The 115,343-nt window shown below is 45.6% G+C and carries 101 protein-coding genes, 4 tRNA genes and 1 other annotated feature (1 of these 106 running past the window's edge); of the genes, 46 read left to right on the forward strand and 59 right to left on the reverse strand.

Going from position 1 to position 115,343, the window contains the following annotated elements; genetic code table 11:
- The first annotated feature begins 341 nt into the window (after nucleotides 1–341).
- Nucleotides 342–1,304, forward strand: coding sequence for an integron integrase (locus tag ATB78_RS18540; protein ID WP_061009800.1), 963 nt, complete (start codon nucleotides 342–344; stop codon nucleotides 1,302–1,304).
- Nucleotides 1,305–1,362: 58 nt separating this feature from the next.
- Here the strand turns inward: ATB78_RS18540 and ATB78_RS18545 are convergent, their stop codons facing one another.
- The 8 genes from ATB78_RS18545 to ATB78_RS18580 form a co-directional block, all read right to left on the reverse strand.
- Nucleotides 1,363–1,836 carry a DUF2947 domain-containing protein gene (locus tag ATB78_RS18545; RefSeq protein ID WP_039988342.1) on the reverse strand — a complete coding sequence of 158 codons (474 nt, stop codon included), beginning with the start codon at nucleotides 1,834–1,836 and terminating at the stop codon, nucleotides 1,363–1,365.
- Between the two features lie 13 nt (nucleotides 1,837–1,849).
- A complete protein-coding gene (locus ATB78_RS18550; protein WP_061009802.1) occupies nucleotides 1,850–2,437 on the reverse strand; it encodes an HD domain-containing protein in 588 nt (195 codons plus the stop codon).
- Nucleotides 2,438–3,022 carry a ribosomal protein S5-alanine N-acetyltransferase gene (gene rimJ / locus ATB78_RS18555; RefSeq protein WP_061009804.1) on the reverse strand — a complete coding sequence of 195 codons (585 nt, stop codon included), beginning with the start codon at nucleotides 3,020–3,022 and terminating at the stop codon, nucleotides 2,438–2,440.
- A gap of 65 nt (nucleotides 3,023–3,087) precedes the next feature.
- Nucleotides 3,088–4,632, reverse strand: a complete 1,545-nt coding sequence (tyrR, locus tag ATB78_RS18560) for a transcriptional regulator TyrR (RefSeq protein ID WP_009706853.1) — start codon at nucleotides 4,630–4,632, stop codon at nucleotides 3,088–3,090.
- 100 nt (nucleotides 4,633–4,732) lie between these two features.
- Entirely contained in the window at nucleotides 4,733–5,773 is a 1,041-nt protein-coding gene (locus tag ATB78_RS18565) for a TIGR01620 family protein (RefSeq protein ID WP_061009806.1), read from the reverse strand.
- Nucleotides 5,770–7,146, reverse strand: coding sequence for a YcjX family protein (locus ATB78_RS18570; RefSeq protein WP_061009808.1), 1,377 nt, complete (start codon nucleotides 7,144–7,146; stop codon nucleotides 5,770–5,772). Before ATB78_RS18570 ends, ATB78_RS18565 begins: the two co-directional genes overlap by 4 nt.
- A gap of 156 nt (nucleotides 7,147–7,302) precedes the next feature.
- Nucleotides 7,303–7,488: a hypothetical protein gene (locus ATB78_RS18575; RefSeq protein ID WP_009706856.1), complete on the reverse strand. Its 186-nt coding sequence runs from the start codon at nucleotides 7,486–7,488 to the stop codon at nucleotides 7,303–7,305.
- A gap of 174 nt (nucleotides 7,489–7,662) precedes the next feature.
- Nucleotides 7,663–9,180 (reverse strand): fumarate hydratase, encoded by a 1,518-nt coding sequence (locus tag ATB78_RS18580; RefSeq protein WP_061009810.1) that lies wholly within the window; start codon nucleotides 9,178–9,180, stop codon nucleotides 7,663–7,665.
- A 273-nt stretch (nucleotides 9,181–9,453) separates the two neighbouring features.
- On the opposite strand from ATB78_RS18580, the gene pabB reads away from it, so the two are divergent.
- The gene (gene pabB / locus ATB78_RS18585; RefSeq protein ID WP_061009811.1) at nucleotides 9,454–10,824 is read left to right on the forward strand and encodes an aminodeoxychorismate synthase component I; all 1,371 of its coding nucleotides are present in this window, start codon (nucleotides 9,454–9,456) and stop codon (nucleotides 10,822–10,824) included.
- A 132-nt stretch (nucleotides 10,825–10,956) separates the two neighbouring features.
- On the opposite strand, the gene ATB78_RS18590 is transcribed toward pabB, so the two are convergent.
- Nucleotides 10,957–12,657, reverse strand: coding sequence for an ATP-binding protein (locus ATB78_RS18590; protein ID WP_061009813.1), 1,701 nt, complete (start codon nucleotides 12,655–12,657; stop codon nucleotides 10,957–10,959).
- A gap of 6 nt (nucleotides 12,658–12,663) precedes the next feature.
- Nucleotides 12,664–13,203 (reverse strand): heme NO-binding domain-containing protein, encoded by a 540-nt coding sequence (locus ATB78_RS18595; RefSeq protein WP_061009815.1) that lies wholly within the window; start codon nucleotides 13,201–13,203, stop codon nucleotides 12,664–12,666.
- A 124-nt stretch (nucleotides 13,204–13,327) separates the two neighbouring features.
- Between ATB78_RS18595 and ATB78_RS18600 the strand changes: the two genes are divergently transcribed.
- From ATB78_RS18600 to ATB78_RS18620, 5 genes are all read left to right on the forward strand, one after another.
- On the forward strand, nucleotides 13,328–13,927 hold the full coding sequence (locus ATB78_RS18600; RefSeq protein WP_020196933.1) for a CoA pyrophosphatase: 600 nt from the start codon (nucleotides 13,328–13,330) through the stop codon (nucleotides 13,925–13,927).
- Nucleotides 13,928–14,273: 346 nt separating this feature from the next.
- Nucleotides 14,274–15,527, forward strand: a complete 1,254-nt coding sequence (locus ATB78_RS18605; protein ID WP_061009817.1) for an aromatic amino acid transport family protein — start codon at nucleotides 14,274–14,276, stop codon at nucleotides 15,525–15,527.
- 97 nt (nucleotides 15,528–15,624) lie between these two features.
- A complete protein-coding gene (locus tag ATB78_RS18610) occupies nucleotides 15,625–16,986 on the forward strand; it encodes an L-serine ammonia-lyase (RefSeq protein WP_005438813.1) in 1,362 nt (453 codons plus the stop codon).
- Between the two features lie 230 nt (nucleotides 16,987–17,216).
- Nucleotides 17,217–18,932, forward strand: a complete 1,716-nt coding sequence (locus tag ATB78_RS18615; protein ID WP_061009819.1) for an EAL domain-containing protein — start codon at nucleotides 17,217–17,219, stop codon at nucleotides 18,930–18,932.
- Between the two features lie 107 nt (nucleotides 18,933–19,039).
- Nucleotides 19,040–19,507, forward strand: a complete 468-nt coding sequence (locus ATB78_RS18620) for a GNAT family N-acetyltransferase (protein WP_009706864.1) — start codon at nucleotides 19,040–19,042, stop codon at nucleotides 19,505–19,507.
- A gap of 55 nt (nucleotides 19,508–19,562) precedes the next feature.
- Here ATB78_RS18620 and ATB78_RS29865 read toward each other — a convergent pair whose 3' ends face one another.
- The gene (locus tag ATB78_RS29865; RefSeq protein WP_009706865.1) at nucleotides 19,563–19,700 is read right to left on the reverse strand and encodes a hypothetical protein; all 138 of its coding nucleotides are present in this window, start codon (nucleotides 19,698–19,700) and stop codon (nucleotides 19,563–19,565) included.
- A 265-nt stretch (nucleotides 19,701–19,965) separates the two neighbouring features.
- Here ATB78_RS29865 and ATB78_RS18625 point away from each other — a divergent pair, with 265 nt between their 5' ends.
- Nucleotides 19,966–20,751 carry a LuxR C-terminal-related transcriptional regulator gene (locus tag ATB78_RS18625; protein WP_061009821.1) on the forward strand — a complete coding sequence of 262 codons (786 nt, stop codon included), beginning with the start codon at nucleotides 19,966–19,968 and terminating at the stop codon, nucleotides 20,749–20,751.
- Nucleotides 20,752–20,882: 131 nt separating this feature from the next.
- Here ATB78_RS18625 and queD read toward each other — a convergent pair whose 3' ends face one another.
- Nucleotides 20,883–21,245: a 6-carboxytetrahydropterin synthase QueD gene (gene queD / locus ATB78_RS18630; RefSeq protein ID WP_005376896.1), complete on the reverse strand. Its 363-nt coding sequence runs from the start codon at nucleotides 21,243–21,245 to the stop codon at nucleotides 20,883–20,885.
- A gap of 531 nt (nucleotides 21,246–21,776) precedes the next feature.
- Between queD and ATB78_RS18635 the strand changes: the two genes are divergently transcribed.
- Together ATB78_RS18635 and asnS are read left to right on the forward strand one after the other, a co-directional pair.
- Complete coding sequence (locus ATB78_RS18635; RefSeq protein WP_045415815.1) at nucleotides 21,777–23,402, forward strand: methyl-accepting chemotaxis protein; 1,626 nt, start codon at nucleotides 21,777–21,779, stop codon at nucleotides 23,400–23,402.
- Between the two features lie 186 nt (nucleotides 23,403–23,588).
- Nucleotides 23,589–24,989, forward strand: a complete 1,401-nt coding sequence (gene asnS / locus ATB78_RS18640; RefSeq protein WP_009706868.1) for an asparagine--tRNA ligase — start codon at nucleotides 23,589–23,591, stop codon at nucleotides 24,987–24,989.
- Between the two features lie 117 nt (nucleotides 24,990–25,106).
- On the opposite strand, the gene ATB78_RS18645 is transcribed toward asnS, so the two are convergent.
- The 3 genes from ATB78_RS18645 to ATB78_RS18655 form a co-directional block, all read right to left on the reverse strand.
- Nucleotides 25,107–25,466, reverse strand: coding sequence for a hypothetical protein (locus ATB78_RS18645; RefSeq protein WP_061009822.1), 360 nt, complete (start codon nucleotides 25,464–25,466; stop codon nucleotides 25,107–25,109).
- Between the two features lie 31 nt (nucleotides 25,467–25,497).
- Nucleotides 25,498–25,719, reverse strand: coding sequence for a hypothetical protein (locus tag ATB78_RS18650; protein WP_009706870.1), 222 nt, complete (start codon nucleotides 25,717–25,719; stop codon nucleotides 25,498–25,500).
- 84 nt (nucleotides 25,720–25,803) lie between these two features.
- Nucleotides 25,804–27,207 carry a PLP-dependent aminotransferase family protein gene (locus ATB78_RS18655; protein WP_061009824.1) on the reverse strand — a complete coding sequence of 468 codons (1,404 nt, stop codon included), beginning with the start codon at nucleotides 27,205–27,207 and terminating at the stop codon, nucleotides 25,804–25,806.
- A gap of 176 nt (nucleotides 27,208–27,383) precedes the next feature.
- On the opposite strand from ATB78_RS18655, the gene ATB78_RS18660 reads away from it, so the two are divergent.
- On the forward strand, nucleotides 27,384–27,614 hold the full coding sequence (locus ATB78_RS18660) for a hypothetical protein (protein ID WP_061009826.1): 231 nt from the start codon (nucleotides 27,384–27,386) through the stop codon (nucleotides 27,612–27,614).
- A gap of 200 nt (nucleotides 27,615–27,814) precedes the next feature.
- A complete protein-coding gene (locus ATB78_RS18665) occupies nucleotides 27,815–28,114 on the forward strand; it encodes a hypothetical protein (protein WP_005438842.1) in 300 nt (99 codons plus the stop codon).
- 143 nt (nucleotides 28,115–28,257) lie between these two features.
- Here the strand turns inward: ATB78_RS18665 and ATB78_RS18670 are convergent, their stop codons facing one another.
- Nucleotides 28,258–29,319 carry a LacI family DNA-binding transcriptional regulator gene (locus tag ATB78_RS18670; RefSeq protein ID WP_061009828.1) on the reverse strand — a complete coding sequence of 354 codons (1,062 nt, stop codon included), beginning with the start codon at nucleotides 29,317–29,319 and terminating at the stop codon, nucleotides 28,258–28,260.
- 232 nt (nucleotides 29,320–29,551) lie between these two features.
- Between ATB78_RS18670 and ATB78_RS18675 the strand changes: the two genes are divergently transcribed.
- From ATB78_RS18675 to ATB78_RS18690, 4 genes are all read left to right on the forward strand, one after another.
- Nucleotides 29,552–31,654, forward strand: a complete 2,103-nt coding sequence (locus ATB78_RS18675; RefSeq protein ID WP_061009830.1) for an alpha-galactosidase — start codon at nucleotides 29,552–29,554, stop codon at nucleotides 31,652–31,654.
- Nucleotides 31,655–31,787: 133 nt separating this feature from the next.
- Entirely contained in the window at nucleotides 31,788–33,509 is a 1,722-nt protein-coding gene (locus ATB78_RS18680) for a solute:sodium symporter family transporter (protein WP_005438848.1), read from the forward strand.
- Nucleotides 33,510–34,032: 523 nt separating this feature from the next.
- Entirely contained in the window at nucleotides 34,033–35,499 is a 1,467-nt protein-coding gene (locus ATB78_RS18685) for an HD domain-containing phosphohydrolase (protein WP_081096626.1), read from the forward strand.
- A gap of 182 nt (nucleotides 35,500–35,681) precedes the next feature.
- Complete coding sequence (locus ATB78_RS18690; protein ID WP_009706876.1) at nucleotides 35,682–36,872, forward strand: amino acid aminotransferase; 1,191 nt, start codon at nucleotides 35,682–35,684, stop codon at nucleotides 36,870–36,872.
- A gap of 119 nt (nucleotides 36,873–36,991) precedes the next feature.
- On the opposite strand, the gene ATB78_RS18695 is transcribed toward ATB78_RS18690, so the two are convergent.
- Nucleotides 36,992–37,633 (reverse strand): outer membrane beta-barrel protein, encoded by a 642-nt coding sequence (locus tag ATB78_RS18695; protein WP_009706877.1) that lies wholly within the window; start codon nucleotides 37,631–37,633, stop codon nucleotides 36,992–36,994.
- Nucleotides 37,634–37,851: 218 nt separating this feature from the next.
- On the opposite strand from ATB78_RS18695, the gene ATB78_RS18700 reads away from it, so the two are divergent.
- Both ATB78_RS18700 and ATB78_RS18705 read left to right on the forward strand, forming a co-directional pair.
- Nucleotides 37,852–39,741, forward strand: coding sequence for a DUF294 nucleotidyltransferase-like domain-containing protein (locus ATB78_RS18700; RefSeq protein WP_005438856.1), 1,890 nt, complete (start codon nucleotides 37,852–37,854; stop codon nucleotides 39,739–39,741).
- Between the two features lie 8 nt (nucleotides 39,742–39,749).
- On the forward strand, nucleotides 39,750–40,469 hold the full coding sequence (locus ATB78_RS18705) for a 3'-5' exonuclease (protein WP_020196947.1): 720 nt from the start codon (nucleotides 39,750–39,752) through the stop codon (nucleotides 40,467–40,469).
- Nucleotides 40,470–40,573: 104 nt separating this feature from the next.
- On the opposite strand, the gene ATB78_RS18710 is transcribed toward ATB78_RS18705, so the two are convergent.
- Complete coding sequence (locus ATB78_RS18710) at nucleotides 40,574–42,457, reverse strand: methyl-accepting chemotaxis protein (RefSeq protein ID WP_005438860.1); 1,884 nt, start codon at nucleotides 42,455–42,457, stop codon at nucleotides 40,574–40,576.
- Nucleotides 42,458–42,684: 227 nt separating this feature from the next.
- Complete coding sequence (locus tag ATB78_RS18715) at nucleotides 42,685–44,256, reverse strand: BCCT family transporter (RefSeq protein WP_005438862.1); 1,572 nt, start codon at nucleotides 44,254–44,256, stop codon at nucleotides 42,685–42,687.
- Between the two features lie 396 nt (nucleotides 44,257–44,652).
- On the opposite strand from ATB78_RS18715, the gene cosR reads away from it, so the two are divergent.
- A complete protein-coding gene (gene cosR / locus ATB78_RS18720; RefSeq protein ID WP_005438864.1) occupies nucleotides 44,653–45,129 on the forward strand; it encodes a MarR family transcriptional regulator CosR in 477 nt (158 codons plus the stop codon).
- Between the two features lie 52 nt (nucleotides 45,130–45,181).
- Here cosR and ATB78_RS18725 read toward each other — a convergent pair whose 3' ends face one another.
- The 6 genes from ATB78_RS18725 to ATB78_RS18750 form a co-directional block, all read right to left on the reverse strand.
- Nucleotides 45,182–45,820 (reverse strand): response regulator transcription factor, encoded by a 639-nt coding sequence (locus tag ATB78_RS18725; RefSeq protein ID WP_009706881.1) that lies wholly within the window; start codon nucleotides 45,818–45,820, stop codon nucleotides 45,182–45,184.
- Nucleotides 45,813–47,168, reverse strand: a complete 1,356-nt coding sequence (locus tag ATB78_RS18730; protein WP_045480922.1) for a cache domain-containing protein — start codon at nucleotides 47,166–47,168, stop codon at nucleotides 45,813–45,815. Before ATB78_RS18730 ends, ATB78_RS18725 begins: the two co-directional genes overlap by 8 nt.
- Nucleotides 47,169–47,284: 116 nt before the next feature.
- The gene (locus tag ATB78_RS18735; RefSeq protein ID WP_005438870.1) at nucleotides 47,285–48,571 is read right to left on the reverse strand and encodes a TRAP transporter large permease subunit; all 1,287 of its coding nucleotides are present in this window, start codon (nucleotides 48,569–48,571) and stop codon (nucleotides 47,285–47,287) included.
- A 12-nt stretch (nucleotides 48,572–48,583) separates the two neighbouring features.
- The gene (locus ATB78_RS18740) at nucleotides 48,584–49,123 is read right to left on the reverse strand and encodes a TRAP transporter small permease subunit (RefSeq protein ID WP_009706883.1); all 540 of its coding nucleotides are present in this window, start codon (nucleotides 49,121–49,123) and stop codon (nucleotides 48,584–48,586) included.
- Between the two features lie 131 nt (nucleotides 49,124–49,254).
- Nucleotides 49,255–50,349, reverse strand: a complete 1,095-nt coding sequence (locus tag ATB78_RS18745; RefSeq protein ID WP_061009834.1) for a TRAP transporter substrate-binding protein — start codon at nucleotides 50,347–50,349, stop codon at nucleotides 49,255–49,257.
- Nucleotides 50,350–50,765: 416 nt separating this feature from the next.
- A complete protein-coding gene (locus ATB78_RS18750) occupies nucleotides 50,766–51,128 on the reverse strand; it encodes a hypothetical protein (protein ID WP_005438876.1) in 363 nt (120 codons plus the stop codon).
- 271 nt (nucleotides 51,129–51,399) lie between these two features.
- Between ATB78_RS18750 and ATB78_RS18755 the strand changes: the two genes are divergently transcribed.
- A complete protein-coding gene (locus tag ATB78_RS18755; RefSeq protein ID WP_061009836.1) occupies nucleotides 51,400–52,068 on the forward strand; it encodes a DUF2982 domain-containing protein in 669 nt (222 codons plus the stop codon).
- 12 nt (nucleotides 52,069–52,080) lie between these two features.
- Here ATB78_RS18755 and ATB78_RS18760 read toward each other — a convergent pair whose 3' ends face one another.
- The 15 genes from ATB78_RS18760 to nrfB form a co-directional block, all read right to left on the reverse strand.
- The gene (locus tag ATB78_RS18760) at nucleotides 52,081–52,737 is read right to left on the reverse strand and encodes an MBL fold metallo-hydrolase (protein WP_005430620.1); all 657 of its coding nucleotides are present in this window, start codon (nucleotides 52,735–52,737) and stop codon (nucleotides 52,081–52,083) included.
- 130 nt (nucleotides 52,738–52,867) lie between these two features.
- Nucleotides 52,868–53,416: a DUF882 domain-containing protein gene (locus ATB78_RS18765; RefSeq protein ID WP_038895173.1), complete on the reverse strand. Its 549-nt coding sequence runs from the start codon at nucleotides 53,414–53,416 to the stop codon at nucleotides 52,868–52,870.
- Between the two features lie 170 nt (nucleotides 53,417–53,586).
- Nucleotides 53,587–55,179, reverse strand: coding sequence for a L,D-transpeptidase family protein (locus ATB78_RS18770; RefSeq protein WP_061009837.1), 1,593 nt, complete (start codon nucleotides 55,177–55,179; stop codon nucleotides 53,587–53,589).
- A gap of 104 nt (nucleotides 55,180–55,283) precedes the next feature.
- Nucleotides 55,284–56,366: a DUF1513 domain-containing protein gene (locus tag ATB78_RS18775; protein ID WP_061009839.1), complete on the reverse strand. Its 1,083-nt coding sequence runs from the start codon at nucleotides 56,364–56,366 to the stop codon at nucleotides 55,284–55,286.
- A complete protein-coding gene (locus ATB78_RS18780) occupies nucleotides 56,347–57,384 on the reverse strand; it encodes an imelysin family protein (RefSeq protein ID WP_061009842.1) in 1,038 nt (345 codons plus the stop codon). The genes ATB78_RS18775 and ATB78_RS18780 overlap by 20 nt, the downstream gene beginning before the upstream one ends.
- 10 nt (nucleotides 57,385–57,394) lie before the next feature.
- Nucleotides 57,395–58,777, reverse strand: coding sequence for a di-heme oxidoredictase family protein (locus ATB78_RS18785; RefSeq protein WP_061009844.1), 1,383 nt, complete (start codon nucleotides 58,775–58,777; stop codon nucleotides 57,395–57,397).
- 92 nt (nucleotides 58,778–58,869) lie between these two features.
- Nucleotides 58,870–60,132, reverse strand: coding sequence for an imelysin family protein (locus ATB78_RS18790; protein WP_020196502.1), 1,263 nt, complete (start codon nucleotides 60,130–60,132; stop codon nucleotides 58,870–58,872).
- Between the two features lie 175 nt (nucleotides 60,133–60,307).
- Nucleotides 60,308–60,955 (reverse strand): GTP cyclohydrolase II, encoded by a 648-nt coding sequence (gene ribA / locus ATB78_RS18795; protein WP_171371056.1) that lies wholly within the window; start codon nucleotides 60,953–60,955, stop codon nucleotides 60,308–60,310.
- Between the two features lie 229 nt (nucleotides 60,956–61,184).
- Complete coding sequence (locus tag ATB78_RS18805) at nucleotides 61,185–61,361, reverse strand: hypothetical protein (protein WP_009706892.1); 177 nt, start codon at nucleotides 61,359–61,361, stop codon at nucleotides 61,185–61,187.
- Between the two features lie 146 nt (nucleotides 61,362–61,507).
- On the reverse strand, nucleotides 61,508–61,918 hold the full coding sequence (gene nrfF, locus ATB78_RS18810) for a heme lyase NrfEFG subunit NrfF (RefSeq protein ID WP_061009846.1): 411 nt from the start codon (nucleotides 61,916–61,918) through the stop codon (nucleotides 61,508–61,510).
- Nucleotides 61,905–62,438 (reverse strand): DsbE family thiol:disulfide interchange protein, encoded by a 534-nt coding sequence (locus ATB78_RS18815; protein ID WP_061009848.1) that lies wholly within the window; start codon nucleotides 62,436–62,438, stop codon nucleotides 61,905–61,907. The genes nrfF and ATB78_RS18815 overlap by 14 nt, the downstream gene beginning before the upstream one ends.
- Entirely contained in the window at nucleotides 62,416–64,323 is a 1,908-nt protein-coding gene (gene nrfE, locus ATB78_RS18820; RefSeq protein ID WP_061009850.1) for a heme lyase NrfEFG subunit NrfE, read from the reverse strand. The genes ATB78_RS18815 and nrfE overlap by 23 nt, the downstream gene beginning before the upstream one ends.
- Before the next feature lie 9 nt (nucleotides 64,324–64,332).
- Complete coding sequence (gene nrfD, locus ATB78_RS18825) at nucleotides 64,333–65,304, reverse strand: cytochrome c nitrite reductase subunit NrfD (RefSeq protein ID WP_061009852.1); 972 nt, start codon at nucleotides 65,302–65,304, stop codon at nucleotides 64,333–64,335.
- Complete coding sequence (gene nrfC / locus ATB78_RS18830; protein ID WP_061009854.1) at nucleotides 65,301–65,987, reverse strand: cytochrome c nitrite reductase Fe-S protein; 687 nt, start codon at nucleotides 65,985–65,987, stop codon at nucleotides 65,301–65,303. The genes nrfD and nrfC overlap by 4 nt, the downstream gene beginning before the upstream one ends.
- A gap of 1 nt (nucleotide 65,988) precedes the next feature.
- A complete protein-coding gene (gene nrfB, locus ATB78_RS18835) occupies nucleotides 65,989–66,591 on the reverse strand; it encodes a cytochrome c nitrite reductase pentaheme subunit (RefSeq protein WP_009706898.1) in 603 nt (200 codons plus the stop codon).
- Between the two features lie 450 nt (nucleotides 66,592–67,041).
- Here nrfB and nrfA point away from each other — a divergent pair, with 450 nt between their 5' ends.
- The gene (gene nrfA, locus ATB78_RS18840) at nucleotides 67,042–68,469 is read left to right on the forward strand and encodes an ammonia-forming nitrite reductase cytochrome c552 subunit (protein WP_061009856.1); all 1,428 of its coding nucleotides are present in this window, start codon (nucleotides 67,042–67,044) and stop codon (nucleotides 68,467–68,469) included.
- Between the two features lie 122 nt (nucleotides 68,470–68,591).
- Here nrfA and ATB78_RS18845 read toward each other — a convergent pair whose 3' ends face one another.
- From ATB78_RS18845 to gyrA, 3 genes are all read right to left on the reverse strand, one after another.
- The gene (locus ATB78_RS18845; protein ID WP_009706900.1) at nucleotides 68,592–69,146 is read right to left on the reverse strand and encodes a hypothetical protein; all 555 of its coding nucleotides are present in this window, start codon (nucleotides 69,144–69,146) and stop codon (nucleotides 68,592–68,594) included.
- A gap of 42 nt (nucleotides 69,147–69,188) precedes the next feature.
- Nucleotides 69,189–69,812, reverse strand: coding sequence for a tetratricopeptide repeat protein (locus ATB78_RS18850; RefSeq protein ID WP_039987763.1), 624 nt, complete (start codon nucleotides 69,810–69,812; stop codon nucleotides 69,189–69,191).
- A gap of 121 nt (nucleotides 69,813–69,933) precedes the next feature.
- Nucleotides 69,934–72,573 (reverse strand): DNA gyrase subunit A, encoded by a 2,640-nt coding sequence (gyrA, locus tag ATB78_RS18855; protein ID WP_005443375.1) that lies wholly within the window; start codon nucleotides 72,571–72,573, stop codon nucleotides 69,934–69,936.
- Between the two features lie 309 nt (nucleotides 72,574–72,882).
- Between gyrA and ubiG the strand changes: the two genes are divergently transcribed.
- The 4 genes from ubiG (at nucleotide 72,883) to yfaE (ending at nucleotide 77,866) form a co-directional block, all read left to right on the forward strand.
- Nucleotides 72,883–73,590 (forward strand): bifunctional 2-polyprenyl-6-hydroxyphenol methylase/3-demethylubiquinol 3-O-methyltransferase UbiG, encoded by a 708-nt coding sequence (gene ubiG / locus ATB78_RS18860; protein ID WP_009706903.1) that lies wholly within the window; start codon nucleotides 72,883–72,885, stop codon nucleotides 73,588–73,590.
- A gap of 500 nt (nucleotides 73,591–74,090) precedes the next feature.
- Nucleotides 74,091–76,373 carry a class 1a ribonucleoside-diphosphate reductase subunit alpha gene (gene nrdA, locus ATB78_RS18865; protein WP_005443373.1) on the forward strand — a complete coding sequence of 761 codons (2,283 nt, stop codon included), beginning with the start codon at nucleotides 74,091–74,093 and terminating at the stop codon, nucleotides 76,371–76,373.
- Between the two features lie 81 nt (nucleotides 76,374–76,454).
- Nucleotides 76,455–77,588 (forward strand): class Ia ribonucleoside-diphosphate reductase subunit beta, encoded by a 1,134-nt coding sequence (nrdB, locus tag ATB78_RS18870; RefSeq protein WP_005443372.1) that lies wholly within the window; start codon nucleotides 76,455–76,457, stop codon nucleotides 77,586–77,588.
- Entirely contained in the window at nucleotides 77,588–77,866 is a 279-nt protein-coding gene (gene yfaE, locus ATB78_RS18875) for a class I ribonucleotide reductase maintenance protein YfaE (protein ID WP_005443370.1), read from the forward strand. The genes nrdB and yfaE overlap by 1 nt, the downstream gene beginning before the upstream one ends.
- Before the next feature lie 77 nt (nucleotides 77,867–77,943).
- Here yfaE and ATB78_RS18880 read toward each other — a convergent pair whose 3' ends face one another.
- Nucleotides 77,944–79,176, reverse strand: coding sequence for a CinA family nicotinamide mononucleotide deamidase-related protein (locus tag ATB78_RS18880; RefSeq protein WP_039987757.1), 1,233 nt, complete (start codon nucleotides 79,174–79,176; stop codon nucleotides 77,944–77,946).
- A gap of 199 nt (nucleotides 79,177–79,375) precedes the next feature.
- On the opposite strand from ATB78_RS18880, the gene ATB78_RS18885 reads away from it, so the two are divergent.
- Both ATB78_RS18885 and ATB78_RS18890 read left to right on the forward strand, forming a co-directional pair.
- The gene (locus ATB78_RS18885) at nucleotides 79,376–80,278 is read left to right on the forward strand and encodes a DUF3943 domain-containing protein (protein ID WP_061009860.1); all 903 of its coding nucleotides are present in this window, start codon (nucleotides 79,376–79,378) and stop codon (nucleotides 80,276–80,278) included.
- 241 nt (nucleotides 80,279–80,519) lie between these two features.
- Nucleotides 80,520–81,032 (forward strand): ACT domain-containing protein, encoded by a 513-nt coding sequence (locus tag ATB78_RS18890; RefSeq protein WP_061009862.1) that lies wholly within the window; start codon nucleotides 80,520–80,522, stop codon nucleotides 81,030–81,032.
- Between the two features lie 81 nt (nucleotides 81,033–81,113).
- Here ATB78_RS18890 and nspC read toward each other — a convergent pair whose 3' ends face one another.
- The 10 genes from nspC to uvrY form a co-directional block, all read right to left on the reverse strand.
- Nucleotides 81,114–82,247, reverse strand: coding sequence for a carboxynorspermidine decarboxylase (gene nspC / locus ATB78_RS18895; RefSeq protein WP_061009864.1), 1,134 nt, complete (start codon nucleotides 82,245–82,247; stop codon nucleotides 81,114–81,116).
- Between the two features lie 148 nt (nucleotides 82,248–82,395).
- Nucleotides 82,396–83,649: a carboxynorspermidine synthase gene (locus tag ATB78_RS18900; protein ID WP_005443318.1), complete on the reverse strand. Its 1,254-nt coding sequence runs from the start codon at nucleotides 83,647–83,649 to the stop codon at nucleotides 82,396–82,398.
- Nucleotides 83,650–83,667: 18 nt separating this feature from the next.
- A complete protein-coding gene (locus ATB78_RS18905) occupies nucleotides 83,668–86,559 on the reverse strand; it encodes a pyridoxal phosphate-dependent class III aminotransferase (protein WP_061009866.1) in 2,892 nt (963 codons plus the stop codon).
- A gap of 754 nt (nucleotides 86,560–87,313) precedes the next feature.
- Nucleotides 87,314–87,389, reverse strand: a tRNA-Gly gene (locus tag ATB78_RS18910).
- A gap of 10 nt (nucleotides 87,390–87,399) precedes the next feature.
- Nucleotides 87,400–87,486 (reverse strand) — tRNA-Leu (locus ATB78_RS18915).
- Between the two features lie 80 nt (nucleotides 87,487–87,566).
- Nucleotides 87,567–87,642 (reverse strand) — tRNA-Gly (locus ATB78_RS18920).
- Between the two features lie 21 nt (nucleotides 87,643–87,663).
- Nucleotides 87,664–87,737 (reverse strand) — tRNA-Cys (locus ATB78_RS18925).
- Between the two features lie 401 nt (nucleotides 87,738–88,138).
- Nucleotides 88,139–88,696, reverse strand: coding sequence for a CDP-diacylglycerol--glycerol-3-phosphate 3-phosphatidyltransferase (gene pgsA, locus ATB78_RS18930; protein ID WP_009706909.1), 558 nt, complete (start codon nucleotides 88,694–88,696; stop codon nucleotides 88,139–88,141).
- Nucleotides 88,697–88,742: 46 nt separating this feature from the next.
- The gene (gene uvrC, locus ATB78_RS18935; protein ID WP_071226582.1) at nucleotides 88,743–90,575 is read right to left on the reverse strand and encodes an excinuclease ABC subunit UvrC; all 1,833 of its coding nucleotides are present in this window, start codon (nucleotides 90,573–90,575) and stop codon (nucleotides 88,743–88,745) included.
- Nucleotide 90,576: 1 nt separating this feature from the next.
- Nucleotides 90,577–91,221 carry a UvrY/SirA/GacA family response regulator transcription factor gene (uvrY, locus tag ATB78_RS18940; protein ID WP_061009868.1) on the reverse strand — a complete coding sequence of 215 codons (645 nt, stop codon included), beginning with the start codon at nucleotides 91,219–91,221 and terminating at the stop codon, nucleotides 90,577–90,579.
- A gap of 433 nt (nucleotides 91,222–91,654) precedes the next feature.
- Between uvrY and ATB78_RS18945 the strand changes: the two genes are divergently transcribed.
- Nucleotides 91,655–94,018: a DNA polymerase II gene (locus ATB78_RS18945; RefSeq protein ID WP_061009870.1), complete on the forward strand. Its 2,364-nt coding sequence runs from the start codon at nucleotides 91,655–91,657 to the stop codon at nucleotides 94,016–94,018.
- 39 nt (nucleotides 94,019–94,057) lie between these two features.
- Here ATB78_RS18945 and ATB78_RS18950 read toward each other — a convergent pair whose 3' ends face one another.
- Complete coding sequence (locus ATB78_RS18950; protein ID WP_061009873.1) at nucleotides 94,058–94,825, reverse strand: hypothetical protein; 768 nt, start codon at nucleotides 94,823–94,825, stop codon at nucleotides 94,058–94,060.
- A gap of 187 nt (nucleotides 94,826–95,012) precedes the next feature.
- On the opposite strand from ATB78_RS18950, the gene yeiP reads away from it, so the two are divergent.
- Together yeiP and ATB78_RS18960 are read left to right on the forward strand one after the other, a co-directional pair.
- Nucleotides 95,013–95,579, forward strand: a complete 567-nt coding sequence (gene yeiP, locus ATB78_RS18955; RefSeq protein ID WP_005431209.1) for an elongation factor P-like protein YeiP — start codon at nucleotides 95,013–95,015, stop codon at nucleotides 95,577–95,579.
- A gap of 2 nt (nucleotides 95,580–95,581) precedes the next feature.
- Nucleotides 95,582–95,902, forward strand: coding sequence for an HI1450 family dsDNA-mimic protein (locus tag ATB78_RS18960; RefSeq protein WP_005431208.1), 321 nt, complete (start codon nucleotides 95,582–95,584; stop codon nucleotides 95,900–95,902).
- Between the two features lie 166 nt (nucleotides 95,903–96,068).
- Here the strand turns inward: ATB78_RS18960 and rluB are convergent, their stop codons facing one another.
- On the reverse strand, nucleotides 96,069–97,007 hold the full coding sequence (rluB, locus tag ATB78_RS18965; RefSeq protein WP_005434955.1) for a 23S rRNA pseudouridine(2605) synthase RluB: 939 nt from the start codon (nucleotides 97,005–97,007) through the stop codon (nucleotides 96,069–96,071).
- A 346-nt stretch (nucleotides 97,008–97,353) separates the two neighbouring features.
- On the opposite strand from rluB, the gene ATB78_RS18970 reads away from it, so the two are divergent.
- Nucleotides 97,354–98,064 (forward strand): calcium-binding protein, encoded by a 711-nt coding sequence (locus ATB78_RS18970; protein WP_009706913.1) that lies wholly within the window; start codon nucleotides 97,354–97,356, stop codon nucleotides 98,062–98,064.
- 96 nt (nucleotides 98,065–98,160) lie between these two features.
- Here the strand turns inward: ATB78_RS18970 and ATB78_RS18975 are convergent, their stop codons facing one another.
- Both ATB78_RS18975 and ATB78_RS18980 read right to left on the reverse strand, forming a co-directional pair.
- Nucleotides 98,161–98,781 carry an L-threonylcarbamoyladenylate synthase gene (locus ATB78_RS18975; RefSeq protein ID WP_061009875.1) on the reverse strand — a complete coding sequence of 207 codons (621 nt, stop codon included), beginning with the start codon at nucleotides 98,779–98,781 and terminating at the stop codon, nucleotides 98,161–98,163.
- A 38-nt stretch (nucleotides 98,782–98,819) separates the two neighbouring features.
- The gene (locus ATB78_RS18980; protein WP_010649472.1) at nucleotides 98,820–99,698 is read right to left on the reverse strand and encodes a PHP domain-containing protein; all 879 of its coding nucleotides are present in this window, start codon (nucleotides 99,696–99,698) and stop codon (nucleotides 98,820–98,822) included.
- A gap of 94 nt (nucleotides 99,699–99,792) precedes the next feature.
- Here ATB78_RS18980 and ATB78_RS18985 point away from each other — a divergent pair, with 94 nt between their 5' ends.
- The 15 genes from ATB78_RS18985 (at nucleotide 99,793) to ATB78_RS19055 (ending at nucleotide 114,744) form a co-directional block, all read left to right on the forward strand.
- The gene (locus tag ATB78_RS18985; protein WP_005431202.1) at nucleotides 99,793–99,918 is read left to right on the forward strand and encodes a tryptophan operon leader peptide; all 126 of its coding nucleotides are present in this window, start codon (nucleotides 99,793–99,795) and stop codon (nucleotides 99,916–99,918) included.
- Nucleotides 99,865–99,968, forward strand: a sequence feature (Trp leader region). It overlaps the preceding gene by 54 nt.
- 125 nt (nucleotides 99,969–100,093) lie before the next feature.
- On the forward strand, nucleotides 100,094–101,659 hold the full coding sequence (locus ATB78_RS18990; protein WP_061009877.1) for an anthranilate synthase component 1: 1,566 nt from the start codon (nucleotides 100,094–100,096) through the stop codon (nucleotides 101,657–101,659).
- A gap of 16 nt (nucleotides 101,660–101,675) precedes the next feature.
- Nucleotides 101,676–102,284 (forward strand): aminodeoxychorismate/anthranilate synthase component II, encoded by a 609-nt coding sequence (locus ATB78_RS18995; protein WP_038889962.1) that lies wholly within the window; start codon nucleotides 101,676–101,678, stop codon nucleotides 102,282–102,284.
- 36 nt (nucleotides 102,285–102,320) lie between these two features.
- Nucleotides 102,321–103,331 (forward strand): anthranilate phosphoribosyltransferase, encoded by a 1,011-nt coding sequence (trpD, locus tag ATB78_RS19000; protein WP_061009879.1) that lies wholly within the window; start codon nucleotides 102,321–102,323, stop codon nucleotides 103,329–103,331.
- A 13-nt stretch (nucleotides 103,332–103,344) separates the two neighbouring features.
- Complete coding sequence (trpCF, locus tag ATB78_RS19005) at nucleotides 103,345–104,784, forward strand: bifunctional indole-3-glycerol-phosphate synthase TrpC/phosphoribosylanthranilate isomerase TrpF (protein ID WP_061009881.1); 1,440 nt, start codon at nucleotides 103,345–103,347, stop codon at nucleotides 104,782–104,784.
- A gap of 64 nt (nucleotides 104,785–104,848) precedes the next feature.
- On the forward strand, nucleotides 104,849–106,039 hold the full coding sequence (gene trpB, locus ATB78_RS19010) for a tryptophan synthase subunit beta (protein ID WP_061009883.1): 1,191 nt from the start codon (nucleotides 104,849–104,851) through the stop codon (nucleotides 106,037–106,039).
- Nucleotides 106,039–106,845, forward strand: a complete 807-nt coding sequence (trpA, locus tag ATB78_RS19015; RefSeq protein WP_038889959.1) for a tryptophan synthase subunit alpha — start codon at nucleotides 106,039–106,041, stop codon at nucleotides 106,843–106,845. The genes trpB and trpA overlap by 1 nt, the downstream gene beginning before the upstream one ends.
- 336 nt (nucleotides 106,846–107,181) lie before the next feature.
- Nucleotides 107,182–108,441 carry a dicarboxylate/amino acid:cation symporter gene (locus ATB78_RS19020; protein WP_005431192.1) on the forward strand — a complete coding sequence of 420 codons (1,260 nt, stop codon included), beginning with the start codon at nucleotides 107,182–107,184 and terminating at the stop codon, nucleotides 108,439–108,441.
- A 161-nt stretch (nucleotides 108,442–108,602) separates the two neighbouring features.
- The gene (gene luxM / locus ATB78_RS19025; protein ID WP_061009884.1) at nucleotides 108,603–109,802 is read left to right on the forward strand and encodes an acyl-homoserine-lactone synthase LuxM; all 1,200 of its coding nucleotides are present in this window, start codon (nucleotides 108,603–108,605) and stop codon (nucleotides 109,800–109,802) included.
- A complete protein-coding gene (locus tag ATB78_RS19030; RefSeq protein ID WP_061009886.1) occupies nucleotides 109,795–112,344 on the forward strand; it encodes a hybrid sensor histidine kinase/response regulator in 2,550 nt (849 codons plus the stop codon). Before luxM ends, ATB78_RS19030 begins: the two co-directional genes overlap by 8 nt.
- 94 nt (nucleotides 112,345–112,438) lie before the next feature.
- Complete coding sequence (locus ATB78_RS19035) at nucleotides 112,439–112,681, forward strand: hypothetical protein (protein ID WP_045369252.1); 243 nt, start codon at nucleotides 112,439–112,441, stop codon at nucleotides 112,679–112,681.
- Nucleotides 112,682–112,810: 129 nt separating this feature from the next.
- Nucleotides 112,811–113,383, forward strand: a complete 573-nt coding sequence (locus ATB78_RS19040; RefSeq protein ID WP_038889956.1) for a septation protein A — start codon at nucleotides 112,811–112,813, stop codon at nucleotides 113,381–113,383.
- A 143-nt stretch (nucleotides 113,384–113,526) separates the two neighbouring features.
- Nucleotides 113,527–113,922, forward strand: a complete 396-nt coding sequence (yciA, locus tag ATB78_RS19045; protein WP_010649449.1) for an acyl-CoA thioester hydrolase YciA — start codon at nucleotides 113,527–113,529, stop codon at nucleotides 113,920–113,922.
- A 120-nt stretch (nucleotides 113,923–114,042) separates the two neighbouring features.
- Nucleotides 114,043–114,339: a YciI family protein gene (locus tag ATB78_RS19050; RefSeq protein WP_010649447.1), complete on the forward strand. Its 297-nt coding sequence runs from the start codon at nucleotides 114,043–114,045 to the stop codon at nucleotides 114,337–114,339.
- Between the two features lie 3 nt (nucleotides 114,340–114,342).
- Nucleotides 114,343–114,744 carry a GspS/AspS pilotin family protein gene (locus ATB78_RS19055; RefSeq protein WP_038889955.1) on the forward strand — a complete coding sequence of 134 codons (402 nt, stop codon included), beginning with the start codon at nucleotides 114,343–114,345 and terminating at the stop codon, nucleotides 114,742–114,744.
- A gap of 95 nt (nucleotides 114,745–114,839) precedes the next feature.
- On the opposite strand, the gene metE is transcribed toward ATB78_RS19055, so the two are convergent.
- Nucleotides 114,840–115,343, reverse strand: the end of a protein-coding gene (gene metE / locus ATB78_RS19060; protein ID WP_061009888.1) for a 5-methyltetrahydropteroyltriglutamate--homocysteine S-methyltransferase. It continues 1,779 nt past the right edge of the window; 504 of the gene's 2,283 nt are visible here — the last part of the coding sequence; the start codon falls outside the window, past its right edge — the gene reads right to left on this strand; its stop codon occupies nucleotides 114,840–114,842.

Here is a 115,343-nt window from a genome sequence, read left to right on the forward strand (position 1 = left end):
TAGAACCGATGAAACTGAGCTTTGACCGTCGAAGATGGAGCTATGAATCAAACAACCAGTAGCCAGTAGCCAAGTTTTGAGCTTAGAAACATGATTTTGACCGCTAGCTTTTTCTGGCGACTAACGCTTTCTATACGGCCTTCAGCCACCTTTCAGGCACGCTACCGCCTTCTTTCAATACAAAAGAAAGTATGCATGCTAGCACTTATCTTTATGAAACAAATAGAAAATCAGTATGAATCTGTGTGCTCACACACGCAATTAGACGGTGCATTGGCGCCTAATTGTCCATAAGGGGCTAAGTTAATAAAACTGTATAAACAACCAGTTAAATTATAACTATGAAAAGTCAGTTTTTACTGAGTGTTAAAGAGCATATGATCTCGCGTCACTATGCGAAGAAAACCATTGAAACCTACTTGTTTTGGATAAAGCGTTACATCGTCTTCCACCAGCTTGCCCACCCTTCCAAGCTCTCTGAAGACGATGTCGAACGCTTTCTTAGTCATCTCGCTATTGATGAAAAAGTGGCAGTCAAAACACAGGCACTTGCGTTAAACGCCATCTCATTTTTGTATCGAGAGTACTTCCAGATGCCACTCTCATTGAATATGAGGTTTCAAAAATCACTCACTGAAAAAAAGCTACCTGTTGTGCTAACAAGAGACGAAGTACGCCGATTTGTTCAACATATTGACCCGAAATACAAACTCCACATCCAGCTTTTGTATGGTTCTGGCTTGCGAATCATGGAGTGCTTACGATTAAGGATTCAAGATATTGATTACGACTATGGTGCGCTCAGAGTATGGCAAGGAAAAGGCGGTAAAAATAGAACGGTCACATTAGCCAAAGAGTTACATGAACCGTTAAAAGCACAAGTCAGCTTAGCGAGAGATTATTATCAGAAAGACCGTCACATGGGCGGTTATGCCGGTGTTTATATCTCTGATGGGTTACGTCGGAAGTACCCCGGAGCAGAATTGGACTTTAATTGGCACTTTCTCTTCCCATCAACCAAATTAAGCATTGATGACGATACTGGCGAGTTTCGGCGTCACCATATCAATGAGAGCGCAATACAAAGGGCTGTTAAACGAGCGGCAAAGGATGCAGGAATAGAAAAATCGGTGACTTGCCATACCCTGAGACACAGTTTCGCGACTCATCTTTTAGAATCTGGCGCTGATATTAGAACCGTTCAGGAGCAGCTAGGACATACTGATGTGAAAACGACTCAGATCTACACGCACGTCATCGAGCGCGGTGCAGGAGGCGTCTTGAGTCCGTTATCTAGCTTATGAAAAAGAAAAAGCCACCGAGTGACAGTAAGTACTCCGGTGGCTTTCACATTTAATTGGTTTAGTGACGCTCGCCCAATTTGACGTTGCCTTTGGAGTCAAACCAAAGCGCTTGAGCGCGACGGCGGCCGAGCAGAATCGGGCCATCATCATAGAACAGAAAGTTCTTCCAATATTTCTTGAACGTTGACCACTTCGTCTCGATTACGTTGTATTTCTCATAACAGAAGTACACCGTGACATCATCTTGCCAATCAATAAACGCCACGATTTCTTCTGGTAACTCGGGTTCATCGGCTTCCCAAGCTGCCATCCAGTCGACTTCTTCTGACCAATTAGACTCTTTCATCGGCCAATCGGACGAGCTCAAACGATCCATATCAGGACTTTGTGCACTAATGTTCTCTTTCCAGAACTGCGCGGCGCGAGCTTGACTCATCGGCTTGATAAACTCGAGGTCCTCTTCAGGCACTGGCATTGACTGGTGAGTAAAAATCCATTTTCTTTGGTATTCATCCAAAGGCAAATAAGACATTCAGTCTCCTTTCTTACGACTTCAACCAACCTTTCTCGGTGGCTTCTTCAATCAGTTCTTTGGCCTTGTCCCATAGGGTGACAGAACCAAATTCAATTCTTTTATTGATGGTTAACGCTTGCTCTCGCGTTACACCATTTTCTTTCCAACTTTGACCATCATTGTGGTAGTTGAGTAGCATCGGGATAAGGCGATCTAACGCTTTGGCGTATTTCGCATCATCACTTTGGGCCGCTTCAAATTCCTTCCACAAAGAGAACAACTCTTCACCCTGATCGCTTGGCAACATACCAAACAGACGCTCTGCCGCTCTCAGTTCTTTCTCTTCTTGTTCTTTTGAAGCAGCGACATCATAAACAAAGGTATCGCCTGCGTCGATCTCTACGACGTCATGGATAAGCAGCATTTTCATCACTCGAGCAATATCGATTGGCGCATTGGCATGTTCTTGCATTAATACTGCCATCAACGCAACGTGCCAACTGTGCTCACCACTATTCTCTAAGCGTCGGTCGGCACTCTTTACCCGAGTGCGACGAAGCACACTCTTTAGTTGATCCAGTTCAATGAGAAGTGCTAACTGCTTATCCAATCTTTCCATTTATCGAGCCTCAGCTTTCCAGTTTGGGTTAGTTAACGATGTAAGCACATGATCTTGCCATTCACCGTTAATCAACAAATAATCTTTAGCGTAGCCTTCTCTCTCAAACCCAACGTGCTGCAACACCGCTTCACTGCGCTTGTTATGCGGCATGTAGCCCGCTTGAATGCGGTGTATCTTTTGCACATCAAACATGTAATCACAGGCCATTTTTAACGCGCGGCGCATATAGCCATATCCTTGCGCGTCTTCTGCAAGGGAGTAACCCACGTTGCAGGCATAGAATGGAAAACGAGTCAGGTTGCTAAAAGAGAGCGTGCCAAGCATTTTACCAGATTCGGCATGAACAAGCAGACAATAGTATCCCAGTCCCATGCGATGTAATTCATTCAATTTGATCAGCTTTTGTAGCCAACCATTTACCGAGAAAAACGCTTCTTCGCGCTTCGGTTCGAAGGGCTTTAAGTAGTCGCGATTGCTTTGAAAATATTCTGCAATCATATCGGCATCGCCAATTTCTGCAGTACGTAGAAGCAAGTCGCCGTCCAACTTGTGAACGGCGATTGAAGAACTTTTATCTTCCATTATGAATAACAACGTCCATTTAATTTCGGGGTCATTTTACAGATAGCCCAGTATTTACCGCGACTCTAGACTTTACGAATACCATAATCACGCAGTTTGTTTGCGATAGAGGTATGAGAAACATTCAAACGCTTAGCAAGCTTACGACTCGATGGGAATGATTGATACAAACGCTCTAAAATCTGAGATTCGTAATCACGCATGATCTCATCAAGCGAGCCGTCAAGGTTCAATGTCGCGCTGCCACCACCCATAGCTTGTGGCTGAGGTAAGTTGAAGTTTTCTGCCTTGAGGATATGCCCATCCATCTCAGTCAGTGCGCGCAGAACCATATTGTCCAATTGGCGCATGTTACCCGGCCATTGGTAGTTCGCTAATGCATCCACCAGTTCTTCATCCAGCTCCGGCTTGTCGATGCCAAGTTGCTGAGCGTGTTTCGTTACGAACAAGTCCAGCAGCGGTGCTACGTCGTTCGAGCGCTTACGCAGAGGCGGAATATTCAAGGTCAGGACATTGAGGCGATAGTATAAATCTTCACGGAACTTGCCAGCCTCAGCAAGTTCTGCAAGGTTGTGCTTGGTAGAGGCAATAATGCGGACATCAACGTGCATTTCATCTTCAGCACCTACTCGACGGAAGTTACCATCCTGTAAGAAGCGCAGCAGTTTGATTTGCAGATGCGAGCTCATCTCACCGATTTCATCAAGAAAGACGGTACCGCCGTTTGCTTGTTCGAAGATACCTTTGTGACCTTGTTCGTGATTAAACGAACCCGGCGCATGACCAAACAACTCGGTTTCGGCCACATCATCAGGCATGGATGCACAGCTTAAAACAAGGAAAGGTTTGCTCGCTCGGCCAGAGCGGCTGTGACATGCTTTCGCCAGCATCTCTTTACCTGTTCCCGTTTCACCTTCTATCAATAGAGGCTGATCGAGAACAGATAACTTCTTCGCTTGGTTCATCAGCGCTTTGTGGCGATTTGATAAGCCAACAAAATGCTCAAAGCCAAGTTGATTATGAAGAGGGAGTATTTCTTCGATTTGCGCACCGTGTTGGCTCGAACGAATCGTCATCAAGGTACTAGCAAGTGTCGAGTTTTGCGCTTCGTCTTTGATATAGACCGGCATCAACTCAAGAATGTAATCCAATCCATCGATCACTAAGCTTTCGCGAGTGCGAGCATTCACGCCTTCAGACCAGCGGTTAAAACGAACACTCGGCAATAACATACCAATTTGCGTGCCGATAACATCTTGTTTGTGCTGACCAAGAAGAGAAAGTGCGGACATGTTTGCCATATCGACAGCGCCTTTGAGGTCGATAGCAAACACTGGGTCAGGCAGGTTATCCACCAATGAAAGCAGCTCTGTGTTGTGGCGCTCCATTGGCATAAATTGGATTTTACGTACGTCTTTGACCCCCGGAATACGGCGGATCTCGGCCATCAATTCACTAAAGGTATCAAAATCAATATCTGGGCAGTTTAGGTAGATGATGCCGCTGATATCAATTTCGATACCACGTAGGTCGATGCTTTTAGACGCTAAAATATCGAGCAGTTCTCGGGTTAGACCGAGTCTATCTTCACAAAAGACTTCAAGACGCACTGAAAATATCCCAATTCACAACTGTCAGGAAAAGTTGACAGTAGTTTCTACCAAGCTTGGAATGGCGTCAAGCAATCCTCACCGTCAAAGGTGATATTGGTTACGGTTTCATCGTAATTGATGCAACTTTCGCCACTACCTCTTTACGAATGGCACCGAGTTTCACTTGGCGTTCTGGATACCAAGGTAAAGGACGAAGTAGTGCCATGGACTTTAGACCGAGACGCGCCGTCAAAATGCCCACACCTAACCCCTGCCCTGCTCGCGCGGAGATTTTTCCGGCGAGATCCATCGACATCAAATCCATGCTGGCATCAATAGCGAGTTCACTCGCACCCGCTGCCGCCATATTCACGAACACAGCTCGCAATAGCTTGATGCGAGAAGCGTAACCCAATTCAACGCCATACACTTTAGAAAGGTTGTCGATCATTTTGAAGTTACGCCATGCCACCAGCAACATGTCAGCGGCGGCTAGTGGGCTGACTGCCACCAAAGCAGCAGATTCAGTTGCGTGCTGAGAAACAATTTTGGTTGCAAGTTTGTCTTGCTGACTAACAACCATAGAATCGTACATCTCAAGGATTTCTGCATCGCTATGAGCAGGATTCACGCTGTTCTTCCAACGATCAAAACCAGGATTTTCTGCCAGTACCCCGCTTTGCTCTGCAACCTTTTCACAGAATGCTTTACCCTTGCCGACGCTTTGGCTATCAATAAGCGCCTCACTTTCTTCTTGCACACTAAAGTGGTTACGAAGTTTGCGCAGCTTCCATAACTCCTTGCCTAATGCGCCCAAGCCAAAAGAGGCAATGGTAGCGATAAAGCCAGCCCAGCCTAGCGCTAACCAATCGGCAGTTTGTACTGCGGTAACGACAGAATCGACCGCTTGCCAACCGACTAAACCGGCAAAGGTGGCAAAGAGACCCGTTGTCAGCCATTTGCGACCCGATTTCGGACGGATGACCTGTTCGAGCTGCAATTCTTGTTCGGTTTCTTCCTGTTGCTCTTCAATCTCGACAGGTACGAAGGTTTCTTTTTCTGAAAACGTCTTTTGAGCCGTCAATTCAGGGGAAGCACTCTCTTGATCGCCGTGCATCGTTTTTTCTGAGAAGACTTGTTTTTGTTTTAATTCGCTCATTTCAATTTGTCTCCCAATAGGTATTCCAATGCTTTATCGAGGCGAATATGTTTCATCGGCTCGTCGCTTTCTGAAGGCATTGGGCGGAAAGAAGTAAAATCAAAGCCACTGTTTTGCCAATAAGCCGTGTTAGGGAACTTCTTCGGCACTTCACCGGGGAACATCGTCATTGACTCCCCATCAAGCGTTGTACCTTGCAGTGCGGGAACGGTTTTATCTCCCGAAGCGATGAAACCTGAAGTCGTCGCTTGAATAGAAGCAATGCTCATACAACTCATTTCTATGTTCTCGTACGCTGCGGTCTGCCACGCAGGATGCACCATCTGTTGAAGCAGAGAGACCAAATGCGGATGTTGATCTGGCGTCACGTGGTCGGCTTTTGTCGCAGCAAACAATACTCTGTCGATCTTTGGTGAGAACAAACGGCGCAAGAAACTGCTTCGGCCATATCGGAAGCTGTGCATGATCTGTTCAAGCGCTTGGCGCATATCGTAAAAGGCTTCATCACCGGCATTTAGCGGTTGTAAGCAATCTACCAACACGATTTGGCGGTCAAACGTAGCAAAGTGATGCTTGTAGAACGCCTTAACCACCTTCTGTTGATACTCGTGATAACGGGCTTCTAGCATTGCCAAGTTGCTGCCCTTAACTGGTTTCACATCGGCATCAAATCGACATGGGAAGAACTGCAATACTGGCGCACCTTCAAGCTCACCCGGCAAGACGAAACGACCCGGCTGAACCCAGTGTAAACCGCTGTCTTTGCATTCATGCAAATAGTCGGTGTAAGTTTTAGCGACTTTTTCTAGCTGCTTTTCATTCAATTCCGCAGCTAAATCCAGCGTTTCTAGCTCTGCTAACCAGTCGGCAGCAAGCTCACTACGCTGCCCTTTTAGCGCCTCAAATTGGGTCTGTGACCACGTCGCGAAATCCATATCAAGCAAAGGCAGATCCAATAGCCACTCACCCGGATAGTCGATGATATCGACATTCAACACGGCAGTTTTACTCAACAGCTTTTTGGTGGTTTTGTTCGGCTTGTATTTCAGTGCCAGTCGTATCTCACTCACGTCACGGGTCGGCACTGGCCATTGTGGTGGCGTGGCATGAATTTGGTTCATCGCATCATCGTAAGCAAAACGTGGAACCATCATATTGGATTGAGGCTCACGTTTAGCACCAATTAAACGCTTATCGCGCGCCGCATTAAGCAACGGCAAATTGTCGTGAGTAGCGGTATGCAGTAATTGATTAACCAGAGAAGTAATAAACGCGGTTTTACCCGCACGCGACAACCCCGTTACGGCGATACGGACATTAGAGTCCATACCACGGCTGATAAAGTCATTCACTTCTTGTGTTATTCTTTTCATCGTTTTTATTTGTCTCATCAATTCTTGCTACGCAGTGTAATTTTACCAACCTTAATCAAAGATGAACAAAGTATTCACTGCAAAACCTATTTCCAAAAACGAAAAAGCCCCTGAGAATTTCAGAGGCTTAGCGATCTTAATGTTTTTACGTGAAGTCTAATCGTCTTCAATCAACTTGTAGATAACGAATAGGCAAACTTCCAGAATCAGCCATAACACACAAGTGATGGTGACGTATTTTTCATCGAAGATACTGATGCCGTGAAGAATCAAGTCGTAGCCAACAAAGCTACCGATCACAACAGCAAGAACTATTTGTAGAATTTGAATAAAACGAGGCATGCCGTCTCCTAATCATGTCAGCATAACAGTGAGATTTGCTATGCCTATAAGTTTATATTTGATTATATAGACAAAAAGTGCAGCTTTCGCTGCACTTTTGTCAAATGTTTGCTAGGTAAATCAGCACTTTGTCACATTCTCTCAATTGAGACGCTCGAATGATGACCAAGTCGATTACGCTTCCATCTCTTGGATTTTCACTTTCCAAGTATCAGGACCAATCTGGTGAGCGTTCGCGCCATTTGAATCCACAGCCACCGTTACCGGCATATCCTCGACTTCAAACTCGTAAATCGCTTCCATGCCAAGGTCTTCGAATGCCACCACGCGAGCTTTCTTAATCGCTTTAGCAACTAGGTACGCCGCGCCGCCGACTGCCATTAAGTAAACCGCTTTGTGGTTCTTGATAGATTCAACCGTTGCAGGACCGCGCTCTGCTTTACCGATCATGCCCATAATGCCAGTTTCTTCTAACATCATGTCTGTGAACTTATCCATACGTGTTGAGGTTGTAGGGCCTGCAGGACCCACCACTTCGTCACCAACCGCATCCACTGGACCAACGTAGTAGATGAACTTACCTTTTAGATCAACACCTTCAGGTAAACCCTCTCCCGCTTCTAGCATGCCTTGGATACGTTTATGCGCCGCATCACGACCAGTTAGAATCTTGCCAGATAGCAGTACCGTTTCACCAGTTTTCCACTCTTGAACTTCTTCTTTGGTCACGGTATCTAGGTTCACACGACGTGTGTTCTCGCCCGCTTCCCAAGTGATGTCTGGCCAATCTTCTAACTTAGGTGGCGTTAGCTCTGCTGGACCATTACCATCAAGTGTGAAGTGAACGTGGCGCGTTGCCGCACAGTTCGGAATTAAACACACGGGCTTAGAAGCGGCATGCGTTGGCGCGGTTTTGATCTTCACATCAACAACCGTTGTTAAACCGCCTAGGCCTTGCGCACCAATACCAAGCTTGTTCACGCGATTGAAGATATCAAGACGAAGCTCTTCTTCTGCGTTTTGAGGGCCACGATCAATCAAGTCTTGAATGTCGATGTGTTCCATCAGAGATTCTTTTGCCAATACCGCAGCTTTTTCAGCCGTACCGCCAATACCAATGCCAAGCATGCCCGGTGGACACCAACCTGCGCCCATTGCTGGTAGAGTTTTCTCTACCCACTCTGCAATGTCGTCAGATGGGTTTAGCATCACCATCTTGGTTTTGTTTTCAGAGCCGCCGCCTTTGGCTGCGATTTGGATTTCAACTTTATCGCCTGGCACCATATTGATGTGTACAACCGCTGGCGTGTTGTCTTTGGTATTGATTCGCTTGCCCGCAGGGTCCATTAGAACCGAGGCACGCAATGGGTTATCCGGATTCGTGTAAGCCTGTCGAACGCCTTCATCCACCATTTGTTGAACCGTCATGTCGGTCGAATCCCATTGAACGCCCATACCGATGTTCACGAAACAAGTCACGATGCCTGTGTCCTGACAAATCGGTCGATGGCCTTCTGCCGACATACGGGAGTTAATTAGGATCTGAGCGATAGCGTCTTTTGCTGCTTGGCTCTCTTCACGGTGGTAGGCTTTTTCAAGGGCTTGAACAAAGTCTAGCGGGTGGTAGTAAGAAATATACTGTAGCGCATCAGCAACACTGCTGATGACATCCTGCGTGCGTATTACCGTCATTGCATGCCTCATTATTGTTATGCTTTGCTTCCATTATTGGCTTGGCTTCTGTCGTGTTTGTTGAGCTTATTGCCCTTAAATGAGCTTCGTTTTATGTAAACAATTGTCGAACGGCTGATATCGACACACGAGTTATTGAAGTCGCCTTCTCATATAGTAAAACCACCTCAAAGCCTTTGTATAGAGGTAGTTTGGCTATACAGATGAATATGATACTCTTGCTGCCCATGACATGCCATGCAGTGAACGAACTCTTTGTCACAATTTAAACAAATGAACAACATGGATACGCAATTGCTTGATTTTAAGGCATTGGATTACGCCAACGACCTCGCTATTTCCCTATTTTCTCGTATCGAACAGCAGCCTTGGGCGATGCTTTTACGCTCGGCTTCTGAGACGCACATCGACAGCCGATTTGATGTATTGGTCGCCAATCCAATCGCAACGCTAGAGACCATCGCTGGCGAGACACAAATCAAAACAGACACGCAAGAATACGTCTCTCAAGATGACCCGTTCTCGCTATTAGACGAGCTCCAACAACAGCTTTTGCCAAACCTTGAGCTAGGCGCAGAGTGGGATCTACCGTTTGTCGGCGGTGCGCTGGGTTATTTCAGTTACGATCTAGGCCGCCGTGTTGAATCTATGCCAGAACTTGCAACCAAAGACCTTCAAACGCCAGACATGGCTGTTGGATTGTATGAATGGGCACTGGTGGTAGACCACAAACTAGAAAAAGCGTGTGTTGTAGGCCAAAACATTGAGCAAGCGTGGCAATGGCTTAATTCACAATCTCCAGCTGATGTTGAAGACTTTAAGCTGATTGGCGATTGGCAATCGAACATGACGCAAGCGTCTTACGCTTCACGTTTTGACCGTGTTCAAGAATACTTGTTGAGTGGCGACTGTTACCAAATCAACTTGGCACAGCGCTTTAATGCTTCTTATCAAGGAAGCGAGTGGCAAGCTTACACTAAACTAGAAGCGGCGAACCAAGCCCCTTTCTCTGCATTTATTCGCATGCCTCATTCGGCAATCGTAAGCGTGTCACCGGAGCGCTTTTTGGAGCTGAAAGACAATGTCATTGAAACCAAACCCATCAAAGGCACACGTCCACGTAGTCAAAATGCTGAGCTTGACCAAGCCAATGCGCACGATCTGCAAACCGCAGAGAAAGACCAAGCCGAGAACTTAATGATCGTAGACTTGCTGCGTAATGACATTGGCCGCGTCGCGTCACCGGGCAGCGTTCATGTGCCAAAGCTATTTGATATTGAAAGCTTCCCTGCGGTGCACCACTTAGTCAGCACAATCCGCGCCGATTTGGATACACAATACAGCGCTGCCGATCTGCTTCGAGCTTGCTTCCCGGGTGGTTCAATTACTGGCGCGCCAAAGGTACGTGCAATGCAAATCATCGAAGAGTTAGAACCGCATCGTCGCAGCGCATATTGTGGCAGTATCGGTTATATCTCACGCCATGGTCGTATGGATACCAGCATCACGATCCGTACTCTGGTTGCAGAAGATAACAAGCTCTACGCTTGGGCCGGCGGCGGCGTCGTGGCAGACAGTGATTGCGCAGCAGAATATCAAGAGACGCTAGACAAACTGTCCAAGATCTTACCGGCGCTAAAGTAACTTAAAGCGCTTTTAAGTACTCAGAAAAACGGCTCTGTAGTAATAACAGAGCCGTTTTTGTTTATCGCTAGTTTTTGTTAATCACTGCTTTTTGCTAATCATTGTTTGTTGCTGGTAAAGGGGACTCGTGCATCATTCGTCGAGCCACTTACACATGATTTGTTCTATATCAGCAGCGGTGTAAGGCTTGGTGAGAATGTCATCCATGCCGGATTCAATGCACTTTTGTCTCTCTTCTAGGGTTGTTCCTGCCGTCAGCGCAATGATTGGCTTCGTGAAGCCGTCTTCGCGCAAATGTACCGTCGCTTCATAACCGTCCATTTCTGGCATACGACAATCCATAAATATTAGCTCGTAGTCTTTCTCTTTTACCGCGTCGAGCGCTTCTAGGCCGTTGTTTTTTAAATCTGGTTTGATATCGAGCTTTTTGAGCATTTGCGTGACGATTACCTGATTCATACGAATGTCGTCTACCACCAGCACCGAGCGTCCTGCCAGTTCGATATATTTACCGACAGACACGTCACCTGCGGCCCTTCCCTGTGCTTCGCCTTGTTCGAGCGGCACAACAACTTTAAAAGTAGTGCCTTTGCGTGGCTCACTGACGAAACTGATTTCACCATCCATCAAATCGACTAAGTTCTTGCAGATTGCCAAACCTAAACCAGAGCCTTCAAAGCTTCGCTTGGTGGAACGGTCAGCTTGCACAAAAGGGTCAAACAGCGCTTTCTGCGCCTCTAAAGGAATGCCAATACCAGTGTCTTCCACTTCGAAATGCGCATAGCCATCGACCCACTCGACTCGCAGAACGACGCCTCCGAGATGAGTAAACTTAATCGCATTACCTATGAGGTTCACCAGAATCTGGGTGATGCGTTCGAAGTCACCCACAAGAAATTCTGGAATACCGAGCTTTTTGTCGATCGAAAAATGAATGCGCTTTTCCGCCGCTTTCGCAGCAAACACACCAGTTAATGCGTTCTCTAAGTCCTTCCAAGCAAAGACTTTATCGATGATTTCCATCATACCCGCGTTCATTTTACTGAAATCGAGCAAGTCATTAATGATGACACGAAGTAAATCACCGGATTGAATCAAGTTACCAAGGTATTGTTGCTGTTCATCCCCCAAGTCGGTTTTGCTCAGCAACTCTGCACTGCCCAATACGCCGTTTAACGGAGTACGAAGCTCGTGGTTGATCATCGCGACAAATTCTTTGGTTGCCTTTTCAGACGCTTCTGCCCGCTTACGCAGTTCGACCTCTCGCTCTAAGCTCAAATGTCGGCTGATGACGCCGTGCACTAGATCGGAAACCAACACCATTTGTTTGGAAGTGAACTCTTGATCAACTTGATCAAGAGCGACAGAAAAGATCAGCTCACCCAAGATCGCTGAGTCAATAATGATCGGTAAGTAGAGGCGATTCTCGATCCAATGAGGCTTGGTTTGTATCGCGTTTTCATGAGCGAGCACGAGATGGCCAAACTGATGGCGACGCAACGATGAGAGATGCTCTTGGCTCAGAGATAAGTAGGCGCCGGAAACCACCGAGTTTGATGTCAGTTGCTCCAAGAAACTGGCAATCATGGTCTCGTCAAAGGTGCTAGAAAGGAACGTTCGTCCAAACTTGATCAGCGTTGCATCGATTTGTTCTTCAAACTCGAACTTACGTAAGTCGTTCTCAGACTTCATCTCGAGTTTTTTCAATGCGACACTCAGTTGCTGATTGGACTCATACAGCTCTAAGCTCTTTTGCTCTAACAGTGTTTCTGCCGCTTTTCTTGACGCGACTTCTCGTTTGAGTTTCCTTTCTAGTGAGGAACTTCCCGTCATATTGAGTTATTGAGCCTCCAGCCAAAAACGTACTTGGCTTCCGTCATCCGATTGGTTTTGATGTTTGACAACGACACCCTCATTGAAGTGGTTCGCACAACCTTGTATCAGGCCGACACAAACATGCGCCATACAGCGTGCACTTCGATAATCAAACACCATTTCTGATTCTGTTTCATTAATAAAATCAAATTGCGGTGGATTGGCGTCTGGGTAAAGCTTTTTCACTTCGACATGAATAAAGTCTTCTACATGGCGCACAAATTGGAACGTGGTGGTGCACTGTTGAAGACTGGCATGGTTTGGAATGGACTTAAGTAGATTTTGAAATACGCACTCACCAAACACTTCTTGAAGCTTTTCTGGCGGAATGTCAGATACTTTGCTGAGGTTAACGATCAACTTAACAAGGTCTCGATGGTCATAACTGCCTACCGAGGTGTAAATGCCTTCATCGTTAGACAGGTCCAAGACTTGGTCAAGCACTTCCAGACCAAACTTGTCCTCCACTAACTCCATGAACTCTGTGAAAATTATCCCTTTCATCGTCTTCAACTAACCTTATAGTGACGTCTTAAAATAAAGAATGGTGTATAACTCTATAAGTTTCAAATTAATATGCGCACAACACCATCAAAAGCACACTCAATTTGGGGATAAGGATTTCACTTTGGTCATCGATAAATCAACACTGTTACAAAACTTCCAACTACAACTACCGACGGGCTATCACCGTGAGTCTTTAGGGCGCTTAGCTCACCTCAAAGAAAATACCTTACGAGATGCCGCTGTCTTGATTGGATTTGTTGAACGTGAAGAAGGTCTTCAAGTCATTTTGACCAAGCGCGCCGAGCATCTGAGGCATCACCCGGGGCAGATCAGCTTCCCTGGAGGAAAATATGAGAATGACGATCACACCTTGGTCAATACCGCTCTTAGAGAGGCAGAAGAAGAAATTGGTATTCACCAAACGCATATACAGGTTTTTGGTCAGTTACCTAAGCTACCTACTATTAGCCAGTTTAATGTGACGCCATTTTTGGCCTTCGTTTCTCCAGACTACACAACTCGCATTGACCAAAATGAAGTCGCGGAAGTTTTTGAAGTGCCAGCCAACCATATTTTGAACCCCGAGAAGCTTTACAGTACAAAATTCAACCTAAGAAAGACAAGTCACCGTGTGTTTGCAATCCCCTACCAGCGTCATTTTATCTGGGGAATGACAGCACAAATTATCGAATCGATGCAAAAACACATCATTTCTAACTAACTGTCTTATCAATGGCAACTCACCCATCAAGCCAAACATTATGTGCATCTATATTAATAAAAAGTTATTTTTCAAACATCAATTCACATTAGTTTAATTTGATTTTTATAAGGCAAACGCTTGCGGTGAGAAAAATTTATACACCAACCGCTTCAGATAAGTTTTTCTAATTCCACTCATTAGCAATAATCACGTGTAGCACGCCATTTTCGTGATAAAAAGCAGGTTTTTGACATATCATTCAATAAGCTCGAGCAATACATGATTTAGATCTAATTTTCCTAGTGCAAAATCTTGCAAAATTGGCCCCGACTTATTTCCTGTTCCCAAAATGAGTAACTCAAAAATGAATACAACTACTTCTGCGGCTTCAACCGCACAATCGTCTAGTAAGTTTTCTTACAAAGACTTCACCTGGTGTTTGTCCCTATTTGGTACAGCAGTAGGTGCAGGTGTACTTTTCCTTCCAATTAAAGCAGGTGCTGGCGGTTTCTGGCCATTAGTTATCCTAGCTCTAATCGCGGCACCAATGACTTGGGTCGCACACAAATCTCTAGCTCGTTTCGTACTTTCTGCGAAAAACCCTGAAGCTGATATCACTGACACAGTAGAAGAGCACTTTGGTAAAACTGGCGCAAACCTTATTACTTTTGCTTACTTCTTCGCTATCTACCCAATCGTACTAATCTACGGTGTTGGTATCACAAACACGGTTGACTCTTTCCTAGTTAACCAAATGGGTATGGAATCTATCCCTCGCTGGCTACTATCTGGCGCGTTAATCGCTGCTATGACTGCGGGTGTAGTATTCGGTAAAGAGCTAATGCTGAAAGCAACATCAGCAATGGTTTACCCTCTAGTATTCATCCTACTAGCGCTTTCTTTCTACCTAATTCCTGACTGGAATACATCAATGATGGAAGTGTCTCCAAACTGGGGCGAAATGCCTTCAATCGTTTGGCTAGCAATTCCAATCATCGTATTCTCATTCAACCACAGCCCAATCATCTCTCAGTTCTCTAAAGAACAACGTCGTGTATACGGTGATGACGCAGTTAAGAAAACTGACGCGATCACTGGCGGTGCAGCGATGATGCTAATGGGTTTTGTAATGTTCTTCGTATTCTCTGTAGTACTTTCTCTATCTCCAGAGCAACTAGCATCTGCACAAGAACAAAACATCTCAGTACTGTCTTACCTAGCTAACGTTCACGAGTCTCCACTTATCTCTTACATGGGTCCTCTAGTGGCGTTCGCAGCAATCACTTCAAGCTACTTCGGTCACTTCCTAGGCGCACACGAAGGTCTAGTTGGTCTAATCAAATCTCGCTCTGAAACTCCTAAGAGCAAGATCGAAAAAGCATCACTAATCTTCATCGTTGTGACTACTTGGATCGTTGCTATCGTTAACCCAAGCATCCTAGGCATGATTGAAACAATGGGTGCACCGATGATCGCTGCAATCCTATTCTTGATGCCTGTATTCGCTATGAACAAAGTTCCTGCAATGGCGAAGTACAAAACTTCAGCACCTGTACAGATTTTCACAGCAATCTGTGGTCTTGCAGCAATTAGTTCTGTAATCTACGGCGCTCTTTAATCACCGCTCTCTATAAAAGCGTGATTAATTCAAGAATATAACGATAATAAAAAGCCTCCCAACTCCCCTTGGGAGGCTTTGTTCTGAGGTAATCGATATGATTAGTGTTTTTGACATCTATAAGATCGGCGTTGGTCCTTCAAGCTCACACACTGTAGGTCCAATGAAAGCGGGTAAAGAATTTATTGATGATTTACGCTCAATGGGAAAATTGCGCGACATCACTAAAATCACCGTTGACGTTTATGGTTCACTATCACTGACAGGGAAAGGTCACCACACGGATATCGCGATCATCATGGGTCTTGCAGGCAACTCCCCTGAGAAAGTAGATATCGACTCTATTCCGGGCTTTATCGCTCGCGTAGAAGAAACTGAGCGCCTACCTGTTGGCATGCACTGTCATACAGTATCGTTCCCGAAAGATGGTGGTATGAACTTCCATACTACTAACCTTGAGCTTCACGAAAACGGCATGCAGATCCACGCGTGGATCGAAGACGAAAAAGTGTACTCAAAGACTTACTACTCTATCGGCGGTGGTTTCATCGTTGATGAAGAGAACTTCGGTAAAGAAGTAGAGAACCCAATCAAGGTTCCTTACGAATACACAACTGCAGAAGAGCTTGTTCACCAGTGTAAAGAAAGCGGTCTTTCTATTAGCGCATTGGTAATGAAGAACGAACACTCTCTGCACTCTGATGAAGAGACTCGTACATACTTCGCAAACATCTGGCGCACAATGCGTGAGTGTATGGATCGCGGTATGAACGAAGAAGGTATTCTGCCTGGTCCACTACGCGTGCCTCGTCGTGCAGCAGCACTTCGTCAGCAACTGCTTACTTCTGAAAAGACAACAAACGATCCAATGTCGGTTGTTGACTGGGTAAACATGTTTGCTTTCGCAGTAAACGAAGAGAACGCAGCAGGTGGTCGCGTTGTTACAGCACCAACTAACGGTGCGTGTGGCATCATCCCTGCGGTACTGGCTTACTACGATAAGTTCATCCAAACTGTGACTGAAAAAGATTACATCCGTTACTTTGCTGCTTCTGGCGCAATCGGTGGTCTTTACAAGCGCAACGCGTCTATCTCTGGTGCAGAGGTTGGCTGTCAGGGTGAAGTTGGCGTGGCATGTTCTATGGCGGCAGCTGGCCTTGCTGAGCTTATGGGTGGTAGCCCAGAGCAAGTATGTATGGCGGCAGAAATCGCAATGGAGCACAACCTAGGTCTAACGTGTGACCCAGTTGCAGGTCAGGTACAGGTTCCATGTATCGAGCGTAACGGTATCGCGGCAGTAAAAGCGATCAACTCGACTCGTATGGCACTACGTCGTTCTTCAGCTCCAACTGTTTCTCTAGATAAGGTTATCGAAACCATGCTAGAGACTGGTAAAGACATGAACGCGAAATACCGTGAGACATCTCAAGGTGGTCTAGCAATCAAAGTGATTTGCTAATCCCCTCCTCTCTGAATTGAAAAGCCCGAGCCATGTGCTCGGGCTTTTTTTCATTTGCTTTTTTCCTTTAAAACCCCACCTAAGAAAAATTCGCTCTAGATTGAGCTTTATAAAAAAATCTAAAATTACGACTATATCCAGAAGTTTAGGATATGCCCGTAGAAGGTCACATACCTGCTAACCCAATATTGATAACGTATTCAAAAAATAATCCTGGAGCGCTTTAACACATGATTAGGTTTGAACTTGGAAACCAAATCTGCGTTTGCTTGTCCGAAAAAGAACTTTCATTACAGCTCAATAACTCCATTCACTCCGCTATCCCCGTCAACAGAATTGAATATTTAATCCTCAGCACCATTGCCGCTTTTGGTAGCTTAAACGCGCCTATCAGTCAGAGGAAAATCGAAAAGAAGTTGTCATCGCAACATCACTTGATGTTGCCGGAAAATGGATTTAAGAACGCTGTAGCGTCGATACGAAAGAAGTTCAGACAACTGACGAAGAACCACGTCGAGACGCAAAAGTCTCTTATCGAAAACATCCACCGAAAGGGATATTTTGTGCCTTACGATAGCCAACATGCGCAAAAAGATGGACTACTGCAACAATCAAGAATCCACAAACACGCACTGCACAGCGTTAGAATGGCGATAGGCATTTGTTTGCGAAGCCGAGCGCTCTACTTCAATTTGCTGTTTTTTATCACGTTTACCATGCTGCTTTATGTCGCCGTGTGTTTTTACACCATCAGTACCATCGTCAGACAAAACTATTTCGATGGCGCGATGGACTTTGCCCACGACCTTGCTCAGCGCAGCTGTTTTGAATATGAAGACCAGCTTCGTGGTTTATTCGATAACGTGCAATTGGTTGAGTCCGCTTTAATGACAGACAAGCACAATATTCGCTGCTTAGTCACGCCAGAAGCTGTGGTTCCGGTCAACGAAAGAGATCGTGAGACTTGGTTAAACAACGACAGTTACACCACACACTCTTTTATTTTCGATGGAGCTCAAGTTCTTGTTCGAGTGAAGAACATTAATTTGTCGAACAACATTGAGAGTCACATGTCTCGCATGTTCTTATCCGGGATGAAAGTGTGTACTAACACCGGTACAGCGTTAGAAATCGGTGATACTCGTGGGCAATCCTTCCTCTACAACGTCAACGACAATGGCTATAAAGAGATCTATTACGTCTCTGGCCCTATTACGAGCCTCTTGATTTTGAGCTTCATACTAATGTTCGCTATCAGGCATAAAAAGCTGAGCTCACTGCTGACTTACATGTGGGCAATCCGCGAATTTAATCTCAAGCTAGAGCCAATCCACAATACGTCCAATCGGCAGAATATCCATTACGAGGTGTTGTCCCGTTTTAAAGTTAAAAACACTCAACGTTTTATAGAGAGTTTGATAGCGAACGGATTGCTGATAAACCACACGCTACTGGTGATCAAAACCGTCTTCGGTGACTCGAAATCGCTCCTTGCGCCATTGAGCATTAATGTGTGCCCTTCTCTGCTTGAAGGCCATAACTTTACCCGTTTGTATCGACAGCTTAACCAACTCGATTGCTCACTGCTGACCATTGAAATCACCGAGAACGCCTCGATGTATTACACCCGAGAAATCTTCGACAACATCAGCAAGCTCAAAGAGATGGGTTGCAAGATCAGTATTGACGATTTTGGTACTGGGAATAACAACGTTGAGCTTATCAGTCACATCACGCCCAACTACCTTAAGATTGATCGCTTGTTTGTGATGAACTTAAAGCAAGATGACAAAAAGGTAGAGACACTACGCCAGCTAATTGCCATGGGTCATACCTATCACTGCACGGTTATCGTAGAAGGGGTTGAAACCGCAGAGTGTGCACATCTCCTCACCACATTGGGCGCCCACATCCATCAAGGTTTCTACTATCCACTTTGCCGCTAGTTCCCTCAATTTATTGACAAAATCTGTACATAACCAGATTGCGTACTTTTAATATCCACAACTATAATGGCGGTATTGTGTTTACCGCCTCTGAATAGATTCAGAACATGATCGCCATTAAACCTGCCAAGCTAAAGGATTTTGCTAGCTTGATGCAATTGGAAGTGCATGAAAATCAAAAAGGATTTTTTAAGCCATTTGAACAGGCTTACCAAAATAGGACGAAATCAGAAGTGTTTTACACCATCTTCCACGACTACTTAACCGTCGGGTACTTGGTGATTGACAAAGCGTTTGCTCAACACGCCCCTTTTGCGAAACGCCATGAATTGGGCCTGAGTTACATCATGATCGACAAACGATTCCAACAACAAGGCATTGGTACGTCGACACTGCAAAAGTTGATGATGTATGGCTACGCGATTGATGCGGAGAGCAACTCGGTGTGCGCAACGGTCGCAAACCAAAATAAAGTCGGTATTAAACTGTTTGAGTCGGCGGGGTTTGAAAACACCCAGAAAACGATTTACGAAGAGAGTGGAAAAGCGCTGATCTTGCGCCACGCATTAAGCTGATTTGCCCCTAAAATGAAAATAGGCAGGTTCCTTATGAGCCTGCCTATTTACTAAGTCATACTGCCATTACTTCCGCTTGCCAGCCGTAACCTGTGTATTCTTTTGCTAATTCTTCAGCAACAAACGTTGATACTACCACTTCAACCCACCTACTGTGTGAACCTGTGCGGTAACGCAGTTTTACCATTTTCATTAAAACCTCTCCGGACTATGATTAAGCGGCGGAGACTTGCTCGCCATTCACCAATAACTATAATTTTTAAAAAAGCCACGATATCCATGCAGTTGGAGCTCTTTGCTCATACGTGCGTGAACTCTCTCCTTGAGATAAAACGGATATAGTGTATGTTATTCGAAAAACTTCGAATTAATGCGGGAGCCATTCTGCAGAATGATATGAACAGGATGTAGAGTAAAATTACTGCATTTATAAAAAACGATAAGATGAGCCAGTTTTTATGGGCAGCGATATAGGTAAAACGACAGGAACCAGTTTTGAAGCACTCATGATGCGTCAAGCGAAGAGTTTGACGACTTCTCATGCAGATGAATGTCAAAACCAACTCGAACAATTCATGCTTGAAGCAATGGATTGGTTTGAGATCGATCGCATGACGATGTTCCCGAACTCCATGCTTTTCTTCAATCAGGGGAAGACCCTTTCCGTTGCGCGAGCACCTCACAAGATCCTGACTGCGGAACAAGTCGGTGTGGAAGACGGTGAGCGCTACCTGCGCCTGATTGGCAACTCTGAAGAGATTCAAATCTTCGACAAAGACAAGCTCGCCACTAGTGATGTTGTCGTTTTGCGTATGCTTTCTGCCCAAGGCGCATGTTGCCACTATACGATTCCATTAACTCAATTTGGTCAACGTTGGGGCGGATTGTCTTTTACTTTGTTCGGTAGCGGCCGCTGTGGATTAACCGAAACGCAATTGGAGCAAGTGACGTTCATTTCCCATATGTGGTTATCCTTCTGGCAACACTCAAAACTTCACCGCAGTTTGCACCGCCCTGATATGAAGACGGATAACGAAAACCATCGAATGCTGAGGTTGAGTCACCGTCAATGTGATGTGCTGGGTTTGCTGGCGAAAGGCTTATCGGCAAAAGAGATTGCCACCGAGTTGAACCTCAGCCCTCGAACCATTGAATCACACAAATATCGACTGTTGGATATGTTAGAACTCGATAGTCACGCGGATTTGGTGCAGTTCGCGCTTCGCAACGGCATAGGTTACTAACGCATCTTACTCTGTCGACATTTGGCCTAGGTTAGCCATTTAGCCTAGCTAAAAAAGAACGGTTCTAGATAATCAGATAAAGAAAAGGCAAGCCGCGTGGCTTGCCTTTCTAATAGGAATGCAAAGGGAACTTACTCACCCTTGTAGATACAACCTGCTGTACAGGTTTCTTTGATCTCTACTTTGCTCAGTAGAGGCAGGCTTGGCTTAAGTTGTTGCCAAATCCACTTCGCTAGCACTTCACTAGTCGGGTTTTCTAGACCTTCAATATCGTTCAAGTAGTAGTGGTCTAGACGGTTGTAAATTGGCTTGAATGCCGCTTTGATCTCTGCGAAATCAACAACCCAACCTGTATGCGGATCTACTTCACCTTCTACATAAAGACGAACAAGGAAAGAGTGCCCGTGTAAGCGTCCACACTTGTGACCTTCTGGTACGTGTGGCAAGTGGTGTGCCGCTTCGAACATAAACTCTTTGTATAATTCTGTTTTCATCTTGATTCTCAGGCTTTAAAAAGACACGCAATACTAAGGAATTCACCCTTTAATGACAACCTTTATCAATAGCTGCCACAAAGCTTACGAGCGCAATCGTTAAAGTCGGTCAGCGAGGATGTCATCACACAAAATACTTAAAAATAAAAAAGGCAATCACCTATGAGGAGATGATTGCCAAAGTCTGGAAAATGCCAGAAAAGTGATGGTTTAGGAATCTAACGCAGGGCCGGTGGTTAGATTACCTGTGCCCTCACACGCGCGTTTGAAATAAACGTGTGAAAACGGACGCTAACCTAACCTATTTCGGGTTAACGATGGGTTAAAGGCGTAAATTACTGACCCAATTTGAGCCCCTTTTTTTCACTGTCGCATTTTTGGCACCACGCCAAACAATTGATTACACACTACTTACATCACATTTACATAACCCTACTCTGTTTGGGGTCACATTCATTCGGGCTATTCATCGCTCAAATTTCGCTAACCCCTTAATATTGTGGCGTTCGTTCCAAATACACTTATAAAAATATGCGCTCAACTATAACCTTCAAGCTCCTACTCGCTCTTATCGCGGTGTTCACTTGTGTACTCGCGGTATCGACGGGCTACCAATATTATCAACAAAAAACGCTCATCAATGATGTCCTTAGTGAACAGCTCCACGATAAGGCAAGCAACTACTTCGATAGCCTAAATATGATGATGCTAACCGGCACCATGTCGCAGAAAGAAACATTGCGTCAAAAAGCCCTAGCTCAAGAAGGCATAGAGCAGGTGCGCGTCTTACGTGCTGATACCGTCTCCAAATTCTATGGGCCTGGTGATGCCAATCAAAAGCCTGTTGATGATATAGACCAACGTGCGCTTAGCGGAGAGTTAGTGATTGAGCCAATCAGTGCAGACTGGGGAAAAGGCTTGGTTGTTGCGTTACCGATGAAGTCGAGCGAAAACTACCGTGGTACGAACTGTGTTTCTTGCCATATTGCTCCGGAGGGTGAAGTTCTTGGTGCGATTCGTCTTGAGTACAATATGAACCACGTCAACTCGCTGATTAACAAGCAAGCCATGTTTGCAATGGGCATCATGTCGGTGATCGCGTTTGTCGGTTTCTTGATCACCATGGGGCTGATTCGCAAGATCATTGTTCGCCCTATTCAGAAAACCTCACGATTTATGTCTAACGTGAGTGCTAGCAAAGATCTCTCTAAGCGTTTGGAACACAGTCAAAAGGATGAAGTTGGACAACTGTCCGATTCTATCAACTCCTTTATGGATACGGTCTGTGAAAGCCTCGAACAGGTTCGTGAGACTTCACACTCCCTTGCAGGTTCAGCAAATAGACTCACCGATGTTGCTCAATCCACTGATGAAGCCGCCGATAATCAACAAGTCGAAACCAACGAAGTCCAGACCAACATTACTGGAATGCTTGACCAACAAGGGGTTGTCGAGCAAGCGACCATTGATGCCACAACGTTAGTCAATCACACCGTTGATGTCGCAACAAGCAGCGCTGGCCAAGCGCATCATGTCAGCGAAGACATCAAGAGCTTAGTCACCGACATCGACAAAGTGCGTGAAAAGATAACGACGTTAAATCAACAAACGGAAGAAGTGTCTTCTATTCTTGGCGTGATCAAAGGCATTGCAGAGCAAACCAACCTACTGGCTCTTAATGCCGCGATAGAAGCAGCTCGCGCAGGTGACCAAGGCCGAGGTTTTGCTGTCGTCGCTGATGAAGTGCGTAATCTTGCCTCCCGTACAGCGGAAGCCACCAGCAATATCGAAACCATCATTTCGCAATTCCAACAAGGCAGCGAAGAGTCTCTCAGTTCGGTCGATAGTGTGTGTGAGTTTGCCCATCAACGCTCTGTCGATGTCGAAGCATTGTCGGCAACAATGAGAAACGTGGTGGATGAAATGCATCAAGTGTTGAAGCACGCCGAAAACATTCAGCAGCAGACTCAAACCACTTCTGGTGTGAGTAAACATATTCAAGCGAAAGTCGATACGATTACCTTGCACGCTAACGAGACCTCTCAATCCGCATCGCATACTCGCGAGATCAGCGTCGACTTAGAGCACCTTTCTGAGCGTTTGGAGTCATTACTTAACCAATTTACCCTGTCGGAGGAACAAAGGAGGAATAAATAGGAAAATTCTCCCCTCCAAAATGAATATAAAGGTTGAAGCTGACGATTTGACAGGTAATATGTTTCGATGAATCTAAAAAATTCTATCCAACTCAACGCTTCGCTTGTTTTTTGCACAATTTTGTTTAGAGACAGGCACTTTTAAGTGTTGAGTTGAATTTTTACCTCAATGGAGAATATTGAAAACATGACTTACGCGCCTGTATCAGACGTATTGAAAGGTCAGCTAGCAGTAGACAGTGAAGTAACTGTTCGTGGCTGGATCCGTTCACGTCGTGATTCCAAAGCTGGAATCTCTTTCCTTGCCATTTATGACGGCTCTTGTTTCGACCCGATTCAGGCCGTGGTCCCTAATAATCTTAATAATTACGACAACGAAGTACTAAAGCTAACTACTGGCTGCTCTGTTGAAGTAACTGGTAAGATTGTTGCCTCTCCTGCGAAAGGTCAAGACTTCGAACTAGCAGCAACAGACGTTAAAGTTGTAGGCTGGGTTGAAGATGCTGACACTTACCCAATGGCAAAAACTCGTCACTCTATCGAGTACCTACGTGAAGTAGCGCACCTACGTCCGCGCACAAACGTAATCGGTGCAGTAGCACGTGTACGTAACTGTCTATCTCAAGCGATCCATCGCTTCTACCACGAGCAAGGTTACTTCTGGGTATCTGCGCCACTAATCACTGCTTCAGATGCTGAAGGTGCTGGTGAAATGTTCCGCGTATCTACGCTAGACATGGAAAACCTACCTCGCACTGAAGAAGGCAAAGTAGATTACAACGAAGATTTCTTCGGTAAAGAAACGTTCCTAACTGTATCTGGTCAGCTAAACGCAGAAGCTTACGCTTGTGCACTAAGCAAAGTTTACACGTTCGGTCCTACTTTCCGTGCTGAAAACTCAAATACGAGCCGCCACCTAGCGGAATTCTGGATGGTTGAGCCTGAAGTTGCGTTCGCAGAACTAGACGACGTGGCTAAACTGGCTGAAGACATGCTGAAGTTCGTGTTCAAAGCAGTGCTTGCAGAGTGTCGTGATGACCTTGAGTTCTTTGCTCAACGCATCGACAAAGAAGCGATCACTCGCCTAGAGCAGTTCGTTTCTTCTGACTTCGCGCAAGTTGACTACACTGACGCAATCCAGATCCTTCTTGATTCAGGTCGTGAGTTCGAATTCCCAGTTGAATGGGGTATCGATATGTCTTCTGAGCATGAACGTTTCCTTGCTGAAGAACACTTCAAAGCACCTGTAATCGTTAAGAACTACCCGAAAGACATCAAAGCATTCTACATGCGTGCTAACGATGACGGTAAAACAGTTGCAGCGATGGATGTACTAGCGCCAGGCATCGGTGAAATCATCGGTGGTTCTCAACGTGAAGAGCGTCTAGACATCCTAGATGCACGTATGCGTGAAGTGGGTATCGATCCTGAGCACATGAGCTGGTACCGCGACCTACGTCGTTACGGCACAGTGCCACACGCAGGCTTCGGTCTAGGCTTCGAGCGTCTAGTATCTTACGTAACAGGTATGGGCAACGTTCGTGACGTGATCCCATTCCCACGTACTCCTCGCTCTGCGAACTTCTAATCACCACTGAGTGATACAGAATTAAAAAGACCTCCCATGTGGAGGTCTTTTATTTTGTCTTTAGCAAACGTCAACTGCTGTACTTTTGAATGCTGTTTTCTCAGCTGCGAAAGTAAATCAGTTAAGTGACACACTCACGTTCTTGCCGTTAACACTGCCGATGGTCAAAGGCGATTGTCTTTCACCTTGCTTTATCAGTACTTTCGTATTGACCTGAGCGGTAGAGCGTTGAAGCTTACTTGCTTGTTTTACGGACACTTCCAGCGTGTAATCTGGATGGCGCTTATCGACGGAACCAGAAAAGTCGATGCGTTCTTGTTCATTGTCAATTCGTGCTTCAAAGTGATTGTCTGGTTGAATCTCAGCAACAAGCTGGGTTTGGTCGTAGTTCAACGTGACTGACTTGGGCTCACTATTTTGGCTTGCTGAAGCACCAAATGCCGCAAGGCACAGCGCAAGTGATAACACTCTCTTCATTCCGCTCTTCCCTATTGTTTGTAATGAGTCGTTAAGGCTCACTCTCATCATCTTTATCAGCGTTAGCTGCGTATTTCACACCTAACACGCACAAGCCAAACATAATAAAGGGAATAACGGCGGCTGTGTACTCCGTCCACGCCATATGAGAAAAAGATTTCGCTAAAATAAGGTGAGCAAACACCAACAAGAAAGCGCTAAAAACCGCTACTGCGATCAATCGTAACTCATGTTTTACCAACTGCTTTTTCATCATCACTCCTTGTATAGAGGTTTCTAGTGATGATTGAAGCACAGCTGGTTAGAAAAGCGCTGATACAGTTTGACCAAAAAAACACTAAACAGTTGCTTCACGCACAAGACTGCCTAACTTTTTGATCGCACTCTCTAAATGCTCGCTATCAGAAAAAGAAGTATTCAACCTCAAATAGTGCTCAAGCTTCTCGTCGACAGAAAACAATTTTCCATAAGCCACGGTCACCTGCTCTTTCAAGAGTGTTTGATAAAGTTGTTTACTATCCACACCTTGAGGCAGTTCTAGCCACAAGAAATACCCACCCGAAGGTAGGTGATAATTCACTGTCTGAGGAAGGTATGTTTTGATGAGGGCAACGAAGCGTTCTTGTCGCTGCTGCAACGTTCTACGTAACTTTCTTAGATGATTATCGTAACTGTCGTTTTGAAGATAATGCGCCACGCCCTGTTGGATAGGCGCGCTGCCAGAGAGCGTCGACATTAACTGCAGTTTTTGAATCGGTTCATTAAAGCGTTTGTTAACCACCCACCCCAATCGATAACCGGGACAAAGGCTTTTTGATAGTGAACCACAGTGGAGCACTCGCTCTTGGGTGTCGAAGCTTTTCAGTGATGCCGGTTTTTTATCCGCAAAATAGAGCTCAGCGTAGACGTCATCCTCGATCAGATACACATCATACTGGTTCGCAAGCTCGACAATACGCTGCTTGTTCTGCTCAGAAAGTGAAGTACCTGTCGGATTATGAAAGTTCGTCATCAACCAGCAAGCGCGTACATCGCTATTGGTAAATGCCCATTCTAGTTGCTCTATTGAGTGGCCATGCTGCGCATCAACAGGGATCTCAATTACGTTCAAACCGAGTCGCTCAATCGCTTGCCGTGCCCCATAGAAGGTCGGCGATTCAATCACAACAGTATCTCCAGGGCGAGTCGCTGCTTGTAAGCTAAGGTTCAGTGCCTCTAATGCGCCCGAAGTAATCACGATATCGTCATGGGTTAGGTTCAAGCCTTGTTGAATGTAGCGCTGCGCAATCAAGCGGCGTAGCGATTCACTGCCTGGAGGAAGATTATCTAACAGCGTATCTGGCCCCATTTTTCTCCCAGAACTGGCGAGGTTACGGTTTAACGCTTCCAACGGAAACAAGGCTGGATCAGGAAAAGCCGAACCAAGCTTAATCGACTCTGGTGACCCTTGATGTTTCAAAAAATCATAAAGCTCATCATTAACCGAGGCACGATATACGTTTTTTTCTGCGCTCTTTGGCTCTAGCCTATCCAACTCTGCAGTAACGAAGTAACCAGACTGAGGTTTGGCGACCACCCAACCTTGCGCTTCAAGCAATTGATAAGCTTGCAGTACTGTTCCTGCGCTCACCGAATGGTTACGACTCGTCAATCGCACGGAGGGCAGTTTTTCTCCTGCTCTCCACGTATTTTTTTGGATCTGAGATTTAAACAACTCAGCCAGTTGGCGATATCGGTTCATGCTTCCCTCATTCCTGACTATCGAGCGCACATTAGCATACTTCGCGCCTTTATAACGACATCACACTTATCAAACTCGAAACGTAATTAATCAATCTTAGTGATATCAATTACCGTTACGAAATGAGAATTTATGTTCCATACTTTCAAAGGCATGAAATTCTGCGGGAGGAAATGATGAAAATGTTTACGATGGATGACCTCTCTTATCGAGGTGTACATAAAGGCGTTCACAGTTGGGATCACCCAGAAGGCAACAACCCTTACTACTGGCATCCAGACTGGCTTCACATTGCAGAAGACGCACTGGGCGTTCACCCTAAGGCTGAGTTAGAGATACCTGAGGGTGAAACCGCGACAGAAGAACATGCGAAAGCGGCGATCATCAAACATCTGAACGGGCAATAGGGTAAATTAAGTACCTATTTTTCAGGTGGTTATTGCCATGAAGAATCAATAAATCTATCTGAATGAGAGCTGTGCAGCGGATTGGATTATTTATCAGCAAGATAAATCGATAGCAGTCACATTAATTCCGATAACATCTGTTACATTTATAGTGTAATGGTGACGCACACCTCAACTCATGACTATGAGAGACGATAATAATGACGAAATACAACGAAAACGATATCCAATACAAAGGCGAATCTAACGGTGTTCACTCTTGGAGCACTTCGTCAGGTCAGCCTTATTACTGGCACCCAGATTGGCTGCACGTAGCTGAAGACGCAACAGGTTCTCACCCTAAGCAAAAACTAGAAGTAGAAGCCTCTGAAGCGCCAACAGAAAAGCATGCCCTAAAAGCGATTCTTAAACACATGAATGACTGGGCAACAGGTAAGCTGTCTTCTAACCCAGACATCGAAACCAATGCACACGAATCTGAAATGAATCTGAAGAAATAAGCTCTGCGCTTGTTAACATCAGAGACAAAAATAGAGCCCCGCAATGTCGGGGCTTTCTTCTGTCTGCCGATATCATTTTTGGCCTAGTTTCACTCCAGCAAACATTGAACCTTCATAGATTGGCTCAGTGGCAGAAAGGTCCATTATGGTAACAGACGGCGTATGTTCTCTAAGTGCACCAGTATTTCTTGCTTGTCATAAAGCGTGTCCGCCTTTGCTAATGTGCTTTGTCGCTCAACCAAGCTGACAGGCAAAACTTCTGACACAACGCCTTGCCCTTTCTCCATCTGGCTCAGTACTAGTTTGACCGCCCTTCGTCCAAGCTCATTGAAATCTTGCTTAACCGTAGTCAGAGGGGGTGAGAAAAACTGGCTGTCTTGAATGCCATCGAACCCAACCACAGACACGGTTTTAGGGACATTAATACCAGCCTCCGAAAGCGCGCATAACACGCCAAGCGCCATCTGATCATTCGCGACCAATATAGCATCAAAAGGTACACCTTTTAACACGGCGTCTTTAACTGCGTTATAGCCACTGGCTGCTTGCCAATCCCCCTCATAGTACGCCGCTTGCATCAGCCCATGCTGCTGAATCTGCGATTGCCACTCTTGGTAACGAATCTGAGAAGCGGTAGATGCCTTGGGTCCAGAAATGCAGACAAAGGATTCGCGCTTGTGCTCGATCAAATGGGAGATCGCCAAATTTGCCCCAGCTTTATGATCACAACTGAGTGAGTTGACGGGTGTCCCCTCTGGTACATCAATAAAAACCAGCGTGAGCTGACTGAACTGCTCCACTAGGTTCTCTGCCATCTCTCTGGTCACCGGGGCGTTGATGATAATGGCATCAACTTGCTGGGCAATGAGTTCTCGGATTGCACTACGGAACTCCTCAATGGAGTTGTCACCTAACACTGCCAGCGCCGTCGCATAATCCATCTCATGTGCTTGGTTGCGCACACCATTAGCAATAAGAGCCACGCCGTGCAGTGAGATATCCAAAGAAACAATACCGATGATCCGCGACTTCGCTCGGCTCAACATTTGTGCCCCTTTGTTCGGCACGTATCCAAGCTTTTTGATTGCGTCGTTAACTCGCTTTCGTGTTTCTTCTGCGACGTTATCCGCGCCGTTGGTTACGCGCGACACGGTTTGCGTCGAAACTCCAGCTAACCGTGCAACATCTTTAAACGTGACTGCCACTGCGTTCTCCTATTCTGATTTGCTGTTCACTCTATCAAATTCATTCGAATGTTCTCGTGAACAATGTCGTAAAAAACATGAAAAAATGTTCCCGAAAACAGCAGATCTAGCACACAAAACCAAGTTCTAGAACCTGTTCAAAGTCACATTTAAACGGCTATTTAATCGAAATAAAACCAAACAAGCGCATGATTATTTGCAGATTAAATGTTTGCGAAAACAGAGAAACAACATGCAAAAAATTGTTCACTTAAAATCCAAGAATCACAGCATGATCATTAAAGTGGATCGTGTTCCCGAAATCCTTCATTGGGGCGCAAAAATCGCTCAGATCGATCCTGATTTAATGCTCTCAACTGAACGTCCTATCTCACAGGCTCGTCTTGATGTCGACGTACCGTTATCACTCTGCCCTGAGTTGGGCAGCGGTCACTTTAATGCGCCTGGAATTGAGGGGCATCGTAACGGCGAAGACTGGGCTCCCGTGTTCACAACCACATCCGTAGAGCACGATGACAACAGCGCGACATTTACTCTGCAAGATGACATTGCTGGTCTTGAATTATTGATTGAGCTACAACTGGACTTTAACAGTGATGTGTTACAAAAACGCATCACCGTAACAAACACGACTGTCGGTGAGTATTGCTTGGGTAAGCTCTCCTCTACTCTGCCACTTCCTAACCATGCAAACGAGCTGATGACGTTCCACGGGCGTTGGTGTCATGAGTTTCAAACTCAGCGTTTGAGCTTTGAGCATGGTGGCTTTATGCAAGAAAACCGCCGCGGTCGCACCTCTCACGAAAACTTCCCAGGTTTGTTCGCGGGCACTAATGGCTTTAGTGAGCAATTGGGGCAAGCTTGGGGCTTCCATCTTGGTTGGAGTGGTAACCACCAACTTCGTGCCGACGTTCGCAGTGACGGTCGTCGATTTGTTCAAGCAGGTGAACTGTTACTGTCTGGTGAAAAGCGTCTACAAAGCGGTGAAACCTACCAATCACCATGGCTTTACGCGACATACAGTAACTCGGGGTTGAATGGAATATCAGAGCGATTCCACGAGTTTGTTCGTGCCAATATTATCCAATTTCCAAACAACAAACCTCGCCCTGTTCACTTAAACACGTGGGAAGGCATCTACTTCGATCACAAACCTGAATACATCATGCAGATGGCAACCGAAGCCGCTGAAATGGGTGTCGAGCGCTTCATCATTGATGATGGTTGGTTCATTGGTCGTGATGGCGAACGCGCAGCGCTTGGTGATTGGTACTTGGATGAAACCAAGTACCCGAATGGTCTAGAGCCGGTCATCGAGCACGTAAACAGCAAAGGTATGGAGTTTGGTCTTTGGGTTGAGCCAGAGATGGTCAGCCAAGACTCAAACCTCTATCGCCAACACCCAGATTGGGTATTAAGTCTGCAAGGCTACCACCAGCCTTCAGGTCGCTGGCAATACGTGTTGGATTTGCAAAACCAAGATTGCTTCAACTACCTGTTTGAGCGTTTGAATGACTTGCTGACTCGTTACAACATCGGCTACCTAAAATGGGATATGAACCGTGAATTGGTTCAACCAGGGCATCAAGGTAAACCTGCTGTGCATGGCCAAACGAAAGCGCTTTATCGCTTGCTAGACGAGCTTCAAGCAGCACACCCTGCGGTTGAAATTGAGTCTTGTTCTTCGGGTGGTGGTCGCATTGATTTTGAAATCCTTAAACGCACTCACCGCTTCTGGGCTTCTGATTGTAACGATGCGCTGGAACGTCAAGCGATTCAACGTGGTATGAGTTACTTCTTCCCACCTGAAGTCATGGGTGCTCACATTGGTCCTGCAGAGTGTCACTCAACCAATCGTCGCCATGCGATCAACATGCGTGGCGTGACGGCGTTAAGTGGTCACATGGGTGTGGAACTCGATCCAGTAAAAGAAAGCGCGGAAGAAAAACAAGCGTTTGCTCATTACATTCAACTGCACAAGCAGTATCGCGATTTGCTTCATTCTGGACGTACTTTCCGCATCGATCCTGCCGATCAAAACCAGAACATCTATGGCGTTGAGAACGAGCAAGAAATGCTGATTACGGTGTGTCAGTTGGCAATGCCAAATCATGCGCTGCCATCTCCACTTCGCGTCAGTTGTGCGGATGAAAGCGCCCGTTACGAAGTCAAGATTGTTGAAATGCCAAAAACCAGCTTCCAGTTGATGAAGCAACGTCCGCAATGGCTAGACAAAACCCTGACGTTAAGTGGCGATAACTTAAAGGAAATTGGGGTGACGCTTCCGATTCTCGACCCAGAATCGGCGCTCATTGTTCATCTTAAGAAAATTTAAACCTCTATCTGTGCCCTCTAGCGACCGGGTTTCAACTTCGCGTTGTTCCTGATAAAACACTCCTATACGCGCTAGAGGGACACCCTACAACTAACAAGCAAAACTTAATTGCTTAACTTGTTAAGGAAACAAAATGTCTATTACAGTATTACTTTCGTTCTTGCTGTTTACAGGCTTTGTTGTGGTGTTCACTTACAGCAAAGTTAAAAACGATAAAAACACCTCTCAAGATGGCTTCTTCCTTGGTGGACGAAGCTTAACTGGCGGGCTGATTGCCAGCTCCTTGATTCTGACCAACTTGAGTGCCACCAGCTTCGTTGGCATGAGTGCACAATCCTACACCCACAACATGAGTGTGATGGGCTGGGAAGTGGCCTCTGGCGTTACACTGGTTATCATTGCGCTGCTGCTTGTTCCTCGCTACCTCAAGCAAGGCATCACCACCATTCCTGACTTCTTAGAAAGCCGTTACGACATGTCGGTGAAGAAGTTCGTTACCCTGTTGTTCTTGTGCCAATACGTCATCAACATTCTACCGACCACTCTTTACGCTGGCGCAGTGGTACTGGGCGAAATCTTTGATGTACAAGGGTTACTGGGCATTTCTGAATTCAGCTCTATCGCCCTGATTTCGGCCACTATTGGTTTGCTGGGTTTCTTTTACGCGATTTACGGCGGTCTAAAAGCCGTGGTAATTGCAGACACGATCAACGGCGTTGGCTTGATCACCGGCGGTTTGATGATCCCTGTATTTGGTCTGATGGCATTAGGCGGCGGTAACTTTATGGAAGGTTTAGACGTATTGCTGACAGCCGCACCAGAAAAGCTGCAATCCGTAGGTAAAGAGACCGACCCACTGCCGTTCTCTACCCTGTTCACAGGTCTATTGTTGGTAAACTTGTACTACTGGGGTACTGATCAATCTATTATCCAACGTGCACTTGGCGCGAAGAACCTGAAAGAAGGTCAGAAAGGTGTGATTCTGGCGGGTGCGATTAAAGTTATCTCTCCATTGTTTCTTATCATTCCGGGCATCATTGCGTTCCACATGTTTGGCGCAGATGCGGGCAACCCAGATACGATGTACACACGCTTGGTGAACGAAGTATTGCCTAAACCGCTGGTTGGTTTCTTTGTTGCGGTCATGTTCGGCGCTATCCTAAGTACCTTTAACGGTGTATTGAACAGCTCAACAACCTTGTTTGCTTTGAACGTTTACAAACCATTATTTGGCAAAGACAAATCGGATGAGGAGTTAGTCGGGAAAGGTCGTATCTTCGGCGTTATCATTGCGATCATTTCGGTCTGTATTGCCCCTTTCATCATGTACGCACCAGAAGGCTTGTTCCAATATCTACAAATGGTTGCGGGCTTCTTTAGTGTGCCTATCTTCACTATCGTGTTTGTGGGCTACATTTCAAAACGTGTTCCTGCTATTGCTGCTAAAGTTGCTTTGGTCGTGTTTGTTAGTTCTTACGCTGCGATGCAATTGGTTTTTGGTACACCAATCCACTTCCTACACCAATTGGCGATTCTATTCGTCGTGTGTACTGCTCTGATGTTTGCGATTGGTCACTTCATGCCACGTGATACAGACTACGTAATGCCAGTGAATGAGAATATCGATGTGACTCCATGGTCATTCCGCTTTGAAGCATCAGCGGTCATCATCTACATGGTATTGGGCGCTTACGTGATGTTCTCAGACTTTGGCTTTGTCTCAAGCGATCCGACCATCATGCAAGTGTACGGCTTCTGTGGTCTGGTCTTGATGTTCGGTGTGGTTTCTAACTACTTCATCAAACGCAGAAAGCACAAAGAAGTGTCAAAGCTTAATGACATGTACATGCCTTAAGTCGACTTAGATTGCACACATAAAAATCGGAGCACTGGCTCCGATTTTTGTTTTCTACCGAAACTTCGTCATCAACAACGAGCTTTTGAGGAAAGAAATGTCTCCTCGAGGTACTTTTTAACCTTTCGGATTTTTCGAGGTAAACGCAACACCAGAAGTTCGAACACATGGAGCAAGACAATTCCTTGAGCACCTTAAATAAACCACACAAATACATCATCAGGCTTTATAAAACCTAGAAATATCGATATTCATGCAATCATCTCTTAGCCAGTCTGTTCACATCAATGAAGTCCCTTTGAGGCAAGTCGAAGTGCGGTTTTACTTTCAAGTTAAAGATGCACCCCGCTTCCCTTTCTCTGTCCTTATAGCGCTTAATGAAATCTATCGCTAGAATCGCAGGTCTTTGATTTTACAAGTGACAGATCAATCAACAGCATCGATAACATAATCAATTTCCTCTCCGGAAGTGCAACCAAGAGTGAAAATAATGATGCTGAGGATGTTCCTAGAAAGGTTAATCATGGCGAATACTAACTACAACGCACCGCTTACATTGCAACTTTATTTGGCTGCTGCATTCTTTTTTGGCACCTATGGCGGACGCGTATGCCCGATGCTCAGTACGCTCAGCGTTTACGAAGTCATTTTGCACTGCGCCGTGGTGTTTACCTTCATCTATTTAGTGCGCCACTTTATTCTTGCGACACACCCGTTAATTGCGCAAAACCGCCAAGCTAAACTGGATACGATTTTATTTACTGCGGTTAGCATCCCTTTCGCGGCTTATTACAACCTTCAATATGACTTTACGTTCGATAGTAATGTAAAAGTCTTGTTTGGCATGGGGCTGTTTGGCTTCCTGACAGGTTCTATCCTTCAGCTGCAAAGCAAATTGGCTCAATTTAATGACTTGCGCCAGCAAAACCAATTCGATTTTGTCCTCTCAGGGCAACGTCAATCTATGGTCAAACAGATGATCGGGATGATGATCGCTTTGCTGATTACCTTAACGGCGATTTTGACCATGGTCGCTGTAAAAGATATTTATTGGCTAGAACAGAATCCGGAACAAATCGCCAATGGATTAGGGAAAATTAGTTTCATTAAGGAGCTGGTTTACATAGCTCTTGTCGTTGGTGGATATGTGATCGCGATAATGATTCTTTGGACTCGCTTGATGCGGAAGATTTTGTTTAGCCAAGAACAAGCATTGTTAGAAGTCACTCAAGGCAAGGTGACGCAACGCCTTCCTGTATTCCAACATGATGAGCTTGGGTCAATGGCCTGTCTTACCAACCAAATGCTAGACAGCTTGCAAGTTTCGCAAGACGAGGTGAAAACGACGCGTGACGTTGCCATTGTCAGCCTATCCGCCTTGGCAGAATCTCGCGATAACGAAACTGGCGCGCATATTATGCGAACGCAGGAATACGTCAAAGTGCTGGCAGAGCACTTAAGCCAGTTTGAACAACATCGTATGTTACTGACTCCCAATTACATTGAACTGTTGTATAAATCGGCTCCACTTCACGACGTGGGTAAAGTCGGCGTGCCTGATAGTGTGTTACTCAAACCGGGTAAATTGACCGACGAAGAATTTGAGATCATGAAGGGTCATGCTGAAATTGGTGCCGAAGCGTTGTCAATTGCTGAAAAACAGCTAGGAAGTAGCTCATTTTTGCGAGTTGCGAAAGAGATCGCGCTAACACACCACGAAAAGTGGGATGGAAGCGGTTATCCGAACCAACTTTCGGGAGAAGCAATCCCACTATCTGGTCGACTCATGGCGTTGGCAGATGTCTACGACGCGCTAATTTCAAAACGTGTTTACAAGCCAGCGTTCAGTCATGACAAGGCGAAAGCGATCATTCTTGAAGGCCGTGGCAAACATTTCGACCCTCAAATCGTCGATGCTTTTCTTGCGGTCGAAACACAATTTCAACATATCGCTCATCAATATCAAGATGAACAAAACATAGCCGCTTAGTTACTTATCCCCCCTCTTATAACGCATCTTAAGAGGGGTTTTTATGTCAAAAGCATTGGTTATGTTAGATTTCTGTTTCAAATCAAAACTTTTTTAAGTTTTCTTTTCACTAACTGTTGTAACGAATATTGCTGAAAGGTATAAATGTCAGCAGACCCCTTCGATTAACATGGATGAAGATTATGTTTGAAAAAGTAGTTGCCGCTCCGGCCGACCCTATTCTTGGACTGACTGAAGAGTTTAAAAAAGATGCTCGCGCTGAAAAAATTAACCTAGGCGTTGGTATTTACAAGAACGAACAAGGCGAAACCCCTGTTCTTGCGACTGTTAAAAAAGCCGAAGCCGCACTGATTGAAACTGAAAAAACCAAATCTTACCTAACAATCGAAGGTACAGCAGAATACGGTCTAGCAGTGCAAAAGCTGCTTTTCGGCGCAGATGCTGAAATCGTTGCTGGTAAGCGTGCTAAAACAGCACAAGCACCAGGTGGTACAGGCGCTCTGCGCGTTGCTGGCGAGTTCATCAAGCGTCAACTTGGCGAAGTGAAGATCTGGATCAGCAACCCAACGTGGGCAAACCACAACGGTGTATTCACTGCTGCTGGCATTGAAACCGCACAATACAGCTACTACAACGCTGAAACAAAAGACAAAGACTTTGATGCGATGCTGACAGATCTGCAAGCTGCATCAGAAGGCGATGTCGTTCTTCTGCACGGCTGCTGCCACAACCCTACTGGTATCGATCCAACGCCAGAAGAGTGGGAAACACTGGCTAAGCTAGTAGCAGACAAGAAACTGCTTCCTCTATTTGACTTTGCATACCAAGGTTTTGCAAAAGGTGTAGAAGAAGACGCGGCTGGCCTACGTATTTTCGCGAAATACAACAAAGAAATCCTAGTGGCGAGCTCTTTCTCTAAGAACTTCGGTCTTTACAATGAGCGTGTAGGTGCGTTCACTCTAGTTGCCGAATCAGAAGAAGTAGCGACAACTGCATTCTCGCAAGTGAAAGCGATCATTCGCTCTATCTACTCTAACCCGCCAGCTCACGGCAGTGCCGTTGTGACTCACATTCTTGGCGATGCAGAATTGCGCGCAGAATGGGAAGCTGAAGTAGCAGAAATGCGTGACCGTATCCAAGAGATGCGTGAACTGTTCGTTGCAACTCTGAAAGCAGAAGGCGTAGACGCGGACTTCAGCTTCATCGAGCGCCAAAACGGTATGTTCTCGTTCTCTGGTCTATCTAAAGAACAGGTGAACCGTCTGAAGGAAGAGTTTGCAATCTACATTGTTGGCTCTGGCCGTATCAGCGTAGCAGGCATGACGAAGTCAAACATGGGTCCTCTATGTAAAGGTATCGCTGCGGTTCTATAATCGTCCTCTAGCGAAAACCGCTTAAAAAGAGAAAAGGTCAGCAATTGCTGACCTTTTTAGTTTCTGCTGTTTTGTTTAAAACACCGCGATAGAAATCGCGATGTTTTTATCTTCTGCTACTAGTAAATAAACTTGAAGCTAATGCCTACTTCATTGATATGATCAGAAGGTTGGCCTTCATAATCCGTATCGCGGAATTGGTAGTAAAGTCCAGTACCGATAACATGATGCCACTGGTAGTTGAAGCCAATTTTGTAGTTGTTCTCGTCAACAATATCGCTGCGGTTTAAATGTACTTCCGCCGTAGCCATTAGCTTCTCGCTGAATAGATAATTCGCACCGATGGTGACACCTTGAATAAACTCGCTGTCAGATGAAATGGTGCGGTCTGTGTTGTCATCCGTTGCTTTCGCTTTGATTGCACCAAGGCCATAAATACCGTACACATCAAGCTGCTCATTGATGCCATAACGATAACCACCACCAAACATCAAACGGTCAATGCGCAAAGTGAAATCGTCTGGGTGGAAAAATTGTGCGGAATAATCCACATTGAGTAGCCAGTTATCACGAATCAAATAATTGCCGCCCAACCCGAGCGTCGTGGCGTTGGAATTATCTAGCCATTCTTCGTTTGTGGTTCCGGCACCGACATCTAAATTGATGTGCTCGTAACCAAACTTTTCTGCTTGTTCTGCTTCTGAGGCAACGCTCATTATTGGTAATGCTACAAGAGGTGCAGCGAGTAATAGTCTTACCATTCTACTTCCTTCCATGAGTGTCATCCAAAACTCTTCTATAAACGCCATTGTATTGATTTAATTCGGCATCTTGATGACAGCGTAGCCGAATTAATTAGGATTTGCCGTGCGACTTGTCTGAATCTTATCATTGCGCACGAAAAACAGTGATCCGATAAGATTCTGTTTTAAAACTAAGTTAAGATTACCCTATCACTTGCAAACCAAAAGGCACCTTAATGGAAGCAGAACTTCTCGAGATATATAACTTTCTCGCCAAGTATCCCCCATTCAACGAGCTTCCGGAAGAAACGCTCACCAAAGTGACAGAGAACATCGAAATCTCTTACTACCGTCAAGACACTCCTATCATTCATTTCGGCGATCAGATCCACGATCTTTACATGGTTCGCAGCGGTGTAGTTGAAGTGTATCGACGTAAAGGTGAACTGTATAACCGGCTCGACGAAGGCGACCTTTTTGGTCAGATGGGTCTTCTTACCAACAACAAAGTTCGCTTCCCTGTAAAAGCGATTGAAGACTCCCTACTCTACTGCATTCCTCAAGATATCTTCCAAGAACTGTACGATAACTTCGATTCATTCGCAGATTTTGTTGAAGTAGAAAACAGTGCTCGTTTGCGCCAAGCGGTTTCAGAGAACAACGATGCAAACGATCTAACGACCTCGAAAGTAAAAACACTCCTGACACGTGATGCGCCAACCATCGAACGCGGCCAAACGATTCAAGAAGCCGCACAATTAATGGCACAAGATAATGTGTCATCACTGCTGATCGTTGACCCTGATTTTGTGCTCGACGAAGACGACCCACAATCCCCTGTCGTCGGCATTATCACCGACCGCGATTTGTGTACCCGCGTCTTGGCAGAAGGTTTGTCGCCTCTCGATGAAGTATCAACGGTCATGACGACCGAGGTTATCTCACTCGATCACAACGCTTACGTTTATGAAGCGATGCTAACCATGCTTCGTTACAACGTTCACCACTTGCCGGTTGTAAAAGATCAAATGCCTATTGGCATCATCGAAGCGACGGACATTGTTCGTTACGAATCGCAAAACTCACTGTTGCTAGTAAGTAGTATCTTCCAACAACAAACCATCGAAGATTTGGCCATTGTCGCTGACGAAGTGAAAAGCAGTTTTGTTCGTCTGGTTAACGAAGACGCCAACTCTCACATGGTCGGCAGCGCGATGTCGGTCATTGGCCGAAGCTTCAAACAACGCCTGCTCGAAATGGCAGAAGAAGAATTGGGCCCACCGCCAATCCCTTATTGTTTCCTAGCCCTTGGTTCTATGGGCCGTGATGAGCAGCTATTGGTCACAGACCAAGACAACGCCATCATTCTTGACGATACCTATCAAGAGGAAAAACACGGGAAATACTTCGAGGCACTCGCACAATACGTTAGTGATGGTTTGAACGTGTGTGGCTACAAATATTGTACCGGTGACATCATGGCGACCAACCCAGAGTGGCGCATGACACGTTCAGAATGGGAAGCGTGCTTCGCCGATTGGATTGATGATCCGAATCCAAAAGCCTTGCTCAATGCGTCTATCTTCTTCGATTTGGATGGCGTTTATGGGCGTTTAAAATGGGCAGAACAATTGACGAGTTTCATTGTTCGACGCGCACGTAAGAACAACCGCTTCCTAGCGTGCTTGGCTCGCAACGCGTTGAACCGAACCCCACCACTGGGCTTCTTTAAAGACTTTGTGATGGAAAAAGATGGCCAGCACAAAAACTCGATCAACTTGAAACGTCGTGGCACAGCTCCTCTTGTGGACTTAATACGCGTTCACTCGTTGGCGGTGGGATCACGCGCTCAGAACTCATTTGAACGACTCGATGACATTATTGATGCGGGCATTTTGCCGAAAGGCCGTGCTCAGGATTTGAAAGACGCGATGGAGTTCATCTCTATGGTGCGTATCCGTCACCAAGCGATCGATGTTGAATTGGGTATTGAACCAGATAACAACATTGAGCCTGAAAATCTGTCGGACTTCGAACGCCGCAACCTAAAAGATGCGTTCCAGATCCTCAGCAATGGTCAGAACTTCCTTAAGTTCCGTTATCAGGCCAGCAACAAGTTTAAGTGAGGCGTGGAATGATAAAAAAGTTGTTTCAAAAGCCGACCATTCAATGGCATACCAAGTTTCAACACAAGTTGGAGCAAGCGAAAGATGATCGGTTAATTGCCTTTTATGGAAAGGCGTTACCCGCGCCGGAAACCCCGTTGTCCCAAGTGGAATTCGTGGCACTCGATTTCGAAACGACGGGCTTAAATCCGCAGAAAAATGGCATCATCACCATAGGTTTGGTGCCTTTTAATCTCAATCGAATTTTCTTGCGCCAAGCGAAGCACTGGAAAGTACGCCCACAAGAAAAACTCGATGAGGAATCGGTCATCATTCACGGTATCACTCATAGTGAATTGATTGACGCTCCAGATTTGGGTGAGATTCTCGGACCATTACTTGAAAGCTTGGCGGGAAAGATTGTCGTGGTGCATTATCGCCGTATTGAAAGAGAGTTTCTCGCTCAAGCGCTGCGTACTCGTATCGGTGAAGGCATTGAGTTCCCTGTGCTGGATACGTTGCAAATTGAAGAGGACATTCAACAAAGAACATCTGGTGGTTTGTGGAATAAGCTCAAGGGTAATAAGCCGAAATCCTTACGTTTAGCACAATCACGACGTCGTTATGGCCTCCCGGATTACACGCCACACCATGCGTTAACGGATGCCATTGCCACCGCTGAATTACTTCAAGCGCAAATTGCCCACCACTACAGTGAAGAACAACCAATCAGTAGCCTGTGGCTGTAGCGAGAAGCGAAAATATTATCTCTAGATAAAACAAAAAGGAGCCAATTGGCTCCTTTTCTCTTTTCATTAAACACGAATAACAGCGCTTAACTAGCACTCTAAGCTTATAGCTTGAAGCGTTTGATCTCTTGCTCTAGCTCGTGAGAAAGCTCAGACAAATGCGCCGCTTGCTCTGCTGCTTGGTGCGCTTCAACAGAAAGCTCGTTAGACACATCACGAATGCCTTCAGTGTTACGAGTGATTTCTGTTGTCACAGACGCTTGCTCTTCCGCTGCAGACGCAATTTGCGTCGCCATGTCGCTGATGCGCTCTACCGCTGAGTGAATTTGAGTAAGGCTCACTGCAGCTGAGTTTGCATCATCAACACTGGTGTCTGCTAGACGACGACTGTCATCCATAATACCGACCGCTTTCGCTGTTGTGCCTTGTAGCATCTCAATCGTTTCTTGAATCTCTTGAGTAGAAGCATGAGTACGTTGGCTCAGAACACGAACTTCATCCGCAACTACAGCAAAACCACGACCCTGCTCACCTGCACGCGCCGCTTCGATAGCTGCGTTTAGTGCTAGTAGGTTAGTTTGCTCTGCAATGCCTTGGATAGTCGAAAGAATGGTGTTGATTGCGTTACCGTGTGCTTCTAGCTCTTGGATCACGTTGGTTGCTACTTGTACTTCTTGCGCTAGGTTTTGGATAGAACCTTGCGTTTGAGTCACTTGGCCAGAACCGTGAACACATGCTTGAACCGCTTCTTCAGAGCTTGATGCTGTATTATCTGCGTTACCTGCAATCTCTTGCGTCGCTGCTGCCATTTCGTTAACAGCCGTCGCGACCATGTTGATTTCGTCTTGCTGGTAAGAAATGCGCTGGCTACGCTCTTCAGCTTGTTGAGCCGTTGTGCGTGCTTGCTCAGAAAGTGCCGATGAAACATGGCTTAACTTGGTGACCATCGTGTGCATATTGCCCACAAAGCGGTTGAAGTTGTCTGCCAGTTTACCCACTTCATCATCACTGCGTGGTTCAAGACGCTGCGTTAGGTCACCTTCACCCGATGCAATCTCTTCAAGCGCTTGTGATACTCGGCCAAGGTCGCGGAACAAGAAGCCCACTAGCCAAGATACGGCCACAATCACCACGATCGTAATCAGTACCGCAGTAATCAGCATTTCACGCAGTAGTTGCGCGTGGCTTGCTTCTTCTGTTGCGCGGTCCATTTCAATCGCGAACATCCAGTTTGTGCCAGGTACTTTACTGAAGTAATAAAGCTTATCTTTGCCCTGAATGGTTGCCGTTTCAATTGAACCCGTGTTTGCTGCACGTTCAATAGAATCTTTGGTAAATTCTTTAGATAGGTCAGTGATTGGCTTAAGCGTTAAGCTTTTGTTTGGATGCGCAAGGAAAGTTCCGTCATTCATATCGATCAGCATTGCGTGCGCATTTTCGCCCGCATCTAAGCTGATAACGTCATTGATCAACTGATCAATCAGTACGTCAGCACCAACAACACCAACAAACTTACCGTTTTTCATTACAGGTTCTGCAATGGTAACCAGTAGCGCGTTAGTGATCGCATCTTGGTAAGCTTCAGTGATGATCTGCTTACCTGCTGCATTTGCATCTTTGTACCAAGGGCGAGTACGAGGATCATAGTCTGCACGGTTACGTTCTGGATGAGAACGGTACATGCCACCTTCCGGAGTACCTAGGAAGATATCGTCAAAGCCCCCCGCTTTGCGCGCTTGTTGTAAGAAAGGCACCACGTCTTGCTCTGTTGAGTAGTCGTTGAAAGCCGTTGCAATGTCTTTGCGAATCGCAACCCAGTCAGAAATACCTTCTGATGCTGCGTTACTTAGGCTTTGTGCTCGTGAATAGACACCTGAACGCGTCTGATCAAACAATTGACCAGCCGACAGCCAAGTCAGTGCTGTTGCCATCACTACAACAGCAGATAGGCTTGCGCCAATTAGCTTTTGTTTTAATGATAATTTCATAATTATTATAAGAGGTTGGGAGAACAGTTAAGGTGGCTGAATATTACACATTTCTGACAAAGTAATCACGAAGATTATTCACAAAATTAAGACAATAACCTGTTGTAAAATAAAGAATTTACCTCGTCATTTTTTTGGCAAGCGTCAGAAAAATCGCACAAAAAAAGCCAGCATTCCGCTGGCTTTTTAACTCATTAATATCTAACGATATTTATAAATCACATCAATTACTGACGTTCTGTTCTCATACCCATCAATAGGCTGACACACATTGCAAGCAATACGAATGTGAACGGTAACGCGGTAGAGATAGCACCGGCTTGCAATGCTTGAACCGCTTCTGAACCACCAATCCACAATAGTGCAACCGCAATCGCACCTTCCATAAACGCCCAGAATACACGTTGTAGAACTGGCGCATCCACTTTACCACCAGCAGTAATACTGTCGATAACCAGTGAGCCAGAGTCCGATGAAGTGATGAAGAATACCAATACCAACACAACGGCAATGATAGACAGCATGTTACCGAATGGCAGAACATCAAACATTTGGAACATCGCTAGAGATACGTCAGTTAGACCGTTTGCACCTAGCTCACCCACATTGTTGATCACTTGATCGATAGCTAGGCCACCGAATACTGACATCCAAATTAGTGTTACCGCTGTAGGAACAATCAGTACCGCCGTGATGAATTCACGAACCGTACGGCCGCGAGATACGCGAGCGATGAACATACCTACGAATGGTGACCATGAAATCCACCAAGCCCAGTAGAACACTGTCCAACCTTGGAACCAAGCTTCGTCAGTACGACCAAACGGGTTGCTCAGTGGAACCAAGTTTTCTATGTACGCCATAAAGGTGGTAGGAATTGAACCTAAGCTCACAGCCCAACCAATCAAACCCACAAGGATAAGCAGTAGGAATGCAATAACCATGTTGATGTTACTGATGACCTTTACACCGCCATCAATACCACGGATTACCGAAACAACCGCAAGTAATGTCACAATCGTAATAACGACGATCTGTAGGCCTAGACCCGGCTCCACACCAAACACGTGGTGAATACCACTCGCTGCTTGTTGTGCACCAAGACCTAGCGAGGTTGCAAGACCAAATAGCGTTGCTAGTACTGCAAGGATATCAACAATATGACCAGCCCATCCCCACGCGCGATCGCCCAACAATGGGTAGAAGATCGAACGCATAGAAAGCGGAAGGCCTTTGTTGTAAGTAAAGAAAGCTAATGAAAGTGCTACGACACCGTAGATTGCCCATGGGTGTAGACCCCAGTGGAACATTGTCGCGCCCAGTGCAAGCTTTGCAGCCTCTGGGGTATTGGCTTCAACACCGAGAGGCGTTTCGTACCAACCAGTGAAGTAAGCTACAGGCTCTGCCACACTCCAGAACATCAAACCGATACCCATGCCTGCCGCGAATAACATCGCAAGCCAAGACATGAATGAGTAATCCGCTACCGCATCTTTACCACCAAGGCGGATCTTACCCATTGGTGACACAATCAAAGCTAAACAGAAGATTACAAAGATGTTGCCTGAAAGGATGAACAGCCAGTCAAATGAGCTAATGATTTTTAGCTTAATGCCATCCAACGCTGTTTTTGCGGTATGTGCATCAAGCACCAACGCCGCGATAAGAAATAGTGCAATGAAACCAGCACTGATACCAAAAACAGGATTATGTACGTCAAAACCCCATTTCTGGACGTTGTCTTGACCAACCGTATAGTCGGTACTGTCGATACTGTACTTATCTATACCTTTTGTCATTGTTCCTCTCTTTTGTGTTCTAGTTTTTCGGCAGCAAACCAAAAATTCATTCGAACACGATACATTTTATTTTCCATGAAAGTGGAAGATCCTACCATTTGAGGCGTTTTTGTCTATCTTTTGCTGATAAAAAATCCAATAACTTACTTTTCAATCAGAAAAATCCACCAAAAAAAGCGAAAACAACCACGACAATAATTAGACCACAAACATTTATTACTATAATAATTCTAGCCGTTACTTTTTTACCCGCCGAATACCCTTAAAAACAATAAGGAGAGCCAAGGCAAATAATTGAAAATTGGTGTCGCGATCCCTAACTAAGCCCTTTTAATAACAACGCTTTTGAGTTAGTGTCGCCTCGTTACATGATCCCTTAATGACTGGATTACGAAATTGGAAAAGTACGAAGAAGTCTTGGTCTCGATTCGTCAGATCATCCGCGCTATTGATTTACATTCAAAGAAGTTGAGCAAAGAGTCTGGTTTGACGGCTCCTCAGCTGATTCTAATGCGTGCTATTAGTGAACTTGATAATGTCACTATCAAGCAATTGTCTAGCCATACCAACATGAGTCAGGCAACGGCTACGACTATCCTTGACCGTTTAGAGCGCAATCAACTTGTCGAACGACGCCGCAGCGTAGAAGACAAGCGTAAAGTTCATGCTGTCTTGACGGAAAAAGGCCAAGAAGCGCTTAAACAAGCTCCGACGCCATTGCAAGAGCACTTCATCAGTCGCTTCCAAAAGCTTGAAGAGTGGGAACAAAGCTTGCTGCTATCTTCTGTTCAGCGCATCTCTACCATGATGAACGCAGAAGACATCGATGTTGCGCCAATGCTTGAACTAGGCAGCATCACTAAACCAGAATAAGCTTCTCTGTGCGCTCATGACTCCCATCGTGATGAGCGCGTTTGCCCTTCTCTTACTCTATCAATCCTGTTTCAAACGCATATTTCGCTAACTCAGCGGTCGAATGTAAGTCCAGCTTGTGTTTGATGTTGTGACGATGCGTTTCCACCGTTCGATAACTGATATCCAAAAGCGTAGCAATCTTTTTACTACTATTCCCCTGTGCGACTAATTTAAGTACCGCTTCTTCGCGGCGACTCAGTGGATTTGGCTTTTGTGCCGCAGGTACAACATCTTGAGTAAACAGTGTTTGGGTGACGGATTCACAAAAATACGTCGAACCTTGATTCACGGTCTTAATCGCTTGAACCATCTTGTCGGCTGAGATTTCTTTCAACATATAACCAACCGCTCCGGCTTGCATCACCTTCATGATGTACTCGCGATTATCGTGCATAGTCAGCATCAGAATTTTACTTTCCGGGCGTTCTTCTTTAATCACGCCTGTCGCCTCTATCCCATTCATAATGGGCATGCTGATATCCATTAAGATGACATCCGGGTTGAGCACTTTTGACACTTCAATGGCCTCAAGCCCATTGCTTGCGGTGCCGATCACATCAATGTCAGGTTCCAATTCCAGACGCGCCATAAACCCATCCAGTACAACCTGATGATCGTCCACAATCACCACACTAATTGGTTTATCCATAAACTAATCCATCCAAATCTAACAATACGGTGATTTCCGTTCCCAACCCTGGTTCGCTCATCAATTCAAACTCACCGCCAATAAACTCGACACGCTCACGCATGTTACGCAGACCAATCCCTTGGCGATGTACCGATTGATTGACCATAAAGCCAATACCATCGTCCCGTATCAGTAATTGCAGCATATTGCCCATTTTTTGCAAAATAACAGTGACCTTTTTTGCCTTGGCGTGTTTTTCAATATTGTTCAACGATTCCTGAGCCACACGATATAACGTGGTCGCCACTTCCGATTTCAGCTTAACCTGCCCAGTATCGAAATGACTGTCGATGTCCATACCAGAATGGGAATGAAAGTCCTGCAATAACGTAGAAAGCGCCGCCTCTAAGCCGATGTCATCCAAGGCGCTCGGGCGTAGTTGATGGGAAATATGACGCACTTCGTTAATTGCGGTGATCAGCGAACGCTGAGATTTGTCGAGATGGGATTTGAGCTTTTCATCTTCAATACGATGCCCCATCAAATCAAGATGGCATTTGCTTGAAACCAGCAATTGATTGATACCATCATGCAGCTCTCTGGCTAGGTGCTTTTTCTCATCCTCTTGGAACATCACCGTTTTGTGCGCCAGTTCTTTAAGGTTTTTATCCGCTAAGCGATGTTCATGGAGGTTGATAGCGAGGGTTAAAACAATGATCACGGCGACCGTCACGACCAAAATCACAACTACGGTAAAGAAAGTCGTTTCGATATTCTGATTCACCGCCGCGCGCATGTTGGCAACTTCACGGCTCACGTCCTCTATGTACAATCCCGTTCCAATCATCCAATCCCACTTATCAAGCCATGCCGCGTAGCTTAATTTAGGCACGACTTCACCTGTGGAGGGCTTCTGCCAAAGATATTGATGGAAACCGCCCCCAAGTTGAGCTTGATAAAGTAACGCCTCAATCAGGTGATCGCCGTTTTCATCTTGAATGTGAAGTAAGTTCTGCCCCACGAGATCAGGCAGAATCGGATGGACTAAATTAGTACCGTGTTTATCGTAAGCGAAGAAGTAACCATCTGAGCCATAGCGAAGGCGGTTCAGGATGGCTTTTACACGTTCTTTGGCAACATGCTCGTCGATAGTAGAGTCGTTATAGATGTGAGAAATCGCATCGAAAGCCAGATCAACGGTATCTTTCAATGCCACTTCTTTCGATTGGATCAGACTTTGGTGAAAGATCTCCACTTCACGTTGACCCAACGTTTTCGCTTGGTAGATGGAAATCCAACTGATGCTTGCTGACACCAACACCACAGGGATCAATGCCAGCAAGATTAATTTGGCTTTGAGAGGCATCCCTTTCCTCCAATGAAACGCTGATTAGCTTAATAACTAATCAGCTTAACAACTTGTCTCAAAAGGTAAAAACTCTCAGGTCACAAAAACCTCGTTCCCCGATGACATCATGGTTTTTATGACATGCCGTAAAAGCCTGGGAAGAACAACAGGGAAGCCAGAACCACTATTTGAATCGCGATAAATGGCATAACGCCTCGATAGATATCACGAGTTGTCACACCCGTTGGTGCTACACCTTTCAAATAGAACAAGCTAAACCCAAATGGTGGTGTGAGGAATGAGGTTTGTAGGTTCATGGCAATCAAAATCGCAAACCACGTCATGTTGATGCCCATTAACTCGGCTACAGGCGCAATGATCGGCACGATGATGAAACAGATTTCTACAAAGTCGATAAAGAAACCGAGAATAAGAATCACCAACATGGTAATGATCAAAAAGCCCCACTTCTCACCCGGAAGCTCTAGCATCCACTCTTCTACCAAGTAGTCGCCGCCCGTGTACGTAAATGCCATCGAGAATGCCGTTGCACCGAGTAGAATCGCGAAAACCATCGCTGTGACTTTTACCGTCTCTTTTGAGGCTTCATACACCATTGACCAACTGAACTGTTTGTAAAGTAGCGAAAGTACTATCGCACCAGCACCGCCTAGCGCCGCTGATTCGGTCGGCGTGGCAATACCAGCAAAGATAGAACCCAAAACCACAATGATCAGTGCTAAAGGTGGCAAAACGGCTTTAAGCGCGGTAATCACCTCTTCCTTACGGCTGATGGATTCATCACGTTCGATAGGTTGAGCCGCCTCAGGGTTGAGCTTGGCGTAAATCAAAATATAGATAACATACGCACCAACCAGCATTAAACCCGGCCAAACCGCAGCTTGGAAAAGGTCTCCGACTGGAACCCCCAACACATCACCAAGAAGAATTAAAACAATAGAAGGTGGAATGATTTGTCCAAGCGTGCCTGACGCACAAATGGTGCCGCATGCCAAACCTTTGTCGTAGTTGTACTTAAGCATCACTGGCAAAGAGATCAACCCCATTGCCACTACTGATGCACCAACCACGCCCGTCGAGGCCGCAAGCAGCGCACCAACCAAAACCGTTGAGATAGCGATACCGCCACGAATACCACCAAACAAACGCCCCATCGACTCAAGCAACTGCTCCGCCAATCGGGTCTTTTGTAAAACCAACCCCATGAAGACAAACAGTGGTACTGCCATCAATACCGTGTTTTCCATGATGGATTGAATGCGATATGGCATGAAAGCAAACATCTCGATGCCTTCTGCCCATACGCCGAAAATTAATGCAATGCCGCCAAAGGTAAAGGCAACAGGGAAACCGAGTAGTAACGCAAACAGCGCTACAAAAAACATCACTATACCGATCATGCTGACTTCCTTTTACGACTTACCGTTGTTACCGGCATAGATAAGATGAGGGTTAACAATTTTATTGATGGAATGAAGCAGTAAGCCCATACCACTGATCGCCATAAACAAGAATGAGAGTGGAATCATGGCTTTTATGATCCATCGATATGGTAAGCCACCAGGGTCTCCAGACGTTTCTCCAAGAGCGTAGCTCTCTTTGGCAAAATCGATACCGAACCAAGCAACCAATAGGCAGAATGGGAAAAGAAAAAGTAACGTGCCTAAGATATCGATGATGGATTGCGCTTTATACGATAAGCGCTCATAGAAAATGTCGACTCGAACGTGACCACCGGATTTAATCGCGTATGGCACGCCCAATAAAAATACAGCGGAAAATAGATGCCACTCCATTTCTTGGAAGGCGATGGATACGTCATTAAACACGTAGCGCATAACAACGTCGTACACCACGTTCGCCAACAACAAAATAAATAGGATGCTGGATAACCACCCCAGAAAATCACCGAAGCGGTTAAAGATTCGCTCAATATAAATAAGGCTTCTCATTCCGAACTCCATGGAACGTGTGGGATTGGCTCCGCTGGTTCGCGGAGCACTTGTTATAGTCTTCTCTGAGAGAAGTTTTTCTTGGGCTTCTTTTGCTGGCTAAATCACTCGAACTAGCCAGCATGTCGAAGTTATTGCTGAGCTTGGCTGTTTAGGTAAGCTCGGTGTGAGATATCAGACCAAGGACGCACTTGCTCGATGTAGCTTGCTTGAGATTCTTGAATCTCTTTCGCTAGCGCATCTTTTTCTGCGTGCTGTTTCAGTAGACGTTCGTTCGCTTCACGTAGCGCTGAAATAACTTCAGGTGGGAAGTCTTTTACTTGAACATCAGGGTATTCTGATTGAATTGATGCCCAGTTCTTACCACTCTCGTGCTTAGACTGAGTGTACATGTCGTACGCGGCGGCTTTCATCGCCACTTGAAGAATCGCTTTCAGATCATCTGGTAGACGTTCCCAAGTACGCTTGTTCACTAGGAACTGCAGCTCAGTGCCCGGCTCATGCCAACCTGTGTAGTAGTAAGGCGCAATTTTGTGGAAGCCCATACGCAGATCAAGAGAAGGGCCTACCCACTCCAATGCATCAATCGTACGACGCTCTAGCGAGGTGTATAGTTCGCCCGGTGCAATGTTGGTTGGCTTCGCACCTAGCTCAGCAAGGATTTCACCTGCGAAGCCTGGGATACGCATTTTCAGACCTTGTAGGTCATCGACTGATTTGATTTCTTTCTGGAACCACCCACCCATTTGGGTATCCGTGTTACCACCAGGGAAAGATAGTAGGTTGTGCGGGGAGTAAACTTTTTCCATCAACTCCATACCACCACCGTAGTAGAACCATGCGTATTGTTCTGTTGGCAACATACCGAAAGGCATAGAGGTAAAGTAAAGGGTGTTTGGTACTTTGCCTTTCCAGTAGTAAGACGCCGAGTGACCCATGTCGTATTGACCGGATTTCACCATATCAAACACACCAAGTGGTGCTTTGTGTTTATTTGCAGAGTCAATGCGGATTTGTAAGCGTCCGTTTGACATTTCTTCCGCCATTTTTGCCATGTTCTTTGTTGCGTCACCAAAGATAGGGAAGTTTGGCCCCCACGTCTCCGCTAGTTTGAGGCGGTATACTTTGTCATCAGCAGCATGAGCAGAAGTTGCTACGAATGCCATCGTCGCGACAATTGCTGTCGCCTTGAGCACTCGTTTCAGAGATTTTTGGATAAGACTCATCGTTCACGTCCTTTGTCACCAAGGTTATTGTTGTCATCCATTACATAAGGATTCGCTATAGAAGATGGGACATTACATGGAAGTAAGAAATGGGCATGAACACGCAACAAAAATGCACTTAAACGCGAGCCTTAGCCATTAGTATTACGTGGTTATACGTAGTCATTTTAATATCAAATTACAGGAATTTTTATTATTCATATAGTTAACAGACAAGCCGTCACATCATAATCTGATAAAGCACGTACGTAGTTGACTGCGAAAGAATTTACACAGTATTTAATAAAATGTGACAAATGACGGAATTGTATAGTTAGAATACTCAGTTAGAAATGAGCGAAAAGCGTTTTTTGGGGCAAAAAAATACCCCGACTGGAGTCGAGGTATTCAATTAAGAAACAGAATTACAGCGGTAATTAAACTGCTTTATAGATAACTTTGTTACCTGCTAACTGCTCTTTTTGAACTAGGTTTTCTTCAAGAAGCTTCTTCAGTGCGCCAGTAGCCCATGATGCCGCTTTAGTGTCTTCTTGACCTGCAGCTAGACCAATACCTTTAGGGTTGATACCTTCAGCATTTGCTACAACGATATCTAGAACTTGTTGTTGCTTAGGAGTTAGTGCAACCTCAACAGTTTTCGCTGCAGCTACTTTCTTCTCAGCTACTGCTTTCTCAGCAACAGGTTTTGCCGCTTTTGGTGCCGCAGCTACGTTTGCTACTGTCGCTTTAATGCGTTTTTGCAGTTTCATCTGCACTTTACGCTTATGAGCAAGTCTCATTGAATATTTCTCCAGTTCACTGCATCTCAGCAGGGATGAAAATTTGAAGCGCGTTTTATACCAAAATTCATCAGCGATTTGTAGGTTTTAGCGGCGAAACGCGATGAAAAATGCGCTCACTGCATAGAACGTCTACTATTTAATCAGATAAATTGTGAACGGATTTATTGAATACTGGGTATAAAAACAGAGGTTCTTTGTTCGTGATAGGCAATTAAGTGAATATCGAGAAACATGTGTCTCAACGCCATTGTTCATTGAGGTTGAAAGCATGGAAACGCTGCATCTAAGTAACTCACATTTCAAATCCGACTCCCCCATCAACAAACTGATCATGTTTATGGTCGTCACCATCACCATGTTTCTGGTTTTGATTGCGCCGGGATGGAAACAAGCGATGTTGTCGGTCGTACTGATGGCCATCATCGTTGGCTTTGCCATCCTCATGATAAAAAAGAGCCAAGTCTCCTTCACCCTTACCGCCTCCCACTTTCAACAACACCTCTTTAAAGGCGGTTGGGTGGTACGCTGGAAAGATATTGACTCCATCGGCATTTGCACATACGAACAAGAAGGCTGGCACCAACCGCTTCCTTGGATAGGGATCCGGTTGAAGCATTACTCCCCTTACCTCAACGCCATTTGTCCACGTATCGCGACAGAAATTTTGCTTGGGCAAAGAGCCCTGCTTTATTTGGGAGCAAGACAAAATAATTGCGAAACAAAGTTTGAAGACATGGTGTTAGACCCCGCTCCTTACATCAATAAAGAAGGGATGCACTATGAGGGCCTACAAGCGATGCTAGCGAATAGAATGAAATATCAAAGACGATTTTATGGCTACGACGTGTTTATCTCAGCCAGTGATTTGGATAGAGAAGCGGAAGAGTTTGTGGGATTGGCTCGACGTTACCTAGCGGCCGCCGAGCCAGATGCTTAATTCAAAGACGCCTTAGTAAAGCGGCATTTCGTCAGCAACGAACGGGTTTGTTTTGCGCTCGTGACCAAATGTCGACTGTGGACCATGACCTGGTACGAAAGTAACATCGTTGCCGAGCGGCCATAACTTCTCTTTGATCGAGCTAATCAGCGTGTTGAAGTCACCTTGTGGGAAATCTGTGCGACCAACGCTACCGTTAAACAGAACGTCGCCGACAAACGCCAAGCGTGCTTCTTCGCTGTAAAGCACTACGTGACCCGGTGTATGGCCCGGAGTGTGAATCACGTTTAGGGTTTGATTACCAAAAGTGACCTTGTCACCTTCATTTAGCCATTGATGCGGTTCAAACGCTTCAGTCAGTGGGAAACCAAACATTTGGCTCTGACCTTCTAAACCTTGCAACCAGAAGTTATCTGCCTTGTGAGGGCCAACAATCTCAGTACCACCTAACAGTGCAGACAGTGGCTCTGTACCACCAACGTGGTCCAAGTGGCCGTGTGTTAGCACTAGGTTTACTACTTCAACACCCAGTTCTTTGATCAGCATTGCGAGTTGCTTTTCATCACCACCTGGATCAACCACAATGCCTTTCATGGTTTCGTCACACCAGACGATAGAACAGTTTTGAGAGAAAGATGTTACTGGAACAACTTGGTATTTCAGAGCCATAGATAACCTATACCGAATAAATTTGCATGAAAACTGCCGCAACTATGACACTAAGCCCTAGTGACTTCAAGCTTTGTACCATGGGGAATAGACGACGTTCTGAGACGAGAAACTCTGTCTCAACTTGGCACTACCAAGAACGAACAGCACCCGTATCGATATGAACAAAGTTACTGCGTGGATAATAACCCACACCACCGGCTTTTAGGCTTAATGCCGCATCTCGAACCGTTGAAAGCTTCACGCCATCTAAACGGAAATCAATCGCCTTTCCTTCCATGTGCATGCTCTTTTTCGCCACACCTGAAGAACCATTACGCAGTGATGCGTTAGTCAATGGAGAGCGGTAGCCAGAGATCACAATCACCTCTGCTTCTGTACCAATCAACTTTTGGATTTGACTGATTTGATCGAACAGACGTCGATCCATTGGATGAACTTCATTACGGCGATGATCACGACAAAACTGATCAAGACGCTTCAGCTCTTCGTCGACATAATTTGTGCCATTAAAGTAGCACGACTCCAACAACTCACCAGTATTGAGGTTATTCATCGCGAGAACACGAGGTTCATCAGGCAGAGATGCCCAAGACATACTTGGCATTGCTGAAGCAACAACGACACCACCAGCGGTCATTTTAAGAAAATCACGACGGGAAAAATTACGACTTACCATGAAAATACTGCTCAATTACTGTACGAGCAGCGGACATTACCGAAACCAATTTAACGCGTCAAATGCATAAATCGGTCCGGCTTGTCGTTTTTAGGCTGGTTTTTCTGTTTACTTATTGAACAGAAAACAGATTTTATGAATTGTAAATTTTTTTAAATTGAGAACGAATCTCACCCTTGATCATCGTATTGATAAATATCATCACGGTAGTACAAGGTGCCCTCTTCTAACCATGCGGTTTGATAGATGATATGCACTTGAATTCGTTCACTAAGCGGTACTGAGGTGTTAGAGCGACGACCATTTTGACGCTTCTTCGCTAGCCTTTCTTCCAGACCTTGAGTCTTGAAGAGTAACTCCGCCAATTGGTCAGCATGTTCGACACGAACGCAACCAGAACTGAACGCTCGACGATCTTGATTAAACAGGTTTTTACTTGGTGTGTCGTGCAAGTAGATCGCTTGTGGATTCGGCATATTGAATTTATACAGACCCAAAGCATTGTGTGAACCGGATGACTGTCTCATACGATATGGGAAAGTTCTTGGGTTCACGGTAGCCCAGTTGATGGTTGTTGGATCAATGATCTCGCGTGATGTCCAAGAACGAATAATCTGGATGTTGTGTTGCATCAGATACATCGGATTGCGTTTCACCTTTGGAATGATGTCTTTCACCATGATCTTCCACGGCACATTCCAAGTAGGGTTTAAGATCACTGAGTCCAATGTACCTGTCATGATTGGCGTTTTGCGTGATGCTTTCCCTACAACGACTTTAGATTCAAACAACGGCTGCCCATCATGCCAATAAGTCACTTCATATCCGGGAACGTTAACGAATACCACGTTGTCACGCTCTTTTGCCCAAATACGAGAACGCTCTGCGTTCAAGGCTAATGAGTGCAAACGTTGCTGTGGTGAGAAGTTAATCCAGCGAATCGTATTGGGACCGATGATGCCATCTTGTTTCAAGCCATGAATACGTTGGAACTCCATCACCGCTAACTCTAGGTTTTCATCATAGAGTGTGGTTTCAGTATCCAAATGCCCAACATCAACACCTACAATCTGCATTCGAGCAATCATACTGGCTTTGTCAAACAACTCATCCCCAACTCGGGCTAAGCGTTGATCTTGTTGATAAAGAGGGAACTCAAACTTAGCGTAAGTCGACAAAGATGCATACGCAGTATTGAACGATTCGTCCATTTGCAAAGGTGAGCGCAACTCAGCAAGGAACTCGTCTAACTTTCCGACTGTGATTTCATTACTCAGTAACGAGAGCGTCTCAATACTCGGCGCAGGGAAGCTAACATTACCTTTGTTCGCAAATAACCAATTGATGCCCTCTGCTGGAACCTGCTCTAGGTACGAAAGATACATGAGCAGTGAGTCACTCATTACAAGATCGAAATCAAGCTTGTCGCCTTGTTCACGCACTTGTTCTATGCGGCGCAGTTGGTTGTCAAACTCTTGAGTCACGTCTGCTAATGCAACGAGCTTAAGCTGAAAAAGGAGTTGTTCTACATCGTTTTCGTTTTCCCAGTTCAAACGATAATTAGTGCTTTGATACAGTTGATCAACTACATCTGGGTAATGGATCATTTTTTCTACAGACAGCTGATCAACCGCCCCCTCTTGCTCTGTTTGTGCAGAAGCATCGAGAGAAACTACTGTTGAAAAGCTGCAAAACGGCACCAAAAGTGCCGTTATCATTAGGAGTCTAGCAATCACTGAAACGATCCTTCCGTTACATGCCATAAAAAAAGTATGGCAAATATCTCACGGGTTGCAGCTTTAAAATTAAGAATCTGAAGACGAAAACGACAACAAAATTCTCAATAAGTGCTTACTCAATGATCTTTCTAGATAATTCTCGACCAATGGTTATCCCATTGCACACCGCTTGCGAAGGTATTTTTTGACTCTTCAGGCCTTTGTTCGACCACTTTTCCCGCGCCAGAACTGACTCGGAATTCATCACCGTAGATCACAACACCAGAGGCGTCTGGTAACGCACTTAGCTCTACCAATTTGCCAGTAGATTTAGACCATATACCATAACAACTGCCCGGAGGCGAAGTGGCTAAGATCCATTCATCGGTTGCTGCAATACTCGCAACGTAGTGATTGAAACGCGCCCACTCTTCAGGTTCAGCTTGAAGATCTTGCATTTCACCACCACGCGTGTGCATGGCAATCAAGGCTGGATACTCGTCCGGCTCACCACGATATTGCTGACCACAAAGCACGGTTTCCGCACCATCATGGGCTAAGTGGCGAATACTCAACTTATGATCCGGTAAAGACACTTGATCCAGTAGCTCCCCTTCCTGTGAAAGGTAACTCAGGCTCGGTCTCATGCTATCAAGATTGAGAGGTTCACGGCCATTAGTGTGTACGCCACCGACGCCAATCGCCAATGCGCCATCAGGCATCATGATCACTTCATGAGGGCCAAGGCCAAAGCCTGTTAACTCATCGATTTTTTGATATTGCTTCTGCACATCATAAACACCAATGATCCCACGACTTGTCCCCCTCTCCCCTTCTGTGGCAAATAGCAACGTGCCATCATGGGAGTAAACGCCATGCCCATAGAAATGGCGATTTGGTTTTGCCAACTGCAGTTTGATCATCTGCTCTGAGCGATAATCAAACACCATGAAGAAAGTACCTGGTCGACGACCAAAGACTACGGCGTGGCCTTGTAGGTTTGTTGCCACACCGTGACCACGCTCAGGAATCGGCAATGAAGATAGCGGTATACCATGCTCATCTGCCACCACCGCGGCGTATTTATCTCGGCCAATGATAGAGCAGCCGATCAACGCAGGCTCACGTGAGATTGTTGAAGCACAACCAAATGGCATCATAGGTGTAGCCGCCCCAAATAGAGCGGCTTTCAGTAAGTTTCGGCGGGTTTGATCAGTCACCATCGGGTGCATTAAATCCTATAACCACGCCAAGCTCGATCGCCACCTCTTCGTGAATCAGGTACTTCAATTGCTCTAGCTTATTATATTGAGCGAGCACCATACGATAGCCTTCTTTTGTTTGTAGTGCAGCAAACAAGCTCTTATCTTCTGGCCAAGTTTCTAACGCCATTTCGAACTGATGAACAACACGGTCTGCGAGATCTGCATGGCCTTGCTCTCTAAGTAGCGCATCTAGACCATTTCCGTTAGCAAAGTACAACGCTTCCATCCCTTGAAGGTTGGCTTTTAGGTTCGAAAGTGAGGTTTCTGAACGCCACGATTCTGAGAAATACGGGCGAGGCTTACCAATCTTCGCTAGCGGTCGGCTCAACTTCTTCATGCTGTATTCAAGCTGATTCGAAAGCAGTGAAATGTACTCAGATTCCCATTCCGTCATCTCCAGCGATTTCCAAGGGTTCTCTGCCCAAGAATCCGCGATGATCTGCGCTTTATTATCAAGGTTTTCTGCAATAGAAACGCCTGTCGCACAGGTATTGCTGTTACTAGATAAGGTCGACGCTTTATCGTAAAGCAGCCATTCCAGTGCCCCTAAACCTTGCACGGTGACACTTTGGGTGGAAATATCTTCTGCACTCCAAGCTTGATCAGATTTCGTTAGTACAGACATTTTACGACCAGTGGTGTTCTTTTTATCTGGCCAAAACTGAACATTCCAGCTTTGCTCCAACGCCGTAGCAGGGCCACGTTCTTGACCTTGTAATGCCATCCACGCAAGCATAGTTTGATGCCATTGCTGCTTTACTTGTGCATCATCTTTCGACTCTGATGCACAGTAATCCGCGAAGCGTTGTTCAAGTTCTGTGGTTTGCGCTAAAAACGTCTGCGCTGATTGAAACTCGACCTCGTACACGCTTTGAGAAATATGGCTTGTACTCTCAGGCTTGGCAGAGCTCGAACCGACGGTCGATTGGCAACCAACCAAACTTAACGTTGCGGCAATCGCACTCACTAATAGTGTTTTTTTCATGGTTGCTTCCTTATAGAGAATTCAGAAACGTAATCAATGCGTCACGTTCTTTTTTGTTCAGTGCTAAGACGTTTTGTTTCGCCGTTTCAGCTTCACCGCCGTGCCACAACACCGCTTCCATCAGGTTACGAGCGCGCCCATCATGTAGAAAGTAAGTGTGTCCGTTTACTTCTTCGGTATAACCAATACCCCATAGAGGTGCCGTTCGCCATTCACGGCCGTTTGCTAAGTATTCCGGACGGTTATCGGCTAAGCCTTCACCCATGTCATGCAAAAGCATGTCTGTGTATGGATGGATAAGCTGCTCAGAAAGCGCTGGTAACTCTGGTCGTTTCGCCGTTTTAACACTGGTCTTGTGACAGCTTTCACAGCCAGACGCAGCAAAGATTTGCTGACCAAGCTTCACGTTAGGGTCATTGACATTACGGCGAATAGGTACTGCTAAGTGCTGGCTGTAAAACTCAACGAAGTCGAGAATATTTTCACTCACTTCTGGTTTGCCGCCATTTGGCATGTCGTCACAAATGCTTTGTTTCGAGGTGCAGTTTTCGTTCGGGAATAAATGGCTCGTCAGACCCACATCACCATTGAATGCCGCCGCATTTTGCTGCATTAGCGTCGGTTGTCCGGCTTTCCAACCAAAGCGACCAATCGAGAAATCGTCCTTCTCAATATCCCACACCTTATTTACTTTGCCTGAGATACCATCTTTGTTGGCATCTTGTTCATCAGCCCAAGCTAGTAACGTGTCGTCGGGAATACTCTCCAACAAACCAAGACCGATCATTGGCGGTGCCACACGTGCTGAAAACTCGGTATCTGGGTGCATATCGCCGTAACCTAGATCGGTAATGTTCAAATGAGGTTTTCTTAGTGTCACCGTCGTACCGTCTTTAAATTTCACTGGCACATCGGTGTAAGTGATTTCGATTTTGCCTTCTGGCGTTTGATCTTGCAGGGCGAAATCTTGAAGCTGGCCACCATAAGTCGGTTCAGGTATGCCACCATCTTTGATGTAAGCTTTCTTTTGTTCCGGCGTCATGGCAGGAATGCTTAAGCGCACTAACATAGACACGGCGTGTAAATCATCTTTTTCTGGCGGATGGCCACGACCGTCTTTGATGTGGCAGTTCTGACAACCATTGGTGTTAAAAAGCGGGCCTAGACCATCACGAGCGTCCGTTGACGCTGGCGCTTGTACCCAAGGGTTGCGAAAAAAGCTGTTACCCACACTAAAATCGAGGCGTTTACTCATCGGCAGGTTGGCAGCAGGAAGAGAATAGGCATTCGCGCCGTCTTTTTTAACACTGGTTTTGCCACCAGACTTAACATCGTAAGCCATGGCAGAAGAAGAAAGGATCGCGGCTAGCGCAGAAATTAGGTATGGCTTCATATCATTGCTCTACATATACAACAAGGGTGATAACAACGAGCTCAAACGGCAAAAGGGCTCACAAAGAGCCCTTATTTATTATGGTTTTCTTATTAAAACTCGTGGTCAGCAGTATCAGGGCTTAGGCTGTCGATGCCGACAATGTTTGCCGCTCGCTCAATCGCACCGGTTTGGGCTACCAAAGACATGATGGTGTCGTTTACTAGCGCGTTGCCTTGTGCGTTACCCGCTGCAATCAGTTGGTCAAAGTGCTGGTTGTTCTTCTCTGCAGAAGTCACTAGCTCACCAACTTGGCTACGTGTTGTATCAAACTGCTTTTGAATTTCGGTCGCTGCTTTCTTGTCTTTTTGAGCAACAAGGTCAGCGATACTTGGACCAGATAGCTCTTTGCCGTTTACACCTTTGTATGTACCTGTGTAAACGTTGTAGATGCCTTGCTCATTGTAGTAGTGAGAGTTGTGCGTGTTGTCTGAGAAACAATCGTGCTCGTCTTCAGTTGAGTTCGCTTCTAGTGCTACCTTCATGCGCTCACCCGCTAGCTCACCTAGAGAAAGAGAACCCATGCCGAATAGCATCTTACGAAGACCATTGTCAGCAGATTCGTTTAGTAGCTCTTCACGGTAGTTGCCTTTCACTTCTGCAGACCACTGCTTTTCCATCCACTCTAGGTCTTGAACCAGTAGATCAGCGGCCGCTTTTAGGTACTCACCACGACGATCACAATGACCATTCGTACACTCAGAACCAACGACGAAGTCAGTGTAAGCACGTTGACCTGCACCCGCGTTAGTGCCGTTTAGGTCTTGGCCCCAAAGCAAGAATTCAATCGCGTGGTAACCTGATGCAACGTTTGCCTCAGAACCGCCTACTTCGTTTAGATCTGCTAGCAATTCTGGTGTGATTTTTGAAACGTCCAGTTTAGAAGCACCAATCTGTAAGCTAGTGTTTGCGATGATGTTTGCAGCCGCGCCTTCGTTACCCAATTCGTATTGGTAATCAGCCGCTACGTAGTCGATCAGCCCTTCATCAAGTGGCCACGCGTTTAACTGACCTTCCCAATCGTCAACAATCGCGTTACCAAAACGGAAAACTTCAGACTGTTGGTAAGGAACGCGAGAATCAAGCCAAGCTTGTTTTACTTCTTCAAGCTTTTTCGCTGATGGTGATTTTAGGAATTCGTCGATTTTTACATCCAGCGCTTTCGCTGTTGTTACTGAATCAGCAAACACAGCATGGGCAACATCCGCGTAATGTTCGACAACTTGTTGTTTAGTTACTGTAGCAGCAACGGTAGAACCACTGGCAATGAGGAGTGATGCAGCAATAGATTGGACTAAAACTTTTTTTGCATTCATCTGAAGCATCCTTGTTGAGCATTTTAATTATCGTATTGGTAGTGCTAATTATTCTTATTTGCACTTTAGTCCCGAGATAATACAAATTTACAATTTATTTGCAACTCCAGATACAAAAAAAGCCTCATAATAATGAGGCTTTTCACATGCTTTATTGTCAATTTTATCTTTACAATTAAACCTTTAGGTTGTGTTTCCCGTGAGAAACTTTTGCCTTCAGGTAATTTTCATTGCCATCTTTGATGTGCGCAGAAGTGTTGACAACTTCTGAAATTTCGATTCCGTATTCCGATAACTCACGGATCTTCTTAGGATTATTCGTTACCAAACGAATCTTGCTAACACCCAATGCTTCTAGCATTTGTGCTGCTTCTGTGAAGTCACGCAGGTCATCATCGAAACCCAAATGATTATTCGCTTCGTAGGTGTTCATGCCTTGGCTTTGCAAGCGGTAAGCATCAATCTTGTTGTATAGACCAATACCGCGCCCTTCTTGGCGAAGGTAAAGGATGATGCCACCTGATTCGCCCATACGATTAATGGTCTCTTCTAGTTGCTCACCACAGTCACAGCGTGAAGAGTGGAACACATCGCCAGTCAAACACTCAGAATGCATGCGAACTAATGGCATGTCCTGAGTTTGGTCTGCTTGTTTGAAGATAATCGCAACATGCTCTTTATCTGTCTTCAGACCATGGAAAGACAGGATTTCGGCATCAATGTTACTTTTAGCCCCGACTTTAAAATCTACTCTGGCACGTACTTCCGCCATATCTACACTCACTCGATTTATTGCTTGATGCATTTTCGTTATCGCATTCATGGGATTGCTCTCATTTGCTCTTCAACTATGGGGATTGATACCGCATTTTTCAATGTTGAGATCACAAAGAACCCTATTCTTATTCATGACAAGCTAGGAAATCCTGTTCGGACACTTCCCGCTAGCCGACTTTACAAATGTTATAATATAACATTTATGATTAACTACAATAAAAAAACCCCAGACAAATTTGCCTGGGGTTTCGAAAGCGTTAGTTGAAGAATTGATTTTAGTGCGTTTGGCTGCGCTTCCATACGGCGAGCTCAATCCAAACCGCTTCAAGTTCTTGAATCTCTTCGTCGGTTAAAACGGCGAGTGTAGAAGTGACTTGTGGCAGCTTCGGTGACTGCAATGCACGAATCTGCGAATAAAAGTCCTTTTTTAATTGCGATATAACTGAATCCACTGCGTACACCTATCCATTCTTTTATTACTCCTCCAGCTCAATTTTTATGGTCTGCTATTCACTGGAGCCTTCATAAATTCGAGAAAATGATAACATTCTGCTTGTTATGTGCACAATTTATTTTTAATAGTGGAATAACGGTCACATTAATTGCGCTTTACCATTCGGATCGAATATAAGACAAAAAGGATCAAAAATAGAGCAGGAAAGATCCACAGTAACGCGGTGGTATAATTAAATGGAGGTTGATACAGAACAATATTCCCATAACGAGCGACTAGGTAGTCTTTTATTTCTTGATTTGAACTGCCTTGATTAGCCATAGTGTACACCTTCAATCTAAGGTCTTTAGCCGCTTGTGCATTGGACTCTACAAGGTTTTGGTTTTGGCATTGCGGACAGCGTAATGTCTTGGCTAATGCAGTTGCGCGCTGTTGCACTTCAACAGAATGAAACTCAAACAGATCAACATTCTGTTCTAAATCCGCACTTCTCGTGAAAGGAGAAAATAGTGTAAACAGGATTAATGTGAGGAGAAGACTATTAAATCGAAACATTCAAATATCCTGAAAATATATCGTTCCATTTATCTGCCGTTAACTCTCCACGATATTTGATCAATACACGACCATTTTGATCAATCAAGTAAGTTTCTGGCGTTCCTATAACACCTAGCTCCACAGCGAGCTTTCCATTAGGGTCACTAATTACTTCAATATATGGGTTTCGTTTAGAGCTCAAATATTCACGAGCAGCTTGTTTTTGATCTCTATAATTCAGCCCAATAATAGGCACACCGAGTTCTGCTAACTGCAATAACTCTTCGTGCTCTCGCTTGCATACCCCGCACCAAGATGCCCAAACATTCAATAATTTATATCCGTCGCTTTTGAACAATTGCTCAGAAACCATGTCATCAGAGATCAGAGAAGTGGACCGAAAATTAGGTGTCTCTAAATTTCGTTGTGGGGACAATTCGACATGTGGTCGCTCAGACAAAGCCACCGCGGTAACTACTGCAAACACGGCAACAGCCATAACGAGACCAGCGAGTTTAAGCGTATTTCTCGACCGCATTGATAGCCTCTCTCCTTTTCTTTAGGCCGGTTAATAGCGCACCAAACACTGCTAATAACCCACCAGACCATATCCACCAAATACCTGCGCGGTACTGAACTTTAATCGCATAAGCATGAGTATCGACTTTGTCACCCAATGTCACGTAATAATCGCCATGCCATAGTGAACGAATCGCGGGCTCGGTCATATTCATTACTCGTACAGGGTAATGGCGCTTCTGCGGGTTGAAATTGAGCATGCGGTCATCTTCCAAATGCAAGGTGATCTGTCCTTGTTCCGCGGTATAGTTCGGCCCCACCAGCCATTCGATACCATGATAATCGATAGTGATCCCCGCCCTTTGTTGAGAACTGCCGGGTTCGACACGTAAATTGTATTCATAAGAGTAGTGACTGTTGAATACAGCCCCACTCACCGCCAGTGCAAAACCGATATGTGCCATCACAATTGGCATGAGTTTACGCTTATTGGAACAGCGAAACAGCATAACGAGATGCGCCACAATCACCCAAGTAGCCAACGTTATGGTTAACAATACTTCGAAATGCAGTGCATTCACTGAGAACATAAACCCGATCCCAGAGACTAGAGATAACGCGATACTGAGCGCGATATCAGCGCTTAAACTCGGCACTGTGCCTTTTGTCCATTTCAGCACCGGCATCAAAGCTAAGGCAATCAGAGCCAGTATGCTTAATGGGAAGATCAGACTATTAAAGTAAGGTGCGCCAACTGAAATGTTCCCTAAGCCGAGCAGTTGATAAACCATCGGATAAAAAGTGCCAAGAAAAACGATGGCAGTCGCAATAACCAACAGCCCTTTGGCGATATAAGCAGCGTAAGCTCGGCTCGTTAGAGATTGAAGTTTGAAGCGAGGGAGTTGTTCTCCTCGCAAAATCAATACGCCAAAAGTGATGATGACAAGCAAGCTCAATACGCCAAGCAGCACCAAACCTTTAGTTGGGTCCACCGCAAAAGCATGCACTGAAGTCAGCACGCCAGAGCGCACCACGAATGTCCCTAAAATGCTTAGGCTGAACGTAGCAAACGCCAGTGCATAGGAGCTCCAAATTGCGCCTCTGTTACGTGTTGCGACAACACCGCTGTGCAACAAAGCAGTACCAGTAAGCCAAGGGAGTAGAGAAGCGTTCTCCACAGGGTCCCAAAACCACCAGCCGCCCCACCCTAGTTCATTGTACGCCCACCATGATCCCACCAAGATACCCATCGTGAGCGTTCCCCATGCAAAAAACGCTGCGCTTCGAGCGACCACATACCAATCGCTCATCGGTTGTTTACCCAATAGCGCCGCTAATGCAAAAGCTAATATTGCTGCGTAACCGACATAACCGAGATAAAGCAATGGTGGATGGATGATAAGCCCAACATCTTGCAACATTGGATTTAGATCTCGCCCTTCCGACGCCAATACTTGGGCATATTCGAACGGGTTAGAGGTCATTAACGTGAACCATGCAAACGTCCCAATCAGAACGTTCATGATTCCTAGACAGTCACAAGTATATTTGGCGTTGAGCGGTGACTTAAATGCAATAAACGACGCCCATAAACTCAAGGTGACGACCCAAAACAACATCGAGCCTTGGTGCCCACCCCAAGCGGCAGCAATTTTGAACGTCACAGGAAGTTGACTGTTGGAATGCGTAACAACATATTCCAACGCAAAGTTGTCTTGCACGAAGCAGACGATCAGAAGTGCTAAGCAAATGATGGAAGCTAAGCTAATGATGTGGGACATCGCGACTTGATGCAGCAATGTTGCCTTCTTACCTATAGCACGACGTATCCAATGCAGAAGCGATGCACAAGTCGATGTTACAGCCACCAATATCAGTAAGAAGAACCCTAGCTCAGCCTCCATTTTTCCCCCTTACACTATGGTCATTTGACCGGCATAGAGAATGAAAGTACGCAGCATAAGTACGCCAACCAAGCTCAACGTCGTGACCACAAAAACGTAACTGCCTTTGTGGCGCACTTCAGAAGGCGTCAACCAATTGAGAGTCAAAGGCGTTATCATGCCGATGAACACTACCCCACCCCAGAACCATTGAGCCCAGAATCCACTCGAAATAGCATTCCAAGCCGCGACTTCGTTCTGACCACCGCTGAAGATCAGTCCAGTAAAGAATGTCACTAGGACAAACAACTCAAACAACACTACTGGGCGTTCAAATCCGTGCACCCAAGACACACTTGGGCTGCTGGTCGACTCTTTAAACACCAAGATGCCGAACATCAAGCATGCCGCTGCGCCCGAGGACAAACTAGAGAACAGGAACAAGATTGGCAGTACTGGATTGTTTAGCATTGGGTAAGTCTTCAACGCAGACAGTAGAAAGCCGGTGTATGCTGCAAGTACGATGGCTAAGAATCCCAAAAACAATTCAATGGCGTTGTTGGCTTTCCCCGCCTTAATCAAAATACCATCGGCAAAATCCAGCAGCTTGCTTGGTAACTTCCCTTCACAGAAGCTGATGATTTGATGGCGGAAGATAACGCCAATCCAAACAAACAGCACTAGCATGTACACTTGGAACAAGATCACGCCCATCGACATCACAGACGTTGGGTTGTAGTAGATCATGATCTTCCAAAACTCTAAAGGCTTGGTTAAATGGAAAATCAAAATTACTAACCCAGCAATGATGCCAAATGGCGCAAGCCAAGCCATCGCTTTCATGATGCCGTTGTTTGCGGGATCACCTTCAATCACTTTGCGTTTTAAATAGATAGAAATCATCACCGCACCTGCTGACATCCCAGCAAGGAATAAGTAAATCGCAATGATCCAATCCCAGACTAACGAGTCAAAGTGGAATGCACTTTCGAAGCCGTTCATGATGACACCTCCCCTTTGCTATGCGGAATTTTGTACAGTTTAGGTAGGGTACCTAAGTGCGATTTATCGCGATAGACAACATGGCTTTCGATAGCTTTGCTCACCTCGCTAGTTGGATCATTTAAATCACCAAATATGAGTGCTTTTGTTGGACAAGATTCCACGCAAGCTGGCTGCTTACCTTGCGCCAGGTTGGTATCACGGCAGAAGTTACATTTATCGGCAGAGTGATCGACTGGATTAAAGAAGCGCACTTGGTAAGGGCAAGCAGCAAGGCAATAACCACATCCGACACATTTCTCTTTGTGCACATCCACGATGCCGGTCGCTTCATCTTTGTATGCAGCGCCTGTTGGACAAACGTACACACATGGTGGGTTATCACAATGCTGACAGGATTCGCGAGTAAACTGGTATTCCACATCTGGGAATTCGCCAATCGGTTCACTGCGATGAATTTTAAGTCGCGTCACGCCTTCAGGGACTTTATTTACTTCGCGACAAGCATCAGTACAGGCGGTACAGCCAATACAGGCATTTTCATCATGAACCATACCCATGCGTTTCGCTTGTTCACTGTTGCTGGCATAAAGAGAGGAGCTAACAACGGAAGTGCCTGCAACGCCTGTAGTTAAAATCAACGCACCGCTGCCGGCTAAAAAGTTTCTTCTTGAACATTTCATGCTATCTCTCCTCTTCTTTGGCAAGTTCAGGTTCGACGGCAAATTCAGAGTGACAATCCACACACTGCTTGATCAGTTGTTTTCTGTCGTATGACAACGCTTTGGTTTTCGCTGCGTGTACATCGTGGCAATTTGAACAAGTGAGGTTTTTGGCGTGCACATCGTGCGTCCAGTGGCTTTCTCTTAGCTGTGTCGGTGCGTGGCAATCCACACATTGGCTGTTAGCTTTAAGAATCATGCTTGGATCAAGGAACACTTTGTCGTGTACCTCTTTCGATTGCGCGGCAGAAAACTTAATTACATCAGGCGCGCCTTCACGATGGTCGGGACCAATGTTGCTATGGCAATTGGTGCAATTAAGTTGCTTCCCTTGGCTGAGTAGAGCTTGCGGGTCATGCGAAAGGTTCAGAGTCTCTTTGGCATCCTTATGACATTGCAGACACTTGTAGTCTCGGTCACGGATCAACTCGACTTGATGACGCTCAGCTTGAGCACCTTCAATCGGCTCTGAAGAAGTCGCATGGGCGGCGATGGAGAAACCATAGATGGCAAAGACGAAGAGAAGTTTCAGCATTGTCTCTATGGTCAATTTTATATTGCCCATATTGTTCTTTCCTTAGCTCGATAATAATTGATAACTATTCTCAATTATTTATTTGAGCGACAATTAATTTCCTCTGAAGATATTTTTCAAATCTTCAAATGACATCAATTCTTATTTCGGAAAGCCACAACGCTAAACCTATATTTATAATACCTCTATTATTCATAAGGGGTAGAAACACCTGCTCAAAAAGCGAACTAAATCACCCTATTTTTAAAAAGGTTAAAAGCCCAATACATTGACGAACAAGGACTTAACCACTACCACTTTAGGGGTATATAAATTCAAACATGACTGAGATCACTGGTGTAAATTGATCTAAAACAAGACAAGATTCGCTCACTATTTCATCTATCCAATTAAGCAATACTATTAATCGTAGATCTCCAGTTCTTATTTGGAATAGCTTCTCACAACGCTGCTAATAAAAACGAATATGGAGATAACACCGTGAGCATAAAACACTGGATGAGCGCACCTATCGCGGTTGCGACCTTATTCGCCAGCCAATTATTTTTGGTCGGCGCTCCGTTGGCGGCAGAAGAAAAAGGCCTCATCGATCCTCGAAATGACGCCTTTGAACAGAACCATCCCGACCAATACCACTCTTGGAAAGCAACATCCGAAAGCGAGCACATTGAAGATGCCCTAAGTGAAGACCCAAACATGGTGATCTTGTGGGCAGGCTATGGCTTTGCAAAAGACTACAACAAAGCACGCGGTCACTTTTACGCACTTGATGATGTTCGCCAAACCTTACGTACCGGCGCACCGACTGATGAAAAATCCGGCCCTATGCCAATGGCCTGTTGGAGCTGTAAAAGCCCTGACGTTGCTCGCGTGATTGATGAACGTGGTGAAGACGGTTATTTCGAAGGTAAATGGGCACGCTTGGGCTCAGAAATCGTCAACCCTATCGGTTGTTCTGACTGTCACGACACTCGCTCTGAAGAATTTAAGAAAGGCGAACCAGCACTGGCCGTAACTCGCCCTTATGTTGAGCGTGCTTTTGATACTATTGGTAAAAACTTTGATGAACAATCTCGCCTAGATAAGCAAGCATCGGTCTGCGCTCAATGTCACGTTGAATACTACTTCACCGGCCCGACTAAAGCGGTTAAGTTCCCATGGGATATGGGCACCACCGTTAATGACATGGAGAAATACTACGACGCGTTGAATTTCAAAGATTGGACGCATGCAGTATCTAAAGCTCCGATGCTAAAAGCACAACACCCAGGTTACGAAACATGGCGCGATGGCATCCATGGCAAAAACAAAGTGGTGTGTGTGGACTGTCACATGCCTAAAGTGACCAAAGAAGATGGCACGGTGTACACAGACCACAAAGTGGGTAACCCGTTTGATCGCTTCGATGACACCTGTGCACAATGTCATACCCAAACTAAAGAACAGCTACAAAGCATCGTTTCGCCTCGCAAAGCGCAAGTATTGAACATGAAGCTAACCGCCGAGAAGCAAATCGTAGCGGCACACTTTGAAGCAGGCGCAGCGTGGAAAGCAGGTGCAACAGAAGCAGAGATGGAACCTATCCTACAAGATATTCGCCACGCACAATGGCGTTGGGACTACGCAATTGCTTCTCACGGTGTTCACATGCATGCTCCTGAGGTAGCACTTGAAGTACTAGGTACTGCAGTTGACCGCGCCGCTGACGCCCGTACCAAGTTGGTTCGTTTACTGGCAACCAAAGGCATTACTGACCCTGTTCAAATTCCAGATATCTCGACCAAAGCCAAAGCACAACAAGCACTGGGCATGGATATGGATAAGATGAACGCAGACAAGAAACACTTCCTAGAAACAGTAGCGCCAGAGTGGGATAAAGCAGCGGCTGAACGCGAAGCCACATATTAATCTAACTGGCAGAGGTTAATTTATAGATACAACAAGGGGCGTACTGAACGCCCCTTTTCTTTATTTCTTTATCATCTTTATCTCTTCACCCTCGATTCTATCGAGAGACAAAATCGAATGTACTAGCGACGAGGAAGCCTCGGCCTCGGTTGAATATTTGGACGTGCCTTAGGCATCTGCACATTTGGACGAGCAACTGGGCGTTGGATCTTCGTTTCCGGTAATGCTTTTCTTTGTTGAACCTTTTCTTTTACCGCTTTGTCTTGTAAAGCCGCTGGCTCAATACGCTCCGGACGATTCTCCCATTTGGTTTGAATCTCTTGCTTTTGCTCGTCAGGCAATGATTGCCAATGATCGTCGAGTTGGCGTTTCATGTTGTCGATATTGGCGGACATATCATCGTCTTTCCAATCCTCGACTTTGTCTTTGATGGATTGCTGTTGGTCTTCGTCTAAACCATTCCACCACTCTTCCAGTTTCTCTTTGTATTCGTCGTCGTTGTCGCAACAACCCGGATAGTAGTAAATCCAGTAGTCGTCATGATCGTACCACCAAGGATCATAGTAACCTGAAGAGTAATAAACCGAAGAGGAAGAACCAGAATGATCGGAAGAGCTACAACCCGCCAATACAGAGCCGCACAGCAAAACCAATATGCTTAGTGCCTTATTTTTCATTCGTTGCCCACCTTTCCCTCTACTGCTTATTAAATTGTACGCTTACAACAGCTCTTTTGCTTTGTTGATAGAGTTAATGATTTGCACTCTATCTAAATTTGGATCATTAGAATCTAATAATAGTACCCAAGTATCAATGGCTTCCTGAAAGCGGAATGACAGAAAATGGTCATTTGCGATCAAAGACAAAGCTGCTTCATTGTGCGGTTCTATCTGTAGAGCTTGTTCCAGAAGCAGGCTGACTTCTTGCGTCATAGATTGTTGGTGGATGTAGTATAGAGTGGTCGCCTTCGCAGCAAGTTGCGTGGCACTTACAGGTTCAGTCAGTTGGATCGCGTAATCAAAACAAATCAACGCACCGTCAAATTCACCCTCTAGTAGGTAGCCCTGCCCGAGTTGGAACCACAATTCAGCGTTGTTTGGGTCCTCTCGTAGCTGGTCTTGAATCTCTTGCATGATGTCACGAGCAGTCATCATACGTGACATTTCCGCTTGCATCGGTTGAGGCGGAGTTTGACGCAGCAATAAGAAGCTTGCACTGGTTATGACAAGCACTAACAGACAAAAGCCGAACCATTGGGTAGGTTTAACTTTTGATGCACTCAGTGATAAGAGGACGATGAACAAGCCCATCAAAGAGATGGCAACGAAAAACCAAACAGACATAAAGCAACCTATGAATAAAGATAACGCCAGTGTACTGGTTTCTGATTTTTATTGCGTTGATACAGATACAAAAAAGCCGAGCGTTATGCTCGGCTTTCAAATTTAGCGATTAAGAAGAAGCTTACTCTTCTTCTGAACCTTCAGCTGCATCGTCTGCTGCTGGCGCTTCAGGAGCTTGACCTTCTGCGTTCTCCTCTGTTGCTTCTGCTTCTTCGCCTTCTGGCAATTCAACTTCTTCAACTTCGTCGATGCGTTGTAGACCAACTACTGATTCGTCTTCAGCTGTACGGATAAGTGTCACACCTTGGGTGTTACGACCAACTTGGCTCACTTCCGCTACACGTGTACGTACTAGAGTACCAGCGTCGGTGATCATCATCATCTCGTCGCCTTCTTCTACTTGTACCGCGCCAACAACTGGACCGTTACGCTCAGAAACCTTGATAGACACAACGCCCTGAGTTGCACGACCTTTCGTTGGGTATTCCGCTAGTTCAGTACGCTTACCGTAGCCGTTTTGTGTAACCGTTAGGATGTCGCCTTCGTTAGACGGAACGATTAGAGAAACAACTTGGTCTTCGTCTGCTAGTTTCATACCGCGAACACCTGCCGCTGTACGACCCATTGCACGTACTTTGTCTTCGCTGAAGCGAACCACTTTACCTGCTTTAGAGAACAGCATGATGTCGCTATCGCCGTTTGTGATATCAACGCCAATTAGTGAGTCATCATCACGTAGGTTCACAGCGATTAGACCGTTTGAACGTACGTTTGCAAACTGGTTCAATGGGGTCTTCTTAACCGTACCATCGCCTGTCGCCATGAAGATAAATTTCTCTGGTGAGAACTCATCAACAGGAAGAATTGCAGTGATACGTTCACCTTCCTCTAGAGGAAGGATATTTACGATTGGCTTACCACGTGCAGTACGAGTTGCATGAGGCAATTGGTAAACTTTCAGACGGTAAGTCTTACCACGAGTTGAGAAACACAGAATGTTATCGTGAGTATTTGCAACAAGTAGACGCTCGATGAAGTCTTCATCTTTCATCTTCGTTGCACTCTTACCTTTACCACCACGACGCTGAGCTTCGTAGTCGCTTAGAATTTGGTACTTAACGTAACCTTCGTGAGACAGAGTTACTACTACGTCTTCACGAGCAATCAGCTCTTCCATGTCGATGTCATGGGTTGCTGCTGTGATTTCTGTACGACGAACATCACCGTAACCATCACGAACCGCTTCAAGTTCTTCGCGGATCACTTCCATTAGACGCTCAGTGCTTGCAAGGATATGCATTAGCTCTGCGATTTCATCTAGAAGTGCTTTGTATTCATCAAGAATCTTCTCGTGCTCTAGACCGGTTAGACGGTGTAGACGAAGTTCTAGAATTGCTTGAGCTTGAGTCTCTGTTAGGTAGTACAGACCATCACGGATACCGTATTGATCTTCTAGCCATTCTGGACGTGCTGCATCAGTACCAGCACGCTCAAGCATTGATGCTACGTTACCAAGATCCCAACCACGCGATACCAAGCCAACTTTTGCTTCTGCTGGTGTTGGTGCGTTTTTGATTAGCTCGATAACTTCATCGATGTTTGCAAGTGCAAGAGACAATGCTTCAAGGATATGAGCACGTTCGCGCGCTTTGCGTAGTTCGAAGATAGTACGACGAGTTACAACTTCACGACGGTGGTCAACGAAGCACTTCAACATGTCTTTTAGGTTGAATAGCTGTGGCTGGCCGTTGTTTAGCGCAACCATGTTGATACCGAAAGTCGTTTGAAGCTGAGTTTGTGCGTAAAGGTTGTTCAGAACCACTTCACCCACAGCATCGCGCTTACATTCAATAACAATACGCATACCGTCTTTATCAGACTCGTCGCGTAGTGCACTGATGCCTTCTACTTTCTTATCTTTAACTAGCTCAGCGATCTTTTCGATCAAACGAGCTTTGTTTACCTGGTAAGGGATTTCAGTGACGATGATGGTTTCTTTACCATTCTTCTCCACTTCGATTTCCGCTTTTGAACGCATGTAGATCTTACCGCGACCAGTTTTGTACGCGTCTACGATGCCTTTACGACCGCTGATTAGCGCTGCCGTTGGGAAATCAGGACCAGGGATGTAATCCATTAGCTCATCAATAGTGATTTCTTCATTATTGATGAACGCAAGACAGCCATCGATCACTTCGCCAAGGTTGTGCGGTGGGATGTTGGTTGCCATACCTACCGCGATACCAGAAGCACCGTTTACCAATAGGTTAGGAATTTTAGTTGGAAGAACCGCTGGGATTTGCTCCGTACCATCGTAGTTAGGTACGTAGTCCACGGTTTCTTTATCTAGGTCAGCCAGAAGTTCGTGGGCAATTTTCGCCATACGTACTTCGGTATAACGCATTGCCGCAGCAGAGTCGCCATCGATCGAGCCAAAGTTACCTTGACCATCGACCAGCATGTAACGAAGTGAGAACGGCTGAGCCATACGTACGATTGTGTCGTACACAGCGCTATCACCGTGTGGGTGATATTTACCGATTACGTCGCCAACAACACGGGCTGATTTTTTATATGGTTTGTTCCAATCGTTGCCTAGTACGTTCATCGCGAATAAAACGCGGCGGTGTACTGGTTTTAGGCCATCACGCACATCTGGAAGAGCACGACCCACGATTACTGACATCGCGTAGTCTAGGTATGAACCTCTAAGCTCATCTTCAATGTTTACGGGCGTGATCTCTTTAGCTAAATCGCTCATAGAGCCATTATCCCTCTATTATCTGATCGTAATTACGATACGTGTAAGGTGCAAAAATATAACACACAATTCATCAACGGGGCATCACTTTCCCACTCGTTTTATCAGGTTGTGAGCTTCGTTATGAGTTAAATGAAGAGAATTTGCACATTCATCCCATATCTTTATGAAAACTGACTATATTTCCACCAACACAGCTCAAAAATCTCTCCTGTAGCGATTGTGAGAAAAGAAGCAGTTTTAACGTATCGTACCATTGGAGTATAATCACGCCTTCCAAAGGACTATTAGCGAAGCGATATAACTATCATGACAAAAGCACAAAACGTCGACCCAAGTGAAATTAAGAAATTCGAAGAGATGGCTTCTCGTTGGTGGGATTTAGAAGGCGAGTTCAAACCACTTCATCAAATTAACCCGCTTCGCTTGAACTATGTCCTAGAGAAAGCTGACGGCTTATTTGGCAAAAAAGTGCTCGATGTTGGCTGTGGTGGTGGCATCCTTGCGGAAAGCATGGCAAAAGAAGGCGCCGTCGTTACCGGTCTCGATATGGGCAAAGAGCCATTAGAAGTGGCACGTCTTCATGCTCTTGAGACAGGTACTAAGCTGACTTACATCCAAAGCACTATCGAAGACCACGCTGCCGAAAACGCAGGTACTTATGATGTAGTGACTTGTATGGAGATGCTTGAGCACGTTCCTGACCCACTGTCTGTGATTCGCTCTTGCGCGGCATTGGTAAAACCTGGTGGGCACGTCTTCTTCTCTACTTTAAACCGCAACATCAAATCTTACTTATTTGCGATTGTCGGTGCTGAAAAGCTACTCAAGATTGTGCCTGAAGGCACTCATGACCATGAGAAGTTCATCAAACCGGCAGAAATGATGAAGATGATTGACCAAACCGACCTAACAGAAATGGGCATTACAGGTTTGCACTACAATCCTCTTAACGACAGCTACAAACTCGGTCGTAATGTGGATGTAAACTACATCGTTCACACTGCTAAATATTGATTAATAGAATCATTATTGCCTCGCCAGTTTGGCGAACAGTAATATGAAATTTATTGAAAAGCGGTAGCACAGAAGCGCCGCTTTTTTTGTCAATTTCTGTAGAAAAAAAGTGCTCTAGATTCCATTTTGACCAATCTGTTTTTAACAAACAAAAACTGTCAAAGATCAAGGAAAATATTTTTACATGCGGTTATTTATGAACCGATCTGAAAAACGTAATTTTCCCCATTCAAGTCAGCCCTTTTCTCATCGGTTAGTGTTCACTTACTGATTTTTTTTATTTTGTTAGTTATCCACAAGTCATCCCAAACCTGTACCTTGAAAACTCAGGGTAATAGCACTATCTTGTAACTCGCAAACAAATGAACCCCTATATGTTGTGTTTCGACTACAATATATAGATAGACTTTGATCACAAAGCCGCCGCAAATTTTACAAGTTTTGCACATAAACAAACAAAAACACGGCTTTTATCAGTTTTCTTAGGGAAATAAAGCAGAATGAACCAACAACTTACCGTCACTAAGCGTGATGGCCGCAAAGAAACTATCGATCTGGAAAAAATCCATCGCGTTATTACGTGGGCTGCAGAAGGCCTGAATAACGTTTCGGTATCACAAGTAGAACTACGCGCTCACATCCAGTTTTACGACGGCATTACGACGACAGATATCCACGAGACTATCATCAAGTCTGCAGCAGACCTGATCTCTGAAGAGACACCGGATTACCAATACCTAGCTGCTCGCCTAGCGGTATTCCACCTACGTAAAAAAGCATACGGCCAATACGAGCCGCCAACGCTGTACAACCACGTAGCTCGTCTTGTTGATATGGGTAAGTACGACCAACACATTCTAGAAGACTACACGAAAGCAGAACTGGACGAACTTGATGCGTACCTTGACCACAAGCGCGATCTAGATTTCTCTTACGCAGCAGTAAAACAGCTAGAAGGCAAATACTTCGTACAAAACCGTGTATCTGGTGAGATCTACGAAAGTGCGCAGTTCCTATACATCCTGGTGTCTGCTTGCCTATTCGCTAACTACCCGAAAGAAACGCGTCTTGACTACATCAAGCGTTTCTACGATGCGACGTCAACATTTAAGATTTCTCTACCTACACCAATCATGTCTGGTGTACGTACCCCTACTCGTCAGTTCAGCTCATGTGTACTTATCGAGTGTGGTGATAGCCTTGATTCTATCAACGCGACAGCAAGCTCAATCGTGCGTTACGTTTCTCAACGTGCGGGTATCGGTATCAACGCAGGTCGTATCCGTGCGCTAGGTTCTGAAATCCGTGGTGGTGAAGCATTCCACACAGGTTGTATCCCGTTCTACAAATACTTCCAAACAGCCGTTAAGTGTTGTTCTCAAGGTGGTGTTCGTGGCGGTGCAGCGACTGTGTTCTACCCACTATGGCACGGCGAAGCTCGCTCGCTAATGGTTCTTAAGAACAACCGTGGTGTTGAAGAGAACCGTGTTCGTCACATGGACTACGGTGTTCAGTTGAACAAACTGATGTACCAACGCCTAGTAGAAGGTGGCAACATCACGTTGTTCTCACCATCTGACGTACCGGGCCTATACGACGCGTTCTTCGAAAACCAAGAAGAATTCGAACGTCTATACGTGAAATACGAAAACGATCCTTCAATCAAGAAAGAAACGGTTAAAGCGATCGAAATGTTCACTCTGCTAATGCAAGAGCGCGCATCAACAGGCCGTATCTACATTCAGAACGTGGACCACTGTAACACTCACAGCCCATTCGATTCAGAAGTAGCGCCAGTTCGTCAATCAAACCTATGTTTGGAAATCGCACTGCCAACTAAGCCTCTGAAAAACGTTGAAGATGATTCGGGTGAGATCGCTCTGTGTACGCTATCTGCGTTTAACCTAGGTGCTATCAAATCTCTAGATGACTTCGAAGAGCTATCTGAGCTTGTAGTACGTGCACTAGATGCACTGCTTGATTACCAAGATTACCCACTACCAGCGGCATACAAGTCGACAATGAACCGTCGTACGCTGGGTGTTGGTGTTATCAACTTCGCATACTACCTAGCGAAGAACGGCGTTAAATACTCTGACGGCAGCGCAAACGGTCTAACTCACCGCACGTTTGAAGCGATTCAATACTACCTATTGAAAGCGTCTGTAGCGCTAGCAAAAGAACAAGGTAAGTGTCCTTCGTTCCACGAAACGAACTACGCGAAAGGCCTATTGCCAATCGACACTTACAAGAAAGACGTTGACCTAATCTGTGAAGAAGAACTGCATTACGATTGGGACAGCCTACGTCAAGAGATCATGGAACACGGTCTACGTAACTCAACACTGACTGCGCTAATGCCATCTGAGACCTCTTCTCAGATCTCTAACGCGACAAACGGTATTGAGCCACCACGTGGTTTCGTATCTGTTAAAGCGTCGAAAGACGGCATCTTGAAGCAAGTTGTGCCAGATTTCACTGAACTGAAAGACAACTACGAACTGCTTTGGAACATCGGTTCTAACGACGGTTACCTACACCTTGTGGGCATCATGCAGAAATTCGTTGACCAAGCGATCTCTGCAAACACAAACTACGACCCTTCTGGTTACGAGAGCGGTAAGGTTCCAATGAAGAAACTTCTTCAAGACCTTCTAACTGCGTACAAGTTTGGTGTGAAGACACTTTACTACCATAACACTCGTGACGGCGCGAAAGACGACCAGAAAGACGCAGTTCAACCACAAGATGACGATTGTGCAGGCGGCGGTTGTAAGATTTAATCTTACCCACCCTAACAATCCGTAGAAACAAACAATCGAACACCTCCCCGCTTGGGGAGGTCTAAAAGGAATTGAGGCATTATGGCTTACAGTACTTTTAACCAGAACAAAAACGACCAACTAAAGGAACCAATGTTCCTAGGTCAATCAGTGAACGTTGCTCGTTACGACCAACAAAAATTCGAGATCTTCGAAAAGCTAATCGAAAAGCAATTGTCTTTCTTCTGGCGTCCGGAAGAAGTGGACGTATCAAGCGATCGCATCGATTACAACAAGCTACCAGACCACGAGAAGCACATCTTCATCTCAAACCTGAAGTACCAAACGCTGCTTGACTCAATTCAAGGTCGTAGCCCGAACGTTGCACTGCTACCGCTTGTTTCTCTGCCTGAGCTAGAAACTTGGATCGAGACTTGGTCTTTCTCTGAAACGATTCACTCTCGTTCATACACACACATCATCCGTAACATCGTGAATGATCCAAGTGTGGTATTCGACGACATCGTTGAAAACGAGCACATCCTAAAGCGCGCTAAAGACATTGCACACTACTACGATGATCTGATCCAAGCGACAAATGACTACCACCGTTACGGTGAAGGTGAGCACGTTCTGAACGGCGAAACGGTTAAAGTTAGCCTGTACGATCTGAAGAAGAAACTGTACGTGTGTCTGATGTCAGTAAACGCACTAGAAGCAATCCGCTTCTACGTAAGTTTCGCTTGTTCATTCGCTTTCGCAGAGCGTGAGCTAATGGAAGGTAACGCGAAAATCATCAAGCTGATCGCTCGTGATGAAGCCCTTCACCTGAACGGCACACAGCACATGATCAACTTGCTGCGTAACGGCCAAGATGACTTCACATTCATGCAAATCGCTGAAGAAGCAAAACAAGACTGTTTTGATCTTTTCAAAGAGGCGGCTGAGCAAGAAAAAGAATGGGCAGAATACCTATTCAAAGACGGTTCAATGATCGGCTTGAACAAGGACATCCTGAGCCAGTACGTTGAGTACATCACCAACATCCGTATGCAAGCGGTAGGTCTACCAATGGCATACCCTGAAGCAACTTCAAACCCTATCCCATGGATCAACGCTTGGTTGTCATCGGATAACGTTCAGGTTGCGCCACAAGAAGCAGAAATTTCATCTTACCTTGTTGGTCAGATTGACAACGAAGTAAGCGCAGACGACTTCGAAGGATTTGAGCTGTAATGCCAAGCATCAAAATCAACAAACTCGTCAGCATTGAGTCCAACCCATCCAATACAATTTTGGAGACGATGGAACAAGCTGGTTTACTCCCTGAATACAACTGCCGTGACGGACACTGTGGTGCTTGCCGCTGTAAGTTAGAGTCAGGTGAAGTGGAGTATGTTGGTTTTGCTATGGCCTATACTCAGCCAGATGAGATTCTGCCATGTATTTGCAAAGCGAAATCCAGTGTTTCGCTCAGTGGTGTGAACTACGCGATGAAAGAAAAACGCGCATAGATTTAGCACCAGTGAATACTAAAAAGCCAAGGCATTTGCCTTGGCTTTTTGTTATCTGCCATTTTCAAGCGACAGAATTAAAGTGCACTGCTCGGAATGTGCATCTCTTTCACTTTTTCTAAGAAAGCGTATTGAGCCGACATTGGCTTTCGCTCCAAATAACGGCGCAACATATCTAGCGCTGCCGCACTGATGACTTTGACTTGATCATCGCGTTGATATTTTCTCGATAGCTTGTACAACGCCCCCCACTCACCCGTAGAAGTGGAAAGTGCGACAGAGAAAACACCCTCATCAAGCTTACCTGTGACTAACGCTAAATCAGTACCACACTTCTCACGCGTCGCCCCCGCGAGCGCAAACGTCGCCGCTAACGGATCACCTTCGTCGGTAATGGTTTGGCTCTGACCTGCTAATACCCAGCCATGACCAAATTGCTTTTCAACGTTCTCATCACCGTTAAGCCAATAGGTTAAGTACCCTGCACTGCTTTTCTCTGAAACGGATAAGGTTAATCCTTTATCCACCAGCAATTGACCTACGTGATCGACCATTGGCATATCGACACTCACCGTATTGCTTTCAAGGTGCTTGTGGATGATCTGCATGAGCTTCATGCGCTGTTCTACTTGATTGGATGGACCAAACAGCTTCACTTCGATAAAAGGTAAATACGAGCGATAGCCAAGCTCATAACCTTGTGGCAGTTTCATTTGGTCAAGCTTATCTGAAATACCAGACTCCGACAGACCAAAGGTATAAATTCGACTGCAAGACGAACTTTCGACTTCAGGGAACAGTTTTTTCAAATCTGGCAAAATTTGCGTTTCTGCCATCAGCTTAAATTCGCTTGGTACGCCAGGGGTAAAATAAAAGACGGCATCGTTGATCAGCATCTTAAAACCGCAAGCGGTACCAATTGGGTTATCTACGATTTCTGCCGTCTCTGGCAACATCGCTTGTTTTAGGTTGCTGTCTGGCATTGGAATACCACGACGCGCATACATTGCCTCTAGATGCTCTAACCAATCTTTGAACAACACAAGCTTACACTCAGCGGCTTTTGCTGCCGCCGCCGCACTCATGTCATCAGTGGTTGGACCCAAGCCACCATTAACGATGACCACATCGTTATTGAAGCTGAGCATTAGGAATTCTTCAATTAGACTCGACTGCTTGTCACCAACGGTTGAGCGTTTCGTTAAGCCAAATCCATGCTGATAAAATAAGCTCGACAGCCAAGCAGCATTTGTATCAACAATATCACCGTGAAGGACTTCTTCACCGGTACTAAGCATAGCAATTTTCACAACTGACTCCTGAAAATAGGCAAAATCCACATTTTTTCGACATTGTGCCTATATCGTTTTCATTTTATTAGACTAATCTCTTAGTTAATTTGTTGAGATTAAATGTAGGTCAAGTATTTAAATGGCTGTTCTTTTAAGGGATAATTGTGAGCCCGATCATCAAACCAACAACTCGGAGACCTCTGTGTCAAAATCATCCATGTTCAAGAAAACTCTAAGTGGTCTTGTTCTGACTGCGTCAGCTGCGGCGAACGCGAGCCAGTACGATATGAGTAACCATATCGAGTTCTCTTACACGCCTGATTGCCTGTCAGGTTACTGCGAAACGACTACTCTGTATAGCTTCGAACCACAAAATCGTAGCTTTGCTATGGGGTTGGATAACGATGATTCCTTAAATCTCGACGCAGGTCTTCAACCAAAGTACATGATCGTGCCAAAAGACAAAGATTGGGATTACCTAATGGGTCAAACATATACCATTCTCGGTTTGAGTGTGGCGACTGTTGGTTTGATGACGTTACTACCAGAAAGCATTACCAAATGGGACGAAGAAGACCGTGACATGAGTAAGCTCGGTAGTAAGTGGAAAGATAACGTTTCAGACGGTCCAGTTTGGGATCGTGATGAACACTTCCTAAACTACATCATGCACCCTTACTTTGGTGGTGTTTACTACACAGCGGCGCGTCACGCGGGTTACAACGAGTTTGAATCGTTCCTATACTCAGCGACCATGTCGACTTTCTTCTGGGAATACGGTGTCGAAGCGTTTGCTGAAGTCCCATCATGGCAAGACTTGTTTATTACTCCATTTTTTGGTGCCGTGGTAGGTGAAATGATGCTAACAGCCGAACAGGACATTATTGCCGGCGGCGGTGAAGTGATGGGTTCAGAGACAATGGGTGATGTATCTCTGTTCTTCCTAAACCCTGTAGGTCATATCCACTATTGGGTATCCGATGCTTGGGGTGGTAGCGCAGAATTCCAGTTCAGCTCATCTCCTTGGTTCGGCAACCAAGACGCAGCGAAATTCGCGATGGACGCTGGCGCAAGCTACGATAACGTCTTCTACGGTTTCGAAATGAAGGTAACCTTCTAAAACCAAACATTTAAGAAGCAGCTCACGGGCTGCTTTTTTTGTGCCCCAAGCATAGTTTTCATTATTTGCATCACGAATTAGCGTCAAAAATTGACCTTCGTCAAACATAACCCTCCCCCAGTACCTACACTGAAATTAAGGAAAAATTCCAATAACTTAAGTTCTTAAACCTTAAGCTCAAATCACTACAGCGATACGTCTAACCGTGCCGCACCCAAACCTTATTCCGGGAGGGGACATTATGAACACAGTGTTTATCGTTAATTTTGTTGGTCAGGCATCACCCGCAACCATTAAACAGCTAGCAGCGGTTACACATGAAAACGACGGCAAATGGTTAATCAGTAAAGTGAACTTTATTGAGGATCAGGTCGCCGGTGTTATCAAGGTTGAACTTCCTGAAAAGAACGTAGATATCGTTAAAGAGGCGTTCTCTGCTTGCCAAACATTGGTAGTGAGATTTGTTGATTCAGAACCGCATGCTCACGCTCAGGAGACGGTTTTTCAATTGCGTCTGGATGCCAACGACCGAGCTGGTATCGTCAATGAAATCACTCATGTCCTAGACGGGCAAGGTATCTCTATTCTTGATATGGATTGCCAACGTGTGTTTATTGCTGGCGGCGGCGGTGTCAGCTCAAGTCTATTCAGTACCAAAATGGCGATTAAGTTACCAAGTGAGTTAGGCATCGATGACGTAGCGAATGAGCTAGAAGCATTAAGTGAAGATACGCGCGTTATTGTGGAAGGTTAACGCACTGTTCCTATTCTTTCATCCAATAAAAAGAGCAGCGTTATGCTGCTCTTTTTCGTTTTGTCTTGGACAATTTGGTGGTTACTTGACTGTCCATTGAGACAACGAACGTTTGAAATCTGAGTAATCAAACTCGTTCAATTTTTGAACCTCGCCGCTTAAACGCTCGCAGTACACAGATGGCATACGTAGACCGTTAAACCAGTTCAACTTCACCATGGTGTAACCCGCGCTATCCAGAATATGCAGACGTTGACCAATCTCTAGTGGTTGCTCAAAGTTCGCCACACAGAACTGGTCACCAGCCAGACAAGAACACGAACCAATGACGTATTCATGCTCGCCGCTTTCAGACGCTTCCAGAATCGACGCTGGCTCATTGTAAATCAAGGTATCTAGTCTATGCGCTTCCGTTGCCGAATCCACAATAGCTGTCTTCTTCACGTTCTCAACGATATCTACCACAGTCACGACAAGATCCGTGGTCTTGGTAATGATGGCTTCACCCGGTTCTAGGTACATTTGCACACCATGTTTTTCTGAGAAAGCTTTTAGCGCAAGACCTAGCTTCTCGATGTCGTAGCCCGGCCATGTGAAGAATACACCACCGCCCATGCTTACCCAGTCTAGCTTGTTTAGGTACTCGCCAAACTGTTCTGAGATTGAATCAAGCAAACCGATAAATGCGTCCACGTCTTTGTTCTCACAGTTCATGTGGAACATCACGCCATCAATACCATCGAAAATTTCTGGCTTGATGTGGTCAGCTTGTACGCCCAAACGAGAGTATTGGCGTGCTGGGTTCGCTAAATCTTGACCCGCGTAGCTTACACCCGGGTTTAAACGCAAACCAATCGATGCTTTACCTTCAACAATATGACGGTATGCCGCCAGCTGTGACTGAGAGTTGAAGATCATCTTATCGCAGATATCTGCTACTTCACGGACATCATCTTCGCTGTAGCCAACGCTGTATGCGTGCGTCTCACCACCGAAAGTTTCGTAGCCAAGCTTTACTTCAAACGGGCCAGAGCTGGTTGTCCCGTCTAGGTAAGGTTTGATGATGTCGAACACACCCCATGTTGAGAAGCACTTCAGTGCCAACACCAGTTTCACACCAGAGATATCTTTCAGTTGTTTTGCTTTCTCTAAGTTCTCAACCAGCTTGTCTTCATTGATCATGAAGTAAGGGGTTTTCAGTTGTTCTTTGCTCATAACTAACCATTTTCATCACGCGTTAACCCCCTTTTAATTTCCCCTATAAGACAAGGAGACTGGGAGGGGTTAACCTCAAATACGACAAAAGCAGCCACGGCTTCACGCCATGACTGCTCGAGTAATCTAAATAAGTTTAACCTTAAACTTATTTGTTCAGTTCGTGAATCAGCGGCAAACCTTGACCTGCTTCTAATTCCTGAACATGCCAATCAAGGCCGATTGTTGGCATCGTTTCTAGGAACGGGTCTGGGTTTAGCTGTTCCATGTTGAACACACCTTTATCTGCCCATTCGCCACGGAAGAATTGCAGCGCTGCGGTGATAGCAGGAACACCCGTAGTGTAAGAGATCGCTTGGTGTTCTACATCTTCGTAAGCCACTTCGTGGTCTGCGTTGTTGTAGATAAACACGCTACGTTCTTTACCGTCTTTCTTACCTTGAACCCAAGTACCGATACACGTTAGGCCAGTATAACCAGGAGCCAGAGACGTTGGATCTGGCAACATCGCTTTTAATACGTGCAAAGGTTGTACGACTGTACCATCGTGTAGCGTCAGTGGTTCTGGGCTCAATAGGCCGATATCACGCATTACATTGAAGTAGTTTAGGTAACGGTCACCGAAACCCATCCAGAATTCAATGCGTTTCGCAGGGATGAACTCTTTCATTGAGCGAACTTCATCATGTGCCATTGAGTACACTTTGTGTGAACCACAGTTCGGGAAATCGAACTCTAGCATACGAGAGTGACAAGGTACTTGTTTCCACTCGCCGTTTTCCCAGTAGAATGAATCGCCTTGGATCTCAAGCATGTTCGTTTCTGGGTCAAAGTTCGTCGCAAACTTCTTACCGTGATCGCCTGCGTTCACGTCCATTACGTCAATCGTGTCGATTTCATCAAACAGATGCTTCACTGCATACGCCGCGAATACTGATACTACGCCTGGATCGAAACCCGCACCTAGGATACCGGTGATGCCCGCTTCTTCGAACTTCTCACGGTAACCCCATTGCCAGTCGTAAGCTTCAGGTACTTGCTGACCTTCAGAACATAGATCAACCGCTACTGATGTATCTAAGTATGAAACTTTTGCTCGGTAACACGCTTCCATGATTGGCATGTTAACCCACGGAGGACCCGCGTTAATCACTAGATCCGGTTTTACTTCTTCAATAAGAGCAACCAGAGAATCTACGTCGTCAGCATTCACTGCACGCGCGTCTAGTTTCTTAGCTGAATCTTTCAGGTTGTTTTTCTTCTGAATCGATTCGATGATCTTCTCACACTTACCGATAGTACGTGATGCGATTGTGATATCACCCAGAACGTCGTTGTTTTGTGCTGCTTTATGTGCAACAACCCAGCCAACGCCGCCTGCACCAATCTGTAGAACTGCCATAGTTTTCCGTTACCTTTATTAAACTAGCTCAACTGCTAGCGTGTTGATTTTCAAGAGCAAAGATTCAAAGTCCTCTGTCGTCAGACAAGGATTCAAAATCGTAAATTTAAGAGCGGTTTTACCATCAACGATGGTTTCACCAAGTACTGCGATACCGCGAGTTAACGCTTCAAGACGCAATGCTTTGTTCAGTTCATCTAAATCTGCAGATGCGTTGTTTGTGCGTACATTGGTTGCACGGAATAGAACCGTAGAAAGTGCTGGTTCAGCAAGAAGTTCAAACTGCTCGTGGTTGCGAACCATGTCGGCAACCTGCTGCGTTTGTACCAATAAGTGATCGTACATATCGCCAAGCGCCTGAGGACCAACGTTTTGCATCGTCATAAAGACTTTCAATGCATCAAAACGCTTCGTCGTTGCGATAGATTTGTCGACCAAGTTTGGTAGCTCATCATGTTCACGGTTTAGGTAGTCAGCATGATGAAGCAGGAACTTAAAGTTAGACTTGTCATTCACCAGCAACGCGCCGCAGCTGATTGTTTGGTAAAACAGTTTGTGGAAGTCGACACTGATCGAGTGGGCACGCTCTACACCTTTCAGGCGTGATTTGTGGCTGCTAAGAATCAATGCGCCACCGTAAGCACCATCCACGTGCATCCACATCTCATGTTTCGCTGCCATATCAGCAATGAAATCAAGATCGTCAATTGCGCCGTGATCGGTCGTACCCGCGGTGCCAACAATAGCGAATGGAATCAAACCTTCTGCTTTTGCCTGAGTTAGAACTTGATCTAACTGAGTAATCTCCATTGTGCCGTCAGCGTTCGCATCGACGGTCATCACGGCTTTCTCACCCAGCCCCATCCAAGATGCTGACTTTTGAACCGTGAAGTGCGATTTCTTCGAACATACGATACGAAGTTTGTCCGCGTATTCTGGAAGACCCAGCTTCTGAATTGAGTGGTTACTTAGCTTGTCAGCAATCCAGTCACGCGCCAGCATTAGGCCCATCTGGTTGCTTTGTGTGCCGCCGCTAGTGAAGATGCCATCGGCCTTATCACCAAGCTCGTACTTGTCACAAAGCCAGTTGATAACCTTCTGCTCAACGTAAGTCGCAGACGATGCTTGATCCCATGAATCCATTGATTGGTTCAATGCTGCAATCATGGCTTCTGCCGCTACCGCAGGCATGAGAGGAGGCGTATGTAGGTGAGCAATGCAATCTGGGTGCTGAGTGAAAATCGCATTCTTCGCAACAAGCTCTGCTGCTTCATCAATCACTGACTTTAACGATGCGTTTTTGTTATCCAGATCGACCGCGTTAATCGCCGCTTCCAGCAGTTTAGGATCCATTCCCGAGTATGGTGCATTCACCTGCTCAAACACCGATTTCATTGCTGCAGTCATGTGATTCATCACAGACGCAAACTCAGTACCACCAAGTTCACCAGTTTGAATGAAGTGCTTTTTCCACTCTTCTTGTGGGTCTGCTTCAACGTGACTGCCACCTGCAGCGATAATTGCGTCTTCCAGAACACGAAGTGCAAAGTCAATTTGCTCAAAAGAAATGATAAGCGGAGGAAGGAAACGAATGACGGAACCGTCGCGGCCGCCCTTCTCTACCATCAATCCACGCTCAAGCGCCGCACGTTGGATAGCAAGAGTAAGCTGGCCATCTGACAAAGGCTCACCAAACTTGTTTAGCTCGCCACTTGGATGTTTAATCTCAACGCCAAGCATCAAACCTTTGCCGCGTACATCTGCAATACAGTTTACGCGTTTTTGAATGCTCTCAAGACCAAAACGAAGGTATTGGCCTGCAACATTGGCGTGCTCAACGAGGTTATCACGTTGGATGATTTCTAATGCTTTCGCGCCCGACACCATTGCAAGTTGGTTGCCACGGAAAGTACCCGTATGTTCACCAGGCTTCCATGTGTCGTGTTGCTTGTTGATCACCAATAGTGACATTGGCAAGCCACCACCGATCGCTTTAGACAAACACAAAATATCAGGAACAATGCCCGCTTCTTCGAATGCGAAGTTGTAGCCCGACTTGCCAACACCACATTGAATTTCATCAAAAATCAGTAGGATACCGTGATCGTCACAGATCCGGCGCAGCTCACGTAGCCAGAATGCAGGCGCAGGAATCACACCGCCCTCACCTTGTACTGGCTCTACAATGATTGCTGCTGGCTTCATGATGCCTGCTTCGTCGTCGTTCAGTAGACGCTCGATGTAGCGAAGGCTTGCTTTCGCACCTTCATCACCGCCTAGACCAAACGGACAACGCAAGCTGTAAGGAAATGGCATAAAGTGCACGTCTGACATCAAGCCTGTACGACGAGCTTTGGTGCCCAAGTTCCCCATCATACCCATGGTGCCGTTCGTCATACCGTGGTAGGCACCGCGGAAAGCGAACATGGTGTTACGACCTGTGGTTTGTTTGGCAAGTTTGATTGCTGCCTCAACCGCGTCTGCACCTGAAGGGCCACAGAACTGAATCACACAGTTGTCGCTCAGCTCTTGCGGTAAAAAGCCTTTAACAGACTTGATGAAATGCGTTTTCGCAGACGTTGCGATATCCAGAGTCTGGTACGGCAAACCAGAATCCAATTGCTCTTTTAGCGCTTGGTTAATCTCTGGGTGGTTATAACCCAAAGCCAATGTACCCGCACCAGCAAGACAATCTAGGAAAATTTGACCACGCGTATCTTCAACCAAACAGCCATAAGCTTGCTTAATCGCGATTGGTAGACGACGTGGGTAAGAACGAACCTCAGATTCATGCTCTGCTTGCTCGATAAGAACTTGATCAGGCGTTAAATCGTAGATTCCTTCAACAACAGGAACCTGGGAGGAAAAGTAATTTGCGATAGTGTTATCGACTTCAAAGGCAGTGCTCATACTACATAATCCCTTGAATTATAATGATTCTCTTTCCTGTATTTATTCTCGTTAGTATTAAATAACAGGAGATATAGATACACCTCCGTATTCGTCATCGATTAAATGACAAATACAGATAACCCGTCACGACGAGCGTGACTTTTTATTTTGATTGGGGAGTAATCAAGGTTCCGTAATGCACCCGTTTTGTAAAACAGGACATTTCGGCAGTATGAAGCTGATTAGTGTGTGTTTGTTTAAAGGTTTCAATGTTGGGTTTCCCATTAACATGCTGTTTCTTACAGCACTAGTATCCCGTCTATCGACAAATGGCTTTGCCGATACCTACCCTACGTAGTGTCACAATCAGCTTGAATGTTCACTACGCGTATCCCCCAGAGAATTAAAGTCGTAATAATACGCTCCGAGATTGCGCGCGAATTTATCACAAACTAAAATCTTCTGGCAATATGTTTTCACAGGTTGCATATTGATTGAGATCACAATCACAGCAAACGTTTACTCAGTTCATTTTCCGTAATATTGATATCTATCGCAGAAATTAGCGTCAGAAGTGGATCATCTAAAATGCTCAAAGGAAGGCTAAGGAAGCTGTGACAGGAAACTTAGGGAACCCTAAAGTTACTATTGAAGATGTGACAAACCGATTCTGATCAGCGGTGTGAAGCTCAACGGATGAGCAAAGTGAGCTCATTGAAGTTGAATCGATAGAAACGAAAAAGCCCAGCATAAATGCTGGGCTTTCCGAATCTGGAGCGACACACGAGGTTCGAACTCGTGACCTCAACCTTGGCAAGGTTGCGCTCTACCAACTGAGCTAGTGTCGCAGATTTGAGATGGTGCCCCGGGCCGGACTTGAACCGGCACAACGCGAACGTCGAGGGATTTTAAATCCCTTGTGTCTACCAATTCCACCACCAGGGCACACAAATTTCTTTGTGATGCCTTTACAGAAAAGTAAAACACCATCATCTGATACCGCTTGACGCCATATCATTTTTATTTGGAGCGACACACGAGGTTCGAACTCGTGACCTCAACCTTGGCAAGGTTGCGCTCTACCAACTGAGCTAGTGTCGCATTCATTCTTAAAGAGAATGATGGAGGCGCCTCCCGGAGTCGAACCGAGGTCCACGGATTTGCAATCCGCTGCATAGCCACTCTGCCAAGGCGCCTCATTTGTGAAGTAAGCATCGCTTCTTTCACCACCCTTTCAAGTCATGCTCTCTTGGGTACGGAATGCATTCTACGGATTCGGACGATCGAGTCAACACTATTTTTATTTTTTTAAATCGTTTGACCAGAATTTGTGCGAAAGACGGTAAATTGATTAGTTTTAATACTGAGATTAGCCCAAATACTCTTGTTTATCATGAATATCGAGCTACACCTTTCACCTATTCTGTGGCGTTCCTTCTTGTATTAACTATCGATAATTAAAGGAACAAACCGCACTAAGCGTTTAGTCGGATTAAAAACAAGACTCATGTCACATTTTTCTTCATCACAAATCCGAGGCATAAAAAAAGCAGGCTATATCGCCTGCTTCTTAAAATGCTATTTATGTGTTGTTTGATTAATGGTGCTCTTCGTTGAGCAAATCATCTTTCGCCGCCGCTAAGTATTGAACCATTGACCAATACGTTAGGAAAGTCGCGATATAAAGAGCGCCAAAGCCTAGCCATACCATCCAATCATCGTAACGCCAGATCAACACCCACAATGCGAACATTTGAGATACGGTTTTTACTTTACCGACCCAAGAAACCGCGACACTGGCTCGTTTGCCGATTTCTGCCATCCATTCACGCAATGCAGAGATGATGATTTCTCGCGCTATCATAGTTACCGCAGGAATGGTTACCCAAATCGTGTGGTAGTGCTCCGTAATCATAATCAGAGCAGTGGCGACTAAGACCTTATCAGCGACTGGGTCGATGAAGGCACCAAAACGAGAGGTTTGGCCTAACTTACGAGCTAGCATGCCGTCTAACCAATCGGTAAACCCTGCAACCCAGAAAACCATTGCTGCTGCAAAAGGAGCCCAAGAGTAAGGTAGATAGAAAACAACCACAAAAACTGGGATTAGGAACAGTCTTAGTAGAGATAGAATGTTCGGGATATTCAAACGCATTTTATTATTCTCTTACACATTGCGGCTTAATGTTGCGGGATTTTCCTTATTGTTTCAATGCTTGGAAAATAATTTCTGCCAAAGAGTGACTAATTCCCGGTACTTTGGCGATTTCTTCGACACTTGCACGCTTTAATTCCTGTAAACCACCCATGTATTTGAGCAAAGCTTGACGACGTTTTGGTCCAACGCCTTCAATTCCCTCTAAAGCACTGGTACGACGCGTTTTTCCACGTTTCGCTCTGTGCCCTGCGATGGCATGGTTATGGCTCTCATCTCGAATATGTTGGATCAGATGCAACGCTGGTGCATCACTTGGCAAGTTGAATTCTTCACCATCCACGGTAATTAAGGTTTCAAGACCTGGTTTACGTGTCACCCCTTTCGCAATACCAATCATAGTCGGACGCTTTGGCCAATCTCCCCAGTACTGCGAAATGATTTCATGAGCACGATTCAGCTGCCCTTTACCACCATCGATAAAGATAATGTCAGGTATCTTCTCTACATCAAGTTGCTTCGAATAACGGCGCTCTAATGCCTGTCCCATCGCTGCGTAATCATCGCCACCCGTAATGCCTGTGATGTTGTAGCGACGATACTCTTGCTTGACTGGACCTTCACTATTGAACACCACACAAGAAGCAATAGTGCTCTCGCCCATCGTATGCGAGATATCGAAACACTCCATCCGAGCGATGGTTTCCATACCCAAGACTTCTCTCAGTGCTTTGAAACGCTGATTGATGGTCATCTTGTGATTGATCTTAGTGGTAATCGCCGTCAACGCATTGGTATTGGACAACTTAAGGTAACGACCGCGCGAACCTGTTGGAGAACTATGGAATTGAACCTTGCGCCCAGCCACTTCACTCAGAGCTTGCTGAATCGGCTCTATATCGCCACCTAGCTCTTGATTCAAGATAATGCGAGAAGGAATAGTACGCGCCTCGTTATGGCTCAAGTAGTACTGGGTAAGGAAGCTATCAAACACTTCTTGTTGACTGGTGTTCTGTGGAATCTTAGGGAAATGACTACGACTGCCTAGCACCTTACCCTGACGAATCATCAAGATATGGATACAAGCAATGCCGTTTTCTTGGGCAAAACCAAGCACGTCCATATCATCCATGCTGTCTTCTGAAACGTATTGCTGTTCTTGTACGCGTCGAATCGCTTGGATCTGGTCGCGGAATTTAGCCGCATCTTCAAAACGAAGTTGTTGGCTTGCCACTTCCATCTTCTCAATAAGCTGCTCAAGTACTTGCTTATCTTTACCCTGTAAAAACAAACGAACAAAGCCCACCAGCTCAGCGTATTCTTCATCAGAAATAATCGTGCTCACGCATGGGCCCGCACAGCGGCCAATTTGATACATCAAACATGGACGCGTTCGGTTGGAATACACTGTATCCTCACACTGTCGAACAGGGAGGGTTTTCTGCAAAAGATGCAAGGTTTCTCGTACCGCGCCAGAATCTGGATACGGCCCAAAGTATTCACCTTTGCGCTTTTTCGCACCACGATGCATAGACAATCGCGGATGTTTGTGGCCGCTAATGAAAATGTAAGGGTACGATTTATCGTCACGCAGAAGTACGTTGTATTTCGGTAAGTATTGCTTGATATAGTTGTGCTCAAGGATGAGCGCTTCCGTCTCGGTGTGAGTAACCGTGACGTCAATCTTGGCAATATTGCTTACGAGGGCGCGCGTTTTCTCGCTATCTACTTTTTTACGAAAGTAGCTTGAGAGGCGCTTTTTGAGATCTTTGGCTTTGCCTACATAAATGACAACAGCCTCGGCGTTGTACATTCTGTAAACGCCGGGCTGATGAGTTACTGTCTTGAGAAAGGAAGCCGAATCGAAGGGTTGATTCACACTAAAGGGTCTCGGTGTCCAGCATTCCGTGGCGGATCGCTAAGTGTGTTAACTCAACGTCACCATTAATGTCCAGTTTGCTAAACAGTCGGTAGCGGTAACTGTTGACTGTTTTTGGACTTAAATTCAATTGTTCAGAAATATCCGTTACTTTCTGGCCTTTGGTGATCATCATCATGATCTGCAGTTCGCGTTCAGAAAGGTCTTTAAATGGGTTTTCTGAGGCAGGTGAGAATTGACTCAATGCCATCTGCTGCGCAATCTCTGGCGAGATATAACGCTGCCCACTATTAACCACACGAATTGCGTTAACCATTTCATCAGGACCCGCGCCTTTAGTTAAATAACCAGAAGCACCCGCCTGCATCACTTTAGTTGGGAACGGATTTTCCGTATGAACGGTTAATACGATGATTTTTACATCAGGATTCACGCGAAGAATCTTTTTCGTGGCTTCCAAGCCGCCTATTCCTGGCATGTTCATATCCATTAAAACGACGTCAGCATTATTACTACGACACCATTTTACTGCTTCTTCACCGCTGTCAGCTTCTCCTGCTACGTTCATTCCACGGACGTCTTCAATAATACGTCGTATCCCTGTGCGAACCAGCTCGTGATCATCTACAAGGAAAACATTTATCAAACTTGTATCTCCACACTTTTATTGGCTCTGCACCCACATAACATTTGTCAAATGTGGATATCAGTATGAGTGCCTATATTCTAACGCATATGGCAAAAAATTGCTTTCTATGAATATGTGCTTAAACGCAAAGTTTGGCAAGAACTTATTCATAAACCACTCTATTATTTGAGTGTGCTCTGTGCAAAGCCGAATTTTAAGACAAGCTAATTAACAACATAAGCTCCAATAAATCAAGCAGCTAGATTTCACTTTGCTCAGCAAAACGCAATATCACCCATAAATGGTTATTCCATAAGCGACATATCTCAGCTTTTGTACACCCAAGGCACCACGATTTAACCAGCAAAATAGAGCATTACTTTTCACTGGTTATTTTTACAGTTCTTAATGATAGAATACGTTCTTCACTGATTTACAAGGTTTCTCTCTATTGAACATCCAACAAGGCTTCCTTCTCACTCGCCAAGCCCGAGACATCAAAGGTCAAACTCAAATCGAGTTGTGGCTTTCGACCGAGAAAGGTCCGACCCAATTGTTGATTCAAGGAGAAAGACCTGTCTTATTTATTGAACAAGCGCAAATCGAACAAACCAAGCAATTTGCCGCTGCTAAGCAAATTGCTGTCGACATACGCCCGCTAGAGTTAAAGAACTTCCAACTAACACGTTTAGCCGCCTGTTATACCAAGACCACAAAAGACGCGTTCGCCCTACAAGATGAACTTAAGCAAAACGACATAGTCCATTTCGAGGGTGATGTACGACTTGCCGATCGTTATCTGATGGAACGCTTTATCAAAGGCAGCATGGAGTTTACCGGGAATCTACAATCTCGAAACGGGTTCCAACGCGTCCAAAACGCAAAGTGTCGAACAGGCGAATACCAACCTAAATTACATGTGGTTTCCCTCGATTTAGAGTGTTCTGAAAAGGGCATCCTCTACTCGATTGGTTTAGATAGCCCTGTCGATTCACGTGTAATCATGATTGGTGAGCCAGAGCCGGCCGATACACCAATTCAATGGGTAAAAGATGAAAAAGCGCTACTTGAAGCTTTGATTGAATGGTTTAAGCAGTTCGACCCAGATGTCATTGTCGGCTGGAACGTTATCGACTTCGACTTCCGCCTGCTCCATAAACGCGCAGAGTGGCACAACTTGAAGTTGATGTTAGGCCGAGCAGACCAGCCGAGTTTTTTTCGTAGCTCAGCGCAAAGCCAACAAGGTTTTATCTCTATTCCCGGTCGTGTGGTTCTGGATGGTATCGATACGCTGAAAACCGCGACGTACCACTTCCGCTCATGGTCACTTGAGTCCGTTTCACAAGAACTGCTCGGAGAAGGTAAAGAGATCCATAACGTGCATGACCGAATGGATGAAATCAATCGCATGTACCGTTCAGACAAACCATCTCTGGCTAAATACAACCTGCAAGATTGCGTGTTGGTAAACAAGATTTTCGACCACACTCACCTACTCGACTTTGCGATTGAACGCTCTCGCCTAACAGGTGTAGAACTGGATCGCGTCGGGGGCTCTGTGGCCGCGTTTACTAATTTGTATTTGCCGCAAATCCACCGAGCCGGTTATGTTGCGCCAAATCTGCATCCAGAAAACTGGATAGCTAGCCCTGGTGGCTATGTGATGGACTCTATCCCTAACCTTTATGATTCTGTATTGGTGCTCGATTTTAAGAGTCTGTACCCCTCTATTATTCGCTCATTTCTGATTGACCCTATGGGCTTGGTCGAAGGTTTGCAGCTTGAAATCGGCAAGGCAGAAGATGAAGCCGTACCGGGATTTCGTGGCGGTCAGTTCCATCGTTCAAAGCATTTCTTGCCAGAGATGATCGAAAAGCTCTGGGCAGCGCGAGATGTTGCCAAGAAGAATAATGAGAAAGCCTTCTCACAAGCCATCAAAATCATCATGAACTCTTTCTATGGTGTGCTTGGTTCTTCCGGCTGTCGTTTCTTTGATACGCGCCTTGCTTCTAGCATCACCATGCGTGGGCACGAAATCATGAAACAAACCAAAGTTCTGATTGAGGACAAAGGTTATCAAGTGATCTATGGAGACACCGATTCAACCTTTGTGTCTTTAAATGGCGCGTATGGCCAAGCAGACGCCGATAAAATTGGTAATGAACTGGTCGACTACATCAACCAGTGGTGGAATGATCATCTGCGCAGCGAGTACAACCTCAACTCGATTCTTGAACTTGAGTACGAAACTCATTATCGCAAGTTCTTGATGCCGACCATTCGAGGTGCGGAAACGGGCTCGAAAAAACGCTATGCGGGTCTGATTGGTGAAGGCGAACAAGAACGCATCATCTTTAAAGGGTTAGAGAGTGTACGCACAGACTGGACACCGCTGGCGCAGCGATTCCAAAACACCTTGTATCAAATGATCTTCCATGGTGAAGACCCTAGTGATTACGTACGAGAGATGGTTGAGAAGACCAATGCCGGCGAGTTTGATGAACAGTTAGTGTATCAAAAGCGCTTGCGACGCAAATTGCATGAGTATCAGAAAAATATTCCGCCACAAGTACGTGCTGCGCGTTTAGCCGACGACATCAATGCCAAACTCGGCCGCCCTCTGCAATATCAAAACCGAGGCCGAATCGAATACTTAATTACTGTGAATGGGCCTGAGCCACACGAGTATCTCAATAGCCCTATCGACTACCAGCATTACATTGATAAACAGCTAAAGCCGGTTGCGGATGCGATATTGCCGTTTATTGGCACAGACTTCGAGCAGTTATCTGCGCCGCAGATGGGGCTGTTCTAAATCGGATTCTAGATTGAATGGAGTTAACGCCAACTAACGTTAACCAATGCGAAATTCGGTCTTTTGGTACTGAGCCACCAACCACTCACCAAAACCGTCAATTAAACCAATCACAGAACGTTTCGGGATAGCACGACCAGAGAGCAAAATGCCAAGGCGCTCTATCTCAAGCTGCTTTTCTGGGTGGTATTGTAGAAATTGCTCCCCACATTCAAGTGGGTCATCAAACCAACGTTTGTCTCGATACATGACAAGCGAGTACGACGCACGAAGAAGCTTCTTAGCGATAGTCACTTGGGCACTGACCAGCTCTTCAATGCTTTGTGCTTGTACTATCTTAGTGCGATACACCGATAGCCAGTCTTCGACATCCATGTTCCAGTGCTTAGCAATCTCCCAGCTTGGCACGTAATCACCAAAGCAATCCGCCAGATCATCTCCGTAAACACACACACAGCAGTGTTTGAGCATAAAGCCCCAAGTAAAAATGCTGTCTAGGTTTGCGACCTCACTCACCAAGGCGGTACGAATCGATACCCCTTTAACGTGAGGGTGCCCCTGTTGAGCACGCCATTTGATGGTGTTCAACAAAGTAGCGCGACTGTTTTCAAAACTCGACTTGGTGACAACAACCATATCGAGATTCGATTTTCCTGCAACCGCTGACTTGCGTGCCACACTGCCATAGACGTAGACACTATGAAGATTGGCCCCTAGCCCGCCTTTGAGGCACGCCAGAACTTCTCTGAGCAGAGGTTCAAATTCAGGTTGGAATGGATGCTTTGGGTCGATGACAGGGAGAGACATTGAAGAAAACGCGATCTCAAGCTTTTAACGGACGATGGGCTATATGATCCACTAGCCTAGCGTTTGAATCAAGCCCATTAAAGCCCTTATTGACGTGCAAATTACTGTGCGGAATTTTGATGCCAGACAAGCAACTTAGCGCTATAATCACCAAGTTTTGCTTAATAAGTGTAAATAGGAAAATACAATGCCAAAGGCAAGTGAAATCAAAAAAGGCTTCGCAATCGAGTCTAATGGTAAAACTCTTCTAGTAAAAGACATCGAAGTAACCACTCCAGGTGGTCGTGGCGGCGCTAAAATCTACAAAATGCGCTGTACAGATCTAAACACTGGTGCGCGTGTAGACGAGCGTTACAAGTCTGATGACGTTGTTGAAACAGTAGAAATGAACAAACGTGCAGTTGTGTACTCATACGCTGATGGCGATGAGCACATCTTCATGGATAACGAAGACTACTCACAATACACATTCAAGCACAACGAAGTTGAAGATGAGCTTCTGTTCATCAACGAAGACACTCAAGGTATCCACCTTATCCTAATCAACGGCTCTGCTGTTGGTATCGAGCTTCCTTCTTCTGTTGAGCTAGTGATTGAAGAAACTGATCCTTCAATTAAAGGTGCATCTGCATCTGCACGTACTAAGCCAGCACGCTTTGCTTCAGGTCTTGTTATTCAAGTTCCTGAGTACATCGCGACTGGTGACCGTGTAATCATCAACACGACTGAACGTAAATACATGAGCCGAGCATAAGTATGTCTGATTTGATTTCTTACGACGACGTTATCGACGCTGCGTACGACATCTTCCTTGAGATGGCTCCAGACAACCTAGAGCCAGCTGATGTCATTCTGTTTACTGCGCAATTTGAAGATCGTGGTGCCGCAGAACTTGTTGAAACTGGTGATGACTGGGTTGAACACGTTGGCTTCGATATCGACAAAGAAGTGTATGCAGAAGTTCGAATCGGCTTAGTAAACGAGGAAAATGACGTACTTGATGACGTTTTTGCTCGTATGCTAATCAGTCGAGACCCAGAACATAAGTTCTGTCATATGCTTTGGAAACGTGATTAACGATTTCCTCATCATGATCAAAAACACCAGCCTCGCGCTGGTGTTTTTTTATGTCTGTAAGTCAAAGTTACTTGTAATTGGTAAACACGAAAGATCGTGAACGCGAAACGCTAGATAAGAAAAAGGCTTGCCAATGTGGCAAGCCTTTCTGATTTTCTGCTATCGATTAACGATGCTTGTTACGTGCGCCTTGGTCACCGGCAGCCTTCTTCGGTTTACGACGAGAAGGGTTGTTGCTGCGACCTTTTGGTGTGTTAACACGCTCTTCGTGACGCTTAACTGCGCGACGAATTTTTTGGCTACGAGCACGTTCACGCTTACGTGATGTGTTGTCTTTGTTTAGATCAAGCATGGTTTCTTTCTCTGGACGAAGTTCTACAAGCTCACGCAGGTAGTTTACTTCTTTCAGGTCTAGTTCCATCCAACCGCCACGAGGCAGTTTCTTGTCTAGGAAGATATCACCGTAACGAACACGCTTTAGACGGCTAACCGTACATTCTTGAGATTCCCACAAACGACGAACCTCACGGTTACGACCTTCGTTAATCACTACGTAGAACGTGTGGTTCATACCTTCACCACCCGCATGTACTACGTCTTCAAAACGAGCCATACCATCTTCAAGTTCAACACCACTTACTAGGTTGCGAACTTTCTTTTCGTTCACTTCACCAAATACGCGTACTAGGTATTCACGCTCAACCTGGCGGCTTGGGTGCATTAGGCGGTTTGCCAACTCACCATCCGTTGTGAAAAGCAGTAGGCCAGATGTGTTCGCATCAAGACGACCAACTGAAATCCAACGAGAGCCACGAATTTTTGGCAGACGATCGAAAACAGTGCGACGACCTTCAGGGTCGTGACGAGTACATAGTTCACCTTCTGGCTTGTAGTAAGCCAATACACGACAGATCACTTCTTCTTGTGCCTTCGCAGACACAATGTGACCGTCGATACGAACTACGCTGTTCTCATCTTCTAGTCTTTCACCAAGTTTAGCTACGATTCCGTTCACGCTAACGCGACCAGATTTAATTAACGATTCAATCTCACGACGAGAACCGTGTCCAGCACGTGCTAATACTTTTTGTAACTTTTCGCTCATTTATCTACCTATGTGTCGTCTTCACAGACGTCGAGACCAGAATTGGTCTTCAATTGTGCAAGTTACCCAACCTATTGGGATTTTTTCGGTCGGACATTATACGAGATTCTCTGATTTAATGTAAGCAAAATCGTCGATATTGTCACTGCAGAATGTCCTTCGGAAACTCACACTAAACTCATCATCTTCTCCAACTTAGTACCAGACTCATTGGCATTAGAACCGCACTATTATGGGTCTGTGTCCACCTCTTAAAAAATCCCCTACCTGATAAAATTGTCAGGGCTATAAGAAAGATAACCCTACAGCTTGCTAGCTCCCTTAATCAGATGAAAAGGAATAATAAATGTCTCATACAAATCTTGACCTAAATTGGATATTTGGCACCTCAGAAGATGACAACATGACCGGCACAAAAGGCTCGGATACGACTGACATTTTTGTCGGCTTTGGCGGCGACGATAAGTTTGTTGGCTTTGGTGGAAACGACTATGTCTTCGGTGGTCGTGGTGACGATACCCTACTAGGTGGCAGAGGGAATGACCTACTCTCAGGCGGCTCAGGCGATGATTACTTGTCTGGCGGCTTAGGTAATGACCTGTTATTTGGTGGTTGTGGTGACGATACAATTTTCGACTACTCAGGCAACAACTTTATCAATGCCGGATGGGGTGACGACACCGTAGTTGTCGGCGATGGTCATTCTGTGATTGCGGGCGGTTGCGGCGATGACACGTTCGTGATGACGAACCGTCTTGCTGTTGGCGTTCCCGATCAGCCAGTTTCTTCAAATGACATCGAAGTGAAATCAGAAATTCTCGACTTCAACATTTGTCACGACAAGCTTGTCTTTGATATGGGTTTAGATACCAACAACGATGGTATTCGCGATACGTTCTTGGACTCGGCAGACGACTTAACACTGTCTTACAACGACTTTGGTTGGGCAGTCTACTCAAGTGACGAGTTTAATGTAGAAGTGACACTGAAAGGTATTGATGCAGGCTACATCAACTACATTGAGCACCACGGCATCGACATCTTCGATTTCGCGTAAATTGACACCATTCCATTGAATCAAAAATAAGCGGATTCAAAGTAAAAAGGGAGGCATTCACGCCTCCCTTTCTTGTTTTGTTAAGAGTAAAATCAGTTACTCAAATGGTGCCGGGTCGCCAGATCCAACACGAGCAACAACCGCTTCACCTTCACTGAAGTCAATAACCGTGGTTGGCTGCTCGCCTAGGTAACCACCATTAAGAATCACGTCTACTGCATGCTCTAGTTTGTCACGGATATCCTCTGGGTCTGATTCCGTCACATCACTGCCCGGTAGAATAAGCGACGTAGACATCATTGGCTCGCCAAGCGCTTCTAGTAAGTCCAGCGCAATGCGGTTATCAGGAACACGGATACCGATGGTCTTACGTTTTGCGTTCATCAAACGACGCGGCACTTCTTTCGTACCTTTGAAGATGAAGGTGTAAGGACCCGGAGTATTGTTTTTCAGTAGTCGGAATGCAGAGTTATCCACTCGTGCATACAGAGAAAGCTCCGACAAATCACGACACAACAAAGTAAAGTTGTGTTTATCATCCAGACGACGGATCTGACAGATTCGTTCCAACGCCTGTTTGTTCTCCAATTGACAGCCTAGTGCGTAACCTGAATCGGTTGGGTACACCACCACACCGCCGTTACGAATGATTGCTACGGCTTGATTGATCAAGCGAGCCTGTGGGTTTTCTGGATGAACGTAAAAAAACTGGCTCATTGTAATTCCTCATTATCGAACCTCTCGGCTCTATATTTTTATGGGTTCTCGACTTGGTCTTGTTGAGCATTATTCAACGAAGGATCAATACCCCAATCTTTCCAAACTGGTTCTACGCCCGCGGGTAACCAGAGGTTTCTTCCCAATTCCATCCACGGTGATGGATAGTGAAAGTCGCTGCCTTGAGAAGCTAATAGTTTGTATTGTATAGCATAATCCGCCAAGTTGCGTCTTTCTTGTTGCGCTTGTTGAGGTTGCGCAACTTCCATGGCATCCCCACCCGCTTCAACAAATGCCGCTAACAGGCGTTTTACCCACTTGGCAGTGAGCTGATAACGCCCCGGATGCGCCAGCACTGCTTGGCCACCAGCGGCATGAATAGCGTCTACCGCCTCTTTCATGGAACACCAATTCGGCGGTACATAACCAGGGTTAGAGCGCGTCAGGAATTTCTTAAACACCATCTGCATGTTTTTAGCGTAACCATTGTCCACCAACCACTTTGCGAAATGCGCGCGAGTAATTGGCGCATCTCCTGCAATTTGCTGAACTTCTTCTAGTACACCTTCACGGGTGGCTTTCTGCAAGCGCTCGGCGATCAATGCTGCGCGCTCAACACGATGCGATTTTTGCTGTTGAATTAACTCCGCCAGCGCAGGGCTGTTAGGGTCAATGTTCAAACCTACAATATGGATGTCTTTGTTCTGCCAAACGGTCGAAATCTCGATACCGTTGATGATTTTGATCGGGAGATTGTTCTCTTCAACGTATTGCTTGGCCGGAGCTAAGCCGTCAACCGTATCATGATCTGTGATCGCCAAAACCTCGATATCAAAACTCAGTGCCCTGTCCACTAAATCATGTGGTGCAAATCGACCATCTGAAGCGGTGGTGTGGCTGTGTAAATCAATTCTCATCTTTTTGTCGTTTTAATGCTGTTTTGGGGTTGACTTTTCATCTCTGCACTAGTTAACTAGTACACAAATACGAAGTACCTAATTAAGGCTCACCATGTTACAAGAATTTAACCAAAACCAGAAAGCGAAAGTTGCGGTTCGTCTGAATAAGATGAATTCTGCAGACCTTGCTTGGTGGCGCACTTGGACAAGTTCTTGGTGGGCAAACGTGTACTTCTAGTTTAGAGAATTAAATGTCACAAAGCCCGCTACCTCAGCGGGCTTTTTGTTTTGTCGTCCATCTCACATTCAACTGCTTAAACATTCATCGGATCTGACCAAAACTTGATTGGGTGAACGTTTGCTTTATGCGACTATGTACGGCAGGAAGATGTAAACAGCTATAAGGAGGTCTTGTGAACAAGGCCATTGAAATTAAGAAACTTGGACAGCTTGAAGTGCTAACGGCTTCCGTCCCTTATACTCAAGACCCGACTCGCTTGTTCCACACATTATGTGAGAACAAAACTGACAGCCTATTGCTGGAATCTGCTGAGATCGACTCAAAGCAAGATTTAAAATCCCTGCTAATTGTCGACTCTGCGGTGCGCATCGTTTGTTTCGGTCACACAGTTAGCATGCAGGCATTGACCAACAATGGTAAGAACCTGCTTTCTCATTTAAACCAAAACATTCGTGGTGAGGTTAAGAGTGAGTTCGTTGGCGAAACGCTGACTTTGGAATTCACCCAGCCATGCGACACACTAGATGAAGATTCTCGCCTACGTGAAGCCTCTTCATTTGATGCGCTGCGTTTGGTGCAACACAGCTTCGATATTTCAGAGCAAGATAAGCACGCGATTTTCCTTGGTGGTCTGTTTGCCTACGACTTGGTCGCTAACTTCGAACCTCTGGGCAATGCAGAAGCAACCAACCAATGTCCAGATTACGTTTTCTATGTAGCGGAAACGCTGTTGGTTGTGGATCATCAAACCGAATCTTGCCAACTGCAAGCGACTTTGTTTGTCGATGAATCAGAGAAAACAACGCTAGAAACTCGCATCGCAGAAATCAGCGCTCAATGCGCAGCGCCAAAACTGCTGCCAAGTGCAGAGCAAATCGCCGACATCACGGTTGAACCTAGTGTATCTGATTCCGACTTCTGCCAAATCGTTCGCGACTTAAAAGAGTTCGTAGTAAAAGGCGATGTGTTCCAAGTCGTGCCGTCTCGCCGATTTACACTCCCTTGCCCTTCTCCATTAGCAGCCTACAAAGAACTCAAACAAAGTAACCCGAGCCCTTACATGTTCTACATGCAAGACGAGCTGTTTACTTTGTTTGGCGCATCACCAGAAAGCGCGCTTAAGTACGAAACCGACACTAACCAAATTGAAATCTACCCAATCGCAGGCACTCGTCGCCGCGGTAAGCGCCCTAACGGCGAGATTGATTTCGACCTAGATAGCCGCATCGAACTTGAACTGCGTACCGACATGAAAGAAAACGCAGAACACATGATGTTGGTTGACTTGGCACGTAACGACGTCGCTCGTATTGCTCAAGCTGGCACTCGCCACGTAGCAGACCTACTAAAAGTCGACCGCTACAGCCACGTAATGCACTTGGTGTCTCGTGTGGTTGGTCAACTGCGTGAAGACCTAGACGCGCTGCACGCATACCAAGCTTGTATGAACATGGGCACGCTCACTGGTGCACCAAAGATTCGTGCAATGCAGTTGATTCGCGACGTAGAAGGCGCACGACGCGGTAGCTACGGCGGTGCTGTGGGCTACCTAACTGGTGAAGGCACACTCGACACATGTATCGTGATCCGCTCAGCTTACGTTGAGAACGGCATTGCTCAAGTTCAAGCCGGTGCAGGCGTGGTGTTCGACTCTGATCCACAAGCGGAAGCAGACGAAACGCGCGGCAAAGCACAAGCGGTAATCTCTGCTATCCAAGCAGCGCATAAGTCACAATAAGGAATAGGGTTCAGAGATGGCTAATATCATTTTTATCGACAACTTTGACTCGTTCACCTACAACCTTGTGGATCAGTTCCGCTCGCTAGGTCACTCAGTCAAGATTTACCGAAACAACATCCCAGCAGAAACCATCGAACAAGCGGTAAACGAGCTTGAAAACCCAGTGGTTCTGCTATCGCCAGGCCCTGGTGCTCCTTCAGAAGCAGGCTCAATGCCAGAACTGATCCAACGCATGAAAGGCAAAGTGCCGATGATCGGTATTTGTCTTGGTCACCAAGCGATTGTTGAAGCGTACGGCGGCACCGTTGCTGGCGCGGGCGAAATCATTCACGGAAAGGTCTCTATGATGGAGCACCAAGACCATGCGATTTACCAAAACCTACCATCACCACTTGCAATTGCACGTTACCACTCGCTGGTTGCGACCAAGGTTCCTGAGAGCCTAACCATCACAGCAGAAGTAGATGATTTGGTGATGTCTGTTGTACATGAAGAAGATAAAGTTTGCGGGTTCCAGTTCCACCCGGAATCTATTATGACGACCTACGGAGCAACACTGTTGGCCAATGCCATTGAATGGGCACTTGAAGAACAAACTTCAGCGAACCCACTCACTGCTTAAAAAGCACTGGCACATAAGAAATTTAGGAGAGGAAATATGGAAGCAATCATCAACCCTATTATTACCAAACTGTACGAGCAAGAATCGCTTACTCAGGAAGAGAGCCAACAGCTATTCGACATCATTATCCGTGGTGAACTAGACCCAATTTTGATGGCATCAGCACTGACTGCACTAAAAATCAAAGGTGAAACGCCAGATGAAATTGCGGGCGCGGCGAAAGCACTGCTGGCAAACGCAAACCCATTCCCTCGCCCAGATTACGATTTCGCAGATATCGTAGGTACGGGCGGTGACGGTCACAACACCATCAACATTTCAACCACTGCGGCGTTTGTTGCTGCAGCATGTGGTCTAAAAGTCGCGAAACACGGTAACCGCAGTGTTTCGAGCAAATCTGGTTCTTCTGACCTTCTTGATTCATTTGGTATCAACCTAGCTATGAGCGCAGAAGATACGCGCACAGCGGTAGACGATATCGGTGTTGCTTTTCTATTCGCACCTCAGTACCACGGTGGTGTGCGCCATGCGATGCCAGTGCGTCAAACCATGAAAACACGCACCATCTTTAACATTCTTGGTCCACTGATTAACCCTGCTCGTCCTAACATCGAATTGATGGGTGTTTACAGTGAAGAACTGGTTCGTCCTATTGCAGAAACCATGCTACAAATGGATATGAAGCGCGCAGCAGTAGTACACGGTAGTGGTTTGGATGAAGTGGCGATTCACGGTGAAACAACGGTTGCCGAGATCAAAGACGGTAAAATCACTGAGTACACGCTAACACCAGCAGACTTCGGTCTAGAAGCACACCCACTAGAAGCGATCAAAGGTGGCGATCCTGAAGAAAACAAAGCGATCATTACCAACATTCTGACGGGTAAAGGTACAGACGCGCAATTGGGCGCAGTGGCGGTGAACGTTGCTCTGCTAATGCGCCTATTCGGCCACGAAGATTTAAAAGCCAACACGCAACAAGCGATTGAGGCAATGAATTCAGGCAAGGCGTACCATTTGGTACAACAACTTGCCGCACACGCTTAAGGAATTGAAGAAGATGACTGACTTCAACACTCAGCAAGTTGACAACCTGTCTGAACACGTTTCAAAGAAAGAAGCAGAAATGGCAGAAGTACTGGCGAAAATTGTCCGCGACAAATATCAGTGGGTAGCAGACCGTAAGGTGTCTCAACCGCTAAGCACATTTCAGTCTGATTTGCTGCCATCGGACCGCAGCTTCTACGATGCTCTGAGTGGCGAAAAGACGGCATTCATCACCGAATGTAAGAAGGCATCTCCTTCTAAAGGTTTGATTCGTGATCATTTCGACTTGGATTACATTGCATCGGTTTACAACAACCATGCAGATGCAATTTCAGTCTTAACAGACGAGAAGTACTTCCAAGGTAACTTTGACTTTCTTCCTCAAGTACGTGGTCAAGTCAAACAGCCCGTTCTGTGCAAAGACTTCATGGTAGACACCTACCAAGTTTACCTGGCGCGTCATTACAGTGCTGATGCTGTCTTGCTAATGCTGTCTGTCCTCAATGACGAAGAATACAAAGCCCTAGAAGAAGCAGCACACAGCCTGAACATGGGTATCCTGACCGAAGTCAGCAACGAAGAAGAGCTTCACCGTGCCGTTGAGCTAGGCGCTCGCGTTATCGGCATCAATAACCGTAACCTTCGCGACCTAAGCACCGATTTGAATCGTACTAAAGAACTGGCACCGACAATTCGCGAATTAGCACCAAACGCTACCGTGATTTCAGAGTCTGGCATCTATACGCATCAACAAGTTCGTGATTTAGCGGAATACGCAGACGGCTTCTTGATTGGTAGTTCACTGATGGCGGAAGACAACCTAGAACTTGCTGTACGTAAAGTGACGTTAGGCGAAAACAAAGTGTGTGGCTTAACGCATCCAGATGACGCAGCAAAAGCATATCAAGCTGGCGCAGTATTTGGTGGCCTGATTTTCGTTGAGAAGTCGAAGCGCGCCGTTGATCTTGAAGGCGCTCGCTTAACCATGAGCGGTGCCCCACTGAACTACGTAGGCGTGTTCCAAAACCACGATATCGATTTTGTTGCTTCTGTCGTGACCTCTTTGGGTTTGAAAGCGGTGCAGTTGCACGGCCAAGAAGACCAAGCTTACGTTAACCAGCTAAAAGCAGAGTTGCCAGCATGTGTTGAAATCTGGAAAGCTTACGGTGTGACAGATGCCAAGCCAGAACTGCTTGCAGACAACATTGACCGCCATCTATTAGATGCGCAAGTAGGCACTCAAACTGGCGGTACCGGCCAAGTGTTCGACTGGTCACTGATCGGCGACCCAAGTCAAATTATGCTAGCGGGCGGACTATCGCCAGAAAATGTTCAACAAGCAGCGACACTAGGTTGCTTGGGATTAGATTTAAACTCTGGTGTAGAAAGCGCACCAGGCAAAAAAGATTCACAGAAGTTGCTCGCGGCCTTCACCGCCATTCGCAACTACTAAAGCTGGATATCAGCTAAAAAATTTAAAGCTATTCGTAGCGAAAAATACGAGAAGGAATATAACGATGGCAAAACTGAATGCCTACTTTGGCGAATACGGCGGTCAGTACGTTCCGCAAATTCTAGTTCCAGCATTGGAACAACTAGAGCAAGCGTTTATCGACGCGCAAGAAGATCCAGAATTCCGCAGCGAATTCATGACGCTTCTTCAAGAGTATGCGGGCCGTCCAACGGCTTTGACTCTAACTCGTAACCTAACCAAAGGTACGAAAACCAAACTGTACCTAAAACGTGAAGACCTACTTCACGGTGGCGCGCACAAGACCAACCAAGTGTTAGGTCAAGCACTGCTTGCGAAACGCATGGGTAAAAACGAAATCATCGCTGAAACTGGCGCAGGTCAACACGGTGTTGCAACCGCACTAGCATGTGCACTGCTTGGCCTTAAGTGTCGCGTTTACATGGGTGCAAAAGACGTTGAGCGTCAAAGCCCGAACGTATTCCGTATGAAACTCATGGGTGCAGAAGTTATTCCGGTCCACTCTGGTTCAGCAACACTTAAAGACGCATGTAACGAAGCACTGCGCGACTGGTCTGCAACTTATGAAGATGCGCACTACCTACTAGGTACAGCGGCAGGTCCTCACCCATTCCCAACCATCGTACGTGACTTCCAACGCATGATTGGTGAAGAAACGAAGAATCAGATTTTGGCTCGTGAAGGTCGTCTTCCTGATGCGGTTATCGCATGTGTGGGCGGTGGTTCAAACGCGATTGGTATGTTTGCTGACTTCATCGAAGGAGAAAGCGTTCGCCTAATTGGTGTTGAGCCAGCAGGTAAAGGCATCGATACTGACCAGCACGGTGCACCACTTAAACATGGTAAAACGGGCATCTTCTTCGGCATGAAAGCGCCATTGATGCAAGATCCAAACGGCCAAGTAGAAGAGTCTTACTCGGTGTCTGCTGGTCTTGATTTCCCTTCAGTTGGTCCACAACACGCACACCTAAACGCAATTGGCCGTGCTGAATACGACAACGTGACAGACGATGAAGCGCTAGAGGCGTTCCAAGAAATTGCGCGTCACGAAGGCATCATCCCAGCTCTAGAGTCCTCTCACGCTGTGGCACATGCACTGCGTATGGCTCGTGAGAATCCAGAAAAAGAACAATTATTAGTTGTGAACCTATCAGGTCGTGGTGATAAAGATATCTTCACTGTACATGCCATCCTAGAAGAAAAAGGAGCGATCTAATGAGCCGTTATGCAAAGATGTTTGAGCGCCTAAACGAGAAAAACCAAGGCGCGTTTGTACCGTTCGTAACGGTTTGCGATCCAAACGCAGAGCAGTCTTACAAGATCATGGAAACATTAGTTGAGTCAGGCGCTGATGCTCTAGAACTCGGTATTCCATTCTCAGATCCTCTTGCGGATGGCCCGACTATCCAAGGTGCGAACATTCGTGCTCTAGATTCAGGCGCAACACCGGATATCTGTTTCGAGCAGATTGGTAAGATCCGAGCGAAGTACCCAGAGCTACCTATTGGTCTTCTGATGTACGCGAACCTTGTATACTCACGTGGTATCGAGAACTTCTACGAGCGTTGTGCAAAAGCGGGCATCGATTCTGTTTTGATTGCAGACGTACCAACCAACGAGAGCTCAGAATTTGTTGCAGCAGCAGAGAAGTTTGGAATTCACCCAATCTTCATTGCCCCACCAACGGCAAGTGATGAAACGCTGAAGCAAGTGTCCGAACTCGGTGGCGGCTACACGTATTTACTTTCTCGTGCAGGTGTTACTGGCGCTGAGACCAAGGCAAACATGCCTGTTGACCACATGTTAGATAAACTGAATCAATTCAATGCACCACCAGCGCTGCTTGGTTTTGGTATTTCAGAGCCTGCACAAGTAAAACAAGCTCTAGAATCAGGTGCCGCTGGTGCGATTTCTGGTTCTGCCGTGGTAAAAATTATCGAAGCGAACGTCGAGCAACCACAAATCATGCTCGATAAGCTAGGTGAATTCGTTTCTGCAATGAAAGCTGCAACACAAAAATAACGTATCACTAATTTGACAAATATGAGATCGATTCCTTATCAACCATCAGGAATCGATCTTTTTTTTAACATTCCCGTCTAAAAACCTCCCTCTCTTACCATCTATTTTTCAAACGCCAGACAACCAAAATATCACCACAATCGATAGCAATCGTTTGCTATCGATTAAAAAACTATCAGCAATCAATGAATTTCCAATTAGACGGTAAGTATGTACAGAAATTGTATTGCTAATTGTGAATGATAAGTGTAAAAAGCAGGGCGAAACAATTATCCAAATAACAACTTTATATTGGTGGGTAATTTTAGGACTTTACACATTATTAGCACAGAGGTTATGGAAGTGTTAAAACAAAAGAGTTTGCTAAACAACATTGGCGTGCAAGTCGTCATTGCAATGATCGTGGGTACTGCCGTTGGTGCCTTCATGGGTCAAAGTGCGACAGTATTCGCGCCACTTGGTGCGATCTTTATCAACCTGATTAAAATGCTCGTGATCCCATTGGTTGCGGTAGCCCTTATCTCGGGCGCAGCAGGCCTTGGCAACAGCCAATCTGCAGGAAAAGTAGGCTTGGTAACCCTAGGTTACTTCGGCCTAACGTCTGCCCTAGCAGTAGCACTGGCGCTGTTCATGGGTGAAGTATTCAAACCAGGCATGGGCATCGACGTTTCTGGCGTTGAAGGTATGTTCTCGGCTGAATACGCTTCAAAAGGTGAGCTACCTACTTTCTGGGCGACCATCACTGGTATGATCCCAACCAACGTTTTCCAATCACTTAATGAAGCAAATATTCTTCAGATCCTAGTGTTCTGTATGTTCTTCGGTATTGCGATTTCAAAACAAGAAAAAGCGCGCCGCGAGCCAATCATCAATGGTGTTAACTGCATCGTTGACGCGATGGTTTGGATGATCAACAAAGTGATGATCATTGCTCCTATTGGCGTATTTGGTCTGATGGCTGAAGCGGTAGGTACGTTTGGTTTTGGTGCCCTAATGGTGGTATTCAAACTGTTCGTTGTGTACGTAGCTGCAATCCTTGTGTTCGGTTTCGTGGTTTACCCAGCGATGGTACACATCTTCACTAAGACATCTGCGAAGAAGTTTGTGTCAGCAATGAAGAAACCGCAAGCCGTTGCCCTGTCTACCGCGTCTTCAATGGCGACACTGCCAGTAACGATGGATACGTGTGAAAAAGAGCTTGGCGTTAAGAACTCGACTGCATCATTTGTTCTACCGCTTGGCGCAACCATCAACATGTCTGGTAACGCGATTTACTACGGTCTAGTAGCAATTTTCTTTGCTCAGCTGTTCAACATCGACCTAGGCATGGGCGCGTACATCGCGATCATCGTTACTTCTACACTAGGCGCTGTAGGTCAAGCAGGTGTTCCTGGCCCTTCATTCCTAGTAGTAGCAGTACTGCTTGCTGCTGGTATTCCAATCGAAGGCCTACCACTACTGTTCGCTCTTGACCGTATCTTCGATATGATTCGTACCGCACTAAACATCACCGGTGACGCAGCATGTGCAGTGATCGTCGATGCTCTAGTGGAAGAAGAAGCGCAACAAGCTGAGCTTCAAAAGCAAGAAGCTTAACCCTGAACGCATTTTAAACAAGCCGCTCAAAAGAGCGGTTTTTTTTCATCTCAAACCTGCCTTACGTAACCGTTTAAATAGAAACTAATGGCATATTTTTTCTCAAGTGATATAAGAGCGGCATAAATAAAAAAACCATAAACCTAGGCTAGGTTGACCCCATGAAATTAATGTTGTCTTTAGGCTCGCTGTCGGCTAACAGTTTGCCTATCGAAAAAAAACAGCAAGTGCTGATCGATCTTGTGATCCGCACTTATCAGTCACACGAACGAACGGAGCTTTTTAAGGCAATTACGGACTATCGTAAAAACCAACTGATCGCTCTCTTTCCTGAACATGCTAACAAAAGCTATTCCATTATCTTTGAGTTGATGGACTATCGTGACCTTATTGAACGATATCCTAGCACCCTGTCCGAAGAAGCTGCTTTGCTTGAAAAAGTCGTTGGTCAGTGCTTTATGCATTGGCTGGACTTCTGGTGTGAGTGCGAGATTGCCGCTATTAAAGCGAAGTTTCCGTTGAAGGAAAACGAATCACCAGCTCCACGGCTTCTCTTTGAAGACAGTGCTTACTATGGTGCTCTAGTTGAGCGAGTAGAAGACACTCAACTTATGGTACAAATCCCAAGCCACCCGCAGGCAATGCCACTCAGTGATGCAATCGCATTGAGTAATCTTGAGCTTTTTATACAAGGTGAAAAGTGGTACGAGATGCTGTCGCTATTGTCTTTGTCTCGAGTTGGTAAGCACTTCATCGTACTGAAACACCCAGATCAGGAGTCTTGCCCTACTCTGGTGGCTTCCGCGCTTATTCAGGATTGGTCTATTCGCGATACTTGGCTCAGCTACGCGCCACAGTTTAGTAACGAGCAGTGGAATTACTGCTTTCCTAGTTATGGCTACTCTGAATTTACGCGTTTACAGCTATTTACACCCTCAACACTGTTAAAATGTTACTCTCTCCCAGAATTTGATAACGAATTCAAGTTACAATTGTCTGATACACAAGCCGTTTGCGAAGTGTTGCGCCTGACCGTAAGTGGAAACGCTCAACAAAAACTCTACTTCCTCTACCTCGCTCAGAAAGAGTTGATGAGTGTATTGCATCAGACAGGTTACAAAATTGGCTTCACTATTATCGAGCAACCTTTCATGCTCAACTTTTATCGAGCTATCGACGCGAAGGCGTATTTCCATTTGGGATACTGCGACTTAAATGACGATGGCAAACAGACTTACCGTGGATTCTGGAATTTTGAAATAATGGTCAAAGCGTTCAGTAACATCGACTTTCGTGGTTATAAACGTGCTGTTCGAGCGAGCAGAAAACGCGGTTCGTTAGAAAGGGATGAGCATGTTTGATTTTAGCCTAGAGGCTATCGTCTACGCCAAAGCCATTACGCTTCTCGCGACCGTGGCTGTCGTCATGATGTGGCTCTTCTATTACTGCTATCGACTTAAGCAAAAAAATGAAGTGATCTTTGGTACTCACCACGCAGCTTATATTGCGTACTCGGTGTGTATCATTGCGTGGATCAGCAGCAATGCTTATTTCCATACCGATTTACTGCCCGAGCTCGGAGCTTCGGCTGGCATGTTCATGGCCAAGTTTGCCAACCTCGCTTCCTTCTTCGCATTTGCTTTTGCCTATTATTTCTCATGCCAGTTGGCGGCGGAGCAACGCAAAGGCAAAGTACACCGATGGCAGCAAGGCATCTTTGTTTCATTAACTGTGTACTCGCTGTTTATCAATTTGCGTCCCGGTTTGACCGTAGAGCACGTCGATATTGTCGGCCCAAGTCAATTCGTCATCGAGTTTGGCCCGCATACCTCTTATTTCTTTATCGGCCTCGTTAGCTTTGTTGTTCTGACTCTCGTCAATCTTGTCGCCATGCGTACGAACAGCAGTAAGCTGACTCTAGCCAAGACCAACTACATGATCGCCGGTATCTTAGTGTTCATGCTTTCGACGGCAGTTATTCATCTTGGTATGACATACTTTATGGGAGATTTCTCGTTGACTTGGTTACCACCAGCCTTGTCGATAAGTGAAATGCTCTTTGTTGGTTATGCACTGCTGACCTCCCGCTTCTACAGCGTAAAGTACATTGCTTACCTCGCTCTTAGCGCGCTGCTGGTCTGTGCTATTTTCGTTCTGCCTTTAGGCGCAATATTTATCCCACTTACGGACAGTAATCAGTGGCTTATCGCCACACCTATCTGCGCCCTTATTGGTATTACTTGGCACCTTTTGTATAAAAAGGTCAGCCGATATGCATCGTTCTTGATATATGGCGACAAGAAAACACCAGTACAACAAATCTTGTCACTTGAAGAGGATTTTAAGCTCTCTATTGATGATGCGATGCGTCGTCTGGGTAAGCTGCTGCAAATTCCCAATGACAAACTACGCCTCGTAACCAGTAACTACAACGAAACCTTTTACGAAGAGTACCTTTCATCAAACCGCTCGGTGTTGGTGTTTGATGAACTCTCTGAAGAGCTCGAATACAAGGTATCGGCAAAGCGCTCAATGAAGGCGCTGTATGACAAAATGAGCTCAAACAACACCGCTTTGGTTATGCCGCTGTATGGGCAAGGTAAATCGGTTACGCACTTATTGGTTTCTCCCCATAAAAGCAACAACCAAATGTTCTCGAACGAGGAAATCTCAGCAGTTCAAACCTTGCTTACTCGAGTACAAAGTACCATTGAAGCGGATCGCCGTATTCGACAAAGCCGTGCGCTAGCTAACTCTATTGCTCACGAAATGCGTAACCCTCTCGCTCAAGTTCAGTTGCAATTTGAAGCATTGAAACAGCATATTGAGAATCATGCGCCTGTTGAACAGATCAAACTGGATATTGAAAATGGCCAAGCCGCAATTCAGCGCGGTCGCCAACTCATCGATATCATTTTGCGAGAAGTGAGTGACAGCTCGCCAGAGCACGAACCTATCGCTATGACCTCGATTCACAAAGCCGTCGACCAAGCTGTCAGCCATTACGGTTTTGAAAATGAGAAAATCATCGAAAGGATTCGTCTGCCACAGCACACTGATTTTGTGGCAAAACTCAATGAGACCTTATTTAACTTTGTCATTTTCAATCTGATTCGTAACGCAATTTACTATTTTGACTCGTATCCAGACAGTCAAATTGAGATCAGTACTAAAACTGGCCCTTACGAGAATACGTTGATTTTCCGCGACACTGGCCCAGGTATCGATGAAACCATCTCTCACAAGATCTTTGACGACTTTTTCTCTTACCAAAAGAGCGGCGGCAGCGGCTTAGGTTTGGGCTACTGCCAGCGTGTAATGCGTTCTTTTGGCGGCAGAATTGAGTGTGAGTCTAAACTTGGCGAATTCACAGAATTTCATTTGTACTTCCCTGTTGTCCCGAATGCACCAAAAGCAGACACATTGCGCACGCCTTACTTCAACGATTGGAAGCAAAATAAACGAAGTAATGAACATAAAGTCGCGTCCAACGTACAAATGAATAACCAAGCACCAACAGTGCTCATCGTCGACGATAAAGAGGTGCAACGTGCGCTGGTTCAGATGTATTTGAACCAACTTGGCGTTAACAGCTTACAAGCAAACAACGGTGAAAATGCCGTCGAAGTGTTTAAGGCAAACCACGTAGATTTGATTCTGATGGATGTACAAATGCCTGTTATGAATGGATTTGATGCAAGCCAAAGAATTAAAGAGCTGTCTCCTCAAACCCCGATTATCGCTTTATCAGGGGAGTCTGGAGAACGCGAATTAGATATGATCAATAAGCTAATGGACGGTAGGCTTGAAAAGCCAACAACGTTAAACGCTTTGCGCCATGTTTTAGGAAACTGGTTGAACAAAGACACTGCATCGAGCTCTTTTGAAGCTGATAGAGAATAGTTGGCACATGATATGCATTGCTGAAGTACAGATCGAATTATCCATAGATTCAAGTCCTCTACAGGATGGAGGAGCAGCTTGATAAGGAGTGAACATGATGCTTCATAGACACACATATTACGGCTTGATCCATCACGGTATTAAAACACTTTTGCTCGATCGCGTGGGTCATTACACAGAAGAAGAATATCACCAGTATCTTAATCTAATGACCGGAAAGTCTACCTGCTTCACCATGTCACATGACGAGCTGGAAGCCACCGTTGACAACCTATTACGAGAGGGTTACCTCGAAGACGTCAAGACGTTGATCACACGCTACCAAAGCGTCGCGTAACCTCTAACCTCTCCCAAAAATTGCCGTCTTGATTACGGCAATTTTTGTTTCCACTACGCTATAAATGTTCACATTACCTCAGATTTCGCTAGACTGTCCTCAACTCAACAACTAGGTAGTGTTTGCCTCATGAAGCAAATCCTTGATTTTATCCCTCTCATCGTCTTCTTCGCCCTATACAAGATGTACGATATATACGTTGCAACTGGCGCCCTGATCGTTGCGACTGCTATTCAGATTGTATTGACGTTCGCGCTGTACAAAAAAGTCGAGAAAATGCAGCTGATCACCTTTGCTATGGTGGCCATCTTCGGCGGCATGACCATCTTCCTGCACGATGAAAACTTCATAAAATGGAAAGTGACCATCGTTTATGCAATCTTCGCGATTGGTTTAGCCGTAAGCCACGCAATGGGCAAATCGGCAATCAAAGGCATGCTCGGCAAAGAAATCACCTTACCCGATGCGATTTGGACCAAGATTAACTGGGCGTGGGTCGCCTTTTTCTCGTTCTGCGCTGGCTTGAATGTCTACGTTGCCTTCGAGCTTCCATTGGATGTTTGGGTGAACTTCAAAGTCTTTGGTTTGTTGATTGCGACGTTCGCTTACATGATTGCAACGGGCTTCTACATCTACAAACACATGCCAAAAGAACAGAAAGAGCAAAAAGAGAACTCATCCGATGTATCGCTTGATGATTAAAAACTCAGTTTTGCTATAATTCGTTCATATTGATAATTCACAGCGACCTTTTAGGTCGCTGTTTTGTTCTTGCTGTCTGAGCTTTTGGCGTTGCCTTATTGCAACCCTCTCAGACTGCGTTGCTAGATTTAATGGATGTCAAAATGAGTCAGGAAATTCAATCCCCTCGCGGCCAACTGCTGCTTCGCACCCTTGCTATGCCTGCCGACACTAACGCCAATGGCGATATTTTCGGTGGCTGGATCATGTCTCAGCTCGATTTAGCGGGCGGTATTCTTGCTAAAGAAATCTCTTCTGGTCGAATCGTAACGGTATCAGTATCAAGCATCACCTTTAAAAAACCCGTTCGAGTCGGCGACGTTGTATGTTGTTACGGCGAATGTACTAAAATAGGCCGCACTTCTATGAGCATTGATCTTGAAGTCTGGGTGAAGCCAATTAAAGAGCACGGTATCGAAGATCGTTTCATGGTTTGTGATGCCACGTTCAACTACGTTGCGATTGATAGCGAAGGCAAACCACGCCCAATTCAGAAGTAACGAATAACTCAATAAAACAGAAATGCTAGGAAGAGTCTCACAATTTTTCATGTTTACTTGTGAGTGGCACAAAAAAGGCGTTAAATTAAGGCTTTACCCTACCAATTAAGGAACTATGCTATGTGGTACGTCATCTTTTCTCAGGACGTCGAAAATTCGCTGGAAAAACGTCTAAGTGTTCGCCCTCAACACCTTGAGCGCTTGCAACAACTTCAAGACGAAGGCCGCTTACTAACAGCAGGTCCAATGCCAGCCATCGACTCTGATAATCCGGGTGAAGCGGGCTTTACTGGCTCTACTGTCATAGCAGATTTTTCTTCTTTGGAAGAAGCCCAAGCCTGGGCAGATGCCGATCCATACATAGCGGCGGGTGTTTACGAAAATGTCATCGTAAAACCGTTCAAGAAAGTGTTTTAAGTTATGAAAAAATTACTGTGTCTCTTCCTCGCATTTGGTGCGTTAGCTGGCTGTTCATCAAATGATGATAAACAGCGCCAACTTGAGCTAATGGCTTCAAACCGTGCGGGTGTACTTTCAGCGGGCTTACCGCTTGAATACGGTCCACTTAAGATTTTACGTATCTCATCCAACAAAAATGTGGTTGAGATGATGATGATCTACAACGACGATGCGCTGGGTGCTAAGCCATTAAACCAAGTGGTAAATACCAGTATTTACACTTACTGCAATACACCAGCAGTGCGCGAACAGATTGATATGGGCTTGATGTACCGTATTAAGATCCGCAACTCACGTGGCCAGCTAATGGCGGATGAGTTGGTATCTGAACAAACTTGTACTGCGACTCAGCAGCCACAGTAATGCGCTTATTCGTTCACTAGAATGAGTAAAAAATCAGATAGGAAGAAAGCGAGGCTCAATGTCCTCGCTTTTTTATTTCCATTCGCTAGTAATCATTACGCGAGCTCAGTTCGTAACTTTTTCGCAGCCGAAACCAGATTCGCTAACGCCGCTTCTGTCTCAGCCCAGTTTCTCGTCTTCAAACCACAGTCTGGGTTCACCCATAAGCGCTCTACTGGCACCTTCTCTGCAGCCTTCTTCAGCAGTGCTTCAATCCACTCTTGTGTTGGAATGTTCGGCGAGTGAATGTCGTAAACACCAGGGCCGATTTCGTTTGGATAATTAAACGCTTCAAACGCTTTGAGTAATTCCATATTAGAACGAGACGTCTCGATAGTTATCACATCCGCATCCAAAGCCGCAACGGAGTCAATGATTTCGTTGAACTCGCTGTAGCACATGTGCGTGTGAATTTGCGTTTCAGGTTTTGCACTGGCTGCCGAGATCTTAAATGCATCCACTGCCCATTGTAGATAGGCGTCATGGTCACGCTTTTTAAGTGGTAAGCCCTCACGAATTGCAGGTTCGTCTATTTGAATGATATTGATACCTGCATCCTG

Source organism: Vibrio sp. CUB2, assembly GCF_001557945.1.
Taxonomy (GTDB): Bacteria; Pseudomonadota; Gammaproteobacteria; order Enterobacterales; family Vibrionaceae; genus Vibrio; species Vibrio owensii.

Excerpts from the sequence above, each read along its gene's own strand:
- ATB78_RS18540 (WP_061009800.1), top strand. The coding sequence starts at position 342 with ATGAAAAGTCAGTTTTTACTGAGTGTTAAAGAGCATATGATCTCGCGT.
- ATB78_RS18545 (WP_039988342.1), bottom strand. The coding sequence starts at position 1,836 with ATGTCTTATTTGCCTTTGGATGAATACCAAAGAAAATGGATTTTTACT.
- ATB78_RS18550 (WP_061009802.1), bottom strand. The coding sequence starts at position 2,437 with ATGGAAAGATTGGATAAGCAGTTAGCACTTCTCATTGAACTGGATCAA.
- rimJ (WP_061009804.1), bottom strand. The coding sequence starts at position 3,022 with ATGGAAGATAAAAGTTCTTCAATCGCCGTTCACAAGTTGGACGGCGAC.
- ATB78_RS18565 (WP_061009806.1), bottom strand. The coding sequence starts at position 5,773 with ATGAGCGAATTAAAACAAAAACAAGTCTTCTCAGAAAAAACGATGCAC.
- ATB78_RS18570 (WP_061009808.1), bottom strand. The coding sequence starts at position 7,146 with ATGAAAAGAATAACACAAGAAGTGAATGACTTTATCAGCCGTGGTATG.
- ATB78_RS18575 (WP_009706856.1), bottom strand. The coding sequence starts at position 7,488 with ATGCCTCGTTTTATTCAAATTCTACAAATAGTTCTTGCTGTTGTGATC.
- ATB78_RS18580 (WP_061009810.1), bottom strand. The coding sequence starts at position 9,180 with ATGACGGTAATACGCACGCAGGATGTCATCAGCAGTGTTGCTGATGCG.
- pabB (WP_061009811.1), top strand. The coding sequence starts at position 9,454 with ATGAACAACATGGATACGCAATTGCTTGATTTTAAGGCATTGGATTAC.
- ATB78_RS18590 (WP_061009813.1), bottom strand. The coding sequence starts at position 12,657 with ATGACGGGAAGTTCCTCACTAGAAAGGAAACTCAAACGAGAAGTCGCG.
- ATB78_RS18595 (WP_061009815.1), bottom strand. The coding sequence starts at position 13,203 with ATGAAAGGGATAATTTTCACAGAGTTCATGGAGTTAGTGGAGGACAAG.
- ATB78_RS18605 (WP_061009817.1), top strand. The coding sequence starts at position 14,274 with ATGAATACAACTACTTCTGCGGCTTCAACCGCACAATCGTCTAGTAAG.
- ATB78_RS18610 (WP_005438813.1), top strand. The coding sequence starts at position 15,625 with ATGATTAGTGTTTTTGACATCTATAAGATCGGCGTTGGTCCTTCAAGC.
- ATB78_RS18615 (WP_061009819.1), top strand. The coding sequence starts at position 17,217 with ATGATTAGGTTTGAACTTGGAAACCAAATCTGCGTTTGCTTGTCCGAA.
- ATB78_RS18620 (WP_009706864.1), top strand. The coding sequence starts at position 19,040 with ATGATCGCCATTAAACCTGCCAAGCTAAAGGATTTTGCTAGCTTGATG.
- ATB78_RS29865 (WP_009706865.1), bottom strand. The coding sequence starts at position 19,700 with ATGAAAATGGTAAAACTGCGTTACCGCACAGGTTCACACAGTAGGTGG.
- ATB78_RS18625 (WP_061009821.1), top strand. The coding sequence starts at position 19,966 with ATGGGCAGCGATATAGGTAAAACGACAGGAACCAGTTTTGAAGCACTC.
- queD (WP_005376896.1), bottom strand. The coding sequence starts at position 21,245 with ATGAAAACAGAATTATACAAAGAGTTTATGTTCGAAGCGGCACACCAC.
- ATB78_RS18635 (WP_045415815.1), top strand. The coding sequence starts at position 21,777 with ATGCGCTCAACTATAACCTTCAAGCTCCTACTCGCTCTTATCGCGGTG.
- asnS (WP_009706868.1), top strand. The coding sequence starts at position 23,589 with ATGACTTACGCGCCTGTATCAGACGTATTGAAAGGTCAGCTAGCAGTA.
- ATB78_RS18645 (WP_061009822.1), bottom strand. The coding sequence starts at position 25,466 with ATGAAGAGAGTGTTATCACTTGCGCTGTGCCTTGCGGCATTTGGTGCT.
- ATB78_RS18650 (WP_009706870.1), bottom strand. The coding sequence starts at position 25,719 with ATGAAAAAGCAGTTGGTAAAACATGAGTTACGATTGATCGCAGTAGCG.
- ATB78_RS18655 (WP_061009824.1), bottom strand. The coding sequence starts at position 27,207 with ATGAACCGATATCGCCAACTGGCTGAGTTGTTTAAATCTCAGATCCAA.
- ATB78_RS18660 (WP_061009826.1), top strand. The coding sequence starts at position 27,384 with ATGAAAATGTTTACGATGGATGACCTCTCTTATCGAGGTGTACATAAA.
- ATB78_RS18665 (WP_005438842.1), top strand. The coding sequence starts at position 27,815 with ATGACGAAATACAACGAAAACGATATCCAATACAAAGGCGAATCTAAC.
- ATB78_RS18675 (WP_061009830.1), top strand. The coding sequence starts at position 29,552 with ATGCAAAAAATTGTTCACTTAAAATCCAAGAATCACAGCATGATCATT.
- ATB78_RS18680 (WP_005438848.1), top strand. The coding sequence starts at position 31,788 with ATGTCTATTACAGTATTACTTTCGTTCTTGCTGTTTACAGGCTTTGTT.
- ATB78_RS18685 (WP_081096626.1), top strand. The coding sequence starts at position 34,033 with ATGGCGAATACTAACTACAACGCACCGCTTACATTGCAACTTTATTTG.
- ATB78_RS18690 (WP_009706876.1), top strand. The coding sequence starts at position 35,682 with ATGTTTGAAAAAGTAGTTGCCGCTCCGGCCGACCCTATTCTTGGACTG.
- ATB78_RS18695 (WP_009706877.1), bottom strand. The coding sequence starts at position 37,633 with ATGGTAAGACTATTACTCGCTGCACCTCTTGTAGCATTACCAATAATG.
- ATB78_RS18700 (WP_005438856.1), top strand. The coding sequence starts at position 37,852 with ATGGAAGCAGAACTTCTCGAGATATATAACTTTCTCGCCAAGTATCCC.
- ATB78_RS18705 (WP_020196947.1), top strand. The coding sequence starts at position 39,750 with ATGATAAAAAAGTTGTTTCAAAAGCCGACCATTCAATGGCATACCAAG.
- ATB78_RS18710 (WP_005438860.1), bottom strand. The coding sequence starts at position 42,457 with ATGAAATTATCATTAAAACAAAAGCTAATTGGCGCAAGCCTATCTGCT.
- ATB78_RS18715 (WP_005438862.1), bottom strand. The coding sequence starts at position 44,256 with ATGACAAAAGGTATAGATAAGTACAGTATCGACAGTACCGACTATACG.
- ATB78_RS18725 (WP_009706881.1), bottom strand. The coding sequence starts at position 45,820 with ATGGATAAACCAATTAGTGTGGTGATTGTGGACGATCATCAGGTTGTA.
- ATB78_RS18730 (WP_045480922.1), bottom strand. The coding sequence starts at position 47,168 with ATGCCTCTCAAAGCCAAATTAATCTTGCTGGCATTGATCCCTGTGGTG.
- ATB78_RS18735 (WP_005438870.1), bottom strand. The coding sequence starts at position 48,571 with ATGATCGGTATAGTGATGTTTTTTGTAGCGCTGTTTGCGTTACTACTC.
- ATB78_RS18740 (WP_009706883.1), bottom strand. The coding sequence starts at position 49,123 with ATGAGAAGCCTTATTTATATTGAGCGAATCTTTAACCGCTTCGGTGAT.
- ATB78_RS18745 (WP_061009834.1), bottom strand. The coding sequence starts at position 50,349 with ATGAGTCTTATCCAAAAATCTCTGAAACGAGTGCTCAAGGCGACAGCA.
- ATB78_RS18750 (WP_005438876.1), bottom strand. The coding sequence starts at position 51,128 with ATGAGACTTGCTCATAAGCGTAAAGTGCAGATGAAACTGCAAAAACGC.
- ATB78_RS18755 (WP_061009836.1), top strand. The coding sequence starts at position 51,400 with ATGGAAACGCTGCATCTAAGTAACTCACATTTCAAATCCGACTCCCCC.
- ATB78_RS18760 (WP_005430620.1), bottom strand. The coding sequence starts at position 52,737 with ATGGCTCTGAAATACCAAGTTGTTCCAGTAACATCTTTCTCTCAAAAC.
- ATB78_RS18765 (WP_038895173.1), bottom strand. The coding sequence starts at position 53,416 with ATGGTAAGTCGTAATTTTTCCCGTCGTGATTTTCTTAAAATGACCGCT.
- ATB78_RS18770 (WP_061009837.1), bottom strand. The coding sequence starts at position 55,179 with ATGGCATGTAACGGAAGGATCGTTTCAGTGATTGCTAGACTCCTAATG.
- ATB78_RS18775 (WP_061009839.1), bottom strand. The coding sequence starts at position 56,366 with ATGCACCCGATGGTGACTGATCAAACCCGCCGAAACTTACTGAAAGCC.
- ATB78_RS18780 (WP_061009842.1), bottom strand. The coding sequence starts at position 57,384 with ATGAAAAAAACACTATTAGTGAGTGCGATTGCCGCAACGTTAAGTTTG.
- ATB78_RS18785 (WP_061009844.1), bottom strand. The coding sequence starts at position 58,777 with ATGAAGCCATACCTAATTTCTGCGCTAGCCGCGATCCTTTCTTCTTCT.
- ATB78_RS18790 (WP_020196502.1), bottom strand. The coding sequence starts at position 60,132 with ATGAATGCAAAAAAAGTTTTAGTCCAATCTATTGCTGCATCACTCCTC.
- ribA (WP_171371056.1), bottom strand. The coding sequence starts at position 60,955 with ATGAATGCGATAACGAAAATGCATCAAGCAATAAATCGAGTGAGTGTA.
- nrfF (WP_061009846.1), bottom strand. The coding sequence starts at position 61,918 with ATGTTTCGATTTAATAGTCTTCTCCTCACATTAATCCTGTTTACACTA.
- ATB78_RS18815 (WP_061009848.1), bottom strand. The coding sequence starts at position 62,438 with ATGCGGTCGAGAAATACGCTTAAACTCGCTGGTCTCGTTATGGCTGTT.
- nrfE (WP_061009850.1), bottom strand. The coding sequence starts at position 64,323 with ATGGAGGCTGAGCTAGGGTTCTTCTTACTGATATTGGTGGCTGTAACA.
- nrfD (WP_061009852.1), bottom strand. The coding sequence starts at position 65,304 with ATGAACGGCTTCGAAAGTGCATTCCACTTTGACTCGTTAGTCTGGGAT.
- nrfC (WP_061009854.1), bottom strand. The coding sequence starts at position 65,987 with ATGAAATGTTCAAGAAGAAACTTTTTAGCCGGCAGCGGTGCGTTGATT.
- nrfB (WP_009706898.1), bottom strand. The coding sequence starts at position 66,591 with ATGGGCAATATAAAATTGACCATAGAGACAATGCTGAAACTTCTCTTC.
- ATB78_RS18845 (WP_009706900.1), bottom strand. The coding sequence starts at position 69,146 with ATGAAAAATAAGGCACTAAGCATATTGGTTTTGCTGTGCGGCTCTGTA.
- ATB78_RS18850 (WP_039987763.1), bottom strand. The coding sequence starts at position 69,812 with ATGTCTGTTTGGTTTTTCGTTGCCATCTCTTTGATGGGCTTGTTCATC.
- gyrA (WP_005443375.1), bottom strand. The coding sequence starts at position 72,573 with ATGAGCGATTTAGCTAAAGAGATCACGCCCGTAAACATTGAAGATGAG.
- ubiG (WP_009706903.1), top strand. The coding sequence starts at position 72,883 with ATGACAAAAGCACAAAACGTCGACCCAAGTGAAATTAAGAAATTCGAA.
- nrdA (WP_005443373.1), top strand. The coding sequence starts at position 74,091 with ATGAACCAACAACTTACCGTCACTAAGCGTGATGGCCGCAAAGAAACT.
- nrdB (WP_005443372.1), top strand. The coding sequence starts at position 76,455 with ATGGCTTACAGTACTTTTAACCAGAACAAAAACGACCAACTAAAGGAA.
- yfaE (WP_005443370.1), top strand. The coding sequence starts at position 77,588 with ATGCCAAGCATCAAAATCAACAAACTCGTCAGCATTGAGTCCAACCCA.
- ATB78_RS18885 (WP_061009860.1), top strand. The coding sequence starts at position 79,376 with ATGTTCAAGAAAACTCTAAGTGGTCTTGTTCTGACTGCGTCAGCTGCG.
- ATB78_RS18890 (WP_061009862.1), top strand. The coding sequence starts at position 80,520 with ATGAACACAGTGTTTATCGTTAATTTTGTTGGTCAGGCATCACCCGCA.
- nspC (WP_061009864.1), bottom strand. The coding sequence starts at position 82,247 with ATGAGCAAAGAACAACTGAAAACCCCTTACTTCATGATCAATGAAGAC.
- ATB78_RS18900 (WP_005443318.1), bottom strand. The coding sequence starts at position 83,649 with ATGGCAGTTCTACAGATTGGTGCAGGCGGCGTTGGCTGGGTTGTTGCA.
- ATB78_RS18905 (WP_061009866.1), bottom strand. The coding sequence starts at position 86,559 with ATGAGCACTGCCTTTGAAGTCGATAACACTATCGCAAATTACTTTTCC.
- pgsA (WP_009706909.1), bottom strand. The coding sequence starts at position 88,696 with ATGCGTTTGAATATCCCGAACATTCTATCTCTACTAAGACTGTTCCTA.
- ATB78_RS18950 (WP_061009873.1), bottom strand. The coding sequence starts at position 94,825 with ATGTCTCTCCCTGTCATCGACCCAAAGCATCCATTCCAACCTGAATTT.
- yeiP (WP_005431209.1), top strand. The coding sequence starts at position 95,013 with ATGCCAAAGGCAAGTGAAATCAAAAAAGGCTTCGCAATCGAGTCTAAT.
- ATB78_RS18960 (WP_005431208.1), top strand. The coding sequence starts at position 95,582 with ATGTCTGATTTGATTTCTTACGACGACGTTATCGACGCTGCGTACGAC.
- rluB (WP_005434955.1), bottom strand. The coding sequence starts at position 97,007 with ATGAGCGAAAAGTTACAAAAAGTATTAGCACGTGCTGGACACGGTTCT.
- ATB78_RS18970 (WP_009706913.1), top strand. The coding sequence starts at position 97,354 with ATGTCTCATACAAATCTTGACCTAAATTGGATATTTGGCACCTCAGAA.
- ATB78_RS18975 (WP_061009875.1), bottom strand. The coding sequence starts at position 98,781 with ATGAGCCAGTTTTTTTACGTTCATCCAGAAAACCCACAGGCTCGCTTG.
- ATB78_RS18980 (WP_010649472.1), bottom strand. The coding sequence starts at position 99,698 with ATGAGAATTGATTTACACAGCCACACCACCGCTTCAGATGGTCGATTT.
- ATB78_RS18985 (WP_005431202.1), top strand. The coding sequence starts at position 99,793 with ATGTTACAAGAATTTAACCAAAACCAGAAAGCGAAAGTTGCGGTTCGT.
- ATB78_RS18995 (WP_038889962.1), top strand. The coding sequence starts at position 101,676 with ATGGCTAATATCATTTTTATCGACAACTTTGACTCGTTCACCTACAAC.
- trpD (WP_061009879.1), top strand. The coding sequence starts at position 102,321 with ATGGAAGCAATCATCAACCCTATTATTACCAAACTGTACGAGCAAGAA.
- trpCF (WP_061009881.1), top strand. The coding sequence starts at position 103,345 with ATGACTGACTTCAACACTCAGCAAGTTGACAACCTGTCTGAACACGTT.
- trpB (WP_061009883.1), top strand. The coding sequence starts at position 104,849 with ATGGCAAAACTGAATGCCTACTTTGGCGAATACGGCGGTCAGTACGTT.
- trpA (WP_038889959.1), top strand. The coding sequence starts at position 106,039 with ATGAGCCGTTATGCAAAGATGTTTGAGCGCCTAAACGAGAAAAACCAA.
- ATB78_RS19020 (WP_005431192.1), top strand. The coding sequence starts at position 107,182 with ATGGAAGTGTTAAAACAAAAGAGTTTGCTAAACAACATTGGCGTGCAA.
- luxM (WP_061009884.1), top strand. The coding sequence starts at position 108,603 with ATGAAATTAATGTTGTCTTTAGGCTCGCTGTCGGCTAACAGTTTGCCT.
- ATB78_RS19030 (WP_061009886.1), top strand. The coding sequence starts at position 109,795 with ATGTTTGATTTTAGCCTAGAGGCTATCGTCTACGCCAAAGCCATTACG.
- ATB78_RS19035 (WP_045369252.1), top strand. The coding sequence starts at position 112,439 with ATGATGCTTCATAGACACACATATTACGGCTTGATCCATCACGGTATT.
- ATB78_RS19040 (WP_038889956.1), top strand. The coding sequence starts at position 112,811 with ATGAAGCAAATCCTTGATTTTATCCCTCTCATCGTCTTCTTCGCCCTA.
- yciA (WP_010649449.1), top strand. The coding sequence starts at position 113,527 with ATGAGTCAGGAAATTCAATCCCCTCGCGGCCAACTGCTGCTTCGCACC.
- ATB78_RS19050 (WP_010649447.1), top strand. The coding sequence starts at position 114,043 with ATGTGGTACGTCATCTTTTCTCAGGACGTCGAAAATTCGCTGGAAAAA.
- ATB78_RS19055 (WP_038889955.1), top strand. The coding sequence starts at position 114,343 with ATGAAAAAATTACTGTGTCTCTTCCTCGCATTTGGTGCGTTAGCTGGC.